Source organism: Microbacterium schleiferi, from assembly GCF_038150145.1.
Lineage (GTDB): Bacteria > Actinomycetota > Actinomycetes > Actinomycetales > Microbacteriaceae > Microbacterium > Microbacterium schleiferi_B.
Window position 1 is genome coordinate 1 of record NZ_JBBWSA010000002.1, and the last position, 113475, is coordinate 113475.

Here is a 113475-nt window from a genome sequence, read left to right on the forward strand (position 1 = left end):
TCTAGAGGCGCTCAGAACGCCACAGGAGGCCGTAGGGACCATGCCCGTGACCGGCGTCACTCCGTCGCCGCCCTGACTTCCCAAGGAGCGCCTGAAGGGTTCACGTAGGCACGCCCTCTCAAAACGGCGTCCGAAAGACGATCGTTCCACGGAAACCATCCGCGCGTCCGCACGCGCACAATCCACCGGACGCGAGAACGCCATCGCGACGCGGCCGAGTACCTCGAGGACGGTGCAACACTGGGGTGGTGGGCACGCTCAACCGAACACTGACTCGCCCCGCTGCCGTGAGCCTCGACGATGCCCTCTCACGAGCCAAAGCGGGCGGCGACCTCGGCCGCGACGATCTGATCGCGGTGCTCAGCGCGCGAGGGCCGGAGTTGGATGCCGTCCTCGATGTTGCGAGCGACCTGCGGGATCACGGCCTGAGAGAGGCGGGTCGCCCGGGAATCTTCACGTACTCCCGCAAGGTGTTCGTCCCGGTCACGACCCTCTGCCGGGACCGCTGCCACTACTGCGTGTTCGTCGATACCCCCGGACAGCTGCAGCGCGCGGGAAAGCCGGTGTTCATGAGCCCCGAGCAGGTGCTCGCCGTCGCCCGCGCAGGCCAGCGCCAGGGGTGCAAGGAGGCTCTGCTCACGCTCGGCGACCGCCCCGAGGAACGGTGGCCCGAGGCTCGCCGTTGGCTCGACGAGCACGGTTTCGCGTCGACGCTCGACTACGTCGCGCACGTCGCCCGTCTCATCACCGCCGAGACCGGGATGCTCGCACACCTGAATCCCGGCGTGATGAGCGCCGACGAGCTCGAGCGTCTGCGTCCGGCAGGGCCCTCGATGGGCATGATGCTTGAGACCACGTCGCGCGAGCTGTTCGAGACGCCGGGACAGGTGCACTACGGCTCTCCCGACAAGGATCCCGCCATCCGGCTTCGGGTGATCGAGGATGCCGGCATCCATCGCATCCCGTTCACGACCGGCATCCTCGTGGGGATCGGCGAGACAATCACCGACCGCGCCGAGTCGCTTCTCGCGCTGCGGGATGCGCACCGTCGACACGGACACCTACAAGAGATCATCGTGCAGAACTTCCGCGCGAAGCCCGGGACCGCGATGCGCGACGCGGCGGATGCCGAGCTCGAGGAATACGTCGCCGCCGTGGCAGCCGCGCGCCTGACGATGGGCGCGAACGCCCGCATCCAGGTTCCGCCGAACCTCAGCGACCCGACCGAGTTCGCTCTTCTCGTGCGCGCCGGCGCTGACGACTGGGGCGGGGTCTCGCCGGTGACCGCCGACCATGTCAATCCGGAGCGTCCGTGGCCCCACCTCGACGATCTGGCGGCACGCACGACCGAGCTCGGTTACAAGCTGCGCGAGCGCCTGACCGCGCATCCGGAGTATGTTCGCGATGCCCCGACCTGGATCGCACCGGAACTGCACAGCGCGGTGACGGCGCTTGCCGACCCGGTCTCGGGGCTCGCACTCTCCACGCTCGCTGAGCCAGCCCCCGGGGGCGCGACCCGACTCGCCCGGGGCAGCTCGTTCGAGGGCCTGGTCACGGATGCCGCGACCGACCCGGAGTCACTCGCTGTCGAGGACTGGGTACGGCTGCTGTCGGCACGGGGCGCGGAACTCGAGGCAGTCACGCGCGCAGCCGACGACGTGCGCCGATACACGGTCGGCGAGGCCATCAGCGTCGTGGTCAACCGCAACCTCACCACGACCGGGCTGCGTCCGAGCGTGTCCGCCGGAGACCGGGACCGCGACACGTTCACGATCGCCGAGGTCGCCGAGATCGCTCGGGATGCGGCGGACCTCGGTGCCAGCGAGCTGTGCGCGCAGGGCATCATCCCGATCGAGACGGATGCCTACCTCGAGCTTGCTCGCACGGTGAGGGATGCCGCGCCGACGCTCCACCTGCACGCCTTCCGCCCGCAGGATGCCTGGGACTTCGCGGTACGCAGCGGACTGTCGATCGACGAGGCCTACCGCGCACTCAAGGCCGCGGGGGTCGACACCGTCCCGGGCACCGGCATCAAGGTGCTGGATAACGGAATCCGCGAGCGCGTCGCCCCCACCGACCTTCCCGTCGACCAGTGGCTCACCGCGATCCGCGCCGCGCACGCCGCCGGGCTGCACTCGACATCCGTGCTGTTCTACGGCCACGTCGAGAGCGCCGCCGACCGGATCGCGCACCTGCGCACCCTGCGCGGCCTGCAGCGCGAGACCGGCGGATTCACCGAGTTCGTGCCGATCCCGCTCCCGGGCTACGGGGTACCTCTCGTCGATGGCCGGTCGCCGATCGACGAGCATCGCGCCATGGTCGCCGTCTCGCGCCTCCTGCTGTCGGGCGCGATTTCGCACATTCAGGTGCCGTGGCCACGACTTGATGCGGCCAGTATTCCCATGCTCCTGCGCTCAGGAGCCGATGACCTCGGCGGCACACTCCTCGATGGTCGGGTCCTCCCCCGCACCGGGGTGGAGCACGGTCGCGAACTTCCGCTGTCTGAGGCTGACCGTATCGCCCGGCACCTGCTGCGGCCCCTCCGGCAGCGCACGACCGACTACCGGGATGCCCGCGCGGCACAGCGCGCGCATGGCACCGCCGGCGACCGAACGCGGGAGCGGCAATGACCCTTGAGCACGAGGTCGTCATCGTCGGCGCGGGCTTTGCGGGCCTGGCCGCGGCGATGGAACTCGAGGCCGCCGGGGTCACCGACGTCGTGATCCTCGAGCGGGCCGGGGACGTCGGCGGCACCTGGCGTGAGAACACCTACCCGGGCGTCGCGTGCGATGTGCCAGCCCACCTCTACGCTCTGGCGCGTCACCCGTGGCCCCACTGGTCGCGAGAGTTCGCTCCGGGAGGTGAGATCCAGGCCTATCTCCGACGCGTCGCCGCCACGACCGGGATCGAGCGCCGCATCCTGTTCAACACGGCCCTGCTCGAGGCCCACTGGGACGACGACGGCTGGAACCTCGGCACGACGGTCGGACCCATCCGGGCACGGATGCTCCTCCTCGCGTGCGGTCGGCTCACGGAACCGTCCTTGCCGGAAGTGCACGGCCTGGCAGCCTTTCCCGGACCGGTCGTGCACTCCGCGCGCTGGGACCCCGAGCTCGACCTCGAGGGCCAACGCGTCGCGGTCGTCGGCACGGGCGCGAGCGGCGTCCAGCTCGTCCCGGAGCTCGTACGCCGCGGCGCCGCGGTGACGCTGTTCCAGCGTTCCGCGGCCTGGGTCCTCCCCCGAGGCGGCAGGACGTACACGGATGCCGAACGCGAGCGGTTCGCGGCCCAGCCCGAGCTGCTCGCCGCCCTGCGCGACGAGCTCTTCCTCGAGGGTGAGGCCCGCCACGCCTCGCGCGCGGGGGATGCCGCTGCAGCTGCCGCGGCATCCGACCAGGCACAGGCGCATCTGCACGCGCAGGTATCCGACCCGACGCTGCGCGCGTGGCTCACCCCCGATTACGCATTCGGATGCAAGCGCGTGCTGCTCTCCGACGACTTCTACCCTGCCGTGGCCTCGGATGCCGTCACCCTCGAGCCCTCGGCGCTGGCGCGGGCGGATGGCGGTACCCTCGTCGCTGCGAGCGGGCGGCGCCATACCGTGGATGCCGTCGTTCTTGCGACCGGGTTCAGCGCGACACGCCAGCCCTACGCCGAGCTGGTCACGGGTGAAGACGGCATCTCCCTGGACGAACACTGGGCAAGCGGGATGTCGTCGGCGCTGTCGACGGTCGTGAGCGGATTCCCGAACCTGTTCATCCTCAATGGGCCCAACGCGTCCCTCGGTCACAACTCATCGATCCTCATGCTGGAGGAGCAGGCAGCGTACGCCGCGCGGACGATCGCCGCGACCCCGGGAACTGCCACTTTGCGCCCCGATCCGACCGTCGAGCAGGAGTACACCCGCATGATCGTGCGACGCTCGCGCGAGACCGCCTGGGTGTCCGGAGGATGCCGCAACTGGTACGTCGACGAACGGTCCGGGCGCCTCACGCTGCTGTGGCCGGGCACCGTGACGCAGTTCCGCGACCAGCTCCGCGGGGCCGACGGCACCGAATTTCTGACTGAACCCGCTACCGAGAGGAGCACCACGCCATGACGATCCCCCTGCGCCTGGGATACAAGGCATCCGCCGAGCAGTTCGGACCGAACGAGCTCGCCGATTTCGCGGTGGATGCCGAGCACGCCGGGTTCGACTCGGTGTTCGTCTCCGACCACCTGCAGCCCTGGATGCACGAGGGCGGGCATGCACCGGCCGCCATCCCGTGGCTCGGCGCCGTCGGTGCGCGAACGTCCCGGGTCCTGCTCGGCACGTCGGTGCTCACCCCCACCTTCCGCTACCACCCGGGCGTCGTCGCGCAGGCTTTCGCGACCCTCGGCGTGATGTATCCGGGACGCATCATCCTGGGGGTCGGCACCGGCGAATCCCTCAACGAGGTGACTCTTGGCATCCCGTGGCCCGAGCCGCCCGAACGTTTCCGTCGCCTCAAGGAGGCGCTGACGCTCCTGGACAAGCTGTGGACCGGCGAGCGCGTCAGCTTCGACGGCGAGTTCTGGCAGGTGCGGGATGCGACGATCTATGACCGTCCCGACACTCCCGTCCCGGTCTACATCGGTGCCGCCGGGCCCGCCGCCACGCGCCTCGCAGGTCGGGTCGCCGACGGGTTCATCACGACCAGCGGCAAGGATCCGGCGCTGTATACCGACACGCTCCTTCCGGCTCTCGATGAGGGACTGGAGAAGTCGGGACGCACGCGCGATGACATCGACACGCTCATCGAGGTGAAGGTCTCGTACCACCCCGATCCCGCAGAGGCCCTCGAGCGCACCCGATTCTGGGCACCGCTCGCGCTCAGCCCCGACGAGAAGGTCGGCATCCACGATCCCATCGAGATGCAGCGACGGGCCGCGGAACTGCCGATCGAGCGCGTCGCGAAACGGTTCATCGTCTCGTCCGACCCCGACGAGCACGTCGACCGCATCGTCGAGGTCGCCGAGCGCGGCTTCCGTCACCTCGTGTTCCATGACCCCGGGCACGACCAGGCGGAATTCATGGAGCGCTACAGCCGCGACATCCTCCCCCGCCTGCGCGAACGTCTGGATCCGTGAGCGGCTGGACCCTGGTCATCCCGGTGCGCGGCGGCGCGGGAAAGAGTCGCCTCGTCGTGCAGGGTATCGATCGGGCGGCACTGGCGCGCGCGATCGGGCTCGACACGATAGCCGCAGCGCAGGCGTGCCCGGCCGTCGCGCAGGTGGTGGTCGTGACCGCGGATGCCGAGATCGCGCGTGAGATCTCGGATGCCTGCCTCGTCGTCACCGACCCTGGAACCGGCTTGAACGACGCGGTGCGGGCGGGGCTTGCGGCGACGGATGCTGAGGCGCCGCGAGCGGCGATGCTCGGCGATCTTCCCGCGCTTCGCGCCGCGGACCTTGAGGCGGTTCTCGCGGCGGCGGGACGGCACGAGATGGCGGCACTGCCGGACGCCGAGGGGACCGGCACGACCCTCATCGCTCGAACGATCGCCGGGGAGCTCATTCCGGCGTTCGGGGAGAACTCCTTCGCGCGCCACTGCGCAGCAGGGTTCGTCGACCTTGCCCGCGAGATCGACACCGGCTCAGGGCAGCCCACGGTCTGGAGCGCACGCAGGGACGTCGACACTCTCGATCAGCTGCACGAAGCCGAACATCTCGGCCTCGGCATCCGATCGACTGCGCTTATCCAGCGCAGCTCCGGTCAGGGCGCAGCTTCGTCAGTGGCGTAAAGCAGCGGAAAGCGCGCAACGACCTCGATGAGAGCGTCGACGGTCTGGCGATCGGCAACACCATCGACAGTCAGGCCCGCCGCCTGTGCATCAGTTGCCGTTCGCGGACCGATCGCCGCCAGCACGGTCGAGGGCGGAATCTGCGGGAACTGCTCACGGACCTGCTCGGCCACCGAACCGCTCGTGACCAGAATGGCGTTGATCCGACCGCTGCGCACGTCGTTCGCGATGCGCTCGGTCACCGGAACCCCGACCGTGCGGTAGGCGACCACGCTGCGCACGCGGTGACCGGCTTCGGTGAGCATTCCGGTCAGAACGGGCTCGGCCGTCTCGCTACGCAGGGTCAGGATGTCGCGCGGCTCCGGCTCGAGGCCGATCAGCTGCTCGGCCAAGCCCGCTGCGGAGTTGTCGAGGTCCGGCACGAGATCCACGCGATATCCGACAGCTTGGAGCGCGGCCGCGGTCGTTTCGCCGACGGCGGCGACCTTCGTCTGCGGCGGGATCACGGCGCGGTAGGCATAGAGGACATCGACGGTGGTCGCGCTCGTGAGCGTTACCCAGTCGAAGTCTCCCGCCGCCAGCGCGGTCAGAGCGGACTCGAGTTCTGTGTGATCGGTCGTGGGCGCGAAGTTGATCAACGGGGCGATGACGGGAACGGCGCCCTGACGGCGCAGGGTCGCGGCCACGGAGTCTCCCCACGGGCCGCCTCGGGGGACCAGAACGCGCCACCCGGCCAGTGGCTTGGCGGCGGTATCTGACGCTACTCGGTTCATGATCGACTCATCGATGCGGAATCGACCGCCCGACGTTCGAGCAGCCGAACGACATGGCACCGGGGGTCACGGTGCGGGAATATCCACGTCGTCGGCAGCTTCCGCATCATTGCGCTGCCTGTTGTCCGAGCATAACCCCCTGACTCGCGTCGTGTCGCGGGTAGAAGGTCACGAGATGGTCACCTCGTGCTTGCTGCGGGGCTACTTGTTGACGTAGGAGTTGACGCCCCACCACACCAGAGCGCCCACAGCCGCCGCCTTCACAACCGCGATGGTGACGGTTGCCACGGGGTGCTCGCGCGAGAAGCGACGCAGCTTGGCCACGGCGCTGTCCGTCGCCTTCGAGACCTGTCGCGGCACGTTGGTCTTGTCTTCAATGGCAGCGAGCGCTGCCTTGAGCTCCGCGCGAGCCTTCTCGACCGGGTCGGTGAGAGACAGGTCTACTGCAGTGCGGGGGACACCGGTCTCAGAGCTCATCGCGGATCTCCTTGATGTCTTGGGCGACGGCCTGGGCAGGATTACGCCTGCGGGTGAGCTTGCGGAATCTGAGCACGCCCAGCAGCGCGAAAACGATAGTCACGACAAGCAGGGCCGCGAAGACGACCAGCGCCGACAACCACACGGGCCACCACGACGAAAGTCCGGCGATGAGAAAAGTGCCGAACACGGGAAGCGACCAGAACAGGACGAACAGCGCGACGAGGAACAGAACCACGCCGATTCCGGCATCCTTGCCCGCCTGGCGAGCCCAGGATTTCGCGGCGTCGACCTCGGCGACGATCAGGTTCCGGATCAGCTCCGGAACCTCGCCGAGGAGCGTCAGAAGGGAGTCGTTCGCCCGATCGCGGAATTCTCGAGGCGCCGTCATGTCATTCCTTGCCGGCGGCCTTGGCGATGTCGTCGATCGCCTCATCGGCAGCCTGTTTGACAGCCTCGGCTGAGGTGTCGGCGGCACTGCTGACAGCGTCCACCGACTCCTTGCCCGCCTTCACGGCAGCGTCGAGACGTTCGCCCGCCGTGCCCTTCGAGGTCGCGGCCTTTGTCACCTTCACAGCCGAATCCCACAGGGTGCTCGGCAGTGCCATCGCGCTGGACTTCGCGAAGTCCTTGGCCTTGCCCACCTGCTTCTGCACCGGCTCCAGGTTCCACACCTTCAGCGCCTGGGACTTGATCTGCTCGTATCTCTGTCGACCGGCACGCGACCCGAGCACGTAGCCCACGGCGAGTCCGACGACGAGTCCTGCTTTGCCCCTCATGGGGTCTCCTCACGCTTGTCGAGCGGGTGGTCTTCACCCAGCGTAACGCCATCGGCATGCGTCCCCCACAGGAGGTTGACACGGAGCCTCTCAGCCTCCTCGCGCGCGTGCGCGATGACGCGCGCGAGGCCTGGACCCGCCACCCACGCCCCCACGAGCCCGAGACCGCGCACTTTCCGGACACGCGCGCGCAGCGCCCCGGCCGCCTCGTCACGACCGAGCATCACCGCGCTCGGCGGCTGCACCCATCGGTCTCGGCGCGCGCCGATCACGGCATCCGCCGGAATCCCCAGCAACACCTCGGCATGACGCGCTGCCGCAATGACAGTGTCATCATCGCTGAGCGCAGCGGTCGGCGCCGCGCTGTCGAGGTCACCGTAGGTGAGGCGTGCCACGCGCACCCCGGGATCGGCATTTGCCCACCGTGCCGTCTCGTCCGATGCGGTGACAGGGTCCGTGGTCGGGTTCACGGTGAAGACGGTGGTGTGCGCGCGCTCGGGCGCCGGCGCCGAAGCGACGAGTGTCACGACATCCTGCACGAGCTCACGCGTCAGCAGATCGGGAACGGAGAAGGGCACGAGGCTGGCGGCGGCGGCAGCTTCCGTCGCCACGATGACGGCATCCGCGGTCAGCTCCTGCGGACCCTCGGCGGTCTCGGCCGTCACGGTCCAGAACTCACCCTGGGCACTGAGGCGGGATACGCGCATCTCGGTCTTCACAGACACCCCGTAGTCGCCGAGCCTCGCAACGAGGGCATCAACCAGTCTCGTCGGTCCGCCTTCCAGGCTACGAATGGGCGGCTCCGAGGGGTGATCCTGGGCGACCGTCAGCAGCTCACCAGCCGCTGCAGCGAGCGAGCCGGTTCGCGTCAGCGCCGAACTCAGCCCCGGGGCGATGGCACTGACATCCACCGCATCGGGAGCGAGCCCGTACCGGCCGCGCGTCAGCGGCGCGACGAGTCGGCCCAGAATCTGCGTGCCCATGCGGCGGCGAACGAGAGTGCCGAAATTGCGTTCCTGCCCGATCGTCAGCGGAGGCCGCAGTCGGTCGAGATACGCCCGCCAGGTGCCGGCCCAGCCGATGATCCGACGCACTGCCGGATCCCAGGGGTTCGCGGGAACGCCGGCAACGGTTTCCGCCGGGTACGGCGACACAGCGCCCGAGACTGCGACCCAGACATCCGCGTTGGCCGGCTCGACCACCGCGTCGGCAAGGCCCAGTTCCGTGACGAGCGCATCGACGGCACCGTTCCTGGTAGCCCATCCCGTGGCGCCTAGGTCGACCGGGACGCCTGCGAGCTCGGCACGCGCGATCGCACCACCAAGTCGCGCGGACGCCTCCACCACGGTCACGCGGAGCCCGACCTTCGCGCACTCGAGCGCGGCGACCAGTCCGGCGATCCCTGCTCCGACAACGACGACATGCTCGGACCTGGCGTGCTCGACCAGCTTTTCGAACGCGGACTCGGCCATTCCTCCATCCTCCCGTATTCGCCCGCGTCAACGGCGAGCACCCGTGGAACACTGGTGCCATGGAGTTGCACATCACCGGCGATGACGCTGCCGACCGCCTGCTGTCGGACGACCCGCTCGCACTGCTGATCGGGATGCTGCTGGATCAGCAGATCGCGATGGAGACCGCCTTCACCGGTCCGAAAAAGATCACGGAGCGAATCGGGGAGTTGTCGGCATCCGCGCTGGCTGCTTACGACCCGGAGGCCCTTGTCGAGGTGTTCCGCGAAACCCCGGCCGTGCACCGATTCCCGGGATCCATGGCGGGCCGGGTCCAGGCGCTGTGCGAGGCGGTCGCGACCGAGTGGGATGACGACGCCGCGGCGATCTGGACGCGCGGCGGTCCCGACGGCGCCGAAGTGCTCCGCCGCCTGAAGAAGCTGCCGGGATTCGGGGAGCAGAAGGCGAAGATCTTCCTCGCTCTGCTGGGCAAGCAGTACGGCTTTGCTGGCGATGGCTGGCGCGAAGCGTCGGCTCCGTACGGCGAGGCGGGTTCGTTCCGCAGCGTCGCCGACATCGCGAGCCCCGAGTCCCTCGCGAAGGTGCGCGAGCACAAGAAGGCGATGAAGGCCGCAGCCAAGGGCTGACCCGGCTGCGGCCTCTCGCGTCAGGCGCCGACGAGGCGCTCGCCGAGGTAGGCCTCGACGTTCTCGAGCGGGACACGCTCCTGTGCCATCGTGTCGCGGTCACGCACAGTGACGGCGTCATCCTCGAGGGAGTCGAAGTCGACGGTGACGCAGAACGGGGTACCGATCTCGTCCTGTCGGCGGTAACGGCGACCGATCGCGCCGGCATCGTCGAAATCGACGGCCCAGTGCCCGCGCAAGCGATCAGCCAGTCCGCGGGCGAGGGGCGAAAGCGCCTCGTTACGCGACAGCGGCAGCACGGCGACCTTGACCGGCGCGAGGCGCGGGTCGAGCCTCAGGACGGTGCGAGTATCGGTGCCACCCTTGGCGTTGGGCACTTCTTCTTCACGGTACGCGTCGACGAGGAACGCCATCATGGCGCGCGTCAGACCGAACGAGGGCTCGATCACGTACGGGGTGTACTTCTCCCCCGATGCCTGGTCGAAGTACGTCAGGCTCTGCCCGGATGCCTCGGCATGGCTCTTCAGGTCGTAGTCGGTGCGGTTGGCGACCCCCATGAGCTCACCCCACTCCTTGCCGGGGAAGCCGAAGCGGTACTCGACATCGATCGTGCCGGCCGAATAGTGCGCACGGTCTTCTTCGGGAACATCGAAGCGCCGCATGTTGTCAGGGTCGATACCGAGGTCGGTGAACCAGTTCCAGCACGCCTCGACCCAGTGATCGAACCACTCGGGTGCCTCGGCCGGGGGCGTGAAGTACTCGATCTCCATCTGCTCGAACTCGCGGGTACGGAAGATGAAGTTTCCGGGCGTGATCTCGTTGCGGAACGCCTTGCCGACCTGGCCGATCCCGAACGGCGGCTTCTTGCGGCTCGCGGTGAGCACGTTCGTGAAGTTCACGAAGATGCCCTGCGCGGTTTCGGGGCGGAGGTAATACAGACCCGACTCGTCGTCGACGACCCCGAGGTAGGTCTTGACGAGACCCGAGAACGCGCGGGGTTCGGTGTACTGGCCCTTCGTGCCGCAGTTAGGGCACGGCACGTCGGCGAGACCGTTCTCGGCGGCGCGACCCTTGCGCGCCTCGAAGTCCTCGATGAGGTTGTCGGCCCGGAAGCGTTTGTGGCACTGCAGGCACTCAACGAGCGGGTCGGTGAAGGTCGCGACGTGACCGGATGCCTCCCACACACGCTTGGGCAGGATGATCGAGGAATCCAGGCCCACCATGTCGCCGCGACCGCGGACGAAGGTCTGCCACCACTGCCGGCGGATGTTCTCTTTGAGCTCGGTGCCGAGGGGGCCGTAGTCCCATGCGGAGCGGGAGCCCCCGTAGATCTCGCCGGCTTGGAAGACGAACCCGCGGTGGCGGGCGAGGGCGATCACTTTGTCGAGGCGGGACTGCTCGGCCACGGAGGAACTCCTGGGTCGGGGATGCGCTGCGCGCGAGGGTATCGCGGATGCCGCGACATCCGACGATTCTATCCGCCGCGACTCACCGGCCGCGTGCCGCGTGGGTCCCGAGGACGACGTCGACGAGCCGCTCGGCCTCACCATCGTCGGCGGCCGACGGCGCGAACACCCGCAGGACGATCGCGCCGACCAGAAGCTCGATGATCGAGGGGATGGGTGCTGTGGGCGGCAATTCACCGTCACTCACACCCTTTTCGAGCCGATGCACCAGGTCTCCGTCGGCCCCGAGCCGCTCGCGAATGCGCTCACCGATCGCGGGATTGGTGGTCCCAGCTGCCAGGAGCGACCGGAGCATCTCGTCGTGCCCGGGATCGTCGACGAAGGCCAGGACGATGCGCATCCAGCTCGCCAGATCGTCTCGCAGCGCGCCGGAGAAGCCGGGCGCAAAGTGCTCGGGCATCAGGAAGCCCTCGATGAGCGCTTCGGCGACGAGGTCGCTCTTTCCGGGCCACCACCGGTAGATCGTCTGCTTGCCCACTCCCGCTTCGGCGGCGACTCCCTCGATGCTGAGGTTGCCGAAGCCCCTTTCGAGGAAGAGGCGCGCTGTCGCGCGCAGGATGGCAAGGCGTGCTTCTTCGCTGCGGGGCGGGCCGCCCCGGCGCCCGGGTGCGACGGGCACGGCATCGGTCATGGGGACCACGGTATCCACCTTCGATTCAGCAAGCGAGACGGTACGTATCGTATGCTGTCGGTCGCTCCCCTGCGCATCCTGCCCCGAAAGGTGATCATGGCTGAACTGCTGTACCGGCTCGGCAAGGCCTCTGCCCGGCGCGCGTGGATCGTCATCGTCGCGTGGATCGCCGTTCTGGGCCTTGCCGGCGGCGCCTACGCGGTGGGAGCCGGCACCCTCGCCACAAGCTTCGATGTGCCCGGCACCGCTTCCGGGACGGTAACCGATGAGTTGGCAGAGAAGCTCCCCGACTTCTCGGGAGCCTCTGGTCAGATCGTGCTCCACACGGAAGACGGTGAACCCTTCACCGCTGAGCAGCGCGCGGAGGTCGCTGACCTCGCGGAGGGCATCCGGGATCTTCCCCATGTCGCCCGGGTCGTCGACCCGTTCGAGGCCGAGCAGGAACGAGCCGATCGGCAGCAGCAGATCACCGACGGGCGAACCCAGATAGAGCAGGGTCGCACCCAGCTCGAGGCCGGCCAGGCGCAGCTGGATGCCGCCCGCGCTGAGGTCGAGAACGGGCAAGCGCAGCTCGACGCCGCGCAGCAGCAGCTCGAGGCCGCCCGCGCGCAGGCCGAGGCGGCCGGAGCCCCGGCCTCGCAACTGGCAGCTCTCGACCAGCAGCAGGCCCAGTTGGACGCGCAGCGACAGCAGCTGGATGCAGCGAGCCAGCAGCTCGAGCAGCAGCAGGCCGAGCTGGATGCCTCGCGCGAGGAATTGACCACGAACGAAACGCAACTCGAACTCGGTGCTGATCTTCTCGAGCTCTCGGACGGGATCGGCGTTGTCTCCAGCGACGGTGCAACGGCGCTCCTGAACGTCGCCTTCGACGTGCCGCTGCTCGAACTCGACGCCGAGGCCAAGCAGGCCGTGATCGACCACGTCGAGGCGAACCCGATCGACGGAGTCGAGGTGGCGTTCTCGTCGACCCTGGCGCAGTCCATCCCGAACCTGATCGGGATCGGGGAAATCGCGGGCGTCGTCATCGCGGCGATCGTGCTGCTGGTCATGCTCGGCACTGTGATCGCAGCCGCGCTGCCGCTGGTGACAGCCCTCGTGGGTGTCGGGATCGCCGTCCTGGCGGCACTGTCGCTGTCGGGGGTCATCGACATGTCGTCGGTCACACCGATCCTCGGCGTCATGCTGGGACTTGCCGTCGGCATCGACTACTCGCTGTTCATCATCAATCGGCACCGCAAGCAGCTGCTCGAGGGCGCGGACCTTCGCGAATCCATCGGGCTTGCCAACGGCACCGCCGGCAACGCCGTGACCTTTGCCGGCTCGACGGTGATCATCGCTCTTCTCGCCCTGAACATCACCGGAATCCCCTTCCTCGGCCTCATGGGAACCGTGGGCGCCTTCGCGGTTCTGGTGGCGGTGCTCATCGCGGTCACTCTGACTCCGGCGCTACTCGGTCTCGTAGGAATGCGCGTGCTCAGCCGCCGCGCCCGCGCACGCGTGGGCACCGTCCACCACGCCGACGACCGGGCTCGCGCCATGCCGACCTGGCGCGCTGTGGTCACCGCGATCGGCGCGATCGTGGCTCTGCTGGTGATCGCGATTCCCACCCTGTCGATGCGCGTGGGCCTTCCCGACGGATCGAGCGAACCCGAGGACTCGTACGCCTACCAGGCCTACGAACTGACCGCGGATGCCTTCGGGCCCGGCGCCAACAGCACACTGCTGGTGACGGCGGCGCTGCCCGGCGACCTCGATGAGAACGCCCAGCTGCAAGCACAGCTCGACGTTGCCACCGCTCTGTCGGAGGTCGAGAACGTGGTGGCGGTCGCGCCGATCGCGGTCTCCGACGACGGCACGCTCGCCGCGTTCCAGGTCATCCCGACCGAAGGGCCGAGCGCGGAATCCACCGAGCAGGTCGTGCGAGACCTGCGTGCTCTCCCGCCCGTGGATGGTGAGTACGCTCTCGGTGTCGCGGGGCAGGCAGCCATCAACATCGACATCTCCGAGAACATCGCGGGCGTCCTTCCGCTGTACATCGGCGTCGTCGTCGGTCTGTCCCTGCTGATCATGATCGTCGTGTTCCGATCACTCCTGGTGCCGCTCATTGCCACGGGCGGGTTCATTCTGTCGCTGTTCGCGACCTACGGGGCCACTGTCGCGGTGTTCCAGTGGGGATGGGGCGCCGAGGTCTTCGGCCTGCACAGCACGGGTCCGATCCTGAGCTTCCTGCCGGTGCTGCTGGTCGGCATCCTGTTCGGCCTCGCGATGGACTACCAGCTGTTCCTGTCATCGGGGATGCGAGAGGCCTATGTCCACGGCGCACCAGCGCGCCTGGCCGTCATGCGTGGCCTGCAGGCGGGTCGCGCGGTCGTGACGGCAGCCGGACTCATCATGGTGTCGGTGTTCGGCGGCTTCATCTTCGCCGAGTCGACGATGATCCGATCGATCGGGTTCGGCCTCGCCTTCGGCGTGCTCCTGGATGCCTTCGTCGTACGGATGCTGCTCATGCCCGCGCTCATGCACCTGCTCGGGCGCTCGGCATGGTGGCTGCCACGCTGGCTCGATCGGATCGTGCCAAACGTCGATGTCGAAGGCGCGAAGCTCGAGCGGGCACACCACGCGCCGTGGGCAGAAGACGAGACAGCCGCGGATGCCGAGACAACCGACCACGCCGACGACGAGGGCGAGGCGCTGACCCGCAGGGAGCTTCGCGCGCGCGGCGAACTCTGAGCCACGCCCTCGTGTCGGACGCTGCGAACGCGCAGTACTACTGCGTGATCGGCGCGACGACGTAGAGCAGCTGCGCGGTGCCGTCTTCCTGCTCGAGCAGAGTGACGCCCACGGTGTAGTCCGAACCGGTGAACGACCAGATCTTCATCCCGCCGAAGTCGGACTCTGAGTCTGTCGTGTACTGAGACTTCAGCTGTTCGATGATGCCCTCGCCGTCGGCGACGCTCGGCAGGGTGTAGGTGACCGTGTAGCCACCGTCGACCGCGAGTGCGGCCAGCGGTGATCCGGAGGGAAGCGGGATGTCGGAGGGGAACCCCTCCGGCACGCTCGCACCGTTGCCGGCATCCACATCGACGCCGGTGGCGCCTTCGATGGCGTCCTCGACGGTGTTGTTAATGAGCTGCTCGACCGGGTTCACGCACCCGGTGAGGGCGATGGCTCCGACGCTCAGCATGAGCGCGGCAGCGACGATTCGGGTCTTCATTGATTTTCCTCCCCGGGAGCGCGCCGACGCCGAGAGCGGCGTTCGTCGACTCCCACCTCTGAGTGTGCCGACCCGGTCAGCGCCCCGCAAGTGTCGTGATCACGGGGATCCGAAGCCAGTCGTAGACCGTGCGATGCCCAGCATTCGGGCGACCTCGCCGGAGTGCTGCGAGAACGCAATGAGATCGTCGTCATCGGCGTGGGGCTGGAGCACCACGGTGGTGGCACCAGCCGCGAAGAACGCCTCGACGGTCTCGGCGACGACCGAAACATCGCCGAAGATACGGTCGCGCTGGGCCGGTTCGCCGGACTCCACAGAATCCTCGGCAAAGCGAGTGAGGAGGTACACCACGACGCAATGTTCGTCAGCGCGCTCGACCGCCGCAGTCCGTACCCGGATGGCCGCCTCGCGCAGCCGACTCGGACTCCAGCCCGAGGGGATGACGGTGCCATCCGCGAGGGCGCCGGAACTGTCGAGGGTCTTGGGGCCTTCGGCTGCAGCAAGAACCGGAACGGCGATCGCCGGCGGCCAGTCCAGGGCGACGTCGTCAAGCTGCACATAGCGTCCGTCGACCGTGACGCGCTCCCCGGCAAGCAAGGCTCGCAGTGTGGGGAGATACTCCGCCATCAGGGTGAGAGGGGATGAGTGCCGCGCGCCCACCTGCGCCATCCAGCTCTGCACCCCGTGACCGACGCCGCCGATGATGCGCCCGGGAAACAGCCGCGAGAGGGTGGCGAGCTCCATGGCAGTCAGTGCGACGTTGCGAAGCGGCATGGGCAGCACCCCGATACCCACGGTGAGCTCGGCCGTTGCGGCGAGCGCCACGGCGGCCGAGGCGATGCCGGACTCTCGGAAGCAGTCCTCCCATAGCCAGAGCTCGGGTACTCCCGCGTCCTCGACCGACTGGGCTACCTCACGGAGGCGTTCAGGCGGAAAGGCGGGCTCGAACACGACACCGAGAGAGCGCATGAGCCCAACGCTAGAGCCAGGCGGCGACATCGCGCGGAATCTAGGACCCGAACCCGCAGTAAGCCGCCACGGCGTTCAGGATCTCGGCGCGCATGTCGGGCGACGCCGCCAGCTCGATCTGGCCGGCCTCGCCCCCGACGGTGACATCCACCGTGAAGATCGTGCCGCGCTTGTCTTCCTGCACGGCATGGGCGTCGCAGCGGAAGGGTTCGAGCGCGATCTCCACGTCGCGTGGGGCGGTGTCGCCAGCAAGGAGCTGAATCTGCAGCGGCAGCGCAGCATCCGGTCCTGTACCCGCAGTGCCGAAACCGAGGAGGTTGGTCGGCCGTAGCGCGTCGACGGTGGCACCGCCGGCCCCGGTCGGAAGAGCCTCGAGAGTGAGGATGCCGACACCTCCGCCTCCACCGGCCTCGAAGCTCGTGAACGAGACAGCGGCTGCGTCGCCGAGCGCGTCGGCTACACACTCGCGCGCGTGCATTGCCGGCAGGAAATCAAGTGCGTCGGGAAGGTCTGCCCGCGCGACTCCCGCGCGCTCGTCGAGGCGCCACGAGAACTCCACCCTCGATGCCCCGTCGTCGGGAACATCACATGCTGGACCCGGGAGCTGGATGCGGATGCCGACAGTACTGCCGGCGGCGATGACGCTCGTGCGTTGCAGCACGCGGTCGGCATCCGCCTCAAAACGCGGGTCAGTTACAGAGAGGGCCTCGACACTCAGTGTCGAGTCGGTGCCGTTGGTGATCTCGACCTGGGCCTGATGAAGCGCGACATCCGACCGCTGCTGCACGAGCCGCACGCTTACCCCGTCAGGAAGATCCTCACTGGGGGATGCTGACGCACACGCGGCCAGTCCCAGCACCAGAACGGCACCCAGCATCCACGCACCGACGAGACGCCGGTGCCGCGTGGTGGCGGCAGGACCGGTCACCGGCGCAGTACCTCACGGGCCACCGTCATATCCTCCAGCGCGACAGGGTCGATCTCGACGCCCAGCCCAGCTCCCGTGGGAACCCGCACATGGCCGTCCTCGAGGACGGCGGGCTCGGTGACGATGTCGCGGTCGTAGAACCGGGAGGATGCCGAGACGTCGCCCGGCAGCGTGAATCCGGGGAGGGCGGCAAGCGCAGCGTTCGCGGCGCGACCGATCCCCGTCTCGAGCATCCCGCCACACCAGACCGGAACGGCGGCTGCCCGGCACAGGTCGTGGATTCTGACGGCCTCGAGGTAGCCGCCTACACGCCCGGCCTTGATGTTGATGACGGATGCCGAGCCGAGTGCGAGCGCATCGGCGGCAGCCTTCGACGACACGATCGATTCGTCTAGGCACACGGGGGTTCGCAGTCGCTGGGCAAGGCTCGCATGGTCGACGAGGTCGTCCTCCTGCAGGGGCTGCTCGATCAGGAGCAGGTCGAACCTGTCGAGTTCGGCGAGGATGTCGGCATCGGCGAGCGTGTAGGCGGAGTTCGCGTCGACCTGCAGCGGGATGTCACCGAAGGCATCCCGGACTGCCGCTGTGTCGGCGATGTCGCGACCAGGCTTGATCTTGATCTTGATGCGCACGTAGCCCTCGTCGAGGTATCCACGCACGGTGTCGACAAGGGCGGCGGGGTCGCGTTGGATGCCGACGCTCACGCCCGAGGGCACCCGATCGCGGGTCGCGCCGAGGTACTCTCCGAGCGGTCGTCCCTCGGCGCGCAGGGCGGCATCGAGCACCGCGAGTTCCAGGCCGGCCTTGGCCATCCGGTGTCCGACGAACGGCTCGAGGGCGGAGGCGACGTCTTCGGGGGCGAGAGTGTGTCGGTCCAGGAGCGCGGGGATCAGGAAGCGCAGCGACACGTCCCACGCGCCCTGCGTGTACTCACTCGAGTACAGGGGAGATTCCTGCGTGACGATCTCACCCCAGCCCTCCCCGTCGGCGGTCAGCGCACGAACGACGATGACCTCGCGCACCGTCTCGGTGCCGAAGGATGTCGTAAACGGCGACACGAGCGGCAGATGAAGCACGCGCAGCTCGATCCCCTCGAGCGTGACCGGTGTGGCGGCGTGGGCGATCGGCATGCGGCAAGGCTAACCCCCCGGCGCTCCCAGCACGCCCCGCCGTTCGGTCGCGCCATATTGCGATGCATCCGGCTCCTCAACCGCAGTTTGGCGCGACCGAAATCCAGCCCCCACCGTTCGGTCGCGCCATATTGCGGGTTCTCGGCCGCATCACCCGCAAGACGGCGCGACCGAAATCCAGCCGGCCGACTCAGGCGTCGACGATGAGGTAGCCCCGACGCTCGTCGAAGCCACCGATGCGTCGTCCCGCATTCAGGTGCGTGAGCAGGGCGTCGCGGACGCGCCGACGTTCTACCGCCGCAGCCTCCGGCTCGCGCCGCCGCAATGACTCGATGTCGCGCGGGATTGCCACGGATGCCCGAATCTCGGCATCCGACGGAGTGGGAACCGGCGGAGCCGCCAGAGCCCACGAGACCATCAGCCGATCGGACTCGTCGCCACGGTTCACCCCGTCATCCATCGCGCCGTAGTGGTCCACGAGGTACTCGGTGACGCGCGCACCGAGCACGGCGAGATTGAAGTGGGCGTTTCGCGACACGAGCGGATCGAAGGTCCACGTGACATGCCCGATGCCCCGGCGCAGTCCCCACTCCCGCTGATGCTGCTTCAGCATTCGCCCGAAACCCCGATCCTGGGCGCTCGGCAGGATGCCGGTGATGTGCGAGTGCATCGACCGAGCAGCGGGTTCGGCGAAGAAGGCGACGGATGCCCCCACCATGCGCTCACCCTCGAAGAGCCCCACCGCGTAGTTGCCCGAGTGAGCGAGGGCACGCAACAAGTTCGGCGGCATTCCGGTGCGATCACCGCCCCACACTTCCGACAGCACAGCCGACGCCTCGAAAACCTCGGCGACGGTGTCAAGCTCGCGGATGCTGAGCTGGGGCGATGCGGCGTCGCTCACGAGGCCCTCGATGCGGGCACAACGGGGATCGAGCCGGTCGGGGTGAGTTCGACACCCGCGGTGATGACGTGCTCGGCGAACAGTCCCGGCCAGGCCATGACCCCGTACGGCGTGCGAGCCACGATGAGGCGACTGTTCGGCATGAGCTCGTTGAGCCGGCTCGCGGTACGAAGCGGATGCGTCGGGTCGCCGGTCCACGCGAGGATCAGCGTCGGCACATCGATGCGGGCGAGCGCTTCCTTCGGTGGCAGATCGGCTGTCGCGGCTCCCCGGAGCACCGTCGGGAGGAGCGTCTCGTCGACCGCCGGAAGCGACTCGGGGGCATCCGCGAGGGCCGGCGGGACGGGCGTGGTGGAGCCGAGCTTCACGAATGCCTCGACACCGTGCCGTTCGATGAGATCCGCGTTCGTGCGGTAGACCTCGGCCTGCGCGCCCCTGGTCCCCCACGCCGTGGGCGGAACCATGAGGGTCAGGCTCGCAAAGCGAACTGGATCCTTGAGTGCGGCGTGCAGCATCGTGCCGGTGCCCATCGACGGCCCCACCCCGTGAACCGCTTCACCGGGAGCGACGGCATCCAGCACCGCCAGGAGGTCGTCGGCGAGGTTGTCCCACCGGTAGTCGACCGGATCCTCCGTGCCCGTCGATCCACCGTGACCACGGGCGTCGATGCGGAGGATGCGGTGATCCCGAAGGGCTCGGCCGAGGTCGAGTCCGAGGTGGCTGTCACGGCTGCGGCTGGACATCAGACCGTGCAACTGGACGACCAACGGACCGTCATCACCGGTCACATCGAAGTCGAGTGTGGCGCCTCGAACCCGCAGCGTGCTCACGTGCCCTCCCGGGCGTCCTCTGTGCGAAACGGTTGCCGCCTAGACTACGCGCGATGCGCTTGACGAACGTCGCCCGAATGACGCTGCCCCCCGGCCGAGTCCGCAGCCTCGTGTTTCCCGCCGAGGTTCTGCAGGACGCGGAGCCGCTGACGCTGTCGTTCGACCAGGGCCGGCACGTCGCCGAAGGCGATCGCCCCGCGTCATGGATGGCGATCTCATTCCGCCTGCGCACACCGGCAGCCCCCGACGAGATCGCTGACGCGTGGGCCACCGTCGTCGACAGGCACGGCACCCTCAGTACCGTGTTCGAACGGGACGATGACGGGACCGTGCGGGTACGACCGGCGCGACTGGGAGTCGGCCGGTGGGTGACGCATCCGGCACCGCCCGAGCGGCTGACACGCGAAGTGCTGCGCGAAGTGCTCGACGACGGATGCCGGCCCTTCGCCACCCCCTCCCACCGGCTGTGCCTCATCGAACCCGGTGGCGGGGCCGACCCGACGATCGTGATCGCCTCCGATCACGCACACGTCGACATGTGGTCGCTTCTCGTACTCGCGCGGGATCTCGCCGAGGTCGTCGACGACGAGCGGGAGGATCGCACGCCGGGTGGGGCGCTGCCTGCACCGCGAGCGTTCGCCGAGCACTCCGCAGAGCTTGCGGCCCGCGCTCCCGCGCCCGAAGCGATCACGACCCGATGGGCGGAGATCCTGGATGCCGAGGGCGGCCAGATGCCGCTGTTCCCCCTGACGTTGGGCGACGTCGCGGGGTCGCGATCGGAGATCGTCGATGTTCGCGACGTCTTCGACGGCTCCGAGTTCGAGGCCTTCTGCGAGCGCGCCGCCGCCGCGGGGGTCCGCGCTATCGCTATCGCGGTATCGGTCATGACGCGCGTGAGCCTCGCGATGGGTGACCAGCCGCTGCGCGCGGTGTTCCCCGTGCACAGCCGGCACGATCCGCAGTGGCACGACTCGGTCGGATGGTTCATCACGAACGCCGTGATCGAGTCATCCGACCCCTCGCCCCTCGCATGCGCCCAAGCGGTGAAGGAAGCGATCGGCCTCGGCTCGCATCCGCTCGGCCCGATCCTCGCTCCGTACGGCGGCATGCCGGCAACCCCTGGGATGTTCGCGGTGTCGTGGCTCGATACCGGGCGACTACCGATCGCGCCGGGCAGGCTCCGCGACATCCAGTACGTGTCGGCGGTGGTGCGCACCGACGGCGTCATGATCTGGTTCATCGCGAATGAAGCAGGGTTGCACCTGCGTTGCCGGTACCCCGACACCCCGGAGGCCCGGCGGAACGTCGGCGCGTGGCTGGATGCCGTCCACTCCGGGCTGCGCGACACGATTGGCGCGTGATCGGTTCGGTCGCGCCGTCATGAGGGCGAAACCACAGCGCACCCGCAGCACGACGCGACCGAAACGAAGAGCTCTCAGTTCAGTCGCGCCGTTTTGCGGGCGACGGTTGCGCGCACCCGCAGCACGACGCGACCGAAACTGATCTGTGCCGGGAGCAGGCGCTAGCCTGAGGCCCATGACGGCACCGACGCCCGAGGCTACGACGCCCACCGACACCCGCTTCTTCGGCCAGCCGCGGGCCCTCGCCACGATCTTCGGCGTCGAGATGTGGGAGCGCTTCAGCTTCTACGGTATGCAGGGGATCCTGCTGATCTACCTCTATTACTCGGCCGCGCAGGGTGGACTCGGGATCGACGAGGGGATCGCGACCGGAATCGTCGGCGCATATGGCGGCGCCGTCTACCTCTCGACGATCCTCGGCGCGTGGATCGCCGACCGGATACTCGGCTCGGAGCGCGTGCTGTTCTACAGCGCCGTGGTCATCATGCTTGGCCACATCGCCCTTGCGCTGTTGCCGGGACTGCTCGGCGTGGGCGTCGGACTGGTGCTGGTCGCCGTCGGATCGGGAGGCCTCAAGGCCAACGCGACCTCCGTCGTGGGCACGCTCTACACGGAGGACAACCCGCGCCGGGATGCCGGCTTCTCGCTCTTCTACCTCGGCATCAACCTCGGCGCCTTCCTCGGCCCGCTCCTGACGGGCCTGCTCCAGTCCACTGCCGGTTTCCACTGGGGCTTCGGTCTCGCGGCTGTGGGGATGGCGATCGGTCTCGTCCAGTACACCCTCGGTCGCAAACGGATCCCGGCAGAGGCATCCGTCGTGCACAACCCGCTGCCCCGCAATCGCTACGCCCTCATGATCGGCGTTGCTGTGGGCGCAGTCATCGTCGTCGCGATCCTGATGTTCGCGCGGGTCATCCGAGCAGACAACCTTGCCGATATCGTCATCCTCGTCTCCCTCGCGGCGACGATCGCGTACTTCGTCGTGATCCTGAGCTCGCGCAAGGTGACAGCGCTCGAACGTTCACGGGTGGTCGCCTTCATCCCGTTGTTCATCGTGAGCGTCGGGTTCTGGTCGCTCTACCAGCAGCAGTTCACGGTCATGACGGTCTATTCCGACAAGCGCCTGAACCGCGACCTGTTCGGGTGGGAGATGCCGGTTCCGTGGGTGCAGTCGATCAACCCAATCTTCATCATCATCCTCTCGGGGGTTTTCGCAGCTCTGTGGACCAAGCTCGGCACCCGCCAACCGTCGACGCCCGTGAAGTTCGGGCTCGCGGCCATCATCATGGGCGCCGCGTTCCTGCTGTTCCTGCCCTGGGCGGGAGGCGGCGAGAACACGACACCGCTGCTCGCGATCGTCGGCATCCTGTTCGTGTTCACCGTCGCCGAGCTCCTGCTCTCGCCGATCGGGTTGTCGATCACGACCAAACTCGCTCCCAGTGCCTTCCGCACGCAGATGGTGGCCCTCTTCTTCCTGTCGGTCGCGCTGGGGACCGCGATTGCGGGCTGGCTCGCGCAGTTCTACGACCCACGCAACGAGGTGCCGTACTTCTCGAGCCTCGGGATCGCCGCGATCGTCTTGGGCGTCGCGCTGCTGCTGGCCGTGAAGCCCGTCCTGAAGCTGATGAAGGGCGTGCGCTGAGTCCAGCACGATCGGCGGCTGCGATCGACACACGAAGACCGATGGCACAGATCGGCGCCGCAGGGAGTGAGGACGAGCGCAGCACACGAGAGAATCGGTCCATGCCCACAGCCCAGCTTCCCCTCGATCACGCGTGCCTCATCGTCCACGGCACGGACTCCCCCGGCATCGTCGCGGCGGTCTCGGCTCTGATCACGCGGCAGGGCGCGAACATCGTGCAGTTCGATCAGTACTCCGACAACCCTGCCGGCGGCGCCTACTTCCAGCGCGTCGTCTTCCACCGGCCCGGCCTGCGCGAGGCCATGCCCGCGATCGAAGCGGACCTCAACGAGACTCTCGGCACCGGCTTCGATCTTCATTGGTCGATCACCGATCAGTCGGTCCCGAAGCGGATGGCGATCCTCGCCTCAAAGCAGGACCACTGCCTGCTCGACCTCCTGTGGCGGCACCGCCGGGGCGAGTTGCCGGTAGATATCCCCGTCGTCATCTCGAACCACACGGATGCCGAGGCGGATGTCACCGGTTTCGGCATCCCGTTCGTGCACGTGCCCTCGGTCGCCGGACCCGACAAGAGCGCCAGCGAAGCGCGCATCCTCGAGGTGCTGGCAGACGCGGATGCCGACTTCGTCGTCCTGGCGCGCTACATGCAGATCCTCAGCGGCGAGTTCCTCGAGCGCGTGGGCGTGCCAGTGATCAACATCCACCACTCGTTCCTTCCGGCCTTCATCGGTGCACAGCCGTATCGCCAGGCAAAGGCCCGGGGCGTGAAGCTCATCGGGGCAACCTCGCACTACGTGACGACCGACCTCGACGAGGGGCCGATCATCGAGCAAGACATCGTGCGCGTCACGCACGCGCAAACCGCTGCCGACCTGGAGCGGCGCGGCGCCGATGTCGAACGCGCCGTGCTCTCGCGCGCCGTGCTCTGGCACGCGCAAGACCGTGTCATCCGTCACGGAAACCACACCATCGTCTTCTGACCGCTCGCGCCCCCGGCGCACGTTGTCGCGCCATCGAGGCGCCGGATAGGCTCACGGAGTCCCCCATCTCGAGGAAGAGGCAGCTCATGGCCATTGCCCTAACGAACCCCGCGACCGGCGAAGTCATCGAGACCTTCGAGCCGCACGATGAGGCCGAGGTCGAGCGCCGCATTGCCGCCGCACAGTCGGCGTTCGTCGCGCTGCGCGACACAACGTTCGCCGAGCGCGCCGGGTGGATGCGCCGCGCCGCCGAACTGCTCGAAGCCGATGTCGACGAGATGGCGCGCACCATCACGATCGAGATGGGGCGTCCCCTCGCGCAGTCTCGCGCCGAGGTGCTCAAGTGCGCTCGGGGATGCCGGTTCTATGCCGACAACGCCGAGGACTTCCTCGCCGCCGAGACGCTCGCCGACCCGTCCTCAGTGAAGGCGTCAGCGGCCGGAACCCGCTGGGCACCGCTGGGCATCGTGCTCGCCGTCATGCCCTGGAACTATCCCCTGTGGCAGGTCATGCGCTTTGCCGCCCCGGCGCTCATGGCTGGCAATACGGGGCTGCTCAAGCACGCTTCGAACGTTCCACGCTCGGCGCTCTACCTCGACACCCTGTTCGAGCGCGCCGGGTTCCCCGTCGGCTCGTTCCACACGCTGCTCATCCCGGCATCCGGGGTCGAACGGGTGCTGCGCGACTCGCGGGTGGTCGCGGCCACCCTCACCGGATCAGAACCTGCGGGCCGCTCTCTGGCGTCGATCGCGGGTAGCGAGGTCAAGCACGTCGTGCTCGAGCTCGGCGGCTCGGATCCGTTCGTCGTGATGCCGACAGCGGATCTCGAGGCCGCGGCATCGGTCGCGGTGACAGCGCGCAACCAGAACAACGGACAGTCCTGCATCGCTGCCAAGCGGTTCATCGTCCACACCGACGTCTACGACGATTTCGTGGCACGGTTCGTGGAGAAGACCGCAGCGCTGCGCGTTGGCGACCCCCTCGACGAGGGCACCGACGTGGGCCCCGTTGCGACCGAGAGCGGCCGGGACGAACTCGCTGAGCTCGTCGATGATGCCCTCTCGCACGGCGCCGAGGCGTTGACCGGCGGCTCGGTCCCCGACCGACCGGGCTGGTTCTACCCGCCGACGGTCCTCGCCGGTATCACGCGGGATATGCGCCTGTTCCAGGAGGAGGCCTTCGGCCCTGTAGCCACGGTGTTTCGCGTCGACTCCCGTGAGGAGGCCGTCGAGATCGCCAACGCGACGACGTTCGGGCTGTCCTCCTCGCTGTGGAGCACCGACGACGACGAGATCGAGTGGTTCATCGACCGCCTCGAAGCCGGCGCCGTGTTCGTCAACGGCATGACCGTCTCGCACCCGGAATTGCCGTTCGGGGGCATCAAGAACTCTGGCGTCGGGCGAGAGCTTGCCGCTGCCGGCATCCGTGAGTTCATGAACCTGAAGACGGTCTGGCGCGCCTGAGGTTCGTCGTCAGGGAAGGATGACGATTTTGCCCGGTTCGTGCGAGGACTCGAGCGCCTGGAAGGCCTCCACCACGTCGTCCAGCGCGTAGGTAGCCACAACCGGGAAGACGATCGTGCCGGCCGCGATGTCCTCGCCGAGAGCGCGGAGGTTCTCGGGCGTGCGGGCTGCACGCTCGACGTTGTGCACTCCCAGCTCGTCGAGGGCGGCGTAGGCGGCGATCGCGACCATCCGGTCGACCGAGACGCCAAGTTCGATTCCCGCATCCAGTGCGTCGCGGCCGTGGCAGTCCATGACCGCGGTGATCTCGCCGAGATGGCGCACTCGCTCGGCGAGCCCCTCGCCGTACTCAACCGGTTCGACCCCGAGTGACCGCAAGAAGTCGTGGTTGGCCACGGATGCCGACCCGATGACCCGGGCTCCGCGTGCGATCGCGAGCTGCGAGGCCACCAGTCCGACGGCGCCGCTCGCGCCACCGACCAGCACGACATCGTCCTCGTCGACCGGGACGGTTGCCAAACACGAGACCGCGGTCAGGCCGGCAACATGCAGCCCACCGGCGACCTCGACCGCAAGCCCCTCGGGCCGCCGTGCGATCTCTGCCGCGTTCGCGACCACCTGATCGGCGATCGCGCCCGCGGCGCGGCCCATGACGGCATCCCCGACAGAGACCGGCGTCCCGTCCGCATAGGCGGCCCCCTCGCCGACCGCGATGACGGTGCCGGCGAAGTCGCCACCGATGCGTCGCGGAAACGGGGCGTCCGAGGGGATGAATCCGCCGCGAGCCTTCGCGTCGTAGGGGTTCAGCCCGGCAGCTTCGACGGCGACCAGCACCTTCCGTGCGCCCGGCGAAGGGTCTTCGACCTCGGTCACGAACAGGACCTCGGGTCCTCCGACTTCGTTGTACATGGCTGCGCGGGTCATACCCTCGAGCGTAGCGAGGCGGGCGCCGATGCGGACCGAGCAGGGCTATATGAATCCCACGGGAAACCTCGGCGCCTGCGTGGCCGATCGGCACATGCCAAGCTGTCGCCATGGCGAACTCGCCCACCGGTGACTCGATGACAGAGCGCATCGTGCGCGTCCTGGAGACCTTCACGTCCGAACGGACCGTGCAGTCGGCATCCGAGATCGGTCGACGGTCGGGGCTCCCGTCCTCCAGCGCCCACCGCATCGTGGATGACCTCGTTTCGGCCGGCCTGCTCGATCGGGACGAGGATGCGCAGATCCGCCTGGGCATGCGCCTGTGGGAACTCGCCCTGCGCGGATCCTCGGCACTACGCCTGCGAACGGCGGCCCTCCCTCACATGGAGGCGGTGCAAACGACGATCCGCGAGCACACGCAGCTCGCCGTACGCGAGAAGGACGAAGCGCTGTTCATCGAACGTCTCTCGCATCCGGATGCCGGTGCCAACATCACCCGCATCGCTGGTCGGCTTCCGCTGCACGCCTCGTCGTCGGGCCTCGTCCTGCTCGCCTACGCGCCGGCGGCGGTGCGCGCGAGTGTTCTGGGCGGCCCGTTGCGCGCCGTGTCAGGCGAGACCATCACCGACCCGCGGACACTCGAGCGCGTGATTGCGGGGATCCGACGCGACGGTGTGGCTATCGCGCCCGGATCGATTCAGTCAGTGTCCACGGGTGTGGCGGTTCCGCTTCGCCACGAAGGCGAAGTCGTGGCCGCGTTATCCGTCGTGCTTCCCCGGGATGCCGACCCGACGCCGGCGGTCGCCGCGCTGCGGGATGCAGTCGCAGCGATCGAGAGCGATCTTCGACGCCAGCGACTCTGACCGCGATCTGGTCCCGTTCAATGGGAAAGTGCCGGTTCGAACCGGTCTGATGTTGCAGACTCGGCGAAGACCCGCATCCGTCGAAGGAGACGCCATGTCCACCGTCCGCACCCAGGTAGCCATCGTCGGCGCCGGCCCCGCCGGCCTGCTGCTCTCACACCTCCTCGCCGCGCGAGGCATCGAGTCAATCGTGCTCGATCAGCGCTCGCGCGAAGAGATCGAGAAGACGATCCGCGCCGGCATCCTCGAGTACCCCACCGTGCAGCTGCTCGACGAGACCGGCGCTTCACCGCGCGTGAAGACGGTGGGCCAGCGCCACGACGGAATCGAGCTGCGCTTCCAGGGCGAAGGTCACCGTATCGACTTCCCCGCACTCACGGGTCGCAGCGTCTGGCTCTTCCCGCAGCACGAGGCCCTCATCGACATGATCGCTGTGCGCATGGCAGCGGGGCAGGACCTGAGGTTCGGTGTCACTGTCGACCGTGTCGACGACATCGAGACCGATCGACCCCGCGTGTTTGCAACGAACCCCGACGGCTCGCCCTTTGAGATCGAGGCCGACTTCATCGTCGGCGGCGATGGCTCTCGCAGCCTGGTCCGCGCCGCCGTCACGGGATCGTCGACCGGTGGGTACTTCCGCGAGTACCCCTTCGCTTGGTTCGGCATCCTGTGCGAGGCGCCGCCCAGCTCCGAGGAACTGATCTACAGCAACTCTCCGAACGGCTTCGCTCTCATCAGCCAGCGCAGCGCCACTGTGCAGCGGATGTACTTCCAGTGCGATCCCGAAACCGACCCGACTGTCATGAGCGAGGCCGAGATCTGGGAGACCCTGCAATCGTGCGTTCCCGGCACGACACTGCAAGAGGGGCCGATCTTCCAGCGCGACGTTCTGCGGTTCCGCAGCTTCGTGGCCTACGAACTGCGCCGCGGACGCGCCGCCCTGGTCGGGGATGCCGCCCACACGGTTCCACCGACCGGCGCCAAGGGCATGAACCTCGCGGTGGCCGACGTGGTGCTGCTCGACCGCGCGCTCGGCGCGCTGCTAAACGAGGGCGACGAGCGACTGCTGGACTCCTACGCCGAGACGGCCCTGCAGCGTATCTGGAAGGCCCAGCACTTCTCGTGGTGGATGACGAGCATGCTGCACCTGACGCCCGAGGCATCCGACTTCGATCGCCGCCGCCAGATCGGCGAACTGCGGTCGGTCGTCGAGTCCGAAGCTGGCCAGACCTACCTCGCGGAGGCCTACACCGGCTGGGCCTTCGCGTAGCAAGCGTCGCTCAGCGGTCGGGGGCACCCTCGACCGCTCCAGCCATCACGCGAAGCGCGTGTGCGAGGGCCTCGCGTTCGGGGCCTTCCAGAGCCCCGAACATCTCGCTCTCGACCTCGCGGGCGATCTGCCGCGCCTGAGCGAGCACGTCGCGGCCAGCCGGGGTTGCGACTACCACGTTGGCTCGCCGGTCGTTGGGGTCGGGCTCACGCTCGACGAGCCCGCGGGACTGGAGCTCATCGATCAGCGCGACGATCTGGCTGGGGTCCAGCCGGAGGAACTCCGACAGTTCACGCTGGGACGGACGGGCGTCGTTCGCGGCGATGGCCAACACGGAGTACGCGCGCACACGCAGATCGAGCGACTGGAGCGCCGCGTTGACCCGCGAGAGCGACACCGCGTTGGCCCGCGCCAGCAGGAACGCGAGGTCGTCTCCAACCGGGGTGCGCCACAGACGCTCCGAGCGGACGGGTGGCTCTGTCGCCCGCGCCTGATCGTTTGCTGTGGACACCCGGCGATTGTAGCAATTCGCTGCCGAAAACAATCGTTGAACTTGACAACGATTCGTCAGAGTGTACACAATCCTCACCATGAGCAGTGTCGCCCTCCCCCGCACGATCTTCGACGAGTCCCACGACGACTTCCGAGACACCGTGCGTCGTTTCGTGCAGCGCGAGGTATCGCCGCACCTGGATGCCTGGACCGAAGCCGGGCGCGTCGATCGAAGCCTCTTCGCGAAGGCTGGCGAGACCGGACTGCTCGGCATCTCGGCACCCGCTCGCACCGGAGGCGGAGACGTCGACGACTTCCGCTATAACGCGATCATGATCGAGGAGCTCGCCTCCGCCGGCGCGACAGCGGTCTCGATGTCGCTGTGCGGCATCAACGACCTCATCGCTCCCTACCTGATCGCATTCGGCTCGGAGCAGCAACAAGACCGCTGGCTAACCCCGCTGGTCGCGGGCGAGCAGATCGGTGCCATCGCGATGACCGAGCCGGGAACGGGGTCAGATCTCGCATCCATTTCAACGACGGCGCGAGCCGACGGCGACGATTTCATCCTCACCGGTTCCAAGACCTTCATCTCCAACGGGCTCCTGGCAGATTTCGTGATCGTGGTTGCACGCACGGATCCCGACGCCGGTCGCGCCGGATTCAGCCTTCTGGTCGTGGAGGAGGGCATGCCCGGCTTCACCCGCAGCGGCCCTCTGAAGAAGATCGGCCTCGGCGCACAAGACACCGTCGAGCTCTCGTTCGCTGAGGTGCGAGTGCCCGCTGAGAACGTGCTCGGAAAGCCCGGCGACGGGTGGATGCAGCTGCGCCACAATCTGCCGATCGAGCGCTTGCACATCGCAGTGACGTCGATGGCACGGATGCGCGCGACCTTCGAGCAGGCCCTTGAGTACGCGACGCAGCGGACGGCGTTCGGTCAGCGGATCGCGGACTTCCAGGCCAACCGCTTCTACCTGGCAGAGCTTGCGACGCAGATCGAAGTCGCGCAGGTGTTCGTCGACCGCTGCATCCTTGACGCGGCCCACGGCCAGCTCGATGAAGTGACTGCTGCGATGGCGAAGTGGTGGGTGACCGAGCTGCACCAGAAGGTCATCGACCGAGCTCTGCAGTTGCACGGCGGGTACGGGTACACGAGGGAGTACCCGGTCGCCCACGACTACCTCGACTCTCGCGTCGCCACCATCTATGGCGGCACGACCGAGATCATGAAAGAGATCATCGGCCGCCGCCTGACACGCGAGTGAGACAGCGCCGCACGCTGGCAAAGATCAATCGTTGACTATTGCAATGAAATCGGATTGACTAGGCGCTGTCGGCCAGGGCCGAGAGTGCCTCGAGAAGCAAGGGAGCGCCATGTCGCTGCAGGGCAAAGTCGCCATCGTCACCGGATCGGGTCGAGGTCTGGGCCTCGCCTACGCTCAGGAACTCGCTCGACAGGGTGCGGCAGTGGTCATCAATGACGTCGACGACCAGACTGCCGCCGACGCCGTAGCCACGATCGAAGCCGAGGGCGGCCGGGCCACCGCGGTAGTCGCACCGGTCGGGCCGACCGAGACCGCACAGAAGCTGCTCGCCGCCGCGCTCGACACCTTCGGCGGTGTCGACATCCTCGTCACGAACGCCGGCGTGCTACGCGACAAGACGCTGTGGAAGATGACCGACGACGACTTCGACACCGTCATCGGCGTCCACCTGCGCGGCACCTTCACGTGTGTCCGCGAGGTCGCAACGCACCTGCGTGAGGCCGGCAAGCCCGGCCGGATCATCTGCATCGGCTCACCGACAGGCCAGCGCGGAAACTTCGGGCAGACCAACTACGCCGCTGCCAAGGCCGGCATCGTCGGCATGGTGCGCACCTGGGCGCTCGAGCTCAAGAAGGCAGGGATCACCGCCAACGCCGTCATCCCCGTCGCAGCCACGGCCATGACGGCCACGGTCCCCTACTTCGCTGCCGCCGTCGAGGCATCCGAGCGCGGCGAGGTCATGCCAGCGTTCTTCCGCCACGACCTCGGGTTCGGCACCTCCGAGGATGTCGCAGGAGTCATCGCTTACCTCGCATCCGACGACGCCGCCCACATCACCGGTCAGGCGATCGGCGTCGGCGGGGACCGCATCCAGCTGTGGTCGCACCCCGAGCCCGTCGTCACGGCCTACCACGAGGGCGGCTGGAGCACCGAGGTCCTGCGGACCGAAGCGCACGAGCTGTTCGACGGGCAGTTGCAGTCCGTGGGCGAGACCTTCCCGCCGCTTCCGGAGGAGCTGCAGCGGTGACAACCCGCTACGAGCCGGCGATCGACGTCGAGGCCTTGAGGGCCATCGACGTGCACGTGCACATCGAGATCGACGAGCACGGACACTCATCCCTCCCTGATGACTTGGCCGAGGCGGCTTCGAAGTACTTCCGCACCGACGGGCCGCGGCCCGATCTCGACTCGATCGCGCAGTACTACCGCGAGCGCTCGATGGCAGCTGTCGTGTTCACCGTGGACTCGGAGTCTGCGCTCGGGCATCCGCCCATCTCCAGCGTCGAGATCGCCGAGGGCGCTGCGCGCAACAATGACGTCCTGATCCCCTTCGGTTCGGTCGACCCTCGCAAGGGGCCCGCCGCCGTCGAGACAGCGCGGCGCCTCATCGAAGATCACGGCGTGCGTGGATTCAAGTTCCACCCCACCGTGCAGGGCTTCGACCCGAGCAACCCCGCGTACGCACCCCTCTATGCCGCACTCGAGGATGCCGGCGTCGTCGCCCTCTTTCACACGGGCCAGACCGGCATCGGCGCGGGGATGCCCGGCGGCCGCGGCTTCCGCCTCGGCCTGTCCAACCCCATGCTGCTCGACGGCGTAGCCGCCGACTTCCCGCGGCTGCAGATCATCATGGCCCACCCCTCCGTGCCCTGGCAGGACGAAGCACTCTCGGTCGCTACCCACAAGCACAACACGTGGATCGACCTGTCGGGCTGGAGCCCGAAGTACTTCCCCGAGAGCCTCGTGCGCGCCGCCAACTCGTACCTGAAAGATCGGGTCCTCTTCGGCACCGATTTCCCCCTGCTGACCCCCGAGCGCTGGTTCACGGATGCCGAGAAGACCGCCCTGAAGCCCGAGGTCATGCCCGGCATCCTGAAGAACAACGCCGCACGACTGCTGGGTCTGACACCCTCGACCTGACCCACCGCATCATCCAAGGAGACACCATGACGACCACCGTTGCCTTTGCCGATCTGAACACCCTGGTCGGCACCGACCTGGGCTACTCGGACTGGTTCGAGGTCACCCAGGACCGCATCAACACGTTCGCTGATGCCACTGACGACCACCAGTGGATCCACGTCGATCCGGAGCGGGCGAAGGAGGGGCCCTTCGGCGCGCCGATTGCGCACGGCTTCCTCACGCTGTCGCTGTTCATCCCGATGTGGGTGGATCTCCTGGACGTGCAGGGCGCAGGAACGAAGGTCAACTACGGCCTCGACAAGGTGCGCTTCGTCTCGCCCGTTGCCGCCGGCTCGCGCGTCCGCCTGACTGCCACGATCGCCGAAGTGGTCGAGGTCGGCGGCGGCATCCAGCTCGTCGTCGATGGGACGATCGAGATCGAGGGCGGCACCAAGCCTGCCGTCGTGCTGCGGAGCCTGCAGCGCCTCTACGCCTGACCGGATGCGGGGTCGAGTGCCCCGCATCCGCATCGACTGATTCACCGACGAATCCGCTCCTCGAAGAAGAGAACTCCGATGCACAATCACGGACTGGGCGCATGGATGACCACCCGGCGCCAGAAAACCCCCGATAAGACCGCCCTGGTCTTCGACGGCCAGAGCACCACATACCGTGCGTTGGCTGACGACACCGACCGAATTTCCGCTGTGCTCGGGCGCCGCGGTATCGGCATCGGTGACGCTGTGGCCTTTCTCGGCGAGAACAGTCCTGAGTTCCTCTCGGTCATGTTCGCCTGCGCCCAGCTGGGGGCGATCTTCGTGCCGGTCAATACAAGACTGGCGCCGCCCGAGGTCACCCACGTTCTCACCGACTCCCGGGCGCGGGCCCTCATCGTCGACGCGGCGCTGCACGAGAAGGCGCTCGAGGGCATCGCCGCCGCGCACATCAGCCACGTGATCCCCACCGGTGAGGGCACGGCTGATCGCCCGGGGCTGTCCCCGCTGCTCCGCGGCACTCCGTTCGGCCACACGGATGCCGCGGTCGGCCACAATGACCCCGCAGCCATCATCTACACCTCGGGCACGACCGGAAAACCCAAGGGCGCGGTCCTCACGCACGGCAATCTCATCTGGACGGCGATCAACTGCGTGGTGGACTACGACGTCGTGTCCACGGATGTCGCGCTGATGATCTCACCGTTGTTCCACGTCGCAGCCCTCGGAATGGGAGCCCTGCCAATCCTGCTCAAGGGCGGCACGATGGTCCTCGAGAAGGGCTTTGAGCCGGGCCGGGCCCTCGCTCTGATCCAGGAGTACCGCGTCACGATGCTCAGCGGTGTTCCGACCACCTACCAGATGATGGCTGACCATCAGGACTGGGGCACGACAGACCTGTCGTCGCTGGCCAAGCTCACGTGCGGTGGCTCCGCGGTGCCCACCCGGATCCTCGATGCCTATGAGGATCGAGGATTGTCGTTCTCGCAGGGCTACGGCATGACCGAGACCTCGCCGGGGGCCACTTCACTCTCGCCGACGATGACCCGTGCGAAGCAGGGTAGCGTCGGGCTCCCCCACTTCTTCACCGAGATCCGTATCGCCGACGAAAACGGTGCGATGGTTCCCCGCGGAACTGTCGGCGAGATCGAGGTGTCGGGCCCCAACGTCTTCGCCGGCTATCTCAACCTGCCCGAGGCCACCGCGAAGGCATTCACGTCAGACGGGTGGTTTCGGTCGGGCGACCTCGGCTATCTCGACCGCGACGGCTACCTTTACATCTCCGATCGACTGAAGGACATGATCATCTCGGGCGGTGAGAACATCTACCCGGCCGAGATCGAGAACCACATTTCCAGCATCGAGGGCGTGACCGGCGTCGGTGTGATCGGCATCCCTGACGAGCAGTGGGGCGAAGTTCCCTGGGCTGTCATCACCGTGAAGGACGGGATCGACCTCGATACCGAGACCGTGCGCGCTCACCTTGACGGCAAGCTCGCGCGCTACAAGTTGCCCAAGAACGTCGTCATCGTCGATGAGCTGCCGCGTACGGCGTCTGGGAAGGTTCGCAAAGCTGATCTGCGTGCCCGCTTCGGGAACGGCTGAGCGCGCACCGCACGACGAATACCTATGCCCTGAGGTATAGTCCGAACTCTATGGGCGATGAGCGCGCAACGATGCCACACGCCCGCGTCGCCCTCGTCGTCGCGGTGTGTCTGGTCGCCATCAACATGCGGCCCACCATCACATCGGTGGGGCCGCTGCTCGAACAGATCGGTGCCGACACCGGGCTCGGGCCGAGTGCCCTCGGCCTGCTCGCGTCCATTCCGCTGGCCACGTGGGCGCTGGTCTCCCCGTTCGCCTCCGGAATGAGCCAGCGATTCGGGATGAGCCGGGTCGTGTTGTGGTCACTGGCGCTACTGACAGTGGGCACCGTGGTGCGATCGGTACCAGGCCCGACAGTGAGCCTCTGGATCGGCACCGCCGTGATCGGCGTCGCGCTCGCTATCGCGAATGTGCTCATGCCCGCCGTCATCAAGCGGGAGTTCCCCTCACGGGTCCCCATGATGATGGCCGTCTATACGGCGCTACTCGGCGGCGCCGGTGCTGTCGCATCCGGCGTGGCGGTGCCCGTGGCGCAGTGGGGTGCGGGAGTTACCGGTGCGGAAGGGTGGCGCCTTTCGTTGGTCACCACCGGCGCCATCCTGCTACCGGTGGCGATCGTCGCGTGGCTCGTGGCGATGCGTGGCCGCCGAGAGCAGGCCGCGCCAGCCGGCACTGCCGGACAGTCACGGGGTATCTGGAAGGACCGCACCGCCTGGGTCGTGGCCGCGTACATGGGCTTCCAGTCGGCCACGTTCTACATCCTGGTGACATGGTTGGCGACGATCGCTGTCTCGACCGGCCGCAGTGCGGTAACTGCAGGCATCGACGTCATGATTTACCAGGTCGGCGCGTTGGTGGGCGCCATTGCGGTGCCGGTAGTGCTGCGGGGCGGCGCTGCGCGCTGGGTGCCCGCCATCCTGCCGGTGATCGCGCTGGTGGGATTGACAGGGCTCATCGCGGCGCCCGAGGCCATCCTCGCGTGGGTGATCGTGCTGGGACCGGCATCCGGCGCCTCGCTCGGCGTCTCCCTGACGCTCATGGCCCAGCGCGCTCGAGACCACCATGGCGCGACCGCCCTGTCGGGCATGGCCCAGTCGGTCGGTTACCTCATGGCCGCGGCAGGTCCGGTCCTGTTCGGTTCGCTCCACAGTGCGACTGACGCATGGCTGCTGCCGCTCTTGCTCGTTGTGGCGATCCTGATCGGGCAGAGCCTGTCGGGCCTGGCCGCCGGCCGAGAGCGCTACGTCCTCGAGCCGCACTGAGCGGCTCGAGGACGTAGCTGAACGGGTCAGAGCGGGTACTGACCCGGCTCTCGGCGCATCGTGATCCACCGAGTCTCGGTGAAGGCATCGATGTTCGCCTGGGCACCTCCGTGGCGTGAGCCCGTGCCGGATGCTCCGGTTCCGCCGAAGGGCGTGTTGGCCTCGTCGTTCACGGTCTGATCGTTGATATGCACGATCCCGGTCGGGATCTGCTGTGCGAGGTCCCACCCCGCGAGCGCGTCCTTGGTGACGATGCCGAGGGACAGGCCGTAGTCGGTCGCCGACGCGAGCGCCACGGCCTCCTCGTCGGTCGAGAACTTCACCACCGACGCGACGGGTCCGAAGACTTCTTCGCAGTAGGCGGGCGCTTCTGCGGGCGTGTTCGCGAGCACTGTCGGTCGGTAGAACAGGTCCTCGTAGGTGCCGCCCGCGCGCAGCTCGGCGCCGCTTGCGACGGCATCCATCACCAGGGCGTGTACCCGATCGCGCTGTACCTCATCGATCAGGGGACCCAGGTGCACAGGCCCGGCAGCGGGATCGCCGACGTGCATCGACTCAGCCTTCGCAGCGAGCTTCTCGACATACTCCTCGAAGACACTCTCGTGCACGATGTGCCTGCCGACGGTCATACAGATCTGCCCCTGATGCAGGAACGATCCCCACGTAGCGAGGTTGACTGCCTGGTCGATGTCGGCGTCATGCCGGATGATGAACGCCGAGTTCCCGCCGAGCTCGAGGTGGGCACGCTTGAGGTTGCGACCCGCCTGCTCACCAACGATGCGGCCGGCACGGGTGGAGCCGGTGAACGCGATCACGCGGACACGGGGGTCTTCGATCATCGCCTGGCCGACATCCGCGCCGCCCGGAACCAGCTGCAGCAGCCCCTTCGGGAGCCCAGCCTCCTCGAAGACCCGCACGAACGAGACTCCACCGGTGATGACGGTGCGCGGGTCCGGCTTGAGCAGCACGGCGTTGCCGAGCGCCAGCGCGGGAGCCACCGCACGGATGCCGAGGATCAGCGGAACATTGAATGGTGAGATCACACCCACGACGCCGACCGGCACCTGTTCGGTCATCGAGAGGCGTGGCTCCTCAGACGAGAGGACCGCACCCTTGGGGGCCGAGGGCAGCGCCGAGGCTTCGTAGCATTCGGCAGCGGTGACGTGAAGCGCAAAGCCCGCAAGCGGCGGGATGGCTCCGACCTCACGGACGTTCCAGCCGCCGATCTCATCGGCGTACTGTTCCCAGAGCATCCCCGCCTTGCGCAGCACTGCAGCGCGCGCCGGGTGCGGCATCGCCGCCCACTCCTTCTGCGCTGCAGCTGCCGACTCGGCAGCACGGGCGACATCGCCGGGGCCAGCCATGCCGACAGCGGCGAGCACCTCCCCCGTTGCAGGGGCGACGGAATCAATCTGTCCGCCTTCGCCCGCTACCCATTCGCCGTCGATGTAGATCTTCCCCGCGAACACCGCTGGGTCGATGAGAACGTCGGTGTCTTGCGCGATCGTCATGGTTCCTCCTTGATTCCGTTGACGCCGTGACCGTTCCGATCCGGTGTGTTCGGCGGATCAGGCCGGTCGGATGATACTGCCGGTGTCGCTCGCCCCTCGAGCCAACCGCTGAGCCCGGCGGCCGACGCTGCTCGCCGCCCAGCCCGTACGAATGACTCGCATGGCATCTTCGGCCAGCGCGACACCCTCTGCATAGGGCTCTCGCCAGATTGCCAGCATGTCGGCGACGAACTCGGGCAGGATCGAGCGCGAGAACGCCTCGACCCCCCACCGCCCCTCGTACCCGTCATCAAGCGCGCCTTGGACGAGCCGGGGGATGTCGACTGCGCCGGTGGAGAGCAACCCCCGGCCTGATTGTCCGAGTTCGAGGTACGCGAGCCGCGGCATCGCCGTGCGGATCGCCTGGGCGGCGTCGGCCTCTTCGACTGCCATATGAAAAGAATCGAGGTGGATCCGGAGGTGCTCGGAGCCGCTGAGCTCCGCGTACTCCATCGCCTGCGCCGCGGTGTTCACCATCGCCGTCTCATAGCGGTTGACCACTTCGAACGTCATCGTGATGCCGTGCTCGTGGGCGTAGTCAGCCACCTTCCCCACCGATGTCGCGGAGCGTTCGCGTGCCGCCGCATCGATGGGCGCCATCGGATGCCCGAAAACGCCGTAGGGAACACCATTGAGCTGATCGCCCCCGAGCGCCGCGGTCGCATCCACCATCGCGTACAGCGCCGCCTCACCCGCCCGACGTTCGTCGGCATCCGCCGAGGACACGTCGGCCCCGGGCATTTGCCCTGCGATCGGGATCGGCGTCAGCCCCGCGTCATCGAAAAGGCGACGGAGCGATGCGAGATCGGTTGCCGCCGGGTCGAATGGCGCCAGCACGATCCGGCGGTATCCGGCTTCGGCTACCCGCACCAGGGCCTGGGGGGTAAGCGGTGAATCGGGCCCGTCGACCAGCACATTGATGTGGCAGGCGATGTCGAGATTCATGACCATCGCTCTAGAAGGTCGGCAGGTCGAACCGCTGCTTGAACGCCGAGTAGCCGTCGTCGACATGCACGACAGTGCCGTTGATGACATTGGCTTCGTCGGAGGCGAGGAACGCGACGACGTTCGCGATTTCCTCCGGCTCGGTCATCTTGTTGCGCAGCTGCTCGGAAGCAAAGAGCGACTTCAGCTCGTCGGAGAACTGGTTGATGATCGGCGTACCCACGCGCCCCGGTGTGATCGCGACAGCGCGCACGCCGTACTCGGCGAGCTCGTATGCGGCAGAGCGGGTGAACGAGATCACGGCAGCCTTCGCGGCGCTGTAGCTGAACGCGAGTTCGGCGGCCTGCTCGCCGTAGATAGAGGAGGTGGAGATGATGACCCCGCCGGTGCCCTGCTTCTTGAACTGACGGCCGGCCGCAAGGATGCCGTAGTAGACGCCGTCCTGGTCGACGCGGATCATCGGGTGGTAATCCACCGCGGGATCGTGGTCGAGGAGGGGCTTGCCGCCGGCGATACCGGCGTTGTTGAAGATGACATCGAGCTTGCCGAAGGCATCGACCGTGCTCTGCACGGCGGCCTCGACCTCCTCGAAGACGGAGACGTTGACTCCCACCGCGACTGCCGAGCCCTCCGGGAGCGTGTCGACCGCTTCCTGCGCGCGGGTCGCATCGATGTCGGCGACGGCGACTTTGGCGCCCTCGGCGATGAACTTCTTGACCGTTGCCAGCCCGATTCCGCTGGCGCCACCGGTGATGAGGGCGACCTTGCCTGCCAAACGCATGGTGATGTCTTTCTGTGTCGTGGTGTGCGGCGCAGCCGCACGTGAGGATCTGGTGCCGGTGGGGGCGGGGCCGCAGCGTTCCCGCCCCCACCGGGGTTTCAGTGGATCAGCCGAGCTTGTCGGACGGCGTGATCTCGGCGGCGTTGGCCTTCGTGACGAGCGTCGTGGCGACCGCGTCGAAGTTGGAGCTCGGCATCGTGCCGCTCTCCAGGTACGCGGTGATGGCGTCGACCACCGACGCGTTCACCAGCGGCCAGGGCTGCTCGACCGTTGCGAGCATCGTGCCTGCCTCGATCGCGGCGAGCGCCTCACTCGTGGCGTCACAGCCGGTGACGACAGCCGATGCGCCAGCCTCGCTGACCGCCTGCACGGCGCCGAGTGCCGCGTCGTCCCAACCGACCCAGACGGCATCCAGTCCGTTGGGGTTGGCTGCAAGGTAGTCGGCGACCAGAGCAAGGGCCCCGGTCCGTCCGGTAGCCGGTGAGACGACCTGCTGGATCTCGCCGCCGGCGAGGGTCGCCCCTGCAGCTTCGACAGCCTCGGCTGCGAGCTGGGAACGCATTCGGATGCCAGCGTGAGGGTCGTGCCCGATCACCATGATCGTCTTGCCCTCAAGGCCACCGATCGCGTCAGAGGTCGCACCCATGGTCTGGTCCACGATGCCCTGCTGATCGGTCGTGATGTTCAGCGCGAAAGCGTCGTTCGGCTCGGTCCCGGAGTCCACAGCGAACATCGGGATCCCCGCGTCCTTGGCTGCCGTCGAGATCGAGGCGATGGACGCGATGTCGGTGAAACCGTCGAACACGACATCGGCTCCCTGTCCGATGGCGCTCTCGACGGCGGGGTTCATCTTCTGGAAGTCGAAGTCACCCTGGATCATGGTGAGGTCCCAGCCGTACTCGGCCGCCTTGGCCTCGACGTCCTTAACCCACCACGCGCCGATCGGGGTCTGGTTGCCGGAGGTGAACGCCACAACCTTCGTGGGTTCGGTGTCGCCTCCGCCGTTGTCGCCGCCGCCTGATGAGCAGCCAGCAAGGGCGAGGGCAGCGACCGCGGTCGCGGCCGCGAAGGCCTTGATTGAAGTACGCACTATCTACTCCTTTGTGTATTGCGTTTTCTCTGTGTGCTTCCCCGGGGATGGGGATCCGAGTCGGGACTCGGAGTCATGGGATCGGTGGGGTCACCGCTCCCGATGTTTGAGGGACGAGAGCGTCACGGCGGCGATGATGATGATGCCGGTGACGACCTGCTGCACGTACGCGTTGACGCCGAGGATGTTCAGGCCGTTGCTCATGACGCCGATGATCGCGACGCCGACCATCGTGCCGACGAGGTTCGCGGCGCCCGAGCGAACGATGGTCATGCCGAGGAACACCGCAGCGACCGAGAACATCATGTTGTCCTCGCCCTGAACCGCGCTCGCGCTGCCGAGGCGGGCGGCGAGCAGGATGCCGCCGATGGCCGACACGAATCCTGCGATGGTGAAGGCGAGTAGACGCGCGCGTCGCACGTTGACACCCGAGAGGCGCGACACCTCAACGCTGCCGCCGATCGCATGCCACCGACGACCAAGAGTCGTGTAGCGCAGGACGAACCACAGGATCACCGAGATGATGATCGCGAAGTAGACCGGCATCGGGATCTCCAGCAGTTTGCCCTGACCCAGCTCGTTGAACTCCGGTGGGAAATTGAACAGCGTTGTTCCCTGTGTCACCAGGAACGCGAGACCGACGACCGAGGTCATCATGGCAAGCGTCGCGATGAAAGCCGAGAGGTTCAGGTAAGCGACCAGGACGCCGTTGAGCAGGCCGATCAGCAGACCCACGATGAGGGCGAGGGCGATGGCTGCCGGGACGGGCATACCGCCGAGCATTGCCGCCCCGGCTGTCGCGCCGGCCAGAGCCGAGGTAGCTCCGACCGACAGGTCGAAGTCGCCGACGACCATGACAACGGTCTGCGCACCGGCGATGATCGCGAGGATCGAGACCTGATACAGGATGTTCTTCACGTTCACGAACGTGAGGAACACGTCGGGGCGCATCAGGAAGAAGAACAGCACGAGCACGATGAGGGCGACGATCGTGCCGCCTTGCAGCATCCATCTGCCGGCATTGCTGGCGTGACCGACCACGATCGACGTGGTCGTCGGGGACTTCTGGTTGTCGGTGGAGGTCATGACTGGGGCTTCCCGTAGCAGTAAGAGAGGAGGAGTTCGTCGTCGGCTCCCTCAGCGGGGACCGTGCCGCTGATCTCGCCTTCGTGGAGGATGATGATCCGGTCGCTCATCCCGATCAGCTCGGGAAGCTCCGAGCTGACGGCGATGATCGCGGTACCCTCGGCAGCGAGCTGCCGGATGAGCCGGTAGATCTCCGCCTTGGTACCGACATCGATGCCTCGGGTCGGCTCATCCATGAGCAGAACCTTGGGCTTTCGGGCGAGCATCTTCGCGAGGACCACCTTTTGCTGGTTCCCGCCGGAGAGCTCGCCGACGTGCTGGCGTGGGCTTCGCGCCTTGATCTTGAGGTCCGAGATACCGCGCTTGGTGATCGTGGACATCTTCGCGCCCGACACGATGCCGGCAGTGCTGATCGTCGGAATGTTGGCCACCGCGATGTTGTCCTGGATCGAGGCGGCCAGAATGACACCCTGGCTGCGACGCTCTTCCGGAACGAGCGCGATCCCGGCTTCCAGGGCCCTGCCGACTCCGGGCGAGGAGGGAAGGACGGTGTCGCCGACGACGATCTCGCCGCCCACGTGCTTCTGGGCACCCGAGAGGATGCGCAGCAGCTCACTGCGCCCGGACCCGGCGAGGCCGCCGATGCCGAGCACCTCGCCCTTGCGGGCGACGAAAGAGACATCCTTCACCCGGCGCCCGTCCAGGTGGCGCACCTCGATGGCTACCTCGTCAGTTGCGGTCCCCCGCTCGGGGAAGAGTTCGTTCGCGTTGCGTCCCACCATGAGAGAGATGACCTCATCGATGTGGGAGTCAGCGACATCCTTCGTGACGATGTGGGTGCCGTTGCGCATGATCGTGAGCCGATCGCACAACTGGAACACCTCTTCAAGACGATGCGACACGTAGACGATCGCTACACCGCGATCCCGCAGCGCGCGCAGCACCGAGAACAGCTCCACGATCTCGGTGTCAGTCAGCGAGGCAGTGGGCTCGTCAAGAATGAGGACCTTGGCGTCTGTTGCCAGAGCGCGGGCGAACGCCACCATGGTCTGTTGCACCGGCGAGAGGTCACCGGCAAGCGCGTTCAGGGGAATCTTGCGCTGGTTGATGCTCTCGAGCTGCGCCTTCGCGCGCTTGCGCATCTGACCCCACTGCACGATCCCACCCCTGCTGGGCGTCTGCTCGCCGAGCAGGATGTTCTCGGCGACGCTGATCGTCGGGATGATCGACAGCTCCTGGTATAGCGCCACCACGCCCGCCGCGTTCGCGACGCGCACATTGGCGAACTCGACCTTCTCGCCGTTGCGATAGATCGTGCCGCCATCGGGCGCATACACGCCGGTCAAGATCTTGATGAGCGTCGACTTACCGGCGCCGTTCTCGCCGAGCAGCGCGTGAATCTCGCCCGGAAGGACCGAGAACTGCGCCCGCTCGAGCGCGTGGACGCCGTCAAAGCGCTTGTCGATGTCGTGCGCGGCGAGCGCAGGGACGTCGACCGGGCGCACCTCGGGGCGCTCTTCCAACAGGGTCATTCTGACTCCTCGAAGCGGTTGCAGCGGATGACGACCTTCGGGTGCACACCGCTGACATGGACCGCGAAAGCCTCGGACGCGTCATCCAGATCGAAGACCGCCGCGGTGAGCTCGTCCACGTCCAGATGCGGCAGGATCTGCAGCGCCCTCGGGAAAGCGTAGGGCGAGACGAACACGCCAGTGAGCGTGAGCTCCTTCAGGTACAGGTAGTCCGAGAGGTTGAGCGGCATCTCGAACTGCGCGGGATACATCGCGCCGTAGACGACGGTGCCTCCCTTGGCAGCGATGTCGAGAATCCCCTTCACGGCGCGGGTCGAGCCGGAGGCGTCGATGACGACGTCGTAGCCCCGACCGTCGGTGATCTCATCGGTCCGCGCGAACTGGTCCTCGGCGACGGGGTCGATGACGAATTCGGCGCCGTGACGGGTGGCCATCTCACGTCGCTCGGCGATCGGTTCGATCATCGTGAGCGACGTCGCGCCATACATCCGCATGACCTGCAACGTGAGCTGCCCGATCGGGCCGCCACCGACGATCGCGACCCGATCTCCGACGCGAATACGGGTCTTGTCGGCGATCCGCACCGCCACCGAGGTCGGCTCCAGCAGGCACCCCTTCAGAAGCGACACCGAGTCAGGCAGCTTGTAGAGCTGCGACTCGTGCCAGGTGATCGTCTCGGCCATCCCCGGGCGGTTGTACTCCTGGATGTGCTCGCAGAACTGCTGCTTGCCTTCCTGGCAGGGGCGGCAGGTGCCGCAGAAGCGCAGGAAGTTGCCCGCGACGCGGTCACCGACCTGCAGCCCATTGCGGTGCGCGCGCTCGCCGAGTGCTTCGACGACCCCCGATAGTTCGTGGCCCAAGCCAATCGGCACGTCGGTGCCGAAGTAACCCTCGGCCAGGTGGGGGTCAGATCCGCAGATCGCCGAGTAGGCGACCCGGACGCGGACGTCCTCCGGCCCGAGTTCCTGCTCGGGGAAGTCCACGACCTCGACGCGGCCGCGTGCGCTCTCGTCGGGGTCACGCAGGCTTCCGATGCGGGTGACAGCTACGGTCTTCATTCGTCTCTCCGGTGAGCGGGGTGGATCAGCGAGCGGCGAGCGCTCGGCGCAGGGCCGACACGGTAGCCGAGAGCCCATACCCGTGCTTGTCGCGCAGCTGTTCGTCTTCGCCGAACCCGGCGTAAACCTGCGGAATGCCCAGGCGCTCGAAGGCGGTCAAGTGGATGCCGCGGTCGGCCACCACGTCAGCGACGCGCGAGGCGAGTCCGCCATAGGCGAGGTGGTCTTCGAGAACGACGAAGCGACCTCCGGTTTCTTCGGCGCACTGCGCGATCAGGTCAGCGTCGATCGGCTTGAGCGTGAACATGTCGACCACGCGCACCGAGGCGCCCTCACGCTCGAGCTCGTCTGCCGCATCCAGCGCCTGGGCGACAGTCGTCCCGTGCGTGAACAGCGTGACGTCCGTACCTTCGCGCGCAACGATGCCCTTGCCGATGCGGATGTCGTGCTGCCCGGGCTCGTAGAGCACCTTGTCCTTCTTGCCGACGGCAAGACGGATGTAGAGAGGTCCCTGCATCGACATCGACTGGCGAAGGATCTCGCCGACCATCAGCGGATCACCGATCGAGGTGACCGTCATGTTGGTGAGGGCGCACATCAGCGCGAGGTCTTCGACGGCGTAATGGGTCGAACCGCCGTTTCCGACGAGGCCCCCGTGCGTGCCGATGATCTTCACGGGCAGGTTGGGGTAGCACACGTCCGTGCGGATCTGCTCGAGCGCGCGCATGCTCAGGAAGGGAAGCATGCCCGAGACCACGGGGATGTTGCCGTCGTAGGCAAGGCCCGCGGCGATTCCCACACTCGCCTGCTCGGCAAGGCCCACGTCGAGGAACCGCTCGGGGAACTTGTCGCGGAACTCGACGAGCGTCGCCCCGATGTCGGGTGTGATGACCCACAGGTTCTCGTGGGTCTCTCCGAGCTCGGCAAGGGTCGATCCGATGACGGATCGGGCCCCGAGGAACTCACCGAAGGTGAAGGTGACAGGCATCAGACGTTCTCCTTCATGCGGGTTGCTTCCAGAGCGGCAAGTGCGCGCTCGAGGTCTGCGGCGCCGAGCGAGCCGGCGTGCCAGGCGAGGTTGTGCTCCATGAAGTCGACGCCCTTGCCCTTGACGGTCTCGGCGACGATGACGGTCGGCTTGTCGCTGTCGGTGGGAGGGAGGCTGTCGATCGCCTCCACGAGGGCGGCCATGTCGTGTCCATCGACGTGGATCACGTTCCACCCGAAAGCCGCCCACTTGTCGGTGTAGGGCTCGAGCGTGACGCGCTCCTCATCGAAGCTCGTCATGAGCTGGCGGTTGCGGTCGATGACGGCGACGAGGTTGCCGAGCTTGTTCGAGCTCGCGACAAGTGCCGCCTCCCAGACTGAGCCCTCGCCGGTCTCGCCGTCACCCATCAGCGTCACGACCCGATGCGTGGCACCGCGTCCGCGCGCGCCCATCGCCATGCCGACAGCCAGGGGAAGTCCATGACCGAGCGATCCGGTGGATGCCTCGACGCCGGGCAGCTGCACCTTGCACGGATGCATGCCGTAGGCGCTGTCGAGCTGGCCGTAGGTGTCGACGATGCCGTCGTATGAGAAGAACCCCTTGATCGCCATGGCGATGTACATGGCCACTGCCGCGTGCCCCTTGCTGAGCACGAACCGGTCGCGGGTGGGGTTGGCGAGGTTGGTGGGGTCGACATTCAGTCCGTACTCGAACAGCGCGGTGAAGATGTCAGCGGACGAGAGATCACCGCCGATGTGTACCGCTCCCTCGTACGTACCGCACAGGTTCAGGAGCTTCTGTCGAAGCTCGAAAGCCAGATCTTCGAGCTCCTCGACGCTCCGACGCTCCTGCGTCACAGGGGACGTTCGACCCATCACATGCCTCCTCATCGATGACAGGAGAGCGACGGACCGCGGGGGTCATCATCGACTCTCGTTCGGGTTGCCACCGGCTCAGCCGGGGCGACGCAGTGACGCTAACACAAACTCATTTACAAGTAAACAGGAATGCACCTAAACTCGATTCAGCGCTCACTGACACCGAATGCAGCCCTTCGCAGAGGGGCGAAGGGCGGTCGATGAGGTCGCCCCAATCCGAGAAAAGGATCCCGGGGAGTCCAGTGACGCTGCACAATGGACTCGCGCGCCGCCCGGCGCGGGGCGGGTGCTTCGGCATCCGAATCAGGGAAGACAACACACAGAGAGGTGCAGGATGTCTGACACGTTGACGCAGGCCGGTGTACGGACCGGACTGTTCATCGGGGGAACCGAGCGGTTCACCGACGAGACGCTGAAGATCGCGGACCCCGGGAAGCCGGGCGCGGTTGTCGGTGAGGCCGCAGCGGCTTCGCAACAGGATGTCGCGGACGCGGTAGCTGCCGCGAAGGAGGCTTTCCCGGCGTGGGCGGCCCTGGGCGCGAAAGAGCGCGCACGCTTGATGGCCGAGGCGATCGCCGGAATCGCGGATGACCGCGACGAAGACGCAGCGATCCTGTCGCAGGAGAACGGCAAGGTCCGGTTCGAGGCCTGGGTTGATGCGCTCGTGTTCGAGATTCGCTGGAACCTCGCGCTCATGCTCGCTGACGAGGTCGACACCGACCACACGCTGCCCGCGGTTCCTGGTGCGATCCCGGTCGACACGAAGGTGTCATACCAGCCGCTGGGCGTGACCACGATCATCGTGCCGTTCAACTGGCCGATCGCGATCCTCGGCGCAGCTCTCCCCCACGCGCTGCTTGCCGGCAACACCGCGATTGTGAAGCCGCCGCTGACCGCGCCGCTTGCCACCGCGAAGCTCGTGCAGCGCGTCGCCGAAAAGCTCCCGCCCGGGGTGCTGAACATCGTCACCGGCAAGGACGAGAACATGTCGGGCCTGATCCAGAACACCGATATCGCGAAGGTGTGCTTCACCGGTTCCGTTAACGGCGGCAAGCGGATGATGGAAATGGCCTCCAAGACCCTCACCCGCGTCACGCTCGAGCTCGGTGGAAACGACGCCGCGATCTTCCTCGAGGATGCCATCATCGACGACACCCACCTGGACCGCCTGTACGCGGCGATCTACGACACCACCGGGCAGATCTGCATGAACGCCAAGCGCGTCTACGTGCACCGCTCACGCCTCGACGAGGTCGTGAACGGTCTGTCCGACCGCCTCAGCAAGGCTGTCATCGGCTACGGCCTGGACGAGGGAACCACGATGGGCCCCCTGCACTCCTCGGCGCAGAAGGCATTCGTCGAAGAGCTCATCCAGGAGGCGAAGGATGCCGGCGCCGATGTTCGTGAGTTCGGCGAACTCCCCGGCGGTGAGCTCGCGGGCGGCAACTTCATGCGCCCCGCGATTGTGGTCGACCCCGACCCGAGCCTGCGCGTGGTCACGATGGAACAGTTCGGCCCCGTCATCCCCGTCATCCCCTTCGACACCGAAGAGGAAGCCATCCGCCTGGCCAACGACACGTGGGCGGGCCTGTGTGGTTCGGTGTGGACGGGAAGCCCCGATGCTGCGCAGCGCGTCGGCGGCGCTCTCGAGTGCGGGTACGTCTGGGTCAACGACCACGGCGCGACCCGACTCGACCTGCGCGCACCGTTCGGCGGCATGAAGCAGTCCGGCATCGGTCGCGAGCAGGGTATCGAAGGCATCCGCGCTTTCCAGGACACCCGCTCGATCGCAACCATCGACCCCGAAGCCCTCGCGGCGATGGCTCACTGAGAACTACCATCACTCGATCGGGGCCGAGCAGATTCCTCGCTCGGCCCCGATCTTCTACTACCGTCACTTCCAACCCGAACATCATCCGACGCGCGAAGGACCACATGGACCGGCTCGATCCACGCATCCAGTGGGAACCCCTCCAGAACACCGTCGACCCCGATAACTTCACGCCGCGCCTGCTGGCGCTGCTGTCGAACGCGCTCGTGTGGCGCGAATCGAACGAGCTGAGGCGCCGGTTCGGCCTCGGCACCAACGACTGGCGCGTGATCTCGGTCCTAGCGCTCAACCCCGGATTCTCTGCGACAGAGGTCTCCGAGTTCATCGGAGTCAACAAGGCAGTGGTCTCCAAAAGCGTCAACACGCTCGTGGGCCGCGGTCTGATCGTTCTGCTGGACGGCCCGCGGGGATCACGGCCGATGTATCTGACGACCGAGGGCGTCCAGATGCACGACGATATGCTGCCGATCTCGATGAGGGGCCAGGACATCGTTCTCGCCCACCTCTCGCACGAAGAGATCACGAACCTCAACGCGTTGCTGCAGCGCATGCTGGTCGATGCGCGGGAGCTCCAGATCCTCGAGAACGAGACAGCCGCAAACCAAGCGCGCTGATCACACCTTTCGAGAAGGGGATACCTGACCACGTGTCGGTATCCCCTTCTCGTTTCCACCCCTATGGACATTGCCTATGTCCATAGGTAAAATCGCCACATACTGCAATGACGCACTCCTGGCAGCGGAAAGGACCACTCGCCATGGCACACGCCACACCGACGACCGAGTCGGCCAAACGTCTCGTCGAGGGCTACTCCCTCGAGATCACCGGCAAAGAGAAGGACGTCGTCGGTCTCACCGAGGCCGCCTCGCTCATCCCGGCCGGCACGAAGGTCAACGTGACCTTCCTCGGCAACGAAGACCTTCCGATGCGGGTAGCTGCAGCCAAGGCCGTCACCGAGCTCGGGTTCGTCCCCGTCCCCCACATCTCTGCGCGCCGCATCGCCTCCCAGGCACAGCTCGAGGAATTCCTCAGTGCTCTCGCCGAGATCGGCGCCACCGAGCACGTGTTCGCTGTCGGCGGCGACCCCGCAACGCCGGAGGGCCCCTACCCGGACGCCCTGACCATGATCCGTTCGGGGGTCCTGCAGCAGTACGGCGTCAAGGAAGTGTCGATCGCCGGCTACCCCGAGGGGCACCCCGACATTCCGACCGACGTCCTCTGGCAGCACCTCGAAGACAAGTCCGCAGCCCTCAAGGATGCCGGGCTGGATGCCGTCATCCTGACCCAGTTCAGCTTCGACACCGACCCGGTGATGGCGTGGATCAAGGGTGTTCGCGACCGGGGCATCGACACTCAGATCCGCCTCGGCACGCCCGGCCCCGCCGGCATCAAGCGCCTCATCTCGTTCGCATCCCGCTTCGGCGTGGGAGCCAACGCGATGATCGTGAAGAAGTACGGGTTCTCCCTCACGAACCTGATGGGCTCCGCGGGACCCGACAAATTCGTGTCCGACCTCGCCGCTCTGTTCGACGCCGACCCGTCGGTGGGCGCCGTGAAGCTCCACATGTACACGTTCGGCGGCCTCGAGGCCACGGCGACGTGGGCCCGCGACTTCATCGCGAAGTGAGCCGGAAGGACTTGACGCCATGACGGTACACAACGAAGCACTGCGCGATCATGCCTGCCTCATCGTCCACGGGCCCGATCAGCCCGGCCTGGTCGCGGCGGTCACGGGGCTGATCACGCGCCACAAGGCGAACATCGTGAGTCTCGATCAGTACTCCGATAACCCCGAAGGCGGCGCGTTCTTCCAGCGCGTCGTCTTCCATCGGCCAAACCTGACGGCGGCGTTCGAAGAGATCGAGAACGACATCGCCACGACTCTTGAGCCGTACGGGATGACCTGGCGCCTCACTGACCAGTCGGTTCCAAAGCGCATGGCAGTGCTGGCGTCAACCTCGGACCACTGCCTCCTTGACCTACTGTGGCGTCACCGTCGCGGCGAGCTCCCGGTGTCGATTCCGATGGTGATCTCCAACCACACCAACATGGCCGAGGACGTCCGAAGCTTCGGCATCCCGTTCTTTCACGTTCCCTCGCAGGGTCCCGACAAGTCGGCGGCCGAGGCCGAGATCGTCAAGCTCCTCGCGGGCAACGTCGATTTCGTCGTCCTCGCGCGGTACATGCAGATTCTCTCCGAGGATTTCATCGACGACGTCGCCGTGCCGGTCATCAACATTCACCACTCGTTCCTTCCCGCCTTCATCGGTGCAGGGCCGTACCGCAAGGCGAAGGAACGCGGCGTGAAGCTCATCGGCGCGACAAGTCACTACGTGACGAAGGACCTCGACGAGGGCCCCATCATCGAGCAGGACGTCGTGCGGGTCACTCACGCAGACTCGGCCGCCGACCTGCAGCGGCGCGGCGCCGACGTCGAACGCGCGGTGCTCTCTCGCGCGGTGCTCTGGCACGCACAAGACCGCGTCATCCGACACGGCAACCACACCGTCGTCTTCTGACCCCGACCATCACCACCCAAAGAAAGGTTCATCGTGGCACCTCAGAATCTGCAGCAGGTCATCGACGCGGCGGGCTCGCCCGTCGAGTTGCTGCGCAACTCCCAGATCGGCTCGTACATCTACCCCGTCGTGCCGGCCGACTTCACCAACTGGATCAAGGAGCAGAAGGCGTGGCGCGACACTGCCGTGCTCTACGACCAGTCCCACCACATGGACAACGTGTTCCTCAAGGGGTCCGACGCCATCAAGTTGATCTCGGACACCGCGGTCAACTCCGTTGCCAACTTCGCCGTCAACAAGGCCAAGCAGTACGTGCCGACGACAGCTTCGGGGCACGTCATCGGTGACGGCATCCTGTTCCGCGAGGCAGAGGACGAGTACGTCTACGTCGGCCGCGCCCCCGCGTCGAACTGGCTCATGTTCCATGGTGAGACCGGTGGGTACTCGAACCTCGATGTCGAGGTCGACCGTCGCTCGAACTCGCGCCCCTACGGTGACGCCGTCTCGCGCAAGTATTACCGCTTCCAGATCCAGGGCCCGAACGCCTGGGCCGTCATCGAGAAGCTCAACGGCGGACCGCTCGAGAAGCTCGGCTTCTTCAATATGTCGGAGATGAAGATCGGCGGCATGAACGTCCGCACTCTCCGTCACGGCATGGCTGGCGCTCCCGGTCTCGAGATCTGGGGCCCCTACGCCGACCACCACAAGATCCGCGACCTGATCGTCGAGGCCGGCGCCGAGTTCGGACTGCTTCCCGTCGGTTCGCGCGCCTACCCGTCGAACACCCTCGAGTCGGGCTGGATCCCCTCGCCCCTCCCCGCCATCTACACCGGTGCCGAGGAGCAGGCCTACCGCGACTGGCTGCCGGCGAACTCGTACGAGGCCACCGGTACGCTTGCGGGATCGTTTGTTTCCGAGAACATCGAGGACTACTACCTCACGCCCTGGGAGCTCGGCTACGGCTCGTTCGTGAAGTTCGACCACGACTTCATCGGTCGTGACGCACTCGAGAAGATGGACCCTGCCGCCCAGCGCAAGAAGGTCACCCTCGCCTGGAACGCCGAGGACCTCGGCAAGGTGTGGACGTCGCTGCTGAACGTCGACGGCCCGAACTACAAGTTCTTCGACCTGCCGCTCGCGAACTACGGCTCGGCCAACTACGACGCCGTCGTGGATGCCGATGGCACGGTCGTCGGCTACTCGATGTTCACGGGCTACTCGTCCAACGAGCGTCGCGGCCTGTCGCTGGCCACCGTCTCGCCCGACGTCCCCGAAGGCACCGAGCTCAAGGTCATCTGGGGCGAGCCGAACGGTGGCTCGAAGAAGGCATCGGTCGAGCCGCACGAGCAGACCGAGGTCCGCGTCGTCGTGAGCCCCGTCCCCTACTCGACTGTTGCCCGCCAGACCTACCAGGGCGGCTGGCGCACCGGCTACAAGAACGACTGATCACCTCAGAAGCCCGCGAGACTGCATCCTGCCCGCGAGACAGCACACGCAACACGCTGTCTCGCGGCGCGGGGGCAGTCTCGCGGCATATCGGTAGCATCACGGAAGCGGATTCGGCAGGGAAGGAGCACAGCGATGAGCCTTCGCTACGCGTTGTTGGCGCTGCTGCGGGTCGGACCGCTGTCGGGATATGAGCTTGCCAAACAGTTCACGCAGTCCGTGGGTCACGTCTGGCACGCGCCGGACTCGCAGATCTATCCAGAGCTCCGCAAGATGGAAGCCGACGGCCTCATCGAAGCCGAAGAGCAAGCTCGCGGCGAGCGCGGCACGCGGCGCATGTACCACGTCACGGATGCCGGCGACCAGGCGTTCCTCGCGTGGATGGCCTCCCCCCTCGAGTATCAGCGCGTACGCGACCCCGCCCACCTGCGCGCCGCCTATTTGGAGTCGGCGTCACCGGATGCCGCGAGAGAGTTCTTTCGGCGACACATCGAACAGTGGGAAGGCGAGCTCGCCCAGTGGGACGGCGAACTCCGCAAGATCGATCACATCGATCCTCCGAACCCCATGCTCGAACGTCGCCTGAAAGCCTCCCCGGCCGAGGAACACGAGCGCATCGTCGCCTACAAGCACTTCGCCTACGAGGGTCTTGTCGAACGCGCAAAGGCCGAGATCGCGTGGGCCCAGCGCGGCCTTGACCTGGTCGACAAGCTCGACGGCGACACCTGAGCTGAGCCGCACAGGGCGCGAGACTCAGTGCACGGACTCCATCAGGTCGGCGCCGAAGACGCGGAACGCATCCTGAACCCGCAGTCGATCGAGCGGAGTGTCCTCGGTGAACTGCACGATCATCGCGTAGGCGACGCCTGCGCGGGGGCCGGCGAGAACGCCTGCCTCGGCACGGATACCGCGGTCGCGACCGGTCTTGTTCACCAGAAGCAGCTCCCCATCGGAGTCGGCGTGAGCGAGCGGGTCGAGGCCTGTTGCGCCGGCGGCGAGTCCGAGATCGGCGTTGAGCGCGAGCCACCCGATCACCTGCGCACTGACCGTGGCAGATACGGCTCTGCCGTTCATGAGCGCCGAGAACATGGTCGTCAGATCACGGGTCGTCGACAGGGCGAAGTGCGGAGCGTCATCCGGCCCACGATCCTCACGAACGCGGTCGAGCAGCGCGGTCCGTGTGAGTCCGAGCTGCTCGATGCGCTCGCGAACCGGATCGAGCCCGACGAGATCGATGAGTGCGTTCGTCGCCAACGGGTCGGCTGCCGCCGCCGTCAGCACCGCAAGATCCACCGGCTTCAGGTCGACGGCAGCGAGGTGGCGCCATAGTCCAGCCGACGAGCTGTCGGGGAGGGGCGGCCGGGCAACGGAGTCCGCCCCGCCGAGATCGCCAGCCTCCAGGGCTGCAGACACCTGGATCAGCAGAGGAACCACTCCGAGCTGGGCGACAGGCAGCGTGACGAACGCATCTCCCAGCACGAGGTCCTTCCCGCGATCGAGGTCAGTGACGCACACCGAGACACGGCCACCCGTGCTGGCCAGCTCTTCGAGAGCGTGCATTGTCGCAGCAAAGGAACGCGTGCGCCCAGACGCATGACGAGTCCGCCGAGAGTCGGCGCTGTGGCCTGCGCGCGACGTGCTGGGTGGTGTGCCCACCGAGGGATCCTTCCCGTGTTCAGGTGGGGGGATTCTAGGTGATCGACCTCACCAGATTGTGACGCGCTCGGCGGGGTCGAGCCACAGCTGGTCAGCCTCGGTCACCTCGAACGCGTCGTAGAAGGCGTCGACGTTGCGCAGGATCTGATTGCAGCGGAACTCGTTCGGCGAGTGCGGGTCGATCGTGAGCAGGCGGATGGTCTCGGCATCCCGACCCTTCTGCTGCCAGATCTGCCCCCAGCTCAGCAGCAGCCGCTGGATGCCGGTGTATCCGTCGATCACCGGAGCCGGCTCACCGCCGAGCGAGATCTCGTACGCCTTGAGGGCAATTCCCAGGCCCCCGAGGTCTCCGATGTTCTCGCCGATCGTGAGCGCGCCGTTGACGTGATGCTTCTCGTCCAGACCCCGCGGGGTCAGCGCGTCGTACTGCTCGATGAGCGCCTTGGTGCGCTGCTCGAAGGCTTCGCGGTCGGCTTCGGTCCACCAGTCACGGAGCGACCCGTCACCGTCGAATCGGCTTCCCTGGTCATCGAATCCGTGGCCGATCTCATGGCCGATGACCGCGCCGATGCCCCCGTAGTTCGCAGCCGCGTCGCGGCTGGCGTCGAAGAACGGGTACTGCAGGATCGCCGCAGGGAAGACGATCTCGTTCATGAGCGGGTTGTAGTACGCGTTGACGGTCTGCGGCGTCATGAACCACTCGTCGCGGTCGATCGGCTTCCCGACCTTCGCGAGCTGGCGATCGTGCTCAACCCGGTGCGAACGGCGCGCGTTTCCGACCAAGTCGGTGGCGTCGATCTCGAGCGCCGAGTAGTCCTTCCACTTAGCCGGGTAGCCGATCTTCGGGGTGAAGGCGTCGAGCTTTGCGAGCGCGCGTTCGCGGGTCTCGGGGCTCATCCACTCCAGTGAACGGATGCTGCGCCGGTACGCCTCGATGAGGTTCGCAACCAGCTCGTCCATGGCTTCCTTGGCGGCCGGCGGGAAGTGCCGTTCGACGTAGACGCGTCCGACGGCCTCGCCCATCGACCCCTCGACAAGGCTCACGCCGCGCTTCCAGCGTTCCCGGATGGTGGGAACTCCGGTCAGCTGCGTGCCGTAGAAGGCGAAGTTCTCGGCAATGAACTCCTCAGAGAGAAGGGGCGCGGCGCCGCGGATGACGGCGAATCGCAGCCACGCCTTCCAGTCGTCGAGTCGCTCAGGAACCAGAACGGAGCCCAGCGCTTCGATGAAACTCGGCTGGTACACGACGACCTCGTCGAAGGCCGTCTCCTTTCCCGGCGCCAGCGCCGACAACCACGGCGCAAGGTCCAGCCCCGCCAGCTTCAGGAACTGCGTCCAGGTGTGCAGGTTGTAGGTGGCCATCGCGTCGCGGCTGCGCACGTTGTCCCAGTGGTGGGACGCGAGCTCGGTCTCGAGTGCGATGATGCGATCGGCATCCGTCGCGGCACCGGGCACCCCGGCGAGAGTCAGCATCCGTTCAACGTGAGCCCGGAACTCGCGCCGCGTCTCGTCGAAGTTCTCGAGCCGGTAGTAGCTCTCGTCGGGAAGCGACAGCCCGCCCTGCACGATGAACGGGACATAGCGCTGCGGGTTGCCGGGATCGGGCTCGACGTAGAGGCCGAACAGTCCGGAGACGCCGTCGCGCTCAAGTGTGCCGAGGGTCGTCAGCAGCTCCGGAATCGATGAGATCGCATCGACAGCGGCGAGCTGAGCGGCGATCGGCGTCGCGCCAAGCTCGGAGATGCGCTCGGTGTCCATGAAACTCGTGTACAGGTCGCCGATCTTGCGCGTCTCGGTGCCGGGCTCGGCATCCGTGCTCTCCTCGATGATTGCGCGCACATCCTTCTCGGCCTGTTCGGCGATCAGGTGGAACGATCCCCAGCGAGCCTTGTCGTCGGGGATTTCCGTGCGATCCAGCCACGCACCGTTCACATGGCGGAACAGATCGTCTTGCGGGCGGATGTCGGCAGAAAGTTCTTCGAGCGGGAGGCCGCAGGCGAGGGCGTCGGTCATGCCCTCCAGGATAAGCACCTCGGCTATGGACGATCCCTGCGCGGCGGGAACACCGGGCGAACGGCGGGTGGGTGCAGCATCCGTTCGCGCAGGTCCTCGTAGATCGGGCGGGTGCGCAGGGCGGCGGCCACGAGGATCGCGCACACGGATGCCGCGAGCATCGGTGCCAGCACTGTCGCGACAGCCGTCATTTCGACCACGACCGCGATGCCGGTCAGCGGCGCCCGAATCGTTGCGGCGAACATCGCTGTCATGCCGACGAGCACGAACACGACAACTGTCGTGTTCGCCACCTCGGGGAGAATCAGCTTGGCGAGGGATCCACACAGCGCACCCCACAGCGCACCGATCGCGAGGAGCGGAGCGAACAGGCCCCCCGGGGTCCCCGCCGCGTACGAGAGCGGGCCGGCAAGCAACCGGATGACGAGGGTTGCGGCAAGCACGATAGGGACGAGCGACTCGCCGCGAAGCAATCCCTGCGAGATCGGATCGCCGCCGCCGGCACCGAGCGGGTCGAGGAACAGCAGCAGACCCACTGCGCCGCCGATGATCGCCGCCTGGACGACCGGCGGCACGCGGCGAGCTGCCCGCGCCGCCGTGAGGAACCCGAGGATCAGGCGGTTATAGCCCGCGCCGAGGATGCCGGTGAGTAGGCCGAAGACGGCGAAGACGCCGACTTGCGCGAGGTCGGGCGGCGGTACGGGCGCCACCTGGAAGATCGGCGCATTGCCGACGACGATCCACGCTGCGGCAACGGCGACAGCGACACCTGTCAGGGTCGGAAGGACGATGCGGGCCCGAACCGACTGCGCAACCTCTTCGATGACAAAGAGCGATCCACCGAGCGGAGCGTTGAACGCGACGGCCAGGCCCGCGCCCGAGAGGGCGGAGTGCAGGGTGCGCGCATCCGCCGCCGGCCTGCGGCTTCGCCGCGCAGTCTCGGCGCCGAGCACCGCACCGATGTGGACCGTCGGACCTTCGCGACCGAGCACCATGCCCGACCCGATCGAGAGCACGCCGCCGACGAACTTCGCCACGAGTACGCCCAGCGCGCTCGGCGGCTCCTCCCCGCGCTCGACAGCCTCGACGTACTGGATGCCGCTTCCCGCCGCCTGAGGGACCCACTTCACGAGAAGCGCTGCCAGCGTCGCGCCTGCCGCGGTGACGGCGATAGCGATGAGCCAACCCCATCCGGGCTGGTCGTGCGCGAAAGCGAAGACCTCGATGCGCAGGTGCTCGGCTTGTTGGATGCACCAGCGAAAGGCACCGCCGATGAGACCCACGGCGAGCCCCGCGATGACAGCCAGCAGGATGAGAATCGCGATCTGCCGCGCAGCACCGCTACCGGCATCCGGAGATGTCGTCGACGACGTGTTCCCCGTCATCCCACCCCTGCCCGGGCGCCGGCGGCGCCTCTTCCGCACTGCCCATCGTGACATCAGCGCGGTTCGTTTGCCGCAAAACGCGAACGACGGATGCCGCCCACGGCGTGTTGGGGCAAGTGAAGCCCCGTGCTGCCCAGACGTCCGCGCGGCGCGCGTCATCCGGTGGGGCGACGCTGAACCCTAGGCTCGGCTCGTGCCCTCCCCACCCGCCGGCGCTCCGTCGACCCTGAACCGCGACATCCTGCGGCTCGCCGTACCCGCGCTCGGGGCCCTCATCGCGGAGCCGCTGTTCCTGATCGTCGATTCGGCTCTGGTCGGGCACCTAGGCACCGTGCCGCTGGCCGCCCTCGGGATCGCCTCGGCGATCCTGCAGACGATCGTCGGTCTCATGGTCTTCCTCGCGTACTCGACGACACCGGCGGTGGCTCGACGGTTCGGCGCTGGAGATGCGACGTCCGCGGTCTCGGTCGGTATAGACGGTCTCTGGCTTGCGCTGGGACTGGGCGCGATCCTGGCCCTTGCCGGATCCCTCGCGACACCACCCCTCGTCTCGCTCTTCGGCGCCACCGACGAGGTAGCAGCCGACGCGATGACCTACCTCCACATCTCGATGTGGGGCCTGCCGGCGATGCTCATCGTGTTCGCCGCGACGGGGCTGCTGCGCGGGATGCAAGACACCGTCACACCGCTGTGGATCGCCGCCGCGGGCTTCGGCGCCAACGCCGCCCTCAACGCACTGTTCATCTACGGCCTCGGATGGGGGATCGCGGGCTCAGCGGTCGGTACCGTGCTCGCCCAGTGGGGCATGGTCGTCGCCTACGTCGGTGTGATCGGCCGACTGGCCCAGCGGCATTCGGCCCAGGTCCGCCCGTCGGCCCGCGGGGTGCGCGGATCCGCCCGCACCGGTGGCTGGCTGTTCCTGCGCACCGTCTCACTGCGGATCGCCCTGCTCACCACGGTTGCCGTCGCCGCGGGGCTCGGCACCGAGGAGCTCGCGGGTTGGCAGGTCGCGTACACGATCTTCTCCGCGGCGGCCTTCGCCCTCGATGCCCTCGCGATCGCGGCCCAGGCACTCATCGGCAAGTCGCTCGGTGAGCAGGACCACGCCCGAGTGCGGAAGGTGCTGCAGCGCACCACCGCGTGGGGACTGTGGTTCGGCATCCTCGTCGGGGCGGGACTCGCTGCGGCATCCGGGGTCATCGGGATCCTCTTCACCGGCGACCCGCAACTCGCCGCCATCGTGCAACCAGCCCTGCTCGTACTCGCCGTCGCGCAGCCGCTCTGCGGCATCGTCTTCGTCTGGGACGGCGTACTGATCGGCGCCGGCGACGCACGCTATCTCGCGATCGCGGGCGCCCTGAACCTCGTGCCATTCCTTCCCGCCCTCGTCCTCGTCGCGATCTTCCACCCCGGCGGCGCCGCGGGCCTCGCATGGCTTGCCGTCGCCTTCTTCGGCGTCTACATGCTCGCGCGCGCCGCGACGCTCGGCTGGCGCTTGCGGGGTCAGGTCTGGCTCGGCTCTACCCTCGACGTATGAGCCCCGAGAGTCCCTCCGCCCCCTCACTGCAGGTGCGACGCAAGCCGCAGCGGCAGAACACCGATACCGAGGTACTGTTCGGCATCCTCGCCGAGGGGATCGTCGCTCACGTGGGCTTCGTCCGAGACGGCATGCCGATCGTTCTCCCCTACCTCTATGGCGTCGGAGATCTGGGCGGTGGCCCGGTTCTGCTGCTGCACGGGTCGACCGGTGGTGGGCTGTTCTTGGATGCCGCGGGCGAGGGCGTTCCGGTCTCGGTGACTGTCACGCACGTCGACGGGCTCATCTTCGCGGCATCCACCTTCGAAAGCTCGGCGAACTACCGGAGCGCGGTGGTGTTCGGGCGCGCGCGCATCGTTCCCGATGACCTTCGAGAGCGGGCGCTGTGGCAGGTCTCGGATCACCTCATGCCCGGACGCCGCGGCGAGGTTAGGGAGATGACGCGCAAAGAAGTCCGCGCGACGCATGTGCTGCAGGTTCCGCTCGATCAGGCGAGCGTCAAGGTCCGCTTCGACGGTGTCGGCGATACCGCAGATGACGGCGAAGACCACACCGTGTGGGCGGGGGTCGTTCCGCTCGCGGTCCTTCCCGGCACTCCGATCGGGTCGCCGGTGACACAGGCAGCGGGCGCGTCGGATGCTGCATCCGTCGCCGCCTTCACCCAGCGGCTGCACGATCTCGCGGCCGAGCGTGAGGCTCGACTGCGCGAGATCATGCAGCCCTGAGGCTGACTACACGCCGTCCCGCACGCTGCGCGCAAACTCTGCGACGTTCGCCCGCAGGGCCTCGATGCGCCGATCGCGCGCAGCCTCGCGGTCGAACCCGAGATACGCCGACGGCGGGAGCTTTCGCACATTCGCCGAGCACTCAAAGTTCTCGCACACGAGGATTCCGACAGTGTCGCCACGCCTGCCCGCATCGCCCGCGCGCTTGGCGGCGAACATGACGACGTCGTTGGGGAGCTGGATGTCGTTGCACCACGAGCATTGCGGACGACTCAGTGGGCGCGCGTCAGTCTGCCGCAGCAGGATGCCGACGGGTTCGTCGTCCAGTTCGATCACGACTGATGCGAGCTTCGGAAACTTCGGATCGCGGATGCCGAGGTAGTCCAGGGCCTCCCAGTCGCGAGAGTCGAGATCGGTGGGAAGGGTCAGGTTCGAGCGCTCGCTGCGCGAGGCGTTGAGAAACGATGCCCGGATCTGGGCGTCGGTGAGGGGACGCATGTGCGTGCCTTTCAGGGGGTGAGCGCGCGGCGGTCGTCACGAGGAGCGGAATCGCGCAGCGCGTCGATGGAACGGGATAGTCGACTGCGGTGCAGTCGGAGCGGGCGAGGAGCCCGTCGGGGAAGGCGCGGCCTCAGGCCGTCGTGCCCGCCGACGCTGAGCGCGTCGACAACCTCCATCCGCCCGCAGGCGTCATCTGTCCGTTCACGCCCGGCAGTCTACGCCGCCCCGGTCACGGTCGGCCGGAGCATCCGTCACGCCCAGCGGCGGCACCACTCGTACATCACGACCGCGGCGGCCGCAGCGGCGTTGATCGAGCGGGTGGACCCGTACTGCGCAATCTCGACGCTGCCGGATGCCGCGGCCAGCGCCTCTGCCGAGAGCCCAGGCCCTTCCTGCCCGAACAGTAGGACGCACGTCTGGGGAAGGTCAGCCTCGGGCAGCGGCCGGGAGCCCTCAACGTTGTCGATCGCGATGACGGGAAGGCCCGAGGCCTCGGCCCAGGCAGCGAAGGCCGCGACATCCTCGTGGTGACGGACGTGCTGGTAGCGGTCGGTGACCATCGCGCCGCGCTTGTTCCAGCGGCGGCGCCCGATGATGTGCACTTCCGCCGCGAGGAAGGCGTTCGCGCTGCGGACGATGGACCCGATGTTGAGGTCGTGCTGCCAGTTCTCGATGGCGACGTGAAACGGATGCCGCCGCTCGTCGAGGTCGGCAACGATCGCGTCCATCCGCCAGTAGCGGTAGCGGTCCACGACGTTTCGCCGGTCGCCGCCGGCGAGGAGTTCGGGGTCCAGCCGCGGATCGTCCGGCCACGCCGCTTCTCCGCCCGGCCAGGGCCCGACACCGTGGGAGAGCTCAGGCTCGGAATCGGGCTCGGTCTCGTCCTGCACGTCGAGCAATCTATCCGACGGCAGTGTGGCTCCGGGCCGGAGCCGGATGCCCGACCCCGCCTCCTACCCTGCATCCTTCTTTTCGGTGAACCGAAAAATTAGTAGGATTTCGGCATGCCGAAGACATCGCCAGCGCTCACATCCCCGGTCTCGGCACCGGCGCGCGGCCCCCGGCTGGTGTGGCTCCTCGGCCCGGCTATGGTTGCCGGAGTCGCCTACCTCGACCCCGGCAACGTGGCCAGCAACATGACAGCCGGCGCTCGCTACGGGTACCTGCTGGTGTGGGTCGTCGTGGTCGCCAACGTCATGGCCTGGCTCATCCAGTACCTCTCGGCAAAGCTCGGTGTGGTCACCGGGGAGAGCCTGCCGCAGGCGCTCGGGGGGCGCATCCGCAGCGCATGGGGGCGGCGCCTGTACTGGCTGCAGGCAGAGCTTGTCGCCATGGCAACCGACATCGCCGAGGTCATCGGCGGTGCCGTGGCCCTGAACCTGCTGTTCGGCATCCCGCTGCTCTGGGGCGGGGTGATCACGGGCATCGTCTCGCTGGGCCTCCTGATCGTGCAGTCACGACGGGGCGCCCGGCCTTTCGAGGTGATCGTCATCGGACTCGTGGTCCTCATCGCCCTGGGGTTCACGGCAGGGGTGTTCGTCGCCCCACCCCACGCCGCGGGAATCGTCGGCGGTCTCGTGCCTCGATTCGAGGGCGCCGATTCGGTCCTGCTCGTTGCATCCATCCTCGGGGCAACCGTCATGCCGCACGCGATCTACGCACACTCGGCCCTCAGCCGCGACCGGTTCGCGCCGGTCGCGACGGCCCAGCCTCTCGCGTTCGGCTCAGCAGCGGCCGGCCTCGAATCGGGGCGCGGCGTCTCGACGAGGCGGCTTCTGACCGCGACCCGCTGGGACGTCACGATCGCCATGGTCATCGCGGGGACCGTGAACCTCTGCATCCTGCTTCTGGCCGCGGCGAACCTCGCGGGCGTTCCCGGCACCGACTCGCTCGAGGGTGCGTACGCTGCCCTGCGCGACGGGCTCGGGCCGATCATCGCGACGCTCTTCGCCGTCGGCCTGCTCGCGAGCGGACTCGCCTCGACAGCCGTCGGGGCCTACGCAGGCGCCGAGATCATGAGTGGACTGCTCCGCATCCGGGTCCCGCTCGTGGTCAGACGCCTCGTCACTCTCGTGCCCGCTCTGCTGATCCTCGGATTCGGCGTCGACCCGACCTTCGCGCTCGTGCTCAGCCAGGTCGTGCTCTCGTTCGGCATCCCGTTCGCCCTGGTTCCCCTCGTCTGGATCACCGCACGGCGCAGCGTCCTCGGCCCGTTCCGCAACCGACTCGCCACCACCGTCCTGGGTGTCGTGTCGGCGGCTCTGTTGATCACGCTCAACCTGGTGCTGCTGTGGCTGGTCTTCACCGGCACGTAATCGAGAGCCCGATACTGACGGGTAGGGTTTCGACATGTCCTCCGCGGCCGTCGACGACTACCTGAAGATGATCTACCACCACACGGAGTGGCAGACCGAGCGGATCACGCCGTCGCAGCTCGCGTCCGAGCTCGGACTCGCGCCCTCGAGCGTGACCGAGATGGTTCGAAAGCTCGCCGCGCAAGGACTCGTGACCCACCGCCCGTACGGACCGATCTCGCTCACGGCAGCGGGCGAGCACCGCGCGGCAGCCATCATCCGTCGCCACCGCCTCATCGAGACCTGGCTGGTGCGCGAGTTCGGGTACACCTGGGCTGACGTGCACGAAGAAGCCGAGATTCTCGAACACGCCATCAGCGATCGCCTCCTCGACGGCATCGATGAGCGCCTCGGCAGGCCCAGGTTCGACCCCCACGGCGACGCCATCCCGGATGCCGATGGCACCGTGACTCGTGAGCCGTTCGTACTTCTCGCCGACGCGCCACTTGGACACTGTGGGCGAGTGCTTCGGGTGTCGGATCGCGTCCCGGGGCTGCTTGAGGCCCTGGATGAGGCATCCGTCGATGTCGGAAGCGTCGTGTGCGTGCGCGGCCCCGCGGTTCTCGAGGTCGACGGCCAGGACGTGAGCCTGCCGACGACGGCGCCCGACGCCGTCTGGCTCAGCGCCTGAGCCTGTTCGCGCCACTCCCCACCGTCAGTCGCGCCTTCGCGCGGGTCACACGGCATCACGCCCGCAACACGGCGCGACCGAACCGGGATGCCGCCGGCTCAGCGAGCGACGGATGCTGCCGCGAACGGCCAGCGGGTACGGGTTGCCGCTTCACACGCATCCCAGATGCGCGCGAGGCGTTCGGGGTCGCGCACGATCTTCGGCAGGCGCGCTCGCCGAGGGTCGCCCCTAACGAGGTAGCGCGGCCCCCAGAACTCCCCGCCGGTGATCGAGGGATCGGCCAGAGCCCGTACGAGCGGCCAGGCGCCGTGCTCCTTGGACTGGGTGAACGGCGTCTGCAGATTGTCGACGAACCGCGTGATCTTGCTGGGTTGGTTCACACCGTGCAGACCGATGGTGCGCCCGCTCGTCGAGTAGCCCGGGTGAACGACGACACTGTCGACCGGGACACCGTGCTCGCGCAGGCGCCGCTCTGCTTCCAGTCCGACAGCAGTCGTCACGACCTTCGACTGCACGTATGCCCGCCACCCCGAGTAGTTCTCGGCCAGCTGCAGGTCGAGCGGGTCATAGGGGGTAAGCGAGATCGACATGCTGCCCAGCCACACCATGCGGCCACCCGACCGCGCGAGCGGGATCAGCAACTCACCCGCGAGCGCAAAGTGTCCGAGCGCGTTGGTGGCCAGCACCACCTCGGCCCCGTCGGAGGTCGTTTCGCGACGCCGGGGCGGATGTACGATTCCCGCGTTGAGGAGCACGCCGTCCAGCGGGCCACGCGTGCGCAAGGATGCTGCTGCCGACCGGATCGAGCCCGGCTTGGCGGTGTCGATGATGAGGGATTCGATGTCGGCCCCCGGTACACGCCCGGCAAGCGTCGCCCGAGCGGCCGAGAGGCGCTTGGGATTGCGTCCCGACATGATCACGTGCGCTCCGGCTCGGGCCAGTTGCTCACTCGCGAAATACCCGAGGCCCGCGTTCGAACCCGTCACGAGGTACGACTGTCCGGAAAGGTCGGGCAGCGACTCGGGATCCCACCGCCTGCGCGTCACGTGATCGACACTAGACCTCTCCGCGCGGGATACGCTGTGGCCATGCGGACCCGAGCAGACGTGGAATGCTGGCTCACCGATATGGACGGCGTGCTCGTCCATGAGAACATCCCCGTTCCCGGCGCGGCGGAGGTGATCGAGGGCTGGCGCGAGCAGGGAGTACCCTTCCTCGTCCTGACGAACAACTCGATCTTCACGCCGCGGGATCTGAGCGCCCGACTGCGCGCATCCGGCCTCGTCGTGCCCGAAGAGGCGATCTGGACCTCGGCGCTCGCGACGGCAGACTTTCTGCGCGGGCAGGCTCCCGGAGCTTCGGCTTTCGTGATCGGCGAGGCAGGACTCACGACGGCGCTTCACGAGGCCGGGTTCATCATGACCGAGAACGACCCCGACTATGTCGTGGTCGGCGAGACCCGCAACTACTCGTTCGAGGCGATCACCAAGGCCATCCGCGCGATTGCCGGCGGAGCACGATTCATTGCGACGAACCCCGATGCGACCGGGCCGTCAGCGGAGGGCATCCTTCCCGCGACGGGCGCGATTACCGCCCTCATCACGAAGGCCACCGGCAAGGAGCCGTACGTCGTGGGAAAGCCCAACCCGATGATGTTCCGCTCGGCGCTGAACCGCATCGGCGCTCACTCGGAATCGACAGGGATGATCGGCGACCGGATGGATACCGACATCGTCGCGGGCATCGAGGCTGGGCTTCACACGGTGCTGGTGCTCACCGGCATCAGTGACCCTGCCGAGATCGAACGCTTCCCGTTCCGTCCCGACGAGATCCTGGACTCGATTGCCGCGCTCCTGCCCGCGGAGCCCGAAGAGTCGGAGATGCCCGAGGTGCTCTGATGGGAGCCCTCGACGACGGCGAGCGCGTTGAAGCAACGGATGCCGCTGCCTGGCGCGTCTGGCTCGAGGCCAATCACACGACCTCGAAGGGGGTGTGGCTCGTGCGCGCTCGGCCGGGATCGGGGTTGACCTTCGTCGAGTACGAGGACTCGATCCTGCAGGCCCTGTGCTTCGGGTGGATCGATGGCCCCGTTCGCGTGTTCGACGAGAAGCGGAGCGGACTGTGGTTCGCGCCCCGACGAGCCGCCAGCGGCTGGGCTGCGACGAACAAGGCGCGGATCGCGCTCCTGGAGGCGCAGGGCCTTCTGGCCGAGGCCGGCATCCGTGCCGTCGAGGTCGCGAAGGACAACGGCACCTGGACAGTGCTGGACGAGGCAGAGGCCGGTATCGATCCGGCTGATCTGGTCGCGGCCTTGGATGCGAACCCCGCAGCTCGCGCGAACTGGGATGCCTTCCCGGTGTCTGCTCGCAAGTACGGGCTTCAACAGATCGCGCTGGCCAAGCGCCCCGAGACCCGCGCCGCACGCATCGCGAAGATCGTCGCCGGCGCGGCAGAGGGGAAGCGGCCGTGAACGAGGTTGAACAGTCGCTGCTGCTGTGGACGTCGCTGATCATCATCAGCGGCGCCCTGGTCGTCGCCGTCTGGCAGTGGTGGCGCAGCCGCGGCGGCGGCGAGGACTGAGGTATTACTGAGCACTCGTTCAGTCGCGCTGAAACGAGGCCTGCCTCGCCCGCAACCCGCAACATGACGCGACCGAACTCTCAGGACTCAGGTTCAGTCGCGCGAAAGTGTGGGTTCAGGTCGACAGCACGCGCAAGACGGCGCGACCGAACCTTGGGCCTCTGCTCTACTGCGGGGCGAGACCGAGGTCGTCGAGGTCGATCGCCGCGAGCCACTGGAGGCCGGCATCCTCGATCGCCTGCTGTGCGCCGGTCTTGCGGTCGACGATCACGGCAACGGCGACCGGCTCCGCGCCCTCGCGGCGCAGCGCCTCGACGGCCTTCAGCGCCGACTGCCCCGTCGTCGAGGTGTCTTCGAGCACGACGACGCGCTTACCCACGACGTCCGCTCCCTCGACCTGACGGCCGCGGCCGTGGTCTTTCGGCTCCTTGCGGACGACGAAGGCGTCGAGCGGATGCTCGGTGTCGACTGACGCGTGCATGACGGCGTTCGCGATGGGGTCGGCGCCGAGGGTGAGGCCTCCGACGGCGACGACGGTGTCGGCATCCGTCCCGAGCCCGGTGCGAACGAGGTCGAGCATGATCCGCCCGATGGCGGGGGCCGCCCGGTGATCGAGCGTGAGCTTGCGCATATCGACGTAGTACGACGCCTTCTTGCCGCTGGACAGGGTGAAGTCGCCGTGGAAGACCGCTTCGGCGCCGATGAGGGCGATGAGGGCTTGGCGGTCGGCTTCGAGTTCGGGCGTGGAGGAAGCGGTCACAGCCCGAGTCTAGGAAAGAACGCACAATGTTTCCGCGTCATCTGGGACCGTAGCCCCGCGGCGGCTCCTAGATTGGTGTAGCTCGGGCCGCGCCTCATCGCGAGGACGATGGTCCCGAAGCCGCGTCGAGCTCGCCGATAGAGTCAGGCCCGTTCGCGGAACCCGCACGCGAGAAGCAAGGGAGTGCGCACATGACCCGCATCGGCATCGTCGCAGAGCGCGGCGGCGAAACCCGCGTCGCTCTCACCCCGCCCACTGTCGCTCGGTTGATCACGCTCGGGTACGAGGTGGTCGTGGAGGCAGAAGCGGGCGCGGCATCCTCGTTCCCCGATGCGGCGTACACGGATGCCGGCGCCCAGGTGACCGACCGTGTGGGCGCCTGGGGTGCAGACATCGTCGTGATGGTGACGGCTCCGAGCGCTGATGACGTGGCCCTGCTTCGGGACGACGCGACAGTGATCGGAATGCTCGCACCCGCGTTCCGGCCCGAGGTTCGGGAGTCGCTCGCGACCCGCGGAATCACGGCGCTATCACTGGATGCCGTTCCGCGCATATCTCGGGCGCAGTCGATGGATGTCCTGAGTTCGATGGCCAACATCTCGGGGTATCGCGCCGTTGTCGAGGCAGCGCACGAGTTCGGGCGCTTCTTCACCGGCCAGGTCACGGCCGCCGGGAAAGTACCGCCCGCGAAGGTGCTGGTCGCCGGCGCGGGCGTCGCAGGACTCGCGGCGATCGGTACGGCCGCGAGCCTGGGCGCCATCGTGCGCGCCACCGACCCGCGGCCCGAGGTCGCCGACCAGGTGAAGTCGGTGGGCGGAGAGTACCTTCCCGTCGAGGTCGACGAGGTCATGGAGTCTTCCGACGGGTATGCCAAGGCGACGAGCGAGGCCTACGATCGGCGCGCCGCCGAGATCTACACCGAGCAGGCGGCGGATGTCGACATCATCATCACCACCGCGCTCATTCCCGGGCGCGCAGCGCCGCGGCTGATTGCGGCATCCGATGTCGCGCAGATGAAGCCGGGGAGTGTCATCGTCGATATGGCGGCGGCGCAGGGCGGCAACGTCGAGGGATCGGTTGCGGGCGAGCGCATCGTGACCGAGAACGGCGTAACGATCCTCGGCTACACGGATCTTGCGGGGAGACTTCCCGCGCAGGCGTCGCAGCTGTACTCCACAAACGTCTACAACCTGGTCGCGCTGCTGACCCCCGGCAAGGACGGGCAGCTCACGATCGACTTCGACGACATCGTGCAGCGTGGTGTCACCATCGTTCGCGACGGCGAGTCGACCTGGCCACCACCGCCCGTACAGGTCTCGGCCGCACCGAAGCCGGTCGCGGGGGAGCCTGCCCCGAAGCCAGAACCGAAGAAGGCGCCCGCGTGGCGGACCCCGGTGCTTCTCGGGGCCGCGGCGGTTCTCCTGTTCGTCGTGACCGCGATCGCACCGCCACCGATCCCCCAGCACTTCACTGTGCTGGTCCTGTCGATCATCATCGGCTTCTTCGTGATCGGCAAGGTGCATCACGCCCTCCACACGCCGCTCATGAGCGTGACAAATGCCATCTCGGGCATCATCGTCGTCGGCGCGATGCTCCAGCTGGCATCCGGCGTACTCGTCGTCCAGATTCTCGCGGCAATCGCCGTGCTCCTGGCAAGCATCAACATCTTCGGAGGCTTCGCCGTGACCCGCCGAATGCTCGCGATGTTCTCGAAGGGTGAGGCCCGATGAGCGCCGCGTCGATCCTTCTCCACAGCGGTGCGTCAGTATCTGCCGCGAGCGCGTCAGTTGCGGCATCCGTCGCGGGAGCCGCGTATCTCGTCGCAGCGCTGCTGTTCATCTTGAGCCTGCACGGACTCAGCAAGCACGAGACAGCCCGCCGCGGTGTGCTGTTCGGCATCGGCGGCATGGTCATCGCCATCGCCGCGACGATCTGGCTCACGGTCGAGCAGCTGTGGGGGCAGCCGCAGGCCACGATCGGTCTCACGCTGCTCGTGATTGCGGTGCTGATCGGCGGATCGATCGGGATGTGGCGTGCACGGGTGGTCGAAATGACCGGGATGCCCGAGCTCATTGCGCTCCTCCACAGCTTCGTCGGCCTTGCGGCCGTCATCGTGGGGTGGAACGGTGCCCTGGACCCGGGCGAGATCGACGGGGCGCTGCTTGGCATCCATCACGCGGAGGTGTTCATCGGCGTGTTCATCGGTGCCGTGACCTTCACGGGGTCGATCGTCGCGTTCCTGAAGCTGTCGGCCCGCATCTCCTCGAAGCCGCTCATGCTGCCTGGCAAGAACATCCTCAACCTCGGTGCGCTCGTCACCTTCGTCGCCCTGACGGTCTGGTACGTGATCACACCTGATCTGTGGCTGCTGATCGTGGTCACGATCCTCGCGCTTCTGCTGGGCTGGCACCTCGTCGCCTCGATCGGCGGCGGCGACATGCCCGTTGTCGTCTCGATGCTCAACAGCTACTCGGGCTGGGCCGCCGCAGCAGCGGGCTTCATCCTCAGCAACGACCTGCTGATCGTCACGGGCGCGCTCGTCGGCTCGTCGGGTGCGTACCTGTCGTACATCATGTGCCGTGCCATGAACCGTTCGTTCATCTCCGTTATCGCGGGCGGGTTCGGGATCGAGGCACCACGGTCGACGGATGACGAAACCGGCGAACACCGCGAGATCGACGTCACGGGTGCTGCCGAGCTCCTCGCCGACGCCGACCGGGTCATCATCACGCCCGGCTACGGCATGGCGGTGGCCCAGGCGCAATACCCCGTGGCCGAGCTGACCGCGAAGCTGCGGGAGCGGGGCGTCGACGTCAGGTTCGGCATCCACCCCGTCGCCGGACGCCTTCCCGGCCACATGAACGTGCTTCTGGCCGAGGCCAAGGTGCCGTACGACATCGTGTTCGAGATGGACGAGATCAACGACGACTTCAATGAGACATCCGTCGTGCTCGTCATCGGCGCGAACGACACCGTCAACCCCGCCGCCGCCGAGGATCCGGGCAGCCCGATCGCCGGGATGCCGGTGCTGCGGGTGTGGGAGGCCGACAACGTCATCGTCTTCAAGCGGTCGATGGCCTCGGGCTACGCGGGCGTGCAGAACCCGCTGTTCTTCCGCGAGAACGCCCAGATGCTCTTCGGCGACGCCAAGGAGAAGGTCGAGCAGATCCTGCGGGAGCTCTAGCCGCGACATCCGAGCCGCCCCAGACGCCGCGTCAGCGCGGGTCTCGGGCCAGGAATGGATGCGGCCGGGCACCGAGTGCGAGCACCGCGAGGACGGTCTGAACGAGGCCGGTCGCGAAGTAGATGCCGTGGAGCGGCGACCAGACGAGCATGATGGCGATCTCGACGAAGATCCAGATCATCATGACCAGGCCCGCCGCCGCGTGAAGGCCAGCCGCGAGGCGGAAGCGCCAGTACTGCGCCGCCAGCGCGAGCGCCTGTGATCCACCCACGACCACCCCGAGAATCACTCCCGGCCAGACGTACGACGTGAAGACAGACCCTTCGATCCACTCCGTCGGGATGGGCATGAACCCGAGAGTGAGGCCGGCCATGCCGAGCAACGCGGACGCCAGATTGAACCACGCGACCACCCCTATCTCCCCAGGCCACCACCGCAGCCAACTCCGCACATTCGACGGCCGCCCGGCATCCTGACCTCGACACGACCCGGGTTCGGCACCGGAACTCAGGAGTTAGCCACACCCCGCCCCAGAGCCCGCGTCAGGAAGCAGGCGAGGTCGGCGGGCGACTCTAGGCTGATGCCATGCGCCTTGCCACCTGGAACGTGAACTCGGTCCGCGCCCGAGTCGACCGGATCGTCGACTTCGCGGTGCGTGAAGACATCGACGTGTTGGCGATGCAAGAGATCAAGTGCAAGGTCGAGCAGTTCCCGTTCGAACAGTTCGAGCAGGCGGGGTTCCACGTCGAAGCCCACGGCTTCTCGCAGTGGAACGGTGTCGCGATCGCCAGCCGCTCGCGTCCGACCGAGGTCGAGACCGCCTTCCCCGGGATGCCCGGCTTCGCGAAGGGGCACGAGGGCCCGGATGCCCCGCAGGAGGCCCGCGCGATCGGCGCGACCATCGACGGCGTGCGCGTCTGGAGCCTCTACGTCCCCAATGGTCGTGCCCTCGAGGACCCCCACTACGTCTACAAGCTCCACTGGCTCGAGGCGCTGCGCCAGTACACCGCAACCACCCTCGCGGCAGCGCCCGACCTGCCTCTGGCTCTGGTCGGCGACTTCAACATCGCCCCGACGGATGCCGACAACGGCGACCCCGCGATCGTTGAAGGATTCTCGACGCACGTCTCCGCCCCAGAACGGGAAGCCTTCACCGCTCTCGAGCAGGCGGGGCTCAGCGACGTCGTCAGGCCCCTGGTTCCGACCGGATTCACTTACTGGGACTACAAGCAGCTGCGCTTCCCCCGCAACGAGGGACTGCGGATCGACTTCATCCTCGGCTCACGCGCTGTGGCGGATGCGGTGACGGATGCCGCCATCCACCGAAACGAGCGCAAGGGTGAGGCTCCGAGCGACCACGTCCCCGTGGTCGTCGAGCTCGACCGCGCCCGACTGTCGCCGGGAGAAGACGAAGCAGACGATGACCGGCCGATGATCTTCGGGTGACGCGGCCCCGCCGAGGTACCCGGCGCCTAGGGTGAGTGCATGGGAGTGCAGCTCATCGGCATTGGGACCGCGGTGCCGGAGTTCGCGCTCTCGCAATCGCAGGTGAAGGACCTGTTCCTCGCGGAGCCGGATATCGCGCCCCTTACGGCACGGCTCATCCGCGCCGCCTACGACAACTCGGCGATCGAGCGGCGCCACACCGTCATCGAGGATCTAGCCGGTGGCGGCGGCGACTTCCTGGAACCCGAGACTCACGCGGTGCGCAATCCGGGGACCGGTACGCGCAACGCGCGGTACGCGCGCGAAGCGCCGCGACTGTCGGAGGCCGCCGCGCGGCGTGCGCTAAAGAACGCCGGCGTACATCCGGGCGAGATCACCCACGTGGTCACTGCCAGTTGCACGGGCTTCTACGCTCCCGGCCCCGAATACCGGCTGGTGCGCGACATCGGGCTTTATCCGACGGTCGAACGCGAGCACATCGGATTCATGGGGTGTGCCGCGGCAATCCCGGCGCTGCGCTCGGCATGGCGAATCTGTCTCGCCGATCCCACCGCAACGGTGTTGGTCACGTGCACCGAGGTGTGCTCCATCCACATTCGCTCATCATCCGAACCCGACCAGATCGTCGCCTCCGCCGTCTTCGCCGACGGCGCGGCAGCGGCGGTCGTGACCGCAAAGTCGCCGGAATCCAGCGGTCCCCGCGAACTGGCTGCACCGTCTCGCGGGCTCGAGCTGACGGGCTTCACCACCGCCCTGACGACCGACGGCGAGCAGGACATGGCGTGGATCATCGGCGACCACGGCTTCGAGATGACACTCACCGGCAATGTCCCCCGCATCGTCGGACGCGAAGTCCGCGCAGCCCTCGCGCCGGTGCTTGAGCGCACCGGTGCGATTGACCAGTGGGTGGTCCACCCGGGCGGACGCAGCATCCTGGACAGGTTCGAGCAGGCGATGGATCTCGACGAAACGGCTCTGCAGCGATCCCGAGCGATCCTGCGCGACTACGGCAACATGTCATCCGCGACAGTGCTGTTCATCCTCGCCGACCTCCTCGGTGATCCCACGGTGGCCGAGGGCGAGCAGGTTCTCGTCACAGCGTTCGGTCCTGGCCTCGCGGTAGAGAGTGCAACGGCTCGCATCGCAGCGCGCCAGCCGATAGCGGCGGCGGAAAGCTTGCGCGTGGGGCAGGCGGACAGTGCGCGTTCGTGACGAGACTCTTCGCGAGCTGATGGACGATCCGCAGTGCGACGAACAGGCGCTGCTGCGCACGGTACGCCGGTTCACAGTGGTGAACCGGGCGGTGGCGGGATGGGGCGCGATCTACAGATCCCGTCTGCGTCCCTACCTTCGCACCCGAGCTGACGCGCAGCGTGAGGAGCCGGTTCGGATTCTCGACGTCGGATGCGGCGGCGGCGACGTCACACGCGACCTCGCGCGACGTGCTCACAGCGACGGCTTCGCGGTGGAGATCTGCGGAATCGACCCCGACCCACGGTGCCTGTCGATCGCGACGTCGCAGCCACCCGAGCCCGGGGTCACGTTTCGAGGCGCGTATGCCGCAGACCTCGTCGACGCCGGCGAACAGTTCGACGTCGTCGTCTCCAACCATGTCCTCCACCACCTCAGCCGCGATCAGTTGCACGAACTGCTCACCCACACCGACGCGCTCGGCGCCGAGCTCGCGCTGCACAACGACATCGCCCGCAGCAAGACGGCGTGGGGTCTCTACGCGGTCGGCATCCTTCCGGTCGCACCCGGGACCTTCCTCCTCACTGACGGGCTCCGCTCGATCCGCCGGTCATACACCGTCGCCGAGCTCGAGCGGGAGGTCCCACGGGGGTGGACAGTGACCCCGCCGGCGCCGTTTCGCGTCCTCGCGACCCGCGGGCCCGAGGGACCCGGTGACAGGTGAGCCATGCGGGTCGTGATCATCGGCGCCGGTCCCGTCGGCATGCTGCTGGGCGGCGAACTCGCCCGCCTGGGTGTGGAGCACATCACGCTCGAGGCGCGTGAGGCTCCCGGCGCCGGGTCCCGGGCCATCGGCATCCATTCCGCCGCGCTGACGGCGATGTCAGCCTCGGGGGTGACCGATCGCATTCTTTCCGCCTGTCTGCAGGTGCGGGAGGGCCAGGCCAGGGTCGGCGCCGCGACCGTGACCACGATCCGGTTCGACGCTGTGCGGGCCGGCTCGCTCGCATCCTTCCCGTTCGTCGCGACCCTTCCGCAGGCAGCGACCGAATCGGCGATCACCGCCGCGGCCGCCAGCAACGGCGCCCCCGCGCCGGAGCGCGGAGTCCAGGTGCTCGACGTGATCGACGAAGGGGCGACGTGTCGGGTGATCACCGACAGTGGTGACGTGCACGGCGATGCGGTCGTGATTGCGGCGGGGTCTCGCTCGCGCCACATCAGTATCCTCATCCGCGACGGGAGGCGCCGCGCGTACCCCGACCGTTACGTCATGGCCGACGTTCCCGATGACACCGACGAAGGGCCTCGCGCCATCGTTCACCTGCATCCAGACGGCGTCCTGGAGTCGTTTCCGCTACCCGGCGGCCTGCGGCGATACGTCGCGTGGCACCGCGCGGGCTCCACAGATGACGCGACCGACGACGCGACCGCCCTGCGTGACGCTGTCAGCCGGCGTGCGGGATCTTCCGGCGACACGATCACGACGGCGTCGAACTTCGGGGTAGGCCGATTCGTCGCGCGCCGGATGGCGCGCGGACGGGTTCTCGCGATCGGTGACGCGGCCCACGAGGTGAGCCCCATCGGCGGGCAGGGTCTCAACCTCGGCCTTATCGATGCGGCGACGCTCGCGCCGCTGCTCCGAGAGTGGGACATCACGGGAGAGCCGCCGGCCGCACTGGCCGCGTGGGAGCGGCGACGCAGGTCGGCCGCGACGACCGCGGCGCGAATCGCCGCGCTGAACACCGTCGCCGGGCGTGGTCACGGCAGCGTCGGCGCGGTCACGCGGCTCGCAGGCATCCGTCTGGCGCCGGCGCGGCTCCTCGCACACGCCTACGGGATGGGCTTCGATCCGGATGCGCGAGAGAGCCCCCTCACGCCACAAACGCGGTGATCACGAGCTGCGCAGCAAGGATCAGACCGGACGCCATCACCAGGCGGAAGACCACGCGGTCTGGCTTCCGGAGAGCGCGGAGCAGGCCCGCGACCGCGCACGCCACAACGCTCACTGACGCAGCGAGCGCCACCGCGAAGGGCACCTCGCCGAACGATCCGACGACGACGACCACAATCCCCGCGATGACGGCAGCGAACGCGGCTATCGCACTCGGCGTGGCGCCGATCCGGTGACCGAGCCCGCGCACACCCGTCGCCTCGTCGTCGGCGAGATCGGGAAGCACGTTGGTCAGGTGGACGGCGATGCCCAGCAGAGCGCCGGCGGCTCCCTGCCACCACGGAGCCACGACGGGCGCGGGAGCTGCCAGCGTCGCGAGCGAGGGCAGGATGCCGAAACTCACCGCGAACGGGATCACCGATGCCCATGTGAACTTCAGCCACGCGTTGTACGCCCACGCCGAGGCCAGGGCGATGCCGTGGGCGAGACAGAACTCCCACCCGATGATGGCCGAGATAATGAGCGCGATCACCAGCGAGACGCCGGCTGCAGCGGCTACCGCTCGGCGCGAGATGACGCCGGCAGCGATCGGCTTGTCGCGGCGCCCGATGGCGAGGTCCCGCTGAGCGTCAATAGCGTCGTTGGACCATCCGACCGACAGTTGACCGAAGAACACAGCCGCGACTGTCAGCACAATGCGCCCCACCCCGATGCCGGCCCCCACGGCGAGCAATCCGGCGAGCGTCGTGACGACCACCGTCGGCCCAGGATGCGAGCACGCCAGCAGTGCGAGCACTCGGCCCCCGAAACCTGTCGTGCCCGGGGAAGTCTGCCGGGACGCCATGCCCTCACAGTACGCGTCCCGACACCGCACCCGGCGAGCCGAACGCAGGATCAACCCGCTCTGCTGCCCTCCACCGCCCCTGCCGAGGCAGCTGATCCTGCAATCGGGACCATCGCCGGCCGCGGCCGGCGGACGGGGGGCTCCCCCGCGAGAGGGATGTGGCGTGGTGTGCGAGCGACGTAGCGTGGATGGGTGAGTGATCCGACGCGCGCCACCTCGCGGTGGGTTCCGACCCGAGGGGACGTCTGGTTGGCGGCAGCCCTCTTCGTCACGGCGGTGCTGAGCACCGCCCTCGGCGCAGTCGCCGGAATCTACAACTCCACCGAGATCGACCTGCGGGTCGCGCTGCTCTACGCGCTCTGTCTCACCGCCCCGCTGGCCTGGCGTCGACGCCTGCCCTGCACTGTCGCGGTGGCAGTATCGGTCGCGTTCTTTGCCGGGATGATGGCCCGCGTCCCGGAGCTTTACGTCGGGAATGTCGCGCTTTTCATCGCCTTCTACACCGTCGGGGCATGGGTCGACAACCGACGGCGAGCGTTCCTCGTCCGTGTCGCGATCATCGCTGGCATGTTCACGTGGCTGCTCATCTCGATGTTCATCGATGCCACAGCGCCGACCGACGAGGGCCTCTCGCGTGCGGGCCTCTTCTCGCCCTACGTCGCGTTCATGCTCATCCAGTTCCTCGTCAACGTCGCTTTCTTCGGCGGCGCGTATGTAGGTTCCACGCGAAGATGGCATTTTCCACGGGTAGTTGGCATGCATTTGGCATTTGTGCCAAGTGCCGTGGACTCGTAGCGCGCGGAACGAATCGCTGATGAGTGGGCGGAAGCCTCGGAGCCCGCGGACGCGTGGGTGGTCGGGTGAGTATGAGGCCGAGGTCCGGTGCGGTCGCGATCACACGCATCTTCGCTATTTCGTGAGTTCGCGCATGAACGGGACTCTCGATGACGAGCGCAAGGTTGCCGCCAAGACGATCGAGCGTCTCATAGCTCATCGTGCGTGGTGGTGGGGAACGGGATGCGCCGACGGGAGTGCTTCATTCCGAGAACGAGTGCATTCAGTTCGCGCGCACCAGTGATGGACTGGTCTTGCTCGTTGGTGGCGAGCTCACCGCGATTGTTCGCGCCGAGTACGCGGCTGGGGGACCGCATCCTCGTAGACAAGACCGACATCGGCGGCGGCCGCGGTGTCTTCGCGTACATCGAAGACACCGAAGGCAACCGGGTCGGTCTCACTTCCCCACGCTGACACGATCCGAGCGGCAGGATCTCCGTGAGCTTGGCGGTTGGCGGTCGGCCAGATTCCTGCGTCGACACTCTCATTGAGACCCTCTCGTCGTGCGTCGACGACGTGCCGGGTGGCGTCAGGAGATCGTCGGTCCCTGGTAGGCGCGCCGGGCGGCGGCGATGGACGGGGCGTGCGTGTGGGTCCAGCGTTCGAGGTCGGCGAACAGCGGGGCCAGGCTCCGGGCCATCTCGGTGGCTTCGTACTCCACTCGCGGCGGGACTTCACGGTAGTAGGTTCGGGAGACCAGCCCGTCGCGCTCCAGCTGGCGGAGGCGCTGCGTGAGCACCTTCGGCGTCACTCCGGGTATCTGCGCGCGCAGCTGGGTGTACCTCAGCGGACCCGTGTGCATCAGCGACCACAGCACCTCGGCCGACCACTTGCCGAACACCGCGCTGACCGTCGGCGAGATCGGGCACGGGCCGGACATCTCATCGGCGGACGGGGTCTGGTTCACCGGGCATCCCTTTTAGTATCTTCTTGGTATCCATTACCCTCCCGATACTATCGTGCTGTTCATGACCTCGACACTTCGGCAAGGGATCTGCCGTGAACCTCTCTGACCTCCCAGCGCGCCCTGGCCCCCGCCCTGCCACCACCGGTTCGGCTCCCCACGAGCAGCTGGACCAGAATGCGCCCGCAGACCTGCAGGAACGACTACTCGATCACGCGCTGTCGCTGCCCGGGGTGCGCCGCGGCCGTAGCGGCGTGTCGGTCCCCGGCGCCGTCGCCTTCTACCTCGACGAGCCGCCACGCACACCCCAGCTCCCCGACCTGTTCGGCGGCGAATGGGGCCACATCCACCCCGCCTACGACGGCAGCCTGCACCTCAACGTCCCCACCCCCGTGGCCGAGGGGCTCATCGAGCTCGGGTGGGCCGAGTACCACTACGTCGTCACGCAGGGCTGGGCCCCGCCGATCGTGATCATGCTGTACGGTCCCCGCGACGAGACCGAGCTCGACGTGGCCAAAGCGGTCGTCGAGACCGCGTACACCGCAGCCGGCGGCGCCCTGCACGACCACCACGACCAAGCCCTGACCGCCCTCCACCTGAGCACCTTCGGAAACCCGGCCTGAACGGCGGTATGCGTGGCCACGTGGGTGTCGACGCCGATGACGACATCGACCAGATCGGTCAGACTGTTCATGCGTTCCTCTCCTTGCCAGGACGGGGACGTTGGTGGTCAATGTCGCGCGTCAGACTTTGTGGCAGGACCATTGATTGAGTCCTGAGCGGAGAGTTTGACCATGGGTAGACCACCAGTGATTCCGGTGGAGAAGAAGACGAGGATCGTGCTGAGTATCCTCGCCGGCGAGATGACGATCGCTGAGGCGGCTCGGCGTGAGAAGGTCAGCGAGCAGTCGATCGGCCGGTGGAAGGCGGACTTCCTCGAGGCGGGGAAGACCGGCCTCGCGGCGGGGAAGTCCGGGCCGTCGACGCGGGAGCAGCAGCTTGAGGCGGAGGTCGCGGATCTGACCCAGGCGCTGGGTGAGGCTGCGGTCGAGATCCGGGTGTGGAAGAAGTCGGCGGAGAGCCGGTTGGGCCCTTCGAAGACCTCGAGGTGATCCGCGTCGAGGCGGGCATGTCGACTTCGAGGTTCGTGGAGCTGATCGACATGCCCGAACGGACCTGGCGGCGCTGGCAGGCCAAGGCGCGCCAGGAGCAGCCGCCGAAGGGGCCGTGGCCGCAGCCGGCGCGGGACGCCGCCCGCCCTCTGGTGACCAAGCACGCGTTGGCGAAGCCGGCGTGGGGTCACCGCAAGATCTGGGCGCTGACTCGGCACGACGGGCACAAGGTGTCGCAGGCGACGGTGCTGCGGCTGCTGCGTGACGATGGGCTGATCCTGCCGTCGGAGTATCAGAAGCAGCGCCGCGAGCTGGCGAAGGATCGGAAGACCGCGTTCGCGACGAACCCGACCGCCCCGAACCAGGTCTGGCAGCTGGACTTCAGCGAGTTCGAGACCACCACCGGCGGGACCTGGCGGATCGCGGGGTGCCGGGACTGGTACTCGAAGGTCGAGCACCCGTTCCACGTGTCGCCGACCGCGAACCAGTATGACGCGATCGCCGCGATCGAGCTCGCTCTGGCCGACTACGAGGCGATGTTCGGACACCCACTCGTCGATCAGTGTCAGGTTGACGACGAGACGGGTGAGGTGCTGCCGGTGGTGACGATCGTCACCGACAACGGCGGCCCGTTCCGGTCGCTGAACTTCGAGCTGTTCATCATGAGACACCCCGAGCTGCGACACGTGCGCACGAGAGTGAAGAGCCCGGGGCAGAACGGGTCACGCGAACGCGGGTTCGGGACGCTGAAGTACGAGCGGCTGTTCCTCGACGAGATCCCCGACGCGTTGACGCTGATCGAGCGGGCCGAGGACTACCGCGCCGAGTACAACACCGAGCGCCCGCACGAGGCGATCGCCTGGAACCGGCCGATGGAGGTGCACCTGGGCCTGGCCGACCCCACCATCCCCACCTTTGAAAGAGAAGAAATCCTGCCAACTACTTGACGCGGGACATCAAGTCCCGTGGTGTGGTGTCACTCCGGTTGCTTCTTGAGGGGTGATGGTGGTCAGGCGGTGAGGTAGAGCTCGGGGCGGGCGGGTTCGGTGTGCTCGTTGGGATGTGGACGAGTTTGCGGATGGAGATGTCGGAGAAGTAGCGGCGTTCGCCGTAGGTCCATTCCTCGTGCTGTTCTTGTAGGACGGCGCCGATCAGCCGGGTGACCGATTCGCGGTCGGGGAAGATCTGCACGACGTCGGTGCAGCGTTTGATCTCGCGGTTGAGGCGTTCGATCGGGTTGTTCGACCAGATCTTCTGCCAGTGCTCGCGCGGCAGTGGTGCGAACGCGGTCAGGTCGGGTTCTGCGGCCTCGAGCATGGCCGCGATCTTCAGCCCGCGGTCGCGGAGGCCGCGGAGGAACTCGGTCCAGAAGTCCGTGGCCTCCGTCACCCAGCGCCATCCCGAGGATCTCCCGCCGCCCGTCGCCGCTGACACCGGTGGCCACGACGAGGGCTTGGGAGACGACACGGCCGCGGTGGCGCACGTCGAGATAGGTGGCGTCCAGGAACAGATACGGGAACCAGGTGTGATCGATCCGGCGATGCAGGAACTCCTGCACCGACTCATCGATCTCCCCCGCAGATCCTCGACACCGTCGACCGGCTGATGCCAGTGTCGTTGCCCAGCGCCCGGACCAGCTGATCGACCTTCCGGGTGGACACCCCGGTCGATCCACGCCTGGCAGATCACCGCATAGAGTGTGCCTTGTCGACCCGGCGGCGCGGGCTGAGCAGCGATGGGAAGAACGACCCCTCCCGCAGCTTCGGGATCTGAAGGTCGACCTCGCCGGCCGCAGTGCCGAGGGTCTTCGGTCGGGTGCCGTTACGACGTGTGGTCCGCTCCGGGGTGCGCTCGTGCGGCGCGGCGCCGATCTTCACCGTCGCTTCCGCGTTGATCAGATCTTGCAGGCCGGCCTGCAACATCCGCCGGAACACGTCCGAGTGGGTCAGGTCGGGATCGGCGAGGACTTCGCCGATCAGGGTCGTCAGGGCAGACTGGTGGTGGGTCAAGGGAAAGATCAGCTCGGAAACCTACGGCCGTCTCTCGGAGATTCCCTCGATCATTGGCGCAAAGTACATCTCCCTCGGAGCTCAGTATGTCCAGGATGTCGACGCATGTGGCGACCGACTCCGAATCCTTCCAATGGACGCTGACTGGGTAAGCGCCCGCAGGCTCGTGGGCGACAGGGCGGCTGCGTGCTGGACTCCGTCGACGGCGAGCGGCCTTGCGCCGCTGGAGGCGTTGCGGCAATCCGTCGACGCTGGCAACGATGAAAGGGCCGAGCAGATAGCGAAAGAGATAGCGTGGGCGGCGGAGCCACATGTTGCGGACGGCGACTTTACGGTGTTCTCGATGTATAACGTGCCGCTCGACAAGGCGCGAATCACGACTGCCGGGCTCATTGACACTGGTCCTACACGCCCGCCGTACCAGAGCGTGCCACAGCGATACCTGGATGGCGCGGTCGAGGCTGGACGGCGCTACGCCGAACTCGTCGTGAAGTACTCAACTCCAGACACCGCCGCGGTTAGCCGCGATGCCGCGGTTAGCATGTAACCCATGGGTCGCCGACTCGACCATTGGTCCGGCGCCAGCACCGAGTGGCTCGGAGCGCTGAAGGCGGACGTCTCGTGGCGGAGCGCGCTTTCGGAGGAGGCCCACCTTGCAGTGGTTGCTATGTTCGGTGCCCGAACGGGTGCGTGGTGCGCACAGGTCAGCGCCGAAACCCTCGAGGCACTCGGCTCCGACGCCGCTGAACTGCACCAGCGGGGACCGTTGCGTGGCGCGGTGGAATTGATGGCGGCAGCGTCCATAGCCCGCATCATCCGGGTCGACCCGGACCGTGTGCTTCGTGATGAGCTTCGTAGGCGGCTGGCGGAAGGGTTCCGCGCGGGCCTGACTCTTCCGACGGTGCTGAGAGCTCTCACCGCCGCACAGGGCGTCGTCGGCCAATCGTTGCTTCGCGGTGTCTCCGAGCGTGTGCCACTCGCTTCACACTCGGTCGTCGTGCGACAGGTTATGGACGCCATGCTTGAGGCGCATCAGCACGTCGCCGACGAGGTTCTCGAGTTGAGCGAGGTCGCACACGCCGTTCACGATGGCGGCGCGCGCGACCCATCGTTCGTCCACCGCTTGATGGTTGGTGGGATCAGCGCCGAGGAGTTCCAGCGCGTGACGAAGTACCAGCTCGCGGGTGTGCATGTCGCCGCCGTCGCTTTCAGCCGGCTTAGCGGGCCGGATCGGCTGCGAAAGCAAGCCGAGAGGGCGCTCCGGGGCATGGGATGCGTGCAGATCTTCGACGTGGTGGTCGCACCGACTGTGCTCTGGGCATGGGGCTACGTGCCCACAGCCGAGGGTCTGCGGCTCGCACCGCCTGACCCATGTCAGTACGCGACGGTGACTGTAGGCCTGCCCGGTCAGGGGCTCGCCGGCTTTGCCGCCAGCCATGACGAGGCGCGCGCCCTACAGCGGATGATCGCACTGTCTGACGGACGCAATCTAGGTCGTTCGCTCACGTACCGCGAGTACGGTGCGGTTGCGGAGCTTGCCGAGCATCCCAACCGGCTACGCCGCTTCCTGACGGAGCAGTTAGGAAGCCTCGCCGTAGACAACCCAAAGACGCGAGATCTGAGAGCTACTGCGCTGGAGTATCTCAACACGAATCGGAGCCAGATCGAGACCGCTCGCCGTCTGTACGTGTCGAAGAACACGGTCGGCTATCGCCTGCATCGAGTGGAAGAGCTCCTCGGAAGGAACATCGGCACCGACATCAGCCAACTACATGTCGCGCTCTTGGCAGCCGAGGTACTGGGCGTGTCCGCGGCTGCCTAGGCGCGATGTCCAGGCAGGCGATGAGCTCGCTGATGATTGCGGCGCCGATTACCGAGATGGCCGATCCTGACACCGCGTCGGCTCTTTCCGCGACCGCGGAGCTCGACCGCTCATCGCTGTGAGTTCGCAATGCGACCGCTCTACGTCCGCTCTTCCGCAAGACTCTCGGGGTCACCCCAGGAGTATCGTGGCGTGCTTCGCCTGCTTCGTCGCTGAGTCTTCCGGGAGCGTTTCGAACTGGTCAGAGCATACGGCCGAGCAGGCCCGCTTCACGCCTGAGAACGGGGAGGAACCGTGTGCGCATGTCTGCGAGGGTCCATCGGCCCGCGGAGGCGCTGAGGCTCATCGCGGCGCGTGTCGCCCCCCGTGAGTCCTTCACCACGACGGCCATCGTGCGCACGCCGTACTCGATCTCCTCGTCTGTAAAGGCACAGCCTTCCTCTTCCGCGAGCCGGACGCGCGCGTGTATCTCGTCGGGATCAACGATCGCCTTCGACGTGGATGCCTGCAGGTCTGCTGACGCGAGGTAGTCGTCCAGCTCGCTGACGGTGAGAGCGGAGAGCAGGACACGGCCGGTTGCGGAGTGCCAGGCCGGGATCCGGGATCCGAGGCGGATGAACGCAGACACGGTCCGATCTGCTTCGGCGCGTGCGATGATCGCCGAGTTCGGCCCCTCGAGCACGGCGAGGGAGACCGTTTCCTGCAGTTCGTCGCGCGCCGCCTCCAGCCGGGGCTGCGCGAGCCGCGGGAGCGAGGCCGTGCCAGTGTATGCCGCACCGAGTAGTGTGAGGCGCGGTGTGGGCGTGAAGTACTTGCCGTCGTAGCTGACGTAACCCAGCTCCGCCAATGTCAGCAAGCACCTCCGCGCCGCTGCGGGCGACGTATCTGAAGCCGCAGCGGCCTGCGAGACGGTGAGACGTGAACGAGTGGAGCTGAACGACTCGATTATCGCCAGGCCTTTGGCGAGGCCATTCATACCTTCGGTCCGAGGACGAGAGTGCGGTTCATCGACGGTCGTTGCTGCCATCATTCTTTCGTTATACGACATTCTCGGCGCATAACGCAAGCTAGCTGGCGTGAGTCCTCAGCTCAGCGCGCGAACGCCAACTGCTTCCTCCGCGACGGCGAGGGCGTCGTAGTCGAAGATCGATAGTCGGAACGTAACAGACTCCTGAATCTCGCGGTCTCTCTGATCGAGATCGACGTAGGCCGAGTCGTAGCGCAGACCATTTGCGCGCGCGCCCTGCTGCACGCGGGCGGCGCGGGGGAGCCGGATCTTCTCGTAGGTCTGGAGCCGGTGGATTACGTCGTGCTCCGTGGCGCCGTCGAGGAGAACTCCGAGGGTGGCGGCGTCCTCGATGGACTGGTTCGCGCCCTGGCCAAGGTGCGGCAGCATCGGGTGCGCGGCGTCTCCGAGCAGAGTGAGCCGGCCCTGCGTCCATCGCGGAAGGGGGGCGCGATCGCGCAGTCCCCACCAGAACGTCTCCTGGACCTGCTCCAGCAGGCGCTGAATCCGGGGATCCCAACCGGCGAACTCCGCCCGCAACTGGTCGGGGTCGCCGGGCGCAGACCACGACTCGATCGCAGCCTGCGCGCGCGGCACGAACCCGACGTAGTTGATGAGCTCCCCGCCGCGCAGGGGGTAGACGAGCATGTGCCGGTCGGGGCCCATCCAGAGCAGGGAGACCCGGTCTGGCCACTCGGGGACGAGCTCTCGCGGGACGTACCCGCGGAACGCCACCGACCCGGAGTACACCGGCTCAGAAGGCTCGACGACATACTGTTGCAGCGCAGAGTGGATGCCGTCTGCGGCGATGACCGCGTCGAACGTGAGTTGCTCACCGTTTTCGAAGGAGAGTGTCGCTTCGGATCCTGTCTGTTCGAATCCGACGCTCTTGTGTCCGGTGCGGACAGCGTCATCGGGCAGCGCATCCGCGAGGATCCCGACCAGATCAGCCCGGTGGACGCCCAATATCCCCGGTCGGCCTTGGGAATCGGTGGTGCGGATGGGTGCGATGGGCGTGCCGTCCTGGCGGAAGTAGGCCGAGCCCTCCCCGACGGGCGCAGCTACCGACTTCAGTGCGTCCCCCAGCCCGAGACTCTGCAGCAGGCGCGTGCCGTTCGGCTGGAGCTGAACGCCCGCACCGACCTCCGTCAGCGCCCTGGCTTGCTCGAACACCGTGGCATCGATACCTCGCCGCTTCAACGCGACGGCGGTAGCCAGGCCACCGATGCCGCCCCCCACGATGGCTACTCGAATAGCGCGTGTCATCTGCTGACTCCGATCTGTCATGGTTGGCAGATTTCGTTAAACGAAAAGTATTCGCAATGTGAAACCATACGGAAGGCTAAATCCAGTGCGGGGAGTTGTCAACTCTCTGCGTGCGACTCGGCCAGCTCGCCGCGGCCGCCGCCGTGAGCCCCGCAGGTCCGGTGCAGGTTGACAGCGAGAGCGGCGCTGGCTAATTTGGCCACCAGCGAATAAATTGCGGAATACGAAGAAACAGTTTGCTGTACCGGTGGAGCGAAGGGGCTTCGAGCGAAGCATCAACTCACCTTCATCGCACCAGCCGTCACGGAGGAGCGCCTCGCTCGGACAGCTCGTGAGGCGACATCTTCAGTTGGATCCGGAAGGGGATCAATGATGAGTACTCGCGCCGCAGTGGCGTTGCCGTACAGCCGTGAAGACAGCCTCTACATCGAGGGCGAGTACGTTCCTGCCCACGCGAGCGGTCGGTCGGTTCTGGTCAACCCGACCACCGAGGACGAGTGGGCGGCCGTACCGACCGCGGACGAGGTCGATCTTGATCGAGCAGTGGACGCCGCCCGCCGCGCGCTCGTCGTTTGGAGCAGCAGGTCTGCGCAGGATCGAGCAAGCGTCATGCTTCGCATGGCGGACGAGCTGGAGACGCGCGGCGAGCTGCTCGCGCAGACCATTACCGCCGAGAACGGGACTCCGATCTCGGAGACGCGCCTCGCCGCGCCGGTCAGCGCCGGTATGCTCCGATACTTCGCCACTCTGGCTGATTACGTCACCAGCGACTCAGTTCGGCCCTACCCCACGGGGCACGGTGACTCGGTGGTCCACCTGGACCCGGTGGGAGTGTGCGCGCTCATCGCACCGTGGAACTACCCCATCAACCTCGTCATGGGAAAGCTCGCGCCCGCGCTGCTGGCAGGCTGCACGGCGATCATCAAGCCATCGTCCGTGACGCCGCTGTCAATCCGCGTGGTCGTCGAGGCCGCGGCAGCCGCCGGAGTCCCTGCCGGCGTCATCAACGTCCTGACGGGTTCGGGTGCGCTCGGAGACGCCCTCATCGCTCACCCCGGTGTGGACAAGGTCGCGTTTACGGGGTCTACCGCTGTGGGTCGCAGGATCGCTGCACGCTGCGGTGAACTGCTCCGCCCCGTCACCCTCGAGCTCGGCGGGAAGTCCTCTGCCATCGTGCTGGACGACGTCGACATCGAGTCGATGTCTCAGCAGCTCATCCGCAGCTGCCTCAGGAACACGGGGCAGACGTGCTACATCTCGACGCGAATCCTCGCCCCCGCATCCCGATACGACGAGATCGTGGATGCCGTGACATCCGTCATCGCTGCCGGACGCCAGGGAGACCCTCTGGACGAGTCGACGACCTTCGGTCCATCAGCGACCGCGTCCCAGCAGTCCAGCGTGCTCGAGTTCATCCGCTCAGGCATTGACGACGGTTTCCGAGTCACGACCGGCGGAGGTCAGGCTGCCTTCGAACGGGGGTTCTTCGTCACACCGACCGTGTTCGCCGACGTCTCACCCGACAGTCGGATCGCACAGGAAGAGATCTTCGGCCCAGTGCTCACCATCTCGAAGTACGGGACAGAAGAAGAGGCGATCCGCCTCGCAAACGGAACTCGCTACGGGCTCGGCGGGGTCGTCTTCGGCGCCAACCCGGCCGAAGCGGAGCGCGTCGCTCGGCGGATGGACACCGGAACGGTCGGAGTCAATGCGTTCCAGCCGAACCACGCCGCACCTTTCGGTGGCCGCCACGAATCGGGACTCGGCGTCGAGTTCGGGCCGGAAGGTCTCGCCGCCTACCTGAAGCCCCACACCATCCACCGTCCGGCACTGGGCTAGGGCAGGGCATGGATACCATCCGCGCGGCAGTCGTCGACGCGTACGACGGAGTATTCCGCATCCAGGACGTACACCTCGACGGACCCCGGCATCACGAGGTGCTCGTGGAGGTCCGCGCCGTCGGCCTCTGCCACTCCGATCTGCACGTCGCCGAAGGGAACATACCCTTCCCTCTGCCCATCGTGCTCGGTCATGAAGTCTCTGGCGTCGTGATCGAGACCGGACCACACGTGACCACCCTCTCTCCAGGTGACCACGTCGTCGGATCGCTCCTGCAGACATGTCGCGCCTGCCGCGCCTGCAGGGAAGGGCGCAGCTACCAGTGTGAGAACCCCGATGCCACCCTTCGCGCCGCAGGTGACCGCCCGCGGCTATCACGCGACGGGGTCGCCCTGTCTCAGGGCTATGGGCTGGGCGCCTTCGCCGAACGGATCGTCGCTCACCAAAACCAGCTATCCAAAGTCCCTGACAACCTGCCCTTCCCGCAAGCAGCTCTCCTCGGCTGCGGAGTGGCGACCGGCGTCGGAGCGGTGGTCAACACTGCTTCGGTGCACCCCGGAGACACCGTGGTTGTCATCGGCGCAGGCGGCGTCGGCCTGAGCGTCGTGGCCGGCGCGAGACTGGCCGGCGCCGCACGCATCGTCGTCATTGACCTGCAGCCGCGCAAACTCGAGCTTGCACTCACGTTCGGAGCGACCGACGCCATCAACCCCTCCGAAGTCGACGCCGAAGCCGCCGTCCTTGCCGCCACAGGTGGCGGCGCAGACCACGTCTTCGAGGCGATCGGACTGAAGTCGACGTCCGAACAAGCCGTGCGAATGGCACGCCGAGGCGGCGCCGCCTACCTCATCGGGCTGCACAAACCCGGAGCGAAGATCGAGATCGACGCGCTCCGGGACCTCATCCGCGGCCAGAAGCGCATCCAGGGGGTGTACATGGGCTCCTCCGACATCGAACGCGACATCCCGCTGTACGCCGACTACTACCTGCAAGGTCGTCTCGACCTCGACGACCTGATCTCCGGTGAGATCCGCCTCGACCAGATCAACGAAGCATATGACGAGCTCAAGAAGGGCTCAGTCACCCGCAGCATCATCACCTCGTTCTGAGAACGATGGCGGACCTCAACACCGGGCCACCCGACAACAAGGAGAGTTCATGAGCACCAACATCGCCACAGACGTCGATCGGGCCGAGCTGTTCATCGGGGGGAGTTGGCAGCGCCCCTTCGTCCGACCAGCGCATCACCGTTCGTTCGGCGGCTACAGAAGAAGTCATCGGGTCGGTCCCGGAGGCTACAGAAGCCGACGTGGATCGCGCAGTCGCTGCGGCGCGGCGTGCGTTCGACGACCCCCACGGCTGGTCGACCTGGGAACCCGAAGATCGGGCAAAGGCGCTCAGACGGCTCGCTGACGAACTCGACCAGCGGGCCGAGGCTACCGTGCACGCGGTCTCGTCACAGAACGGGATGCCGATCACGATCGCACGAGCCTTCGAAACGAGCTACCCGTCGGCGACACTGCGCTACTTCGCCGACCTGGTGTCGGCCCAGCCCGTCGAGGAGACGCGTCCAGGATTCTTCGTCGCCTCCACGACAGTGCGCCGCACACCGATCGGCGTCGTCGCAGGCATCGTGCCCTGGAACGTTCCGCAGTCCCTGACAATGTCCAAGCTCGCAGCCGGCAACACCATTGTCCTCAAGCCGTCACCCGAGACCGTGCTCGACGCGTTCATCCTCGCCGACGCGGTCGAGGCCGCCGGCATCCCCGAAGGGGTGGTGAGCATCCTGCCAGGAGGCCGCGAACTCGGCGCCTATCTGGTCTCACATCCCGGTGTCAACAAGGTCGCCTTCACCGGCTCTACCGCGGGCGGGCGCGCGGTCGCCACAGCGTGCGCGCAGCTCCTGCGGCCGGTGAGCCTGGAGCTCGGAGGCAAGTCAGCCGCCATCATTCTGGATGACGCAGATCTCGACCTGCAGCGGATCGGACAGAATCTCTTCAACGCCACACTCGCGCACACGGGGCAGGTGTGCTTCCTCGGCACCCGCATCCTGGCGCCGCGCTCACGGTACGGCGAAGTGATCGACGTGCTCGAGGCGCTGATCGAAAGCACCCCGCTCGGAGATCCGCTCGACGACACGACACTGCTCGGGCCACTGGCCAGTCGCGCCCAGCAGCAACGCGTCGCGGACTACATCGACGTCGGAATCGCCGAAGGGGCGCGGGTTGTGACAGGTGGTCCGGGCCGTCCCGAGGGCCGGGAGCGCGGCCACTTCGTCCGTCCGACCCTCTTCGCCGACGTCGAGAACTCCGCGCGTGTCGCGCAGGAGGAGATCTTCGGACCGGTGCTGACCGTCATCGGGTACCACGACGACGCCGAGGCAGCTCAGATCGCCAGCGACTCCCAGTACGGTCTCGGCGGAACCGTCTGGTCATCCAACCCTGAACGGGCGATGGGTGTCGCTCGTGCGGTGGAGACCGGCACGATCGGGATCAACGGCTACATTCCCGATCTGGGTGCTCCCTTCGGTGGAGTGAAGGGCAGCGGCTATGGCAAGGAGTGGGGACCGGAAGGTCTCGCCGCCTACCAGCAGCTCAAATCGATCTACCACTTCGAGTGACCTGAGATCCTCTCCACGACGAGGGTGCCGGTCGCGTGGAGGCAGCCACGGCGACGCTGCGGCTGCTCTCGCGCGTCCAGCCGTCCGAGGACGTCGCATCCAAGTTGCGCGAACTCTCCGGCGACGAACCTCGCAGAATGCGACGAACTTCGGAGGATATCGACGGAAACGTGCGAAGTTCGTGCGATTCTCCGAAGACTGAGTGCTCCGCTGCCGCTCCGAATGCGGGACGCAGAGCTATCATCCGTGGCACGCCCATGGCGGGCGAAATCTGTTCCCGGCGCCGAGAGCTCGTGCGACTCCCCTCGACGTGCGCGGCAGTCCTCGCGAGGGAACGGCCTGCGACGGGGACGGTCGCCGCACGGCCGGACTTCTCCAGGCGGTGCGTGCGCTCCATCCAGATGTCGAACGGCACGGTCAGGAACGGCAGCACCGACATCACCAGTCCCAGCAGCGTCACCCCACCACGCCCAGCGGAATCGGATGGCGGCGGCGACGCACGCGACGAGGAACGCGATCCAGGCGATGCCGTGCACCCACCCGGCGACGGTCACACCGAGCGGCGATCCCTGCAGCGGGTACTTGACCACAAGCGCGGTGAGCAGGGCGAGCCAGCTGAACGCCTCGACGATCGCGGTCGTGCGGAACGCGACGCGGACGGAACTGTCGAATCGACGCGGAGTCACGGCGTCGATCCGCGCACTTCGGCGCCCTCGGGGATTTCCTGGTCGGCGGGTTTGCGGATGAAGAATGACAGGATGACGGGCGCGAGTGAGATGATCGCGGCGATGAGGAACGCGGCCTGCGTGCCGGATGCGCCGGCGTCGGCCGGGTCGAGTCCCTGCTGTTCGCCGGTGTGCAGGAGGCTGGAGTAGACGGCGATGAGGATCGCGACGCCCGCGGCTCCTGCGACTTGCTGCAGGGTGTTGAGCACGGCGGAACCGTGGGAGTAGAGTCTGCGCTCCAGCGATCCGAGGGACGCGGAGAACAGGGGTGTGAACGACATCGCCATGCCGACCGACATCGCCGTCTGCATCGCGATCAGCTGCCAGACGGGGGTGTGCGCACCGACCAACGAGTACAGGAACAGCACCGCGGAGATGATGATCGTACCCGGGACGAGCAGTGTCTTCGGTCCCTTCGCGTCGTAGATGCGTCCCATGACCGGGGCAAGGAGCCCCATGAGGATCGACCCGGGGAGCAGGATGAGGCCGGCGGCGAGGGCGTCGAGCCCGGCGACGTTCTGCAGGTAGAGCGGCAGCAGGGTGAGTGTGCCGAACATCGCCAAGGCGATGACGGACATGATGATGATCGCGATCGTGAAGTTGCGTGAGCGGAAGACGCGCAGGTCCAGTAGGGCGTCGTCCTTGCGTTGCAGGACGAGTTGACGCCAGACGAACAGGGCGAGCGTCACGACGCCGATGGAGAGGGTGATCGCGCCGAGCGTGGTGGGCGGGATGCCGGAGGGTGCGGCGTCTGGCGTGCCTTCGCCCCTGCCGAGTTGGGTCAGTCCGAAGACGATGCCGCCGAAGGCCAGCGCCGACAGGATGATGGAGAGGATGTCGATCGGCGCCCTGGTGGTCTCGCCCAGGTTGGTCATCCAGCGAGCGCCGATGAGGAGGGCGATCAGCGCGATCGGCAGGACGATGGCGAACAGCCAGCGCCAGCTGAGCAGGTCGAGCACGGCGCCGGAGAGAGTCGGTCCGATGGCCGGGGCGAGGGAGATGACGAGGCTGACGCGGCCCATCATCCTTCCCCGCGAATGCGGCGGGACGACCTTCATGACAGTGGTCATCAGCAGCGGCATCATGATGCCGGTGCCGAGCGCCTGGATGACGCGGCCGATGAGCAGGACGACGAAGCCGGGGGCGATCAGGCAGACGAGGGTTCCGATGGAGAACGCGGTCATCGCGGCGATGAAGACCTGCCTGGTCGTGAAGCGCTGCAGCAGGAAGCCGGTGGTCGGGATGACGACCGCCATGGTGAGCATGAAGCCGCTGGTCATCCACTGGCCGAGCTCGGGCGGCACGTTCAGATCCTCGTTGAGGTGCGGGATCGCGATGCCCATCGTCGTCTCGTTGAGGATCGCGACGAACGCGGCGACCAGCAGCAGCCAGATGACCCGCATGCTCCGCGGGTCGATGACCTCGGGTGTGGCGGGTATGGGGGTGGTGTGGGTGGATGTCATGAGAGCTCCGTGGTGAGAGAGGTGACCGGGCGGCGGCGGGACGGGACAGCTGCTTCGCCGTTCGGCAGTTCGGCGACGGTGTGAAAGTCCCGGTTCCAGCGCAGCAGCGGCAGATCGGCCTGGTGGGAGCTGCCGCGAAGGACTCTGCCCACGAGGAGGAGCTGATCGTGCAGTGGCATCGTGGCGTGCGTGGTGCACCACAGGGTCACGAGAGCGTCGGGCAGCCAGAGCGGACCTTCGGGAGAGACCTCCGCACCGGCGGCGCCGAGGGCGTCGAGCCGCTCGGCGTGAGTCGTGCGGGCGGTGAGCCGGCGCACGAGCGGGAGGTGGAGCCCGGAGAGCACCGAGACGGCCCACGGCGCACCGGCCGTGATGAGGGGGAGGGCATCGCGATCCTGGCCGACGGACAGAGCGATCGTGAACGGGTTCACGGAGCTCGTGAGGACAGAGGCTGCGATGAAGAAGCGGTCCTGGTCGCCCGGGACGTCTCGGACGGCGACGAGAGTGACCCCGCTGCCGTACAGCGCGAAGCTGTCGTAGAGGGACGAGGTGTGCTCGGGGCGGGAAGACATGTGTGCGGCTCGATTCGGGTGGGGAAAGCAGAGCGTCGCCGTCCCGCTTGTGGGCGGGCGGCGACCGTGCCGGGTGTGGGCCTGTGTGGCCGGATGATGAGGGTGCTCAGGCGGTGACGGCCGCGAGGCGCTGCGCGACGTCTTGCCAGTTGGCGATGTTCCAGAACGCCGTGACGTAGTCGGCGCGGACGTTCTTGTAGTCGAGGTAGTAGGCGTGCTCCCAGACGTCGAGCTGGAGCAGGGGGGTGACGCCGAGGGGCGCGTTGCCCTGCTGGTCGAACAGCTGGAACACGACCGGCTTCGATCCGAGCGCGTCCCAGGCGAGCACGGCCCAGCCCGAGCCCTGCACGCCGAGCGCGGTCGCGGTGAAGTGCGCTTTGAACGCGTCGAAGGAGCCGAAATGGTCGGCGATCGCGGCGGCGAGCTCGCCTTCGGGCTCGCCGCCGCCGTCGGGGGAGAGGTTCTGCCAGAACACGCTGTGGTTGAGATGGCCGCCGAGGTTGAAGGCGAGGTCCTTCTCGAGCTTGTTGACATTTGCGAAGCTTCCCGCGGCACGGGCTTCCTCGAGCTGGTCCAGCGCCGCGTTCGCACCGGTGACGTACGCCTGGTGATGCTTTCCGTGGTGCAGTTCCATGATGGTCGCGGAGATGTGCGGTTCGAGGGCCGCGTAGTCATAGGGCAGCTCGGGCAGCGTGTAGGTGCTCATCCGGGGTCCTTTCAGGGCGTGTGCCTTCACGCTAGAACCTCAAGCGGACTTGAGGTCAAACACGGCCTGCGTGACGGCGCCATCAGCCCTCAGTCGCCCGGAAGGTCCTCCAGCCGCCTCGGCCCCGCCCCGGTCGCTGCGAGGGCGTCGCCGGGGTTGAGGAGCGCGCAGGCCTTCATCGAGAGGCACCCGCAGCCGATGCACCCGGTAAGTTCGTGCTCCAGCCGTTCGATGCTGCGGCGACGCTCTTCGAGCTGCCGCTTCCATGCGCGGGAGGAGCGCTGCCAGTCCTCGTGGCTGGGTGTGCGGTCGAGCGGGACCGACGAGAACGCCTCCTGGACGTCGGTGAGCGGGATGCCCAGGCGCTTGGCGACGGAGATCAGCGACACGCGGCGGAGCATGTGCCGGGGATAGCGGCGCTGGTTGCCGAAGGTGCGTTCCGACGCGATCAGCCCCAGCTCCTCGTAGTACCGGAGGGCCGAGACGGCGACCCCGGTGCGGCGGCTCATCTCGCCGACCGTCAGCAGCTCGTCCGGTTCCGGAGCGGGTGACATGGCGCCTCCCCATCGATTTGACCTCAAGTTCACTTGAGATTCTACCGTTGCCGTAGTGCCGTCGTCGTTGGGAAGCGAGGGGTGCCCGTGACCTATGTGATCGCCCTGCCGTGCGTGGACGTGAAGGACCGCACCTGCATCGACGAGTGCCCGGTCGACTGCATCTACGAGGGCGAGCGCATGCTCTACATCAACCCCGACCCATGGCAGGACTACTACGCGGCGAACGTCGAGTTCTTCCACGAGATCGGTGTGCCCGGCGGCGCCGCGCGCACCGGTGTACTCCCCTTCGACCACCCGCTCGTGGCAGCCCTGCCTCCGCAGGGCGATTGAGTGTCGCCGATCGACGGGAGAACCATGGACTACGGCCACGACCTCATCTTCGGGTCTTTCATCACCCCGGCCGCCTCGGCGCTGCCCCAGCTGGAGCATGCCGCTCGCGAGGCTGAGCGGGTGGGCTTGGACCTCGTGACGGTCCAGGACCATCCGTACAACCCCGGATTCCTCGACACCGTCACTCTCATCGGGCATCTCGCAGCGCGAACGGAGCACGTCCGATTCGCCGGCAACGTGCTGAACCTTCCGCTGCGTCCCCCCGCGATGCTCGCCAAGCAGATCGCAACGCTCGACCGGCTCAGCGGCGGGAGGGTCGAGCTCGGCCTGGGCGCCGGTGCATTCTGGGACGCGATCGAGGCGTACGGCGCACCACGGCTCACACGCGGTCAGGCCGTCGACGCCCCGCGGTCCGTGAGGCGGTCGCCCTCGAACGGCGAGTACGGCCCGCGTAACCGGTGCAAAGCTGCCCCCGGGGGTTGCACCGCAGCCTCCCAGCCCCTTCGAACGGAGAAAGAATGACCACAACGCTCGAGAGCGCTTCAGTCGTGATCATCGGCGGCAGCTCGGGTATCGGACTGGCCACCGCCAAGATCGCCCACGACGCCGGCGCGCAGGTCACCATCGCCGGGCGGGATCCGGACCGCCTGGACGCTGCCCGGGACGAGATCGGCGGTGACACCCGCACCGTCGCCCTCGACATCGCCGATGAGGACGCGGTGCGCGCGCTGTTCGACGCGCTGGAGTCGGTGGATCACGTCGTCAACCTCGCGGGGACCTTCGCGTTCGGTGCTCTGCTCACCACGGACGTCGCCGCATTGCGCAGCCCCGTGGACTCCCGGTTCTGGGGGCCGGTCTACGTGAGCAAGTACGCGGCGCCGCGGATGACGACTGGATCGCTGACATTCTGCACCGGCACCGGGGTCGACCGTCCGCGCCCCGGCGGAGCGGTCTTCAGTGCCGCCGCCGGCGGCTCCGAAGTGTTCAGCCGTGCCATGGCGCTCGAACTCGCCCCCATCCGCGTCAATGTCGTGCGCCCAGGAACCATCGACACGCCCCTGTTCGCCAGGTCCAACGAAGACCGGGAGCGGGCGGTCGCCGAACGATCCGCGAGGATCCCGCTGCACCGCATCGGCCGAGCGGAAGAGATCGCACACGCCATCCACTTCCTCATGACCAACGAATACATCACCGGCGTGACCCTCCCCGTCGACGGCGGCGCCAGCCTCAGCTGAGCCCGCGGACCAACGACAGCGGCGGTCGCCACGCGTCGGACCAGATGAGCGAGCTCGTCGCGTGGCGGGCGTCGGCTATCGCGCTGTGTCCAGCGCTATGGACGCGTGGTTGTCGCGTGTCGAGCCCGCAGGAGGCCGCATCCTCGTAGATAAGACCAACATCGGCGGCAGTCGCGGTGCCTTCGCGTACGTCGAAGACACCGAAGGCAACCGAGTCGGTCTCACTTTCCCGAGCTGACATGATCCGGGGATGCCCAGTTCGGAAAGCTCCGAGCGAAGACCCGCAACGCAACGGCAGCGCGCTCCGGGCCTCATCTGCCACGAGCAGCGAACGCTCAATACCATCCTCGCCGGGGAGCGCCTCGCTGGCTCGAGCAGGAGGGAACCCCGTGGAGCGACGCGCAAGCGGCACTGGAGGTTCTTTCCGGGGTAGGGGATGGCGTGGTCCCGCTGGCTCGAGCGCGCGTTGCCGGCCAAGTCCTGTGCGTGGTGGTGTAAGGATCCGCCACTTCGCGTGGAATCCCGGGCGCGAAACCCGATGCCAATCACTGTGGAATCCCCATCTTCCGCCATCTCGAGCGAGAACCTACATGATGATTGAAGGTTCTCGATTGAAATGACGGATTCTCAGGGGCGGTGTCGGACAAGTGTCGGATCCGACAGATTGCTGATGATCGGAGTGTCGCTCACGGGAACGCCCGCGCAGACGCTGGGTCTCACCTCGCTTCCCGCTGAGCTGTCGTCGGACGGCAGCACGATGATCTCGACACTGCAGCAGATCGGCGCCGCCGTCGGCACGGCGATCGGCGCGAGCCTGCTCGCGGCTGGCCAAGCCGCCGGTGACGGCGCGGTGGGCACCGCACAGGGGGCGCAGTGGGGGTTCGTCTTCTGCGCCGCCGCAGCGGCGGTGGCGCTGGTGCTGGCGCTGTCGCTGCGTGGGCGTCAGGCGCTCGGCCCGGCCGGTCGCTGACATCGACGCGACTCCCGGCTCAGTGCCTGTTCTCGCTGAGCCAGGTGTCGAGATCGGCAGGCGTTGGGTATGACCTCTGCGTTCCGCGGCGCGTCACCGCGTACGCCCCGACGGCCGAGGCGCGTCGGAGAGCCTCATCGAGCGAATCCCCCGCCGCCAGGTGGGCGACGAATGCTCCCGTGAATGCGTCCCCGGCGCCACTTGTGTCGACGGCGGTCACCGCGACAGCCGGTGTGCGGACGACGCCGTCGCGGGAGCCGGCCGCGGCGCCATGCGATCCAAGTGTGACCACCAGCAGCGGGACCCGCAACGCCTCGCGAGCCACGCGAAGGACAGCGTCGGACGGGGTCCCCGCTGCGGAGCCTGTCGCGGCGGCGAGTTCGTGTTCGTTGAGCACGAGGACATCCACCTTCTCCCTCAGCGCCTCGGAGAGCGCCCGGAACGGCGACGGGTTGAGGACGAACCGTGCGCCGATCTCGTGCGCGCGCTCGGCGGCGGCCACGACGGCGGCATCCGGAACCTCGAACCCGCTGATGATCCACCCGGCGTCGATGTCGGCGTCGATGACATCGCGCTCGCCGACGGTCGAGTTCGCGCCCTGTGAGACCACGATGAGATTGCGGCCCGCCGCGTCGACGAAGATGACGGCCTCGCCCGTCGGGGCCTCTGGATCCTGCCGCACGTGCGCGACGTCGACTCCCGCCGCGGCCACAGCGTCTCTGAGCTCGATGCCCGCGACATCCGACCCGACGGCGCCCACGAGCGAGACGGCGGCTCCCAGCCGCGCCGCAGCGACGGCCTGGTTGGCGCCCTTGCCACCGGGTGCCGTCGCGTGATCGGTGGCATGCAGCGACTCGCCCTCGCGAGGAAGCTGCATCATGCGGTAGGTGCGGTCGAGGTTCAATGATCCGACGACGACGATGCGCGAGTCCGACATCCCACTCCTTCCGACGGTCGCCGATCCTATCGGCCGCACCGGCGGAACGGCTCGACGATCGACTTCATCACTTCAGGCTCGTGCGTCGACTCGAGAGCGGCCTGCACCTCGTCCAGCGCGAACGTTCCCGTCACCATGGCGTCGAGGTCCACCTGGCCGCGTGCCGCCAGCGCAACGGCGGTCGGCCACGTGTTGGCGTAGCGGAAGACGCCGGTCACGACCAGTTCGCGATTCTGGATCGTCGTGACCGGCAAGGAGATCTCCGCCGCCCCCATACCGACCAGGACGGCCCGTCCGCCGGAACGGAGTGTGGAGATGCCGCTGCGCACGGCGGGGGCCGCACCCGAGGCATCCACGAACGCATCGGTCTCCGGAAGGTCGCCCGGTGCGGTCGCCGCCGGGTCGAACACCTCGGTCGCCCCGAAGCGCAACGCTGTCTCGCGTCGCGCAGCGGCGACGTCGGAGACGATGACGTCGGAGACACCGTACGCGCGGGCGACCTGCGCGGTGGCGATGCCCACCGGGCCCGCACCGGTGATGAGCACCCGCATACCGGGCGCGAATCGCGCCTTGCGGGCCGTCGCGATCGCCACCGACAGTGGCTCCATGAGCGCCGCAGCGTGGTCGCTGACGGTGTCCGGGATCGGGTGGGCGAAGTGGCTCTGGATCGTCACGTACTCCTGGAAGGCTCCGTCGGTGCCGGGAACGGCATAGAAACGCATGTGCGGATCGAGGTTGTAGTCGCCGCGCAGAGTCTCTGGCGAGCCGTGGGAGGGATGCTGCGGCTCAATCGACACGCGCTCGCCGATCCGACCGGCGTCGACGCCGGAGCCCACATCCACGATCGTGCCGCCGGATTCGTGGCCGAGCACGAGCGGCTCCCTGACGACCCAGTCACCCAGTCGGCCCTCGTGATAGAAGTGCACGTCGGAGCCGCAGACGCCGACCGCCCTCACCCGCACGAGGACCTCGTCGGGCGCAGGGGTCGGGATCGGACGCTCCTGCAGTTCGATCTGTCCGGCGGCGACGAGCACGCTCGCGGCCATATTGCCCGAGGTCACGCGCGCGCCCCTTCGAGTGCGGTCGCGACGGTGCGCTGTAGGTCGTGCCACGAGTCGATAAACTTCGCGATGCCTTCGTCCTCGAGCATCTGGGTGGCGTCGGTGAAATCGACGCCGACGGACGTGAGATGCTCGAACACCGCGTGCGCGGCGGCATATCCGCTCGTGATGGTGTCACCGCTCACGCGGGCGTGGTCGAACGTCGCCTCGAGCGTCTTCTCGGGCATGGTGTTCACTGTCCAGCGTGCGACGAGCTCGGTGACGTACACCGTGTCCGGCAGTGCCGGGTCCTTGACGCCCGTCGACGCCCACAGGGGCCGCTGGACGTTCGCTCCGGCCGCCACGAGCTTGCGGACCTCGGGGTCGGCGAAGCGCTGCGCGAACAGTTCGTAGGCCAATCGCGCGTTGGCGATCCCGGCTGCACCCCGCAACGCCAACGCCGTGTCGGTGCCGATCGCGGTCAGCCGCTTGTCGACTTCGGTGTCCACGCGTGAGACGAAGAAGGACGCGACGGAGTGGATCGTGGTGAGGTCGATGCGTCCGGCGCGGGCGCGACGGATGCCCGCGAGGTAGGCGTCGATGACCTCGCCGTAGCGCTCGAGCGAGAAGATGAGGGTCACGTTCACCGAGATCCCTGCTCCGATCACCGCGGTGATGGCCGGAAGGCCCGCCTTCGTCGCCGGGATCTTGATGAGCGCGTTGCGGCGGTCGACCTTCGCCCACAGCCGCTTGGCCTCGGCGATCGTGCCTTCGGTGTCGTGCGCAAGATCGGGCGAGACCTCGATCGAGACCCGCCCGTCGACGCCACCGCTGCGGTCGAACACGGGCCGGAAGATGTCGCACGCGGCCTGGACATCCTCCGTCGTGAGAGCGAAGATCGCGGCATCCGCGTCTGCTCCGCTCGCACCCAGCGCAGCCAGCGCGGGTGCGTAGGAATCGTCGTCAGGGTTGCCGATGGCGGCCTGGAAGATGGTCGGGTTCGTGGTGACGCCGGTCACATCGCGAGTGTCGATCAGCTCCTGGAGGTTGCCGGAGTCGATTCGGTGACGCGACAGATCGTCGAGCCAGATGCTGACGCCGGCGGTGGCGAGATCGTGCGTGGGGGTGCTCATGCGTTCTCCTCGATGAGTACGGCCGCTCCGGAGGCGGCGATGGTGGCACGAGTCGCGGCGAGGACCGCCTCGACCGTGATGCCGAACCGTTCGAGCAGTTCAGCACCGTCGGCGGATGCCCCGAAATGTTCGATCGACACGGCGCGGCCGTGGCTGCCCAGGTAGCGCCACCAGCTGAGTGCGAGCCCCGCTTCCACGGAGACCCGCGCGGTCACCGCGGCGGGCAGGACCTGCTCGCGGTATTCGTCGCTCTGCTCCTCGAACCACTCCAGGCACGGCGCCGAGACCACCCGCACCCCGATCCCCTCTGCCTGCAGTGCCGCGCGGGCCTCGAGCGCGAGCGAGACCTCGGACCCCGTGGCGATGAGGATCGCCTGGAGCGCTCCGTCGGCCTCAGCGAGCACGTACGCGCCCCGCTCGGTCTGCTCCCCGGTCGTGACGACGGGCAGGTTCTGCCGCGACAGGGCGAGGCCGGCGGGAGTCGACCGCCGCGTGAGGATCGTGTGCCAGGCCCACGCCGTCTCGTTGGCGTCGGCGGGCCGGACGACGTCCAGTCCCGGGATGGCTCGGAGGGTCGACAGCTGCTCGATCGGCTGGTGCGTCGGCCCGTCGGCGCCGAGTGCGACCGAGTCGTGTGTCCATACGAAGATCGAGGGGATTCGCATGAGCGCGGCCAGGCGGACGGCGGCACGCATGTAGTCGCTAAAGATCAGGAACGTGCCGCCGAACGGGCGGGTGGGCCCGTGCAGCACGATGCCGTTGAGAATCGTTCCCATTGCGAACTCGCGGATGCCGAAGTGCAGCACCCGTCCGTAGGGGTCTCCCGTCCAGTCGTGCGTCGAGGTCCCGGCCGGGAGGAAGCTGCGCGCGCCGTCGATCGTGGTGTTGTTGGAGCCGGCCAAGTCGGCCGATCCGCCCCAGAGTTCGGGAAGCTCGGCGGCGAGGGCGTTGATGATCTTGCCGCTCGCCGCGCGGGTCGCCACCGACGCGCCCTCCTCCCAGACGGGGAGTGCGTCGGTGATGCCCTCGGGCAGCTCGCCAGCGGTGAGGCGGTCGAGCAGTTCCTTGCGGGTGGGGTTGGCGGCGGCCCACGCGTCGAAGCCGTGCTGCCAGGCGCTCCGGATCTCTGCCGCCCGCTCGCTCAGAGCGCGCGTGTGTTCGATGACGGGCCGCTCCACGACGAACGCAGCCGCGGGGTCGAAGCCGAGCAGCTCCTTGGTCGCGGCGACCTCGCCCGGGCCGAGTGCGGCGCCGTGCGCCGACTCGGTGCCGCGCTTGTTCGGCGCGGGCCATCCGATGACCGTCCGCAGCACGATGAGCGACGGCTTGTCGGTGACCGACTTGGCTCCCTCGATCGCGTCGAACAGCTCGGGGACGTCCTCGATGTAGGAGCCGCTCGATGACCAGTCGACCTCGCGCACGTCCCAGCCGTACGCGCGGTATCGCGCCGCGACGTCCTCGGTGAACGAGACGTCCGTGTCGCCTTCGATGGAGATCCGGTTCGCGTCGTAGATCACCACGAGGTTGCCGAGCTGCTGGTGTCCGGCGAGCGAGGATGCCTCGCTCGAGACGCCCTCCTGCAGGTCGCCGTCGCCGGCGATGACGTAGACGAAATGGTCGAAAGGGCTCGTGCCCGCAGCGGCATCCGGGTCGAACAGGCCGCGCTCGTAGCGCGACGCGTACGCGAACCCCACGGCGGAGGCGATGCCCGTGCCGAGGGGACCGGTAGTGATCTCGACGCCCTTGGTGTGTCCAAACTCGGGATGTCCGGGGGTCAGCGATCCCCACGTGCGCAGAGCCTCGAGGTCGGCGAGTTCGAGGCCGAATCCGCCGAGGTACAGCTGGGTGTACTGGGTGAGAGAGGAGTGGCCGGCGGAGAGGATGAACCGGTCTCGGCCCATCCACTCGGTGTCCGCGGGATCATGGCGCATGATCCGCTGGTACAGCAGATACGCCACCGGAGCCAGGCTCATCGCCGTTCCAGGGTGGCCGTTGCCCACCCTCTCGACGGCATCCGCCGCCAGCACGCGAGCGGTATCCACCGCACGCCGATCGATCTCTTCCCAGGTCAGCTTCGACATCCGAGCCCTTTCGCGGCGGCGTGTTGATCGCATCACTGCGACCATGATCAAAATGTGATGTTCCAATGTTGCATGTCACGGGAACTCGTGACAAGATCACATCAAACATAACACGGGGTTGATTCCCCGCAGACTGTTCCCCAGGGCCGCAGGGGCCTGATCAGGAACAGAGATCGAGCACCGTCGCTCGTAGGGATGCGTCGACGGTGACGGAAACGGGAGCAGTGATGCGCGCAGTTGTCTTCACCTCAGAAGGTGAGCTGGCCCTCGAGGAGCGGGCCGTGCCGGAGCCCGGCTACAAGGAGATCCTCATCAAGACGGCCGCAGTCGGCATCTGCGGCACGGACACCCACGTGTTCGACGGCGAGTTCGAAGGAACCGTCTTCCCGCTGGTCCCCGGTCATGAGGCCACGGGAACCATCGTCGCTCTCGGCGAGGATGTGAACAGCGGCGTCTTCGACTTCCAGGTGGGGGATCACGTCGCGGTCAACCCGAGCACGACGTGTGGGGAGTGCGAGTTCTGCCTCAACGGACACCAGAACCTCTGCCGTTTCTGGAACGGACTCGGCGTGGTCGCCTCCGACGGCGCATCGCAGGAGTACTTCACGGCTCCCGCCAGTAACGTGTACAAGCTGAAGCCGGAGACCGACCTCTACGAGGCCGCGCTCATCGAGCCGCTCGCCTGCGCGATCCGGGGCTGGGATGTCCTCCCGCGCCGGCTCGGAGACCACGTGCTCGTCTACGGCGCGGGCACGATGGGCCTGCTGATGGCGCAGCTTGCCACCCGCGCGGGCGCGTCGACCGTCACGATCGTCGACCTCAATGAGGCGCGTCTGAAGACGGCCGAGGAGTGCGGCATCGAGCTGCGCTACACGTCCGCCGACGAGGCCGACCGCGAGAAGTGGGACGTCGTCATCGACTGCACCGGCAACATCCGCGCGATCGAGGATGCCCTCACGCGCGTCAAGCCCGCCGGCTTCTTCCAGGACTTCGGCGTCGCGCCCGCAGACCGCACCGCGCAGTTCTCGCCGTTCCGCGTCTACCGCGACGAGATCTCCATCGTCGGCACGATGGCCGTGCTCAACTCCTTCGGCCGCGCCGTCGAGCTCTTCGAGGCCGGGGCGATCAATGCCACCGCGATGATCAGCCACTCCTTCACGCTGGACGACTACAGCCAGGCGCTGGAGATGTTCCGCAAGGGCGAGGGGCGCAAGCTCCAGATCCGCCCGAACGACACCGAATCGCGGGTCTTCCTGTGAGTGCCGCCGCAGTCGGCCGCCGCAGGCTGTCCGCGGGCGCCAAGCGAGGCGTCTGGATCGGTGTCATCGTGCTCGTTCTGCTCGGGATCGTGCTCGGTACGAAGGTCGTCTCCAGCGACGATCCGCTGGCGCAGGGCGCGGTCGACTTCGACCCGGCGACTTTCGGGGCGGAGAACTTCCCCACCGTCCAGTCGACGATCGTCGACAAGGCCACGGATGCGACGACGCTCGCGGATGCCATCGCCGCCGACCCCGACGCAGCCGCCAAGGAGTACGCCGTCCAGAGTTCAGGCGGGCCCGTCTACAGCGTGACCTTCACCGGCGTCGTCGGCGAGGGGCAGTCGGGCATCTACGAAGTGACCGTCGACGGGGTGCCCGACGACCTCCTCATCCGTGTGCAGACCGGCCCGGCGATCAACGGCACGGATCTCCGCGACGCGACGGGCGACATCACCTTCGGTCAGTTCACGAACCAGATCGACTTCCAGAACGCCGCATCGGCGCTCAACGACGAGTTGAAGAAGACGGTGCTCGCGGATGTGGACACGACGAACCTCACGGGCAAGACCATTGAGGTCACCGGCGCGTTCACCCTCGTCAATCCCGCCGCGTGGCTCGTCACGCCCGTCGAACTGAGCGTGCAATGAGCGACCGCGTGACATTCGACGAGGTCGTCCTCGAGGCGCGCAACATCGTCAAGACGTATGGCGGCACCCGCGCGCTCAAGGGCGTGAACTTCGAGATCCGCAAGGGCACGGTCACGACGCTGTTCGGTGAGAACGGAGCCGGCAAGTCGACGCTGATGAAGATCCTCTCCGGTGTCGAGCAGCCCACGTCGGGTGAGATCGTCCTCGACGGTGAGCCCGTCGTGTTCTCGTCCACCAATGATGCCCGCGATCGAGGGATCTCGATCATCCACCAGGAGCTGAGCCTGGCTCCGAATCTGTCGATCCGCGACAACATCTTCATGGGACGAGAGATCACCGGGCCATTCGGGGTGGACTTCGCAGAGGAGACCCGTCAGGCACGCGCGCTGCTGGACGACCTCCAGCTCCCGATCGAACCCGACACGCTCGTCGCGGACCTGCGGGTCGGCCAGCAGCAGATCATCGAGATCGCCCGCGCCCTGTCGGCGAACTCCCGCATCCTGATCATGGACGAGCCGACGTCCGCTCTGGCGGCCGCGGAGGTCGAGGTCCTGTTCGGCGTCATCCATGATCTTCTCGCCCGCGGTGTCGCGATCGTCTACATCTCCCACCACCTCGAAGAGGCGCTCGAAGTCACAGACCACGCGGTCGTTCTGCGAGACGGCAACATGACCGCTCGGGGCGAGCGCAGTCAGATCGACCTGGAGTGGATCGTGCGCAACATGGTCGGAGACAACTTCGACCTCGGCTCACCGCCTTCCGGATACGGCTTCGGAGAGGTCGCACTGCACGTCGATAGGCTCACCGTCGTCGATCGTGAGAACCCCGAACGTGCGATCGTCAATCGCCTGAACCTCGAAGTGCGCGCCGGAGAGATCGTCTGCATCTACGGGCTCATGGGAGCCGGGCGCACGGAGCTGCTGGAGGCGATCGCCGGCAAGGAGCCGGTCGCCGCGGGCGACATCCTCTTGGAGGGACGTTCGGTTCTGCACGACACGATCGCCGAGCGCATCTCCGCCGGCATCGGACTCGTGCCCGAGGATCGTCAGCGAGACGGTCTCGTGCAGACCTTCGACGTCGGCACCAACCTCACCCTTGCGAGCCTCGACGACAGCATTCGACGCGGTGTGATCTCTCGTCGGCTGGAGAAGAAGCGCTCTGTAGAGCTCATCAAGGCGGTCACGGTCAAGACGCCCGGTCCCGAGCTTCCCATCGGTGCCCTCTCCGGCGGCAACCAGCAGAAGGTGGTCATCGGCAAGATCGTGGCCACCGGGCCGCGCGTCATGCTGCTGGACGAGCCCAGCCGAGGCATCGACGTCGGCGCCAAGGCGGAGGTGTTCCGCCTCCTCGCCGAACGTGCACGCGAAGGCCTGGCCGTCGTCTTCTCCACCTCCGAAGTGGGCGAGTGCCTGAGCATCGCGCACCGCATCATCGTGATGCGCCGAGGCCGGATCTCCGCAGAGTTCGGACCTGACGCCACCAAAGACATGATCATGGCCGCCTCCGGCGAGGCCGTGGCCGCCTGAACACACCAGAACGGATCCGACAATGACGACGACCACAACCACCGCGATCATCGAGAAGAGGAAGCAGTTCTCCCTTGCGAAGCTGCTGCTGGAGGGGCGAGCCTTCCTCGCCCTCATCCTCATCATCGTGGTGTTCTCGCTGCTCTCCCGGAACTACTTCACCGTCGAGAACGTGCTGATCATGTCCTCGCACGTTGCGATCTACGCACTGCTGGGCATGGGCATGCTGATGGTCATCCTCAACGGCGGCATCGATCTGTCCGTCGGGTCGACCCTCGGCTTCTCCGCGATCATCGCCGGATTCCTGCTGCAAGGCGTCCCGATCAACATCTTCGGTGTCACCCTGTTCCCGAGCGTTCCCGTCGTCGTGCTGCTCTCCTGCGGCGTCGGCGCGCTCATCGGCTTCGTCAACGGCCTGCTCGTGTCGAAGTTCAAGGTCGCTCCCTTCGTGGCGACGCTCGGCATGCTGTATGTCGTCCGCGGACTGGCGCTGCTGATGACCAACGGCCTGACCATCAACAACCTGTCCGGTGACCCCGAACTCGGCAACACCGGGTTCGAATGGCTCGGCTTCAACCGCATCCTTGGCATCCCCGTCGGCGTGCTCATCATGATCATCGTCGCGATCGTCCTGGGCCTCGTCCTCGGCCGCACCAAGTTCGGCCGATGGATGTACGCCGCGGGAGGCAACGAGCGGGCAGCTGAACTCTCCGGCGTCCCCGTGCGCAGCGTCAAGATCTGGGTGTACGTCATCTCAGGCATCTGCGCGTCCATCGCCGGCCTCATCCTCGCGTCGACCCTCACGAGCGCCTCGCCGACCGCCGGCAACACCTACGAACTGACCGCGATCGCCGCGGTGGTCATCGGAGGCGCCGCCCTCACCGGCGGGCGTGGAAACGTCCGCGGGACGCTCCTCGGTGCCTTCGTGATCGGCTTCCTCTCAGACGGTCTCGTGATCGTCGGCGTCTCCGCCTACTGGCAGATGGTGTTCATGGGCGCCGTGATCGTCGTGGCGGTCCTGCTCAACACACTCCAGTACGGGCGTCGCCGCAAGCCCACAGCTCCCGCCGCTCCCGCCGCACCGGCCGCCGCGGCACCCCAGACGTCGGACCAGTCCGCGCCCATTGGGGCGGCGAAGGACTGACCGCGAACTCGGCATCGATGACCGCTGCCGATCCACCAAGAAAGGACGCAACACATGGTAGGTAAGAAGGCATTTGCCGCCCTCGTCGTCGCGGGCGCCCTGATCCTCGGCCTCACCGCCTGTTCCGGTTCCAGCACCCCCGCGACGTCAGGTGACGGCGGCAGCGGGGAGGCCGGCGGGCTCATCACGATCATCGTGAACGACCCGGCCAACCCGTACTGGAAGACGGAGGGCGACGTCGCCAAGGCGGCCGCCGAGGACCTCGGCTACGAGGCAACCGTCGGCGCTCACAAGGGTGACACCAACACCGAGAACACCCTGATCGACACCGCGATCTCCAACAAGTCGGTGGCCATCATCCTCGACCCGGCCAACGCGGACGGCTCGATCGCTGCGGTGAAGAAGGCCAACGCAGCCGGCATCCCGGTCTTCCTCGTGAACGCCGAGATCAACGAGTCCGGCCTCGCGAAGGCGCAGCTGGTCTCCAACAACGCCCAGGGTGCCGCCATCGGAGCTCAGGAGTGGGTCAAGCAGATGGGCGAGAAGGGCAACTACGTCGAGCTGTTCGGCGCCCCCTCGGACAACAACGCACAGACCCGCTCGAACGGCTTCACCACGGTGATCAGCCAGTACCCCGACCTCGTGTCGGTCGGCAAGGAGGTCGCCGACTGGGACCGCACCAAGGGACACGACAAGATGCAGTCGCTGATGCAGGCGAACTCGGACATCAACGGCGTCATCTCCGGTAACGACGAGATGGCCCTCGGCGCGATCGCCGCGCTCAAGGAAGCCGGCAAGCTCGACGGCGTCATCGTCGGAGGCTTCGACGGCTCGCCCGACGCGGTCACGGCCGTTGAGTCCGGAGAGCTCGCGTACACCGTGCTGCAGCCGGTCGCTGTGTTCTCGAAGGAGGCCGTCACGCTGGCCGACGAGTTCATCCGCACCGGCAAGGCGCCCGAGACCGAGAAGCAGTCGTTCGACTGCATCCTCATCACGAAGGACAACGTCGGCAAGATGACGGACCCCTTCACCTACTCCGGCTGATCGGATCATCATCGGTCACACACTCCGTGTGACCCGCGAGGGGCGGACGTCGTCCTCGGCACCGCCCCTCGCATCCCCTCAACTCTCGAAAGTGATCATGAGCTACGTCCTCAATGCCGCTGCCGACTTCGCGGACGAATCCGCAGAAGGCTTCGTCGCCGCCCACGCCGGCCTGGTGCGCCGGGTGACCGGTGGGGTCGCCCGCCGCACCGCAACTCCCGCGGGGGAAGTCGCCGTCGTCATCGGCGGTGGTTCGGGTCACTACCCCGCATTCGCGGGCCTCGTCGGCCCGGGCCTCGCCCACGGCGCCGCGATGGGCAACGTGTTCGCCTCGCCCAGCACCCAGCAGATCTACGCCGTCGCGAAGTCCGTCGCGACCGACGCCGGCGTTCTGCTCAGCTACGGCAACTACGCCGGCGACGCCCTCAACTTCGACCTCGCCCAGGACCGTCTGCGCTCCGAGGGCATCCCGTGCCGCACCGTGCGGGTCACCGACGACATCTACAGTGCGGGCAAGGACGAGCGCACTAAGCGTCGTGGCATCGCCGGCGACCTCGCCGTCTTCCGCGCCGCTGGATGGGCAGCGGCGCAGGGCTTCGATCTCGACACGGTCGCCACGATCGCGGAGCGCGCGAACGAGAACACCCGTTCCCTCGGCGTCGCCTTCTCCGGCTGCACGCTGCCCGGCTCCGAGGAGCCGCTCTTCTCCGTGCCGGCGGGACAGATGGCCATCGGTATGGGCATCCACGGCGAGCCGGGTATCGACGTGCGCCCCCTGGGCACCGCTGACGAAATCGCGACGCTGTTCGTGAAGGGGCTGATCGACGAGGTGCCCGCCGGGGTGACCGACATCGACGGCGCGCGCGTCGGCGTGATCCTCAACGGACTCGGCGCCGTCAAGGCGGAGGAGCTCTTCGTCGTCTACCGCGCGGTCGCCCGCGAACTCTCAGGCCGGGGACTCGTCATCGTGGACCCCGAGGTCGGGGAGTACGCGACGAGCTTCGAGATGGCCGGTCTCTCGCTCACGCTGTTCTGGCTGGACGAGGAGCTCGAGGCCGCGTGGACCTCTCCGGCCTACAGCCCCGCGTATCGCAAGGGCATGATCGATCTTTCCGGTGCGGATGCCGCTGCGTCCGAGACCGACGTCACCGAGGTCTCTGCGGTCACCGCCGCACCGCCCGAGTCTGCCGCAGCAGGCCGCGTCGCCGCGGCCGCGATCGCCGCAATCCGCGACCTGATCGACCGCGAGGTCGATGAGCTCGGCCGCCTGGATGCCATCGCCGGCGACGGCGACCACGGCATCGGCATGCAACGCGGTGCCCGGGCGGCAGCGGATGCCGCGGATGCCGCTGTCGCACAGGAAGCCGGGGCAGGGACCGTCCTGGCGCTGGCCGGCGACGCCTGGGCTGATCGCGCCGGTGGCACTTCGGGTGCGCTGTGGGGTGCGGGGCTGCGAGCCGTCGGCGACACCGTCGGTGATGAAGAGGCGCCCGACGCGCTCACGGTCGCGACCGGTGTCGACGCCGCCCGCGACGCCGTGCAGAGCTTCGGCAAAGCCGTCGTGGGCGACAAGACCCTCGTCGACGCCCTCGTCCCGTTCACCGAGGTGCTCCTCGCTCGCGTAGGCGACGGCGTCCCGCTCGCAACCGCATGGGCCGATGCCGCTGCTGTTGCCACCGCCGCCGCGCGGGCAACAGCCGACCTCCTGCCCCGCATGGGGCGGGCGCGGCCGCACATGGAGAAAAGCCTCGGCACGCCGGATCCCGGTGCGATCTCGCTCGCGCTGTCGATGACGGAAGTCGCCGGCGTGCTCGCCCGCGCGCACAAAGACCACATTCAGAAGGAGCAGTGATGACCACCAAGTGGCGCATCGTCGTCGGATCCGACGACGCCGGTTACCAGTATAAAGAAGCGCTCAAGGCGGATCTCGAGAAGGACCCGCGCGTCGCATCGGTGGTCGATGTGGGAGTGGATGCCGAAGGCCATACCGCCTATCCGCGCGTCGCGATCGAGGCAGCCGAGCGCATCAAGAACGGCGTAGCGGACCGCGCTCTGCTCGTGTGCGGCACAGGGCTCGGCGTCGCCATCGCAGCGAACAAGGTACCCGGCGTCCGCGCTGTCACGGCCCACGACAGCTTCAGTGTCGAGCGCAGCGTGCTGAGCAACAACGCGCAGATTCTCACGTTCGGCCAGCGTGTCGTGGGGCTCGAGCTCGCCCGCCGGCTGGCGCGGGAGTGGCTGGACTATGAGTTCGACGAGTCGTCGGCGTCTGCCGAGAAGGTGGAGCTGATCGACGAGTACGAGCAGACCGGCACCTGTGGCTGAGTCTCGCGCCGAACCCGGGAGTCCACCGATCCTCCTCGGCGTCAGTCTGAAGCTGTATCTGGACGTGGAGCGGACCGCGCGATGGGCGCACGATGTCGCCGCGATTGCACGGTCGCATCTGGCGGTCACGGATGGGTCCGTGGAGCTTTTCGTGCTGCCTTCGCTGCCGGCCGTGCCGCTGGTGGTGCAGGAGCTCGCGGGCACCCCGGTTCGCGTCGGAGCGCAGGACCTGCATTGGGACGATCGTGGCGCTTACACCGGTGCCGTCAGCGGGCAGGATCTGCGGACGGTCGGATGCGCCCTGGTGGAAGTCGGGCATGCGGAGCGCCGCCAGATCTTCGGCGAAACCGACGACGTCATCGGCGCGAAGGTCGCCGCGGCGTTTCGCAATGGTCTCGTGCCGGTGCTGTGCGTTGGCGAGCACGAGCCCGGGAGCTCGACCGATGCCGCGCACGTATGCATCTCCCAGATCGAGAGCGCTCTTCGCAAGGTGCAGATCGCAGACGCGGAGATCATCATCGCGTATGAGCCCGAGTGGGCGATCGGCCAGGCCGAAGCGGCATCCGCAGATCATGTGCGCGCGGTGGCGGCCACTCTTGCTGATCGGCTACGCCAGGATCCTCGCTTTGCGACCGTCCGCGTCGTCTACGGCGGCTCGGCACAGCCGGGAACCCTCACCGATCTCCGTGGCGATGTGGACGGGCTGTTCCTCGGGCGCTACGCGCATGACCCTGCCGAGCTCGCACGCATCATCGACGAGGCCGCTGCGCTACGTTGAGAGAGTCGCAGACAGTACCCGGAGAAGGCCATGACAGAGACACCACTCGATACCGGGCCGCGGCAATCGCGACAGGTGGCACGCCAGCAGGCCATCACCGAGGCTGTCATGGCGGAAGGCACCGTCCGCATCGAGCAGCTTGCTGAGCGGTTCGACATCAGTGTGATGACGGTCCATCGCGACCTCGACGAACTCGAAGGACGCGGTCTGCTGAGAAAGAGCCGTGGCGCCGCGACCGCGATGTCCACGTCGCTCGTGGAATCGAGCGATGTCTACCGGACGAATCGGCAGACGAGCGAGAAGGAAGCGCTCGCGCTGGCTGCGCTGGAGTTCGTGGAGCCGGGTCAGGCCGTGATGCTCGATGATTCGACGACGACTCTGCATCTAGTGCCGCATCTGCGGTCGCGCCGTCCGCTGACCGTGATCACGAACACCCTCACGATCATGGATCAGCTGCGCGGAGCGAACGGGATCACCCTGCTGGGGCTCGGCGGTCAGTACTTCAACTGGTGCAGCGCGTTCATGGGGGGGATCACGACCTCCGCGATCGGGGCGCTGCGAGCCGACCTGTTCGTCATGTCGACGGCGGCGATCACGGACGACGTCGCCTTCCACCAATCGCTGGAGACGAACGACGTGAAGCGCGCGATGTTCGAGTCATCGACGCGGCGCATTCTGATCGTCGACCACACGAAGTTCGAGAAGCGCGCTCTGCACGCGCTCATGCCCCTGTCCGCCTTCGACGCCGTGATCGTCGACAGCGCAACAGATCGACGCGACGTGGCGCGACTTCGTGACAAGGGCGTCGAGGTCGTTGTTGCGCGCTCGCAGCGTCAGGTGCCCTAGCTAGCTAGCGGCTTCCAGACCAAGAATGTAGGGATCCGCCACTTCGGGTGGAACCTCGAGCCCGATACCGCTGCCAACTACCGTGGAATTCCGGCATCGTCCGCCATCTCGGCCGGGAACCTACAGCGTACTACTTCGGCAATCGCACCTTCGAGTCCCGCCGACAGCGCGAGATCCTCGCCGAGCGCAGCGTCGAGCTCGAGCGGGAGCGTGAGACTACCGCAGCGCAGGCCGTCGCGCTCGACCGCGTCCGCATCGCCCGCGAGCTGCATGATGTGGTCGCGCACCACGTCTCTGCCATGGGCGTGCAGGCGGGGGCCGCGAGGACAGTGTGGGACACCGATCCGGATGCCGCGCGCCGCGCTCTGGTCGACATCGAGCAGGCAGCCCGGGATGCGCTCGTGGAGCTGCGCCAATTGCTCGAGACGCTTCGCACTCCGGTCGACGATGACCCCAGCGACGCATCCACGGTGGGCCTGGAAGGCCTGCCTGCCCTTGTCGCGCATGCCAGCGAGAACGGTCTGCCGACGACTCTGACGATCATCGGCGAGCCGGGGCCGGTGGCGCCGACGGTTCAGGTCAATGCCTTCCGGATCGCGCAAGAGGCCCTGACCAACGCACGCCGCCACGGCGGCCCGGATGCCGAGGCCGACGTCCGCGTCCGGTACCTGCCCGATGCCGTCGAGGTCGAGATCGTGAACTCGGGCAGGCCCGCCCTGACCTCGCAGAGCGGACTCGGACTTCTCGGGATGCGTGAGCGAGCCGTCGCGTCCGGCGGCTCGATCGAGATCTCACCGCGCCGCGAGGGCGGGTTCCGGGTACGCCTGACCGTGCCGCGTCCCGAGGCGGTGAGCGCGTGAGTACCCGCGTTCTGCTCGTCGACGACCATGCGCTCATGCGTGCCGGGTTCCGTCTCATCCTCGACAGCGCTCCTGACCTGGAGGTCGTCGGAGAGGCCGCCAGCGGAGAGGAGGCGGTGCGGGCGGCATCCGATCTCAGGCCTGACGTCATCTGCATGGACGTACAGATGCCCGGAATGGGAGGTCTCGCAGCGTCACGCCAGATCGTCGCCGACCCCCAGCTCGAGTGCGCCGTCGTGATCGTGACCACCTTCGATCGGGATGACTACCTCTTCGAGGCCCTCGAGGCCGGGGCCAGCGGCTTTCTGCTCAAGAACGCAGCACCCGAGGAGCTGCAGGCCGCCGTGCGGGTCGCGGCGGCAGGCGACGCACTCCTGGCCCCGGAGGTGACTCGCCGCGTCATCGCACGGTTCGCCGCTGCAGCGCCGACACCGACACCGACGGCGGCAGCTGACCTCACTGAACGAGAGTCGGAGGTGCTGCGTCTCATGGCGCAGGCGATGAGCAACGCTGAGATCGCGGCGCACCTGATCATCGGCGAGGCAACGGTGAAGACCCACGTCTCCAATGTGTTGCTCAAGCTCGGCGTCCGCGACCGCGTAGCCGCCGTCGTCTATGCCTACCGCCACGGGCTGTCCTGAACGGAGTCGAATCCCCCGTACGAGGGAGGGCGCGAACCCGCCTCGAGGCGGATGCGCGGCGAGGCGGAGCTTCCTAGCCTGGAAGAACCGAGTGAGAGGAGCAACATGCTCGAGCTGTCGCACGTGACCAAGAGTTATGGCGCGCACCGTGTTCTGAACGATCTGTCGTTCGCTGTCAGGCCCGGCCGGTTGACCGGCTTCGTGGGAGGGAACGGTGCGGGAAAGACCACGACGATGCGCATCATCCTCGGGGTGCTTGCCAAGGATGCGGGGTCGGTCACCATCAATGGTGCAGCGCTGACCTCTGCCGACCGACGCCGTTTCGGGTACATGCCCGAAGAGCGCGGGCTCTACCCGAAGATGAAGGTCGGTGAGCACATCACCTACCTGGCGCGGTTGCACGGCTTCGACAAGGGCGAGGCGGAGACCCGCGCTACGGCTCTGCTCGAGCAGCTGGGACTCGGGGAACGCCTGAACGACACTGTCGAGAAGCTCTCGCTCGGTAATCAGCAGCGGGCGCAGATCGCAGCGGCGCTGGTGCACGAGCCCGACGTGCTGATCCTCGACGAGCCCTTCTCGGGGCTCGACCCGCTCGCGGTCGACGTGGTAGCCGACGTCTTGCACCGCCGGGCAGCTGCCGGCGTCTCGGTGCTGTTCTCGTCCCACCAGCTCGACGTCGTCGAGCGCCTCTGCGATGACATCGTCATCATCGCCGGAGGCGAGATCCGCGCCGCCGGCAGCAGTGAACACCTGCGCCAGCAGCACTCGGGACACCGTTACGAACTGCGCACCGCCGGCGACCTCGGCTGGCTGCGCGACCAGCCGGACATCACGGTGGTCGAGTTCGACGGCGGGAACGCCCTTTTCGATGCGGCGGATGACGCCGCCGCACAGCGCATCTTGCAACGCGCAGCGAGCGAGGCGAGCATCGAGAGCTTTGCCCCGGTTCGCCCGACGCTCGCGCAGATCTTCAAGGAGGTCATCCAGTGAACACCGCCGCTTCGACATCCACGCCCCGAGGCTTCCAGAACGTCTGGCTCGTCGCCGAACGCGAAGTGGGCTCCAAGCTGCGCAGCCGCGCCTTCGTGATCTCGACGGTCATCACCCTGCTGATCGCGCTCGCCGCCGTCATCTGGGGTGGGTTCTCTGCCGGCAATCCGTCCGCCACCAAGGTCGCAGTCACCTCCTCGACGGCGGCTGCAGTGGAGAAGGTTCCCGGGGTTGAGGTGACGCAGGTCGCCGACCAGGATGCCGCGGAAGCACTCGTCCGCAGCGGTGAGGTCAGCGCGGCTGTTGTCGATGACGCCTCCTCGCCCACCGGCTTGGTCGTCATCACCGAGGACTCGCCACCGACGTCGCTGCTGATGGGCCTGTCGGAGTCGCCGTCAGTCAAACTGCTCGACCCGGCGACTGTCGACTTCGCCCTGCGGTACTTCGTCTCGATCGGGTTCGGAGTCGTCTTCCTGCTGGCGGCGTCTTTGTTCGGCGGAACCATCGCCCAGAGCGTCGTCGAAGAGAAGCAGACCCGCGTCGTGGAGCTGCTTCTGTCCGCTATGCCGGCGCGAACACTCTTGGCGGGCAAGATCATCGGAAACACCATCTTGGCGATGGCGCAGATCTTGCTGCTGGCCACGATCGCCGTGGTCGGCCTGATCGTCACCGGGCAGAGCGAGGTCCTCCAGGGCCTTGGCGCCCCGATCGCCTGGTTCGCGATCTTCTTCCTCTTCGGGTTCGTGCTCCTCGCGTCGCTGTTCGCGGCGGCGGGTTCGCTCGTCTCGCGGATGGAAGACATCGGCTCGACGACCGCGCCGCTGACGATGCTCATCATGGCCCCGTACTTCCTCGTGATCTTCTTCAACGACAACCCCGTCGTGCTGACCGTGATGTCGTATGTGCCGTTCTCGGCGCCGGTCGGGATGCCGCTTCGCCTGTACCTCGGGGAGGCGCAGTGGTGGGAGCCGATCCTGTCGCTGGTCATCCTCATCGCCACCTGCGTCGCCGCGATCGTGTTGGCGGCGAAGATCTACGAACGCTCGATCCTGAGGATGGGCGCTCGCGTCTCGTGGCGCGAGGCGCTCAAGACCCCCTGATCTAGAAACCGCCTGAGAATCGGCGTCGGTCCTGCTCCGCTTTCGGGGCGGGATCGACGCCGATTGCACGATGGGCGCGACCGCACGGCGCTACTCCCGGTCGGCGGCGCGGCCGTGGTGGCCGGCCAGCGCATCGGCGGCGCGAACGAGCGCGAGGTGCGAGAGCGCCTGCGGCGTGTTCCCCGCCTGCCGCTTGCCGTCCACGTCGTACTCCTCCGAGAGCAGTCCGACATCGTTCGCGAAGCCGCACAACCGGGTCATGAGCGCCATCGCGTCATCGACACGGCCGCTGTTCGCGTACTGCTCCACGAGCCAGAACGAGCACGCCAGGAACGGATGCTCGGTGCCGGCGAGTCCGTCCACACCACTTTCCGTGCGATAGCGGTGCAGCAGCCCATCCACCATGAGCGTGCGCTCCATCTCGGCCACGGTCCCGAGCATGCGCGGATCGTCGTGGGCCACGTATCCGACCTGCGCGAGCAGCAGGAGCGACGCATCCACCTCTGTCGTGCCGTAGTGCTGCACGAAGTGTCCGCGCTCGGCGTCGAAGCCGCGCTCGTCGATCTCGTTCCGCATCCGATCGCGCAATCGCTCCCACTTCTCGAGATCGCCCGACAGCCCGAACTCACGCACGGCGCGCGCTCCGCGGTCGAAAGCCGCCCAGATCATGACTCGCGAGTGGGTGAACAATTGCGGCTCGCCACGGATCTCCCAGATGCCGTTGTCAGGCTTGTCGAGGTGACGCTCGGCGAACGCGAGCATCGCCTTCTGCAGCGCCCACGAGAAGTCGGTCTCTTCGACCCCGGCGACACGCGCCGCCTCAAGGGCCACCATCACCTCTCCGATGACATCACCCTGGTACTGCACCTGTGCCCCGTTGCCGATCCGCACGGGGGCCGCGCCCTGGTACCCGGGAAGGGAGGTCAGCTCACGTTCTGTGAGATCGCGTTCCCCTGCAAGCCCGTACATGATCTGCAGTTCCTTCGGGTCACCCGCGATCGCCCGCAACAGCCACTGCCGCCATCGGGCAGTCACCCGTAGGAAACCGTGCGAGATCAGAGCCTCGATCGTCAACGCCGCGTCGCGTAGCCATACATAGCGGTAGTCCCAGTTGCGTACTCCCCCAAAGTCCTCGGGAAGGGAGGTGGTAGCCGCCGCGACGATGCCGCCCGTGTCTTCGTGCGTGAGCGCCCGAAGTACCATGAGCGAGCGCACCACCTCGTCTTCGAAGGGCCCGTCGTGGTCGACGCGGCCTGCCCACTCGCGCCACC

General features: G+C 67.3%; 110 protein-coding genes and 1 pseudogene (1 of these 111 only partly in view). 63 read left to right on the forward strand and 48 right to left on the reverse strand.

The features are described from left to right. Positions 1-248 precede the first annotated feature (248 nt). The 4 genes from cofG to cofC are packed head-to-tail and all read left to right on the forward strand — an operon-like array spanning position 249 to position 5762. Complete coding sequence (cofG, locus tag AADH62_RS01790; RefSeq protein WP_341578025.1) at positions 249-2630, forward strand: 7,8-didemethyl-8-hydroxy-5-deazariboflavin synthase CofG; 2382 nt, start codon at positions 249-251, stop codon at positions 2628-2630. After that, on the forward strand, positions 2627-4099 hold the full coding sequence (locus AADH62_RS01795) for an NAD(P)/FAD-dependent oxidoreductase (protein WP_341578026.1): 1473 nt from the start codon (positions 2627-2629) through the stop codon (positions 4097-4099). Before cofG ends, AADH62_RS01795 begins: the two co-directional genes overlap by 4 nt. Next, positions 4096-5109 (forward strand): glucose-6-phosphate dehydrogenase (coenzyme-F420), encoded by a 1014-nt coding sequence (fgd, locus tag AADH62_RS01800; RefSeq protein ID WP_341578027.1) that lies wholly within the window; start codon positions 4096-4098, stop codon positions 5107-5109. The genes AADH62_RS01795 and fgd overlap by 4 nt, the downstream gene beginning before the upstream one ends. Next, positions 5106-5762 carry a 2-phospho-L-lactate guanylyltransferase gene (gene cofC / locus AADH62_RS01805; RefSeq protein WP_341578028.1) on the forward strand — a complete coding sequence of 219 codons (657 nt, stop codon included), beginning with the start codon at positions 5106-5108 and terminating at the stop codon, positions 5760-5762. Before fgd ends, cofC begins: the two co-directional genes overlap by 4 nt. Here the strand turns inward: cofC and AADH62_RS01810 are convergent. The 5 genes from AADH62_RS01810 to AADH62_RS01830 all read right to left on the reverse strand — a co-directional run bounded on the left by AADH62_RS01810 (position 5735) and on the right by AADH62_RS01830 (position 9263). Next, on the reverse strand, positions 5735-6535 hold the full coding sequence (locus AADH62_RS01810; RefSeq protein WP_341578029.1) for a uroporphyrinogen-III synthase: 801 nt from the start codon (positions 6533-6535) through the stop codon (positions 5735-5737). The genes cofC and AADH62_RS01810 overlap by 28 nt on opposite strands. Before the next feature lie 201 nt (positions 6536-6736). After that, on the reverse strand, positions 6737-7012 hold the full coding sequence (locus AADH62_RS01815; RefSeq protein WP_292707403.1) for a hypothetical protein: 276 nt from the start codon (positions 7010-7012) through the stop codon (positions 6737-6739). Then, on the reverse strand, positions 7002-7403 hold the full coding sequence (locus AADH62_RS01820) for a phage holin family protein (protein ID WP_341578030.1): 402 nt from the start codon (positions 7401-7403) through the stop codon (positions 7002-7004). Before AADH62_RS01820 ends, AADH62_RS01815 begins: the two co-directional genes overlap by 11 nt. Position 7404: 1 nt before the next feature. Beyond that, the gene (locus AADH62_RS01825) at positions 7405-7791 is read right to left on the reverse strand and encodes a hypothetical protein (RefSeq protein ID WP_341578031.1); all 387 of its coding nucleotides are present in this window, start codon (positions 7789-7791) and stop codon (positions 7405-7407) included. Beyond that, entirely contained in the window at positions 7788-9263 is a 1476-nt protein-coding gene (locus AADH62_RS01830; protein ID WP_341578032.1) for a protoporphyrinogen/coproporphyrinogen oxidase, read from the reverse strand. Before AADH62_RS01830 ends, AADH62_RS01825 begins: the two co-directional genes overlap by 4 nt. Before the next feature lie 59 nt (positions 9264-9322). On the opposite strand from AADH62_RS01830, the gene AADH62_RS01835 reads away from it, so the two are divergent. Beyond that, positions 9323-9889, forward strand: coding sequence for an HhH-GPD-type base excision DNA repair protein (locus AADH62_RS01835; RefSeq protein ID WP_341578033.1), 567 nt, complete (start codon positions 9323-9325; stop codon positions 9887-9889). Between the two features lie 20 nt (positions 9890-9909). On the opposite strand, the gene AADH62_RS01840 is transcribed toward AADH62_RS01835, so the two are convergent. After that, positions 9910-11295: a glycine--tRNA ligase gene (locus tag AADH62_RS01840; RefSeq protein WP_341578034.1), complete on the reverse strand. Its 1386-nt coding sequence runs from the start codon at positions 11293-11295 to the stop codon at positions 9910-9912. An 82-nt stretch (positions 11296-11377) separates the two neighbouring features. After that, positions 11378-11986, reverse strand: a complete 609-nt coding sequence (locus AADH62_RS01845) for a TetR/AcrR family transcriptional regulator (RefSeq protein WP_341578035.1) — start codon at positions 11984-11986, stop codon at positions 11378-11380. Between the two features lie 96 nt (positions 11987-12082). Here AADH62_RS01845 and AADH62_RS01850 point away from each other — a divergent pair, with 96 nt between their 5' ends. Beyond that, on the forward strand, positions 12083-14716 hold the full coding sequence (locus AADH62_RS01850) for an MMPL family transporter (RefSeq protein WP_341578036.1): 2634 nt from the start codon (positions 12083-12085) through the stop codon (positions 14714-14716). A gap of 37 nt (positions 14717-14753) precedes the next feature. Here the strand turns inward: AADH62_RS01850 and AADH62_RS01855 are convergent, their stop codons facing one another. The 6 genes from AADH62_RS01855 to AADH62_RS01880 form a co-directional block, all read right to left on the reverse strand. Next, positions 14754-15200, reverse strand: coding sequence for a hypothetical protein (locus AADH62_RS01855; protein WP_341578037.1), 447 nt, complete (start codon positions 15198-15200; stop codon positions 14754-14756). Positions 15201-15299: 99 nt separating this feature from the next. Further along, positions 15300-16169: an LLM class flavin-dependent oxidoreductase gene (locus AADH62_RS01860; RefSeq protein ID WP_341578038.1), complete on the reverse strand. Its 870-nt coding sequence runs from the start codon at positions 16167-16169 to the stop codon at positions 15300-15302. 40 nt (positions 16170-16209) lie between these two features. Next, positions 16210-17097, reverse strand: coding sequence for a hypothetical protein (locus AADH62_RS01865; RefSeq protein WP_341578039.1), 888 nt, complete (start codon positions 17095-17097; stop codon positions 16210-16212). Then, positions 17094-18227: an o-succinylbenzoate synthase gene (menC, locus tag AADH62_RS01870; RefSeq protein ID WP_341578040.1), complete on the reverse strand. Its 1134-nt coding sequence runs from the start codon at positions 18225-18227 to the stop codon at positions 17094-17096. The genes AADH62_RS01865 and menC overlap by 4 nt, the downstream gene beginning before the upstream one ends. Positions 18228-18417: 190 nt before the next feature. Then, positions 18418-19128, reverse strand: a complete 711-nt coding sequence (locus AADH62_RS01875; protein WP_341578041.1) for a GNAT family N-acetyltransferase — start codon at positions 19126-19128, stop codon at positions 18418-18420. Beyond that, positions 19125-19958: an alpha/beta hydrolase gene (locus tag AADH62_RS01880; protein ID WP_341578042.1), complete on the reverse strand. Its 834-nt coding sequence runs from the start codon at positions 19956-19958 to the stop codon at positions 19125-19127. The genes AADH62_RS01875 and AADH62_RS01880 overlap by 4 nt, the downstream gene beginning before the upstream one ends. 53 nt (positions 19959-20011) lie before the next feature. On the opposite strand from AADH62_RS01880, the gene AADH62_RS01885 reads away from it, so the two are divergent. The 4 genes from AADH62_RS01885 to AADH62_RS01900 all read left to right on the forward strand — a co-directional run bounded on the left by AADH62_RS01885 (position 20012) and on the right by AADH62_RS01900 (position 25404). Further along, complete coding sequence (locus AADH62_RS01885) at positions 20012-21319, forward strand: peptide synthetase (RefSeq protein ID WP_341578043.1); 1308 nt, start codon at positions 20012-20014, stop codon at positions 21317-21319. 175 nt (positions 21320-21494) lie between these two features. After that, positions 21495-22961, forward strand: coding sequence for a peptide MFS transporter (locus tag AADH62_RS01890; RefSeq protein ID WP_341578044.1), 1467 nt, complete (start codon positions 21495-21497; stop codon positions 22959-22961). A 101-nt stretch (positions 22962-23062) separates the two neighbouring features. Continuing rightward, positions 23063-23941 (forward strand): formyltetrahydrofolate deformylase, encoded by an 879-nt coding sequence (purU, locus tag AADH62_RS01895; RefSeq protein ID WP_341578045.1) that lies wholly within the window; start codon positions 23063-23065, stop codon positions 23939-23941. Positions 23942-24027: 86 nt separating this feature from the next. After that, on the forward strand, positions 24028-25404 hold the full coding sequence (locus AADH62_RS01900) for an NADP-dependent succinic semialdehyde dehydrogenase (RefSeq protein WP_341578046.1): 1377 nt from the start codon (positions 24028-24030) through the stop codon (positions 25402-25404). 9 nt (positions 25405-25413) lie between these two features. Here AADH62_RS01900 and AADH62_RS01905 read toward each other — a convergent pair whose 3' ends face one another. Further along, the gene (locus tag AADH62_RS01905; RefSeq protein ID WP_341578047.1) at positions 25414-26328 is read right to left on the reverse strand and encodes an NADP-dependent oxidoreductase; all 915 of its coding nucleotides are present in this window, start codon (positions 26326-26328) and stop codon (positions 25414-25416) included. A 110-nt stretch (positions 26329-26438) separates the two neighbouring features. Between AADH62_RS01905 and AADH62_RS01910 the strand changes: the two genes are divergently transcribed. Both AADH62_RS01910 and AADH62_RS01915 read left to right on the forward strand, forming a co-directional pair. Continuing rightward, positions 26439-27191: an IclR family transcriptional regulator gene (locus AADH62_RS01910; protein WP_228178307.1), complete on the forward strand. Its 753-nt coding sequence runs from the start codon at positions 26439-26441 to the stop codon at positions 27189-27191. A 94-nt stretch (positions 27192-27285) separates the two neighbouring features. Further along, the gene (locus AADH62_RS01915; protein WP_341578048.1) at positions 27286-28461 is read left to right on the forward strand and encodes a 4-hydroxybenzoate 3-monooxygenase; all 1176 of its coding nucleotides are present in this window, start codon (positions 27286-27288) and stop codon (positions 28459-28461) included. 10 nt (positions 28462-28471) lie between these two features. Here the strand turns inward: AADH62_RS01915 and AADH62_RS01920 are convergent, their stop codons facing one another. Then, positions 28472-28972 (reverse strand): MarR family winged helix-turn-helix transcriptional regulator, encoded by a 501-nt coding sequence (locus tag AADH62_RS01920; protein WP_341578049.1) that lies wholly within the window; start codon positions 28970-28972, stop codon positions 28472-28474. A 79-nt stretch (positions 28973-29051) separates the two neighbouring features. Between AADH62_RS01920 and AADH62_RS01925 the strand changes: the two genes are divergently transcribed. The 6 genes from AADH62_RS01925 to AADH62_RS01950 all read left to right on the forward strand — a co-directional run bounded on the left by AADH62_RS01925 (position 29052) and on the right by AADH62_RS01950 (position 35481). Beyond that, positions 29052-30218 (forward strand): acyl-CoA dehydrogenase family protein, encoded by a 1167-nt coding sequence (locus AADH62_RS01925; RefSeq protein WP_341578050.1) that lies wholly within the window; start codon positions 29052-29054, stop codon positions 30216-30218. Positions 30219-30327: 109 nt separating this feature from the next. Beyond that, positions 30328-31245 carry an SDR family NAD(P)-dependent oxidoreductase gene (locus AADH62_RS01930; protein ID WP_341578051.1) on the forward strand — a complete coding sequence of 306 codons (918 nt, stop codon included), beginning with the start codon at positions 30328-30330 and terminating at the stop codon, positions 31243-31245. After that, entirely contained in the window at positions 31242-32138 is an 897-nt protein-coding gene (locus AADH62_RS01935; RefSeq protein ID WP_341578052.1) for an amidohydrolase family protein, read from the forward strand. Before AADH62_RS01930 ends, AADH62_RS01935 begins: the two co-directional genes overlap by 4 nt. A gap of 26 nt (positions 32139-32164) precedes the next feature. Then, positions 32165-32617: a MaoC family dehydratase gene (locus AADH62_RS01940; RefSeq protein ID WP_341578053.1), complete on the forward strand. Its 453-nt coding sequence runs from the start codon at positions 32165-32167 to the stop codon at positions 32615-32617. A 78-nt stretch (positions 32618-32695) separates the two neighbouring features. Next, positions 32696-34219, forward strand: coding sequence for an o-succinylbenzoate--CoA ligase (gene menE, locus AADH62_RS01945; protein WP_341578054.1), 1524 nt, complete (start codon positions 32696-32698; stop codon positions 34217-34219). 50 nt (positions 34220-34269) lie between these two features. After that, the gene (locus tag AADH62_RS01950; protein WP_341578055.1) at positions 34270-35481 is read left to right on the forward strand and encodes an MFS transporter; all 1212 of its coding nucleotides are present in this window, start codon (positions 34270-34272) and stop codon (positions 35479-35481) included. A gap of 26 nt (positions 35482-35507) precedes the next feature. Here AADH62_RS01950 and AADH62_RS01955 read toward each other — a convergent pair whose 3' ends face one another. The 9 genes from AADH62_RS01955 to AADH62_RS01995 all read right to left on the reverse strand — a co-directional run bounded on the left by AADH62_RS01955 (position 35508) and on the right by AADH62_RS01995 (position 45386). Further along, positions 35508-36992 (reverse strand): aldehyde dehydrogenase family protein, encoded by a 1485-nt coding sequence (locus AADH62_RS01955; protein WP_341578056.1) that lies wholly within the window; start codon positions 36990-36992, stop codon positions 35508-35510. Between the two features lie 57 nt (positions 36993-37049). Then, positions 37050-37976: a sugar phosphate isomerase/epimerase family protein gene (locus tag AADH62_RS01960; RefSeq protein WP_341578058.1), complete on the reverse strand. Its 927-nt coding sequence runs from the start codon at positions 37974-37976 to the stop codon at positions 37050-37052. A 10-nt stretch (positions 37977-37986) separates the two neighbouring features. Then, the gene (locus AADH62_RS01965) at positions 37987-38757 is read right to left on the reverse strand and encodes an SDR family NAD(P)-dependent oxidoreductase (protein WP_341578060.1); all 771 of its coding nucleotides are present in this window, start codon (positions 38755-38757) and stop codon (positions 37987-37989) included. Between the two features lie 106 nt (positions 38758-38863). After that, on the reverse strand, positions 38864-39847 hold the full coding sequence (locus tag AADH62_RS01970; RefSeq protein WP_341578061.1) for a sugar ABC transporter substrate-binding protein: 984 nt from the start codon (positions 39845-39847) through the stop codon (positions 38864-38866). Between the two features lie 90 nt (positions 39848-39937). Then, entirely contained in the window at positions 39938-40933 is a 996-nt protein-coding gene (locus AADH62_RS01975; protein WP_341578062.1) for an ABC transporter permease, read from the reverse strand. Further along, entirely contained in the window at positions 40930-42465 is a 1536-nt protein-coding gene (locus AADH62_RS01980; RefSeq protein WP_341578063.1) for a sugar ABC transporter ATP-binding protein, read from the reverse strand. The genes AADH62_RS01975 and AADH62_RS01980 overlap by 4 nt, the downstream gene beginning before the upstream one ends. Then, the gene (locus AADH62_RS01985; RefSeq protein ID WP_341578064.1) at positions 42462-43523 is read right to left on the reverse strand and encodes a zinc-dependent alcohol dehydrogenase; all 1062 of its coding nucleotides are present in this window, start codon (positions 43521-43523) and stop codon (positions 42462-42464) included. Before AADH62_RS01985 ends, AADH62_RS01980 begins: the two co-directional genes overlap by 4 nt. A 25-nt stretch (positions 43524-43548) precedes the next feature. Further along, positions 43549-44511: a transketolase family protein gene (locus tag AADH62_RS01990; protein ID WP_341578065.1), complete on the reverse strand. Its 963-nt coding sequence runs from the start codon at positions 44509-44511 to the stop codon at positions 43549-43551. Then, the gene (locus AADH62_RS01995; protein WP_341578066.1) at positions 44511-45386 is read right to left on the reverse strand and encodes a transketolase; all 876 of its coding nucleotides are present in this window, start codon (positions 45384-45386) and stop codon (positions 44511-44513) included. Before AADH62_RS01995 ends, AADH62_RS01990 begins: the two co-directional genes overlap by 1 nt. A gap of 337 nt (positions 45387-45723) precedes the next feature. Here AADH62_RS01995 and AADH62_RS02000 point away from each other — a divergent pair, with 337 nt between their 5' ends. From AADH62_RS02000 to AADH62_RS02025, 6 genes are all read left to right on the forward strand, one after another. Beyond that, positions 45724-47220: an aldehyde dehydrogenase family protein gene (locus AADH62_RS02000; protein ID WP_341578067.1), complete on the forward strand. Its 1497-nt coding sequence runs from the start codon at positions 45724-45726 to the stop codon at positions 47218-47220. Between the two features lie 104 nt (positions 47221-47324). Beyond that, the gene (locus AADH62_RS02005) at positions 47325-47834 is read left to right on the forward strand and encodes a MarR family winged helix-turn-helix transcriptional regulator (protein ID WP_300590486.1); all 510 of its coding nucleotides are present in this window, start codon (positions 47325-47327) and stop codon (positions 47832-47834) included. A 143-nt stretch (positions 47835-47977) separates the two neighbouring features. Beyond that, entirely contained in the window at positions 47978-48847 is an 870-nt protein-coding gene (locus AADH62_RS02010) for a methylenetetrahydrofolate reductase (RefSeq protein WP_341578068.1), read from the forward strand. A 19-nt stretch (positions 48848-48866) separates the two neighbouring features. Then, complete coding sequence (purU, locus tag AADH62_RS02015) at positions 48867-49739, forward strand: formyltetrahydrofolate deformylase (protein WP_341578069.1); 873 nt, start codon at positions 48867-48869, stop codon at positions 49737-49739. Positions 49740-49772: 33 nt separating this feature from the next. Then, positions 49773-51185, forward strand: a complete 1413-nt coding sequence (gene ligM / locus AADH62_RS02020; protein WP_341578070.1) for a vanillate/3-O-methylgallate O-demethylase — start codon at positions 49773-49775, stop codon at positions 51183-51185. 135 nt (positions 51186-51320) lie between these two features. Beyond that, entirely contained in the window at positions 51321-51914 is a 594-nt protein-coding gene (locus tag AADH62_RS02025) for a PadR family transcriptional regulator (protein ID WP_341578071.1), read from the forward strand. A 24-nt stretch (positions 51915-51938) separates the two neighbouring features. Here AADH62_RS02025 and AADH62_RS02030 read toward each other — a convergent pair whose 3' ends face one another. The 3 genes from AADH62_RS02030 to AADH62_RS02040 all read right to left on the reverse strand — a co-directional run bounded on the left by AADH62_RS02030 (position 51939) and on the right by AADH62_RS02040 (position 56239). Further along, positions 51939-52745: a serine hydrolase gene (locus AADH62_RS02030; RefSeq protein WP_341578072.1), complete on the reverse strand. Its 807-nt coding sequence runs from the start codon at positions 52743-52745 to the stop codon at positions 51939-51941. Between the two features lie 144 nt (positions 52746-52889). Next, complete coding sequence (locus AADH62_RS02035; RefSeq protein ID WP_341578073.1) at positions 52890-54854, reverse strand: M13 family metallopeptidase; 1965 nt, start codon at positions 54852-54854, stop codon at positions 52890-52892. Between the two features lie 23 nt (positions 54855-54877). Beyond that, positions 54878-56239: a ClC family H(+)/Cl(-) exchange transporter gene (locus AADH62_RS02040; RefSeq protein WP_341578074.1), complete on the reverse strand. Its 1362-nt coding sequence runs from the start codon at positions 56237-56239 to the stop codon at positions 54878-54880. A gap of 193 nt (positions 56240-56432) precedes the next feature. On the opposite strand from AADH62_RS02040, the gene AADH62_RS02045 reads away from it, so the two are divergent. Both AADH62_RS02045 and AADH62_RS02050 read left to right on the forward strand, forming a co-directional pair. Next, positions 56433-57776: an MATE family efflux transporter gene (locus AADH62_RS02045; protein ID WP_341578075.1), complete on the forward strand. Its 1344-nt coding sequence runs from the start codon at positions 56433-56435 to the stop codon at positions 57774-57776. Beyond that, positions 57773-58501, forward strand: coding sequence for a pyridoxamine 5'-phosphate oxidase family protein (locus AADH62_RS02050; protein ID WP_341578076.1), 729 nt, complete (start codon positions 57773-57775; stop codon positions 58499-58501). Before AADH62_RS02045 ends, AADH62_RS02050 begins: the two co-directional genes overlap by 4 nt. A 6-nt stretch (positions 58502-58507) precedes the next feature. Here the strand turns inward: AADH62_RS02050 and AADH62_RS02055 are convergent, their stop codons facing one another. Together AADH62_RS02055 and AADH62_RS02060 are read right to left on the reverse strand one after the other, a co-directional pair. Continuing rightward, a complete protein-coding gene (locus tag AADH62_RS02055; RefSeq protein ID WP_341578077.1) occupies positions 58508-58999 on the reverse strand; it encodes an FBP domain-containing protein in 492 nt (163 codons plus the stop codon). 254 nt (positions 59000-59253) lie between these two features. Then, positions 59254-59892 carry a TrmH family RNA methyltransferase gene (locus tag AADH62_RS02060; protein ID WP_341578078.1) on the reverse strand — a complete coding sequence of 213 codons (639 nt, stop codon included), beginning with the start codon at positions 59890-59892 and terminating at the stop codon, positions 59254-59256. A gap of 114 nt (positions 59893-60006) precedes the next feature. Here AADH62_RS02060 and AADH62_RS02065 point away from each other — a divergent pair, with 114 nt between their 5' ends. Together AADH62_RS02065 and AADH62_RS02070 are read left to right on the forward strand one after the other, a co-directional pair. Beyond that, on the forward strand, positions 60007-61317 hold the full coding sequence (locus tag AADH62_RS02065; RefSeq protein WP_341578079.1) for an Nramp family divalent metal transporter: 1311 nt from the start codon (positions 60007-60009) through the stop codon (positions 61315-61317). A 34-nt stretch (positions 61318-61351) separates the two neighbouring features. After that, the gene (locus AADH62_RS02070) at positions 61352-61987 is read left to right on the forward strand and encodes a metal-dependent transcriptional regulator (protein ID WP_341578080.1); all 636 of its coding nucleotides are present in this window, start codon (positions 61352-61354) and stop codon (positions 61985-61987) included. Between the two features lie 98 nt (positions 61988-62085). Here AADH62_RS02070 and AADH62_RS02075 read toward each other — a convergent pair whose 3' ends face one another. Next, positions 62086-63033 (reverse strand): SDR family NAD(P)-dependent oxidoreductase, encoded by a 948-nt coding sequence (locus AADH62_RS02075; RefSeq protein ID WP_341578081.1) that lies wholly within the window; start codon positions 63031-63033, stop codon positions 62086-62088. A gap of 42 nt (positions 63034-63075) precedes the next feature. On the opposite strand from AADH62_RS02075, the gene AADH62_RS02080 reads away from it, so the two are divergent. Continuing rightward, complete coding sequence (locus AADH62_RS02080; protein WP_341578082.1) at positions 63076-63885, forward strand: HAD-IIA family hydrolase; 810 nt, start codon at positions 63076-63078, stop codon at positions 63883-63885. Next, positions 63885-64457 carry a YdeI/OmpD-associated family protein gene (locus tag AADH62_RS02085; RefSeq protein WP_341578083.1) on the forward strand — a complete coding sequence of 191 codons (573 nt, stop codon included), beginning with the start codon at positions 63885-63887 and terminating at the stop codon, positions 64455-64457. Before AADH62_RS02080 ends, AADH62_RS02085 begins: the two co-directional genes overlap by 1 nt. Before the next feature lie 276 nt (positions 64458-64733). Here the strand turns inward: AADH62_RS02085 and pyrE are convergent, their stop codons facing one another. Continuing rightward, the gene (gene pyrE / locus AADH62_RS02090; RefSeq protein ID WP_341578084.1) at positions 64734-65327 is read right to left on the reverse strand and encodes an orotate phosphoribosyltransferase; all 594 of its coding nucleotides are present in this window, start codon (positions 65325-65327) and stop codon (positions 64734-64736) included. Positions 65328-65518: 191 nt separating this feature from the next. On the opposite strand from pyrE, the gene AADH62_RS02095 reads away from it, so the two are divergent. Both AADH62_RS02095 and pntB read left to right on the forward strand, forming a co-directional pair. Then, positions 65519-67057, forward strand: a complete 1539-nt coding sequence (locus AADH62_RS02095; RefSeq protein WP_341578085.1) for a Re/Si-specific NAD(P)(+) transhydrogenase subunit alpha — start codon at positions 65519-65521, stop codon at positions 67055-67057. Next, positions 67054-68511 carry a Re/Si-specific NAD(P)(+) transhydrogenase subunit beta gene (gene pntB, locus AADH62_RS02100; RefSeq protein ID WP_341578086.1) on the forward strand — a complete coding sequence of 486 codons (1458 nt, stop codon included), beginning with the start codon at positions 67054-67056 and terminating at the stop codon, positions 68509-68511. Before AADH62_RS02095 ends, pntB begins: the two co-directional genes overlap by 4 nt. A 31-nt stretch (positions 68512-68542) precedes the next feature. Here the strand turns inward: pntB and AADH62_RS02105 are convergent, their stop codons facing one another. Then, on the reverse strand, positions 68543-68923 hold the full coding sequence (locus AADH62_RS02105; RefSeq protein ID WP_292732212.1) for a hypothetical protein: 381 nt from the start codon (positions 68921-68923) through the stop codon (positions 68543-68545). Between the two features lie 173 nt (positions 68924-69096). Between AADH62_RS02105 and AADH62_RS02110 the strand changes: the two genes are divergently transcribed. From AADH62_RS02110 to AADH62_RS02125, 4 genes are read left to right on the forward strand one after another with little or no spacing between them, the layout of a single operon-like run. Continuing rightward, a complete protein-coding gene (locus AADH62_RS02110) occupies positions 69097-69957 on the forward strand; it encodes an exodeoxyribonuclease III (RefSeq protein ID WP_341578087.1) in 861 nt (286 codons plus the stop codon). Positions 69958-69996: 39 nt separating this feature from the next. Further along, positions 69997-71169: a type III polyketide synthase gene (locus AADH62_RS02115; RefSeq protein ID WP_341578088.1), complete on the forward strand. Its 1173-nt coding sequence runs from the start codon at positions 69997-69999 to the stop codon at positions 71167-71169. Beyond that, on the forward strand, positions 71156-71872 hold the full coding sequence (locus AADH62_RS02120; protein WP_341578089.1) for a methyltransferase domain-containing protein: 717 nt from the start codon (positions 71156-71158) through the stop codon (positions 71870-71872). Before AADH62_RS02115 ends, AADH62_RS02120 begins: the two co-directional genes overlap by 14 nt. 3 nt (positions 71873-71875) lie before the next feature. Further along, the gene (locus tag AADH62_RS02125; protein WP_341578090.1) at positions 71876-73039 is read left to right on the forward strand and encodes an NAD(P)/FAD-dependent oxidoreductase; all 1164 of its coding nucleotides are present in this window, start codon (positions 71876-71878) and stop codon (positions 73037-73039) included. Here AADH62_RS02125 and AADH62_RS02130 read toward each other — a convergent pair. Beyond that, positions 73020-73883, reverse strand: a complete 864-nt coding sequence (locus AADH62_RS02130) for a UbiA family prenyltransferase (RefSeq protein WP_341578091.1) — start codon at positions 73881-73883, stop codon at positions 73020-73022. The two genes, AADH62_RS02125 and AADH62_RS02130, sit on opposite strands and share 20 nt — an antisense overlap. Before the next feature lie 192 nt (positions 73884-74075). Between AADH62_RS02130 and AADH62_RS02135 the strand changes: the two genes are divergently transcribed. After that, on the forward strand, positions 74076-74678 hold the full coding sequence (locus AADH62_RS02135) for a DUF7134 domain-containing protein (RefSeq protein WP_341578092.1): 603 nt from the start codon (positions 74076-74078) through the stop codon (positions 74676-74678). A gap of 188 nt (positions 74679-74866) precedes the next feature. On the opposite strand, the gene AADH62_RS02140 is transcribed toward AADH62_RS02135, so the two are convergent. After that, complete coding sequence (locus AADH62_RS02140; protein WP_341578093.1) at positions 74867-75034, reverse strand: hypothetical protein; 168 nt, start codon at positions 75032-75034, stop codon at positions 74867-74869. Between the two features lie 212 nt (positions 75035-75246). Continuing rightward, positions 75247-75624 (reverse strand): helix-turn-helix domain-containing protein, encoded by a 378-nt coding sequence (locus tag AADH62_RS02145; protein WP_341578094.1) that lies wholly within the window; start codon positions 75622-75624, stop codon positions 75247-75249. A gap of 92 nt (positions 75625-75716) precedes the next feature. Here AADH62_RS02145 and AADH62_RS02150 point away from each other — a divergent pair, with 92 nt between their 5' ends. The 3 genes from AADH62_RS02150 to AADH62_RS02160 all read left to right on the forward strand — a co-directional run bounded on the left by AADH62_RS02150 (position 75717) and on the right by AADH62_RS02160 (position 77680). After that, on the forward strand, positions 75717-76244 hold the full coding sequence (locus AADH62_RS02150; protein ID WP_341578095.1) for a luciferase family protein: 528 nt from the start codon (positions 75717-75719) through the stop codon (positions 76242-76244). A 171-nt stretch (positions 76245-76415) separates the two neighbouring features. Beyond that, entirely contained in the window at positions 76416-76733 is a 318-nt protein-coding gene (locus AADH62_RS02155; protein ID WP_341578096.1) for a helix-turn-helix domain-containing protein, read from the forward strand. A 17-nt stretch (positions 76734-76750) separates the two neighbouring features. After that, positions 76751-77680, forward strand: a complete 930-nt coding sequence (locus AADH62_RS02160) for an integrase core domain-containing protein (protein WP_341578097.1) — start codon at positions 76751-76753, stop codon at positions 77678-77680. Here AADH62_RS02160 and AADH62_RS14545 read toward each other — a convergent pair. Continuing rightward, positions 77673-78742: pseudogene (locus tag AADH62_RS14545) on the reverse strand (IS256 family transposase). The gene AADH62_RS02160 and the pseudogene AADH62_RS14545 overlap by 8 nt on opposite strands. A 133-nt stretch (positions 78743-78875) precedes the next feature. On the opposite strand from AADH62_RS14545, the gene AADH62_RS02180 reads away from it, so the two are divergent. After that, on the forward strand, positions 78876-79289 hold the full coding sequence (locus AADH62_RS02180; protein ID WP_341578099.1) for a hypothetical protein: 414 nt from the start codon (positions 78876-78878) through the stop codon (positions 79287-79289). A gap of 3 nt (positions 79290-79292) precedes the next feature. Beyond that, on the forward strand, positions 79293-80564 hold the full coding sequence (locus tag AADH62_RS02185; protein WP_341578100.1) for a PucR family transcriptional regulator: 1272 nt from the start codon (positions 79293-79295) through the stop codon (positions 80562-80564). A 241-nt stretch (positions 80565-80805) separates the two neighbouring features. On the opposite strand, the gene AADH62_RS02190 is transcribed toward AADH62_RS02185, so the two are convergent. Next, positions 80806-81612: an IclR family transcriptional regulator domain-containing protein gene (locus AADH62_RS02190; protein WP_341578101.1), complete on the reverse strand. Its 807-nt coding sequence runs from the start codon at positions 81610-81612 to the stop codon at positions 80806-80808. Positions 81613-81648: 36 nt separating this feature from the next. Continuing rightward, positions 81649-82857: an FAD-dependent monooxygenase gene (locus AADH62_RS02195; RefSeq protein ID WP_341578102.1), complete on the reverse strand. Its 1209-nt coding sequence runs from the start codon at positions 82855-82857 to the stop codon at positions 81649-81651. Between the two features lie 351 nt (positions 82858-83208). On the opposite strand from AADH62_RS02195, the gene AADH62_RS02200 reads away from it, so the two are divergent. The 3 genes from AADH62_RS02200 (at position 83209) to AADH62_RS02210 (ending at position 87295) form a co-directional block, all read left to right on the forward strand. Then, positions 83209-84675, forward strand: coding sequence for an aldehyde dehydrogenase family protein (locus AADH62_RS02200; RefSeq protein WP_341578103.1), 1467 nt, complete (start codon positions 83209-83211; stop codon positions 84673-84675). Positions 84676-84683: 8 nt separating this feature from the next. Next, positions 84684-85784, forward strand: a complete 1101-nt coding sequence (locus tag AADH62_RS02205; protein ID WP_341578104.1) for a Zn-dependent alcohol dehydrogenase — start codon at positions 84684-84686, stop codon at positions 85782-85784. A 77-nt stretch (positions 85785-85861) separates the two neighbouring features. Next, positions 85862-87295 carry an aldehyde dehydrogenase gene (locus AADH62_RS02210; protein ID WP_341578278.1) on the forward strand — a complete coding sequence of 478 codons (1434 nt, stop codon included), beginning with the start codon at positions 85862-85864 and terminating at the stop codon, positions 87293-87295. On the opposite strand, the gene AADH62_RS14550 is transcribed toward AADH62_RS02210, so the two are convergent. The 5 genes from AADH62_RS14550 to soxR form a co-directional block, all read right to left on the reverse strand. Continuing rightward, positions 87280-87981, reverse strand: a complete 702-nt coding sequence (locus AADH62_RS14550; protein WP_425355635.1) for a DUF3817 domain-containing protein — start codon at positions 87979-87981, stop codon at positions 87280-87282. The two genes, AADH62_RS02210 and AADH62_RS14550, sit on opposite strands and share 16 nt — an antisense overlap. After that, on the reverse strand, positions 87978-89483 hold the full coding sequence (locus tag AADH62_RS02215; protein WP_341578105.1) for a DHA2 family efflux MFS transporter permease subunit: 1506 nt from the start codon (positions 89481-89483) through the stop codon (positions 87978-87980). Before AADH62_RS02215 ends, AADH62_RS14550 begins: the two co-directional genes overlap by 4 nt. Beyond that, positions 89480-90055: a flavin reductase family protein gene (locus AADH62_RS02220; protein WP_341578106.1), complete on the reverse strand. Its 576-nt coding sequence runs from the start codon at positions 90053-90055 to the stop codon at positions 89480-89482. The genes AADH62_RS02215 and AADH62_RS02220 overlap by 4 nt, the downstream gene beginning before the upstream one ends. Positions 90056-90161: 106 nt before the next feature. After that, the gene (locus AADH62_RS02225; protein WP_341578107.1) at positions 90162-90761 is read right to left on the reverse strand and encodes a superoxide dismutase; all 600 of its coding nucleotides are present in this window, start codon (positions 90759-90761) and stop codon (positions 90162-90164) included. Between the two features lie 89 nt (positions 90762-90850). Then, on the reverse strand, positions 90851-91315 hold the full coding sequence (gene soxR, locus AADH62_RS02230; protein ID WP_341578108.1) for a redox-sensitive transcriptional activator SoxR: 465 nt from the start codon (positions 91313-91315) through the stop codon (positions 90851-90853). Between the two features lie 87 nt (positions 91316-91402). Here soxR and AADH62_RS02235 point away from each other — a divergent pair, with 87 nt between their 5' ends. The 5 genes from AADH62_RS02235 to AADH62_RS02255 all read left to right on the forward strand — a co-directional run bounded on the left by AADH62_RS02235 (position 91403) and on the right by AADH62_RS02255 (position 93853). Beyond that, positions 91403-91648, forward strand: a complete 246-nt coding sequence (locus AADH62_RS02235) for a ferredoxin (RefSeq protein ID WP_341578109.1) — start codon at positions 91403-91405, stop codon at positions 91646-91648. Next, on the forward strand, positions 91649-92170 hold the full coding sequence (locus AADH62_RS02240) for an LLM class flavin-dependent oxidoreductase (RefSeq protein WP_341578110.1): 522 nt from the start codon (positions 91649-91651) through the stop codon (positions 92168-92170). It abuts the gene before it with no gap. After that, complete coding sequence (locus AADH62_RS02245) at positions 92167-92883, forward strand: SDR family oxidoreductase (protein WP_341578111.1); 717 nt, start codon at positions 92167-92169, stop codon at positions 92881-92883. The genes AADH62_RS02240 and AADH62_RS02245 overlap by 4 nt, the downstream gene beginning before the upstream one ends. Before the next feature lie 61 nt (positions 92884-92944). Beyond that, positions 92945-93121 carry a hypothetical protein gene (locus tag AADH62_RS02250; RefSeq protein WP_341578112.1) on the forward strand — a complete coding sequence of 59 codons (177 nt, stop codon included), beginning with the start codon at positions 92945-92947 and terminating at the stop codon, positions 93119-93121. A 432-nt stretch (positions 93122-93553) separates the two neighbouring features. Continuing rightward, a complete protein-coding gene (locus AADH62_RS02255; RefSeq protein WP_061683277.1) occupies positions 93554-93853 on the forward strand; it encodes a hypothetical protein in 300 nt (99 codons plus the stop codon). Between the two features lie 19 nt (positions 93854-93872). Here AADH62_RS02255 and AADH62_RS02260 read toward each other — a convergent pair whose 3' ends face one another. The 4 genes from AADH62_RS02260 to tkt are packed head-to-tail and all read right to left on the reverse strand — an operon-like array spanning position 93873 to position 99044. Next, positions 93873-94790, reverse strand: a complete 918-nt coding sequence (locus tag AADH62_RS02260) for a ribokinase (protein ID WP_341578114.1) — start codon at positions 94788-94790, stop codon at positions 93873-93875. Positions 94791-94816: 26 nt separating this feature from the next. Then, entirely contained in the window at positions 94817-95902 is a 1086-nt protein-coding gene (locus tag AADH62_RS02265) for an NAD(P)-dependent alcohol dehydrogenase (RefSeq protein ID WP_231860903.1), read from the reverse strand. Beyond that, on the reverse strand, positions 95848-96963 hold the full coding sequence (gene tal / locus AADH62_RS02270; protein WP_061683274.1) for a transaldolase: 1116 nt from the start codon (positions 96961-96963) through the stop codon (positions 95848-95850). Before tal ends, AADH62_RS02265 begins: the two co-directional genes overlap by 55 nt. Next, positions 96960-99044, reverse strand: a complete 2085-nt coding sequence (gene tkt / locus AADH62_RS02275) for a transketolase (RefSeq protein WP_341578117.1) — start codon at positions 99042-99044, stop codon at positions 96960-96962. The genes tal and tkt overlap by 4 nt, the downstream gene beginning before the upstream one ends. 227 nt (positions 99045-99271) lie before the next feature. Here tkt and AADH62_RS02280 point away from each other — a divergent pair, with 227 nt between their 5' ends. From AADH62_RS02280 to AADH62_RS02340, 13 genes are all read left to right on the forward strand, one after another. Beyond that, complete coding sequence (locus AADH62_RS02280) at positions 99272-100303, forward strand: zinc-dependent alcohol dehydrogenase family protein (RefSeq protein ID WP_061683285.1); 1032 nt, start codon at positions 99272-99274, stop codon at positions 100301-100303. Beyond that, entirely contained in the window at positions 100300-100950 is a 651-nt protein-coding gene (locus AADH62_RS02285; RefSeq protein ID WP_061683272.1) for a DUF2291 family protein, read from the forward strand. Before AADH62_RS02280 ends, AADH62_RS02285 begins: the two co-directional genes overlap by 4 nt. A gap of 8 nt (positions 100951-100958) precedes the next feature. Beyond that, positions 100959-102476 (forward strand): sugar ABC transporter ATP-binding protein, encoded by a 1518-nt coding sequence (locus tag AADH62_RS02290; protein ID WP_231860901.1) that lies wholly within the window; start codon positions 100959-100961, stop codon positions 102474-102476. Between the two features lie 22 nt (positions 102477-102498). Next, a complete protein-coding gene (locus AADH62_RS02295; RefSeq protein ID WP_061683270.1) occupies positions 102499-103620 on the forward strand; it encodes an ABC transporter permease in 1122 nt (373 codons plus the stop codon). Between the two features lie 54 nt (positions 103621-103674). Beyond that, the gene (locus tag AADH62_RS02300) at positions 103675-104664 is read left to right on the forward strand and encodes a D-ribose ABC transporter substrate-binding protein (RefSeq protein ID WP_341578120.1); all 990 of its coding nucleotides are present in this window, start codon (positions 103675-103677) and stop codon (positions 104662-104664) included. A 97-nt stretch (positions 104665-104761) separates the two neighbouring features. Continuing rightward, on the forward strand, positions 104762-106516 hold the full coding sequence (locus AADH62_RS02305) for a dihydroxyacetone kinase family protein (RefSeq protein WP_341578121.1): 1755 nt from the start codon (positions 104762-104764) through the stop codon (positions 106514-106516). Beyond that, positions 106516-106989 (forward strand): ribose-5-phosphate isomerase, encoded by a 474-nt coding sequence (locus AADH62_RS02310; protein WP_061683267.1) that lies wholly within the window; start codon positions 106516-106518, stop codon positions 106987-106989. Before AADH62_RS02305 ends, AADH62_RS02310 begins: the two co-directional genes overlap by 1 nt. Further along, complete coding sequence (locus tag AADH62_RS02315; protein ID WP_341578122.1) at positions 106982-107767, forward strand: triose-phosphate isomerase family protein; 786 nt, start codon at positions 106982-106984, stop codon at positions 107765-107767. The genes AADH62_RS02310 and AADH62_RS02315 overlap by 8 nt, the downstream gene beginning before the upstream one ends. Positions 107768-107797: 30 nt before the next feature. Then, positions 107798-108613: a DeoR/GlpR family DNA-binding transcription regulator gene (locus AADH62_RS02320; protein WP_061683265.1), complete on the forward strand. Its 816-nt coding sequence runs from the start codon at positions 107798-107800 to the stop codon at positions 108611-108613. 47 nt (positions 108614-108660) lie between these two features. Beyond that, positions 108661-109473, forward strand: a complete 813-nt coding sequence (locus AADH62_RS02325; RefSeq protein ID WP_341578123.1) for a sensor histidine kinase — start codon at positions 108661-108663, stop codon at positions 109471-109473. Next, a complete protein-coding gene (locus tag AADH62_RS02330; RefSeq protein ID WP_228178275.1) occupies positions 109470-110114 on the forward strand; it encodes a response regulator in 645 nt (214 codons plus the stop codon). The genes AADH62_RS02325 and AADH62_RS02330 overlap by 4 nt, the downstream gene beginning before the upstream one ends. Positions 110115-110219: 105 nt before the next feature. Then, positions 110220-111104: an ABC transporter ATP-binding protein gene (locus tag AADH62_RS02335; RefSeq protein WP_228178274.1), complete on the forward strand. Its 885-nt coding sequence runs from the start codon at positions 110220-110222 to the stop codon at positions 111102-111104. After that, on the forward strand, positions 111101-112204 hold the full coding sequence (locus AADH62_RS02340; RefSeq protein ID WP_228178273.1) for an ABC transporter permease: 1104 nt from the start codon (positions 111101-111103) through the stop codon (positions 112202-112204). The genes AADH62_RS02335 and AADH62_RS02340 overlap by 4 nt, the downstream gene beginning before the upstream one ends. A gap of 90 nt (positions 112205-112294) precedes the next feature. Here AADH62_RS02340 and AADH62_RS02345 read toward each other — a convergent pair whose 3' ends face one another. Beyond that, positions 112295-113475: the 3' portion of a glycoside hydrolase family 15 protein gene (locus AADH62_RS02345; protein ID WP_341578124.1), read on the reverse strand. Its footprint extends 613 nt past the window's final position; only the last 1181 of its 1794 coding nucleotides appear in the window; its start codon lies beyond the right edge, outside the window — the gene reads right to left on this strand; its stop codon occupies positions 112295-112297.

What these genes read in the sequence shown, in the direction of transcription:
- AADH62_RS01795 (WP_341578026.1), top strand. Translation starts at nt 2,627, where the DNA reads ATGACCCTTGAGCACGAGGTCGTCATCGTCGGCGCGGGCTTTGCGGGC.
- fgd (WP_341578027.1), top strand. Translation starts at nt 4,096, where the DNA reads ATGACGATCCCCCTGCGCCTGGGATACAAGGCATCCGCCGAGCAGTTC.
- AADH62_RS01810 (WP_341578029.1), bottom strand. Translation starts at nt 6,535, where the DNA reads ATGAACCGAGTAGCGTCAGATACCGCCGCCAAGCCACTGGCCGGGTGG.
- AADH62_RS01815 (WP_292707403.1), bottom strand. Translation starts at nt 7,012, where the DNA reads ATGAGCTCTGAGACCGGTGTCCCCCGCACTGCAGTAGACCTGTCTCTC.
- AADH62_RS01820 (WP_341578030.1), bottom strand. Translation starts at nt 7,403, where the DNA reads ATGACGGCGCCTCGAGAATTCCGCGATCGGGCGAACGACTCCCTTCTG.
- AADH62_RS01825 (WP_341578031.1), bottom strand. Translation starts at nt 7,791, where the DNA reads ATGAGGGGCAAAGCAGGACTCGTCGTCGGACTCGCCGTGGGCTACGTG.
- AADH62_RS01830 (WP_341578032.1), bottom strand. Translation starts at nt 9,263, where the DNA reads ATGGCCGAGTCCGCGTTCGAAAAGCTGGTCGAGCACGCCAGGTCCGAG.
- AADH62_RS01835 (WP_341578033.1), top strand. Translation starts at nt 9,323, where the DNA reads ATGGAGTTGCACATCACCGGCGATGACGCTGCCGACCGCCTGCTGTCG.
- AADH62_RS01845 (WP_341578035.1), bottom strand. Translation starts at nt 11,986, where the DNA reads ATGACCGATGCCGTGCCCGTCGCACCCGGGCGCCGGGGCGGCCCGCCC.
- AADH62_RS01850 (WP_341578036.1), top strand. Translation starts at nt 12,083, where the DNA reads ATGGCTGAACTGCTGTACCGGCTCGGCAAGGCCTCTGCCCGGCGCGCG.
- AADH62_RS01855 (WP_341578037.1), bottom strand. Translation starts at nt 15,200, where the DNA reads ATGAAGACCCGAATCGTCGCTGCCGCGCTCATGCTGAGCGTCGGAGCC.
- AADH62_RS01860 (WP_341578038.1), bottom strand. Translation starts at nt 16,169, where the DNA reads ATGCGCTCTCTCGGTGTCGTGTTCGAGCCCGCCTTTCCGCCTGAACGC.
- menC (WP_341578040.1), bottom strand. Translation starts at nt 18,227, where the DNA reads ATGCCGATCGCCCACGCCGCCACACCGGTCACGCTCGAGGGGATCGAG.
- AADH62_RS01885 (WP_341578043.1), top strand. Translation starts at nt 20,012, where the DNA reads ATGCGCTTGACGAACGTCGCCCGAATGACGCTGCCCCCCGGCCGAGTC.
- AADH62_RS01890 (WP_341578044.1), top strand. Translation starts at nt 21,495, where the DNA reads ATGACGGCACCGACGCCCGAGGCTACGACGCCCACCGACACCCGCTTC.
- purU (WP_341578045.1), top strand. Translation starts at nt 23,063, where the DNA reads ATGCCCACAGCCCAGCTTCCCCTCGATCACGCGTGCCTCATCGTCCAC.
- AADH62_RS01900 (WP_341578046.1), top strand. Translation starts at nt 24,028, where the DNA reads ATGGCCATTGCCCTAACGAACCCCGCGACCGGCGAAGTCATCGAGACC.
- AADH62_RS01905 (WP_341578047.1), bottom strand. Translation starts at nt 26,328, where the DNA reads ATGACCCGCGCAGCCATGTACAACGAAGTCGGAGGACCCGAGGTCCTG.
- AADH62_RS01910 (WP_228178307.1), top strand. Translation starts at nt 26,439, where the DNA reads ATGGCGAACTCGCCCACCGGTGACTCGATGACAGAGCGCATCGTGCGC.
- AADH62_RS01915 (WP_341578048.1), top strand. Translation starts at nt 27,286, where the DNA reads ATGTCCACCGTCCGCACCCAGGTAGCCATCGTCGGCGCCGGCCCCGCC.
- AADH62_RS01925 (WP_341578050.1), top strand. Translation starts at nt 29,052, where the DNA reads ATGAGCAGTGTCGCCCTCCCCCGCACGATCTTCGACGAGTCCCACGAC.
- AADH62_RS01930 (WP_341578051.1), top strand. Translation starts at nt 30,328, where the DNA reads ATGTCGCTGCAGGGCAAAGTCGCCATCGTCACCGGATCGGGTCGAGGT.
- AADH62_RS01940 (WP_341578053.1), top strand. Translation starts at nt 32,165, where the DNA reads ATGACGACCACCGTTGCCTTTGCCGATCTGAACACCCTGGTCGGCACC.
- menE (WP_341578054.1), top strand. Translation starts at nt 32,696, where the DNA reads ATGCACAATCACGGACTGGGCGCATGGATGACCACCCGGCGCCAGAAA.
- AADH62_RS01950 (WP_341578055.1), top strand. Translation starts at nt 34,270, where the DNA reads ATGGGCGATGAGCGCGCAACGATGCCACACGCCCGCGTCGCCCTCGTC.
- AADH62_RS01955 (WP_341578056.1), bottom strand. Translation starts at nt 36,992, where the DNA reads ATGACGATCGCGCAAGACACCGACGTTCTCATCGACCCAGCGGTGTTC.
- AADH62_RS01960 (WP_341578058.1), bottom strand. Translation starts at nt 37,976, where the DNA reads ATGAATCTCGACATCGCCTGCCACATCAATGTGCTGGTCGACGGGCCC.
- AADH62_RS01965 (WP_341578060.1), bottom strand. Translation starts at nt 38,757, where the DNA reads ATGCGTTTGGCAGGCAAGGTCGCCCTCATCACCGGTGGCGCCAGCGGA.
- AADH62_RS01975 (WP_341578062.1), bottom strand. Translation starts at nt 40,933, where the DNA reads ATGACCTCCACCGACAACCAGAAGTCCCCGACGACCACGTCGATCGTG.
- AADH62_RS01980 (WP_341578063.1), bottom strand. Translation starts at nt 42,465, where the DNA reads ATGACCCTGTTGGAAGAGCGCCCCGAGGTGCGCCCGGTCGACGTCCCT.
- AADH62_RS01985 (WP_341578064.1), bottom strand. Translation starts at nt 43,523, where the DNA reads ATGAAGACCGTAGCTGTCACCCGCATCGGAAGCCTGCGTGACCCCGAC.
- AADH62_RS01990 (WP_341578065.1), bottom strand. Translation starts at nt 44,511, where the DNA reads ATGCCTGTCACCTTCACCTTCGGTGAGTTCCTCGGGGCCCGATCCGTC.
- AADH62_RS01995 (WP_341578066.1), bottom strand. Translation starts at nt 45,386, where the DNA reads ATGGGTCGAACGTCCCCTGTGACGCAGGAGCGTCGGAGCGTCGAGGAG.
- AADH62_RS02000 (WP_341578067.1), top strand. Translation starts at nt 45,724, where the DNA reads ATGTCTGACACGTTGACGCAGGCCGGTGTACGGACCGGACTGTTCATC.
- AADH62_RS02005 (WP_300590486.1), top strand. Translation starts at nt 47,325, where the DNA reads ATGGACCGGCTCGATCCACGCATCCAGTGGGAACCCCTCCAGAACACC.
- AADH62_RS02010 (WP_341578068.1), top strand. Translation starts at nt 47,978, where the DNA reads ATGGCACACGCCACACCGACGACCGAGTCGGCCAAACGTCTCGTCGAG.
- purU (WP_341578069.1), top strand. Translation starts at nt 48,867, where the DNA reads ATGACGGTACACAACGAAGCACTGCGCGATCATGCCTGCCTCATCGTC.
- AADH62_RS02025 (WP_341578071.1), top strand. Translation starts at nt 51,321, where the DNA reads ATGAGCCTTCGCTACGCGTTGTTGGCGCTGCTGCGGGTCGGACCGCTG.
- AADH62_RS02030 (WP_341578072.1), bottom strand. Translation starts at nt 52,745, where the DNA reads ATGCACGCTCTCGAAGAGCTGGCCAGCACGGGTGGCCGTGTCTCGGTG.
- AADH62_RS02035 (WP_341578073.1), bottom strand. Translation starts at nt 54,854, where the DNA reads ATGACCGACGCCCTCGCCTGCGGCCTCCCGCTCGAAGAACTTTCTGCC.
- AADH62_RS02040 (WP_341578074.1), bottom strand. Translation starts at nt 56,239, where the DNA reads ATGACGGGGAACACGTCGTCGACGACATCTCCGGATGCCGGTAGCGGT.
- AADH62_RS02050 (WP_341578076.1), top strand. Translation starts at nt 57,773, where the DNA reads ATGAGCCCCGAGAGTCCCTCCGCCCCCTCACTGCAGGTGCGACGCAAG.
- AADH62_RS02055 (WP_341578077.1), bottom strand. Translation starts at nt 58,999, where the DNA reads ATGCGTCCCCTCACCGACGCCCAGATCCGGGCATCGTTTCTCAACGCC.
- AADH62_RS02065 (WP_341578079.1), top strand. Translation starts at nt 60,007, where the DNA reads ATGCCGAAGACATCGCCAGCGCTCACATCCCCGGTCTCGGCACCGGCG.
- AADH62_RS02070 (WP_341578080.1), top strand. Translation starts at nt 61,352, where the DNA reads ATGTCCTCCGCGGCCGTCGACGACTACCTGAAGATGATCTACCACCAC.
- AADH62_RS02080 (WP_341578082.1), top strand. Translation starts at nt 63,076, where the DNA reads ATGCGGACCCGAGCAGACGTGGAATGCTGGCTCACCGATATGGACGGC.
- AADH62_RS02085 (WP_341578083.1), top strand. Translation starts at nt 63,885, where the DNA reads ATGGGAGCCCTCGACGACGGCGAGCGCGTTGAAGCAACGGATGCCGCT.
- AADH62_RS02095 (WP_341578085.1), top strand. Translation starts at nt 65,519, where the DNA reads ATGACCCGCATCGGCATCGTCGCAGAGCGCGGCGGCGAAACCCGCGTC.
- pntB (WP_341578086.1), top strand. Translation starts at nt 67,054, where the DNA reads ATGAGCGCCGCGTCGATCCTTCTCCACAGCGGTGCGTCAGTATCTGCC.
- AADH62_RS02110 (WP_341578087.1), top strand. Translation starts at nt 69,097, where the DNA reads ATGCGCCTTGCCACCTGGAACGTGAACTCGGTCCGCGCCCGAGTCGAC.
- AADH62_RS02115 (WP_341578088.1), top strand. Translation starts at nt 69,997, where the DNA reads ATGGGAGTGCAGCTCATCGGCATTGGGACCGCGGTGCCGGAGTTCGCG.
- AADH62_RS02125 (WP_341578090.1), top strand. Translation starts at nt 71,876, where the DNA reads ATGCGGGTCGTGATCATCGGCGCCGGTCCCGTCGGCATGCTGCTGGGC.
- AADH62_RS02130 (WP_341578091.1), bottom strand. Translation starts at nt 73,883, where the DNA reads ATGGCGTCCCGGCAGACTTCCCCGGGCACGACAGGTTTCGGGGGCCGA.
- AADH62_RS02140 (WP_341578093.1), bottom strand. Translation starts at nt 75,034, where the DNA reads ATGCGGTCCCCCAGCCGCGTACTCGGCGCGAACAATCGCGGTGAGCTC.
- AADH62_RS02155 (WP_341578096.1), top strand. Translation starts at nt 76,416, where the DNA reads ATGGGTAGACCACCAGTGATTCCGGTGGAGAAGAAGACGAGGATCGTG.
- AADH62_RS02160 (WP_341578097.1), top strand. Translation starts at nt 76,751, where the DNA reads ATGTCGACTTCGAGGTTCGTGGAGCTGATCGACATGCCCGAACGGACC.
- AADH62_RS02180 (WP_341578099.1), top strand. Translation starts at nt 78,876, where the DNA reads ATGGACGCTGACTGGGTAAGCGCCCGCAGGCTCGTGGGCGACAGGGCG.
- AADH62_RS02185 (WP_341578100.1), top strand. Translation starts at nt 79,293, where the DNA reads ATGGGTCGCCGACTCGACCATTGGTCCGGCGCCAGCACCGAGTGGCTC.
- AADH62_RS02190 (WP_341578101.1), bottom strand. Translation starts at nt 81,612, where the DNA reads ATGTCGTATAACGAAAGAATGATGGCAGCAACGACCGTCGATGAACCG.
- AADH62_RS02195 (WP_341578102.1), bottom strand. Translation starts at nt 82,857, where the DNA reads ATGACAGATCGGAGTCAGCAGATGACACGCGCTATTCGAGTAGCCATC.
- AADH62_RS02200 (WP_341578103.1), top strand. Translation starts at nt 83,209, where the DNA reads ATGAGTACTCGCGCCGCAGTGGCGTTGCCGTACAGCCGTGAAGACAGC.
- AADH62_RS02205 (WP_341578104.1), top strand. Translation starts at nt 84,684, where the DNA reads ATGGATACCATCCGCGCGGCAGTCGTCGACGCGTACGACGGAGTATTC.
- AADH62_RS02215 (WP_341578105.1), bottom strand. Translation starts at nt 89,483, where the DNA reads ATGACATCCACCCACACCACCCCCATACCCGCCACACCCGAGGTCATC.
- AADH62_RS02220 (WP_341578106.1), bottom strand. Translation starts at nt 90,055, where the DNA reads ATGTCTTCCCGCCCCGAGCACACCTCGTCCCTCTACGACAGCTTCGCG.
- AADH62_RS02225 (WP_341578107.1), bottom strand. Translation starts at nt 90,761, where the DNA reads ATGAGCACCTACACGCTGCCCGAGCTGCCCTATGACTACGCGGCCCTC.
- soxR (WP_341578108.1), bottom strand. Translation starts at nt 91,315, where the DNA reads ATGTCACCCGCTCCGGAACCGGACGAGCTGCTGACGGTCGGCGAGATG.
- AADH62_RS02245 (WP_341578111.1), top strand. Translation starts at nt 92,167, where the DNA reads ATGACCACAACGCTCGAGAGCGCTTCAGTCGTGATCATCGGCGGCAGC.
- AADH62_RS02255 (WP_061683277.1), top strand. Translation starts at nt 93,554, where the DNA reads ATGATCGGAGTGTCGCTCACGGGAACGCCCGCGCAGACGCTGGGTCTC.
- AADH62_RS02260 (WP_341578114.1), bottom strand. Translation starts at nt 94,790, where the DNA reads ATGTCGGACTCGCGCATCGTCGTCGTCGGATCATTGAACCTCGACCGC.
- tal (WP_061683274.1), bottom strand. Translation starts at nt 96,963, where the DNA reads ATGAGCACCCCCACGCACGATCTCGCCACCGCCGGCGTCAGCATCTGG.
- tkt (WP_341578117.1), bottom strand. Translation starts at nt 99,044, where the DNA reads ATGTCGAAGCTGACCTGGGAAGAGATCGATCGGCGTGCGGTGGATACC.
- AADH62_RS02280 (WP_061683285.1), top strand. Translation starts at nt 99,272, where the DNA reads ATGCGCGCAGTTGTCTTCACCTCAGAAGGTGAGCTGGCCCTCGAGGAG.
- AADH62_RS02295 (WP_061683270.1), top strand. Translation starts at nt 102,499, where the DNA reads ATGACGACGACCACAACCACCGCGATCATCGAGAAGAGGAAGCAGTTC.
- AADH62_RS02300 (WP_341578120.1), top strand. Translation starts at nt 103,675, where the DNA reads ATGGTAGGTAAGAAGGCATTTGCCGCCCTCGTCGTCGCGGGCGCCCTG.
- AADH62_RS02305 (WP_341578121.1), top strand. Translation starts at nt 104,762, where the DNA reads ATGAGCTACGTCCTCAATGCCGCTGCCGACTTCGCGGACGAATCCGCA.
- AADH62_RS02310 (WP_061683267.1), top strand. Translation starts at nt 106,516, where the DNA reads ATGACCACCAAGTGGCGCATCGTCGTCGGATCCGACGACGCCGGTTAC.
- AADH62_RS02320 (WP_061683265.1), top strand. Translation starts at nt 107,798, where the DNA reads ATGACAGAGACACCACTCGATACCGGGCCGCGGCAATCGCGACAGGTG.
- AADH62_RS02335 (WP_228178274.1), top strand. Translation starts at nt 110,220, where the DNA reads ATGCTCGAGCTGTCGCACGTGACCAAGAGTTATGGCGCGCACCGTGTT.